We start from the raw sequence: 112,398 nt of genomic DNA, 5'->3' as shown, positions 1-112,398 counted from the left end.
CTGCTGCTGTTCATCATCGGCTATGGCATCAGCCTCGACGTCGAAGACCTGACCTTCGCCGTGCTCGATCGCGACCAGACCACCACCAGCCAGGAATACCACCTCAACCTGTCCGGCTCGCGCTACTTCCTGGAGAAGGCGCCGCTCTCCGACTACGACGAGTTGGAACGGCGCCTGCGCAATGGCGATATCAGCCTCGCCGTGGAGATTCCGCCGCACTTCGGTCGCGATCTCAAGCGCGGCGACAATCCGCAGATCGGCATGTGGATCGACGGCGCCATGCCGACCCGCGCCGAAACCATCAAGGGCTACGTCACCGGCCTGCATCAGCACTACCTGGCGGAACTGGCGCGCCGCTCACCCCAGCCACAAACCGCCAGCGCCGCCGAACTGGAAGTGCGCTACCGCTATAACCCCGATGTGGAAAGCCTCAAGGCCATGGTACCGGCAGTGATTCCGCTGCTACTGATGCTGATCCCAGCGATGCTCACGGCGCTGGGCGTGGTGCGCGAGAAGGAGCTGGGCTCGATCATCAATCTCTACGTTACCCCGGTCACCCGCCTGGAATTCCTGCTCGGTAAACAACTGCCCTACATCGCCCTGGGCTTGTTCAACTTCATCCTGCTGATGCTGCTGGCAGTCACGGTGTTCGACATCCCGCTCAAGGGCAACCCGCTGACTCTGCTGGCCGGCGCCCTGCTCTATCTGGCCTGCGCCACCGGACTCGGCCTGCTCATGTCGACCTTCACCAACAGTCAGATCGCCGCCGTGTTCGGCACCGCCATCGTCACCCTGCTGCCGGCCATCCAGTTTTCCGGGCTGATCTACCCGGTGGCCTCGCTGGAAGGCGCGGGCGCGCTGATCGGCCAGCTCTACCCGACCTCGCAGTTTCTGGTGATCAGCCGCGGCATCTTCTCCAAGGCGCTGGAGCTGCAGGACCTGACCGGCTACTTCACCGCTCTGGCGCTGACCATCCCGCTGCTGACGCTGTTCAGCGCTAGCCTGCTGCGCAAACAGGAGGTGTGATGGAACGCCTGGCCAACATTCTGCACCTAGGTATCAAGGAGCTGCGCAGCCTGCAGCATGACCTGGCGCTGGTATTGCTGATCATCTGGGCCTTCAGCATGGGCATCTACTCGGCCGCAACCAGCATGCCGGAGAGCCTGCACAACGCCGCCATCGCCGTGGTCGACGAAGACCAGTCGCAACTCTCCGAACGGCTGATCCAGGCCTTCCAGGCGCCCTACTTCCGTACCCCGCAACGTATCGACCTGAACGAGATGGATCGCGGCATGGATGCCGGGCGCTACACCTTCACCCTGAACATTCCGCCGAACTTCCAGCGCGACGTGCTCGCCGGTCGCAGCCCGGCAATCCAGCTCAACGTCGATGCCACCCAGGTCAGCATGGCCTTCACCGGTGCCGGCTACATCCAGAATATCGGCGCCAGCGAGGTGGCCGAGTTCGTCCGCCGCTACCGGGGCGAGCTGCAGCAGCCAGCCGAACTGGTGGCACGCATAGAGTTCAACCCCAACCTGACGCGCGCCTGGTTCGGCTCGGTGATGGAGGTGATCAACCAGATCACCATGCTGTCGATCATCCTCACCGGCGCGGCGCTGATCCGCGAACGCGAGCACGGCACCGTCGAACACCTGCTGGTGATGCCGGTGACGCCACTGGAAATCATGCTGGCCAAGGTCTGGTCGATGGGGCTGGTGGTGCTCACAGCTGCGGCGCTGTCACTGCTGCTGGTGGTGCAGGGCTGGCTACAGGTGCCGATCGAGGGTTCGATTGTGCTGTTTCTGGCTGGCGCGGCGCTGCACCTGTTCGCCACTACCTCGATGGGCATCTTCTTCGGCACGGTGGCGCGCTCGATGCCGCAATTGGGCCTGCTGATCATCCTGGTGCTGTTGCCGCTGCAGATCCTCTCCGGCGGCACCACGCCGCGCGAAAGCATGCCGGAGCTGGTACAGCAGATCATGCTCGCGGCGCCGACCACCCACTTCGTCGCACTGGCCCAGGCCATTCTCTATCGCGGCGCCGGGCTGAGCATCGTCTGGCCGTACATGCTGGCCATTGCCGGCATCGGCACGCTGTTCTTCATCGCCGCGCTGACGCGTTTTCGCAAGACCCTGGCGCAGATGGCCTGAACACCCCGGAGCCGGCTTTTCATAGGAGCCCCGCCCCGGGGCGAAGCTTTTCCATTGCGCCCCGGTTCACGGCGGGGCGCCGCTCCTACGCATTCACAGCGTCGACGCTTGACTGATTATGCCGCCTTTCACTGAATGATCAGATTGTTGAACAGCAGGTCTTCGACGATGGGCTTGCCCTCTTCATCATTGATCGCGTCCTGCACCTTCTTCAACGCCTCCAGGCGCAGATTCTCACGGCCATCGGGGGCGTTGATGGTCTCGCTGGTCTGCGCCGAGAACAGCATCACCAGTTGGTGGCGGATCAGCGGCTCATGCAGCTTGAGCTTCTCCTCGGCCTCGGTGCCGTTCACCCGCAGCGACACATCGGCCTTGAAGAACTTCAGACGATTGCCCGGATCCGCCAGATTGCCGATCAGCGCCGGGAACAGGTTGTGATACAGCGTTGCCGGCACCTCTTCCTTCTTCTCCGAAGAGGCCAGGGCAGGCAGGCAGATCGACAGGCTCAGCAGCAGGGCGGTCAACAGTTTCACGTTCGGCACTCCATCGGGGATGTGCCTAGCATAGCCATCCGCGCGCATGTACCCAAGCCCGGCGCTTATGCCGACCTATCAGGCATCGGCATGCTCGTTGACCCTCGGCGGGCGCTTTCTACACTGCAAGGCACCCTGCAAGAGGAATGACCTTAATGAAAGCCCTGCTGTGCAAAGCCTTCGGCCCCGCCGACACCCTGGTACTGGAAGACCTGCCAAGCCCCGAACCGAAAAAGAACGAGGTGCTGATCGAGGTGCAGGCCGCCGGGGTCAACTTCCCCGACACGCTGATCATCGAAGGCAAATACCAGTTCAAGCCGCCCTTCCCCTTCGCCCCGGGCGGTGAGGTAGCCGGCGTGGTCAAGGCCGTCGGCGAGAAGGTCAGCCATCTGCGCGCCGGTGATCGGGTGATGGCGCTGACGGGTTGGGGCGGCTTTGCCGAAGAGGTCGCCGTGCCGGCCTACAACGTATTGCCGGTGCCCAAGAGCATGGACCTGACCACCGCTGCTGCTTTCGGCATGACCTACGGCACCTCGATGCATGCCCTCAAGCAACGCGCCAACCTGCAACCGGGTGAAACCCTGCTGGTGCTCGGCGCCTCCGGTGGCGTCGGTCTGGCCGCGGTGGAAATCGGCAAGGCCATGGGCGCCAAGATCATCGCCGCCGCGAGCAGCGCCGAGAAGCTGGAAGTGGCGCGTAACGCCGGCGCGGATGAGCTGATCAACTACAGCGAGCAAAGCCTGAAGGACGAGGTAAAACGCCTCACCGGCGGCCAGGGTGTGGATGTGATCTACGACCCGGTGGGCGGCACACTGTTCGAAGAAGCCTTCCGCAGCATCGGCTGGAACGGCCGTTTCCTGGTGGTGGGTTTCGCCGCCGGCGGCGGTATCCCGGCCCTGCCAGCCAACCTGCCTTTGCTCAAGGGCGCCTCCCTAGTCGGCGTATTCTGGGGCTCCTTCGCCCAGCGCCAGCCGCAGGACAACGCCGCGAACTTCCAGCAACTGTTCGCCTGGCACGCCGAAGGCAAGCTCAAGCCGCTGGTATCGCAGACCTTCCCGCTGGAGCGCGGCGGCGAAGCCATCGCTACCCTCGGCCAGCGCAAGGCAGTGGGCAAGGTGGTAGTAACCGTTCGGTGACGCTGCAGCCAATCCCGATCAGATAAGCTTGCCAAAGCGGTCTTTCGTAGGAGCCCCGCCCCAGGGCGAAGCTTTTCAATCGCGTATCGCCCTGGTTCGCGGCGGGGCGCCGCTCCTACCCACTGGCAGCGTCGACGCTTAACTGACAGACATTAGCTTGTTAATTCAACTTCGTGGCGCGTAGGCGAACACATCGGCGCGCATCTGGTGGGCGTCCATGCCGGCCTCGACCAGTGCGTCGAGCGTGGCATAGACCATCGCTGGTGAACCGCTAGCGTAGACGTGCAAGGCCTTGAGGTCAGGGAAATCCTCGCGCACCGCTTCGTGCAGCAGGCCGCAACGGCCCTGCCAGCCACATTGTTCGCTGACCACCTGATGCAGGCGCAGGTTGTCCAGCTGTTGCCACTCAGCCCAGTGCGGCAGCTCGTAGAAATCTTCGGGGCGACGCGCGCCCCAGTACAGGTGCACCGGATGGGTGAAGCCTGCCGCGCGGCAGTGCTCGATCAGGCTGTGCATCTGGCCCATGCCTGTGCCGGCAGCGATCAGCACCAGCGGGCCATCGGGCAGATCGGCGAGGTGAGTGTCACCGTAGGGCATCTGCACGCGCGCCATGCCGGTTGTGCGCAGCGCCTCCAGCAGATCGATACTGCTGTCTTCACGGGCGAGAATGTGCAATTCCAGTTCGCGTCCGGCATGCGGCGCCGACGCCAGGGAGAATGCCGCCATCTCGCCATCCGGGCGCTGCAGCAGCAGGTACTGCCCGGCGTGATAGCGCGGCGCCTTGCCGGCCGGGGCGCGCAGGCGCACACGGAACACGTCGCCGCCCACGTCCTGGCACTCGACCACCTGGCAACTCAGCTCGCGCACCGGCAGTTCGCCCGGCGCCAGCACGCCATCCCAATGCAGCACGCAGTCTTCCAGCGGTTCGGCGAGGCAGGTGAACAGCTCGCCGTGATCCAGCTCCACACCGTTCTGCCGCACACGGCCTTCCACCAGCAAGGCAGCGCAGATATGGCAATTGCCGTTGCGGCAGCTCTGCGGGCAGTCGTAACCCAGACGACGGGCGCCATCGAGGATACGCTCGCCCGGCTGCAGGGCAAGGGTGATGCCGGAGGGTTGCAGGGTGACGTTCATCAATCGATTCCCAGCTCGCTCCACAGCGCGTCGACGCGCGCCACCACGGCCGGATCCTTCTCGATGGCGCGGCCCCACTCGCGAGTGGTCTCGCCCGGCCACTTGTGGGTAGCGTCCAGGCCCATCTTCGAGCCCAGGCCGGAGATCGGCGAGGCGAAGTCGAGGTAGTCGATCGGCGTGTTGTCGATCATCACCGTGTCGCGTTTGGGGTCCATGCGCGTGGTAATCGCCCAGATCACGTCGTTCCAGTCCCGTGCATTGATATCGTCGTCGGTGACGATCACGAACTTGGTGTACATGAACTGCCTGAGGAACGACCACACACCCAGCATGACGCGCTTGGCGTGGCCTGGGTACTGCTTCTTCATGGTCACCACCGCCATGCGGTAGGAACAGCCTTCCGGCGGCAGGTAGAAGTCGGTGATCTCGGGGAACTGCTTCTGCAGGATGGGCACGAACACTTCGTTCAGCGCCACGCCGAGGATCGCCGGCTCATCCGGCGGGCGGCCGGTGTAGGTACTGTGGTAGATCGGGTCGCGGCGGCGAGTGATGCGCTCGACGGTGAACACCGGGAAGGTGTCGACCTCGTTGTAGTAGCCGGTGTGATCACCATAGGGACCTTCCGGCGCGGTTTCGCCGGGATGGATCACCCCTTCGAGGACGATCTCGGCGCTGGCCGGCACCTGCAGATCACTGCCACGGGCCTTGACCAGCTCAGTGCGATGACCGCGCAGCAAGCCGGCGAAAGCGTATTCGGACAGGGTATCGGGCACGGGCGTCACGGCACCGAGAATGGTCGCCGGGTCGGCGCCAAGCGCAACACAGACGGGGTAGGGTTTGTCCGGGTACTTCTGGCACCAGTCACGAAAATCCAGCGCGCCGCCACGGTGGCTGAGCCAGCGCATGATCACCTTGTTGTGGCCGATCACCTGCTGGCGATAGATACCGAGGTTCTGCCGCTCCTTGTTCGGGCCCTTGGTGATGGTCAGGCCCCAGGTGATCAGCGGCGCCACGTCGCCCGGCCAGCAATGCTGAATAGGCAGTTTGCCGAGGTCGACGTCATCGCCCTCCTCGATCACTTCATGGCAGGGCGCGTCCTTGACCACCTTGGGCGCCATGGAAATGACCTTCTTGAAGATCGGCAGCTTGCTCCAGGCGTCCTTGAGCCCCTTGGGCGGCTCGGGCTCCTTGAGAAAGGCCAGCAGCTTGCCGATCTCGCGCAACTCGGACACCTCTTCGGCGCCCATGCCCAAGGCCACGCGCTTGGGCGTGCCGAACAGGTTGCCGAGCACCGGCACGTCGAAACCGGTGGGCTTTTCGAACAGCAGCGCCGGGCCGCCCTTGCGCAGGGTGCGGTCGCAGATTTCGGTCATTTCCAGAATCGGCGAAACCGGGGTCTGGATGCGCTTGAGTTCGCCGCGCTTTTCCAGTTCACGGATGAAGTCGCGCAGGTCGCGATACTGCATGCAGGAGCCTCGTGTCGGACAGGCCAGAGTCGGCCGCAAAGTTTAGCGCCGAAGTCGGACTTTCAGAAGCGCCAGTGAAAGTGACGGACAGCAAAAGGCCGGGTTTCCCCGGCCTTTTGGCAAGCCACAACGCTTATTTGCGCTTCATCGACAGGAAGAACTCGTCGTTGGTCTTGGTGGCCTTGAGCTTGTCGATGAGGAACTCGATGGCCGCAATCTCATCCATCGGGTGCAGCAGCTTGCGCAGAATCCACATGCGCGACAGCTCTTCTTCGCCAGTCAGCAACTCTTCGCGGCGGGTGCCGGACTTGTTGATGTTGATCGCCGGAAAGGTGCGTTTCTCGGAAACGCGACGGTCGAGGATCAGCTCCATGTTGCCGGTGCCTTTGAATTCCTCGTAGATCACTTCGTCCATCTTCGAGCCGGTTTCCACCAGCGCGGTGGCGATGATGGTCAGCGAGCCGCCTTCTTCGATGTTACGTGCGGCGCCGAAGAAGCGCTTGGGCTTCTCCAGGGCGTGGGCATCGACACCACCGGTCAGCACCTTGCCGGAGCTGGGGATCACGGTGTTGTAGGCACGTGCCAGACGGGTGATGGAGTCGAGCAGGATGACCACATCCTTCTTGTGCTCGACCAGGCGCTTGGCCTTCTCGATCACCATTTCAGCGACCTGCACGTGGCGGGTCGGCGGCTCGTCGAAGGTCGAGGCAACCACTTCGCCGCGCACGGTGCGCTGCATTTCGGTCACTTCTTCCGGGCGCTCGTCGATCAGCAGAACGATCAGGTGGCACTCGGGGTTGTTGCGGGTGATGTTGCTGGCGATGTTCTGCAGCATGATGGTCTTGCCCGCTTTCGGCGGAGCGACGATCAGGCCGCGCTGGCCCTTGCCAATCGGCGCGCAGAGGTCGATCACGCGGCCGGTGATGTCCTCGGTGGAGCCGTTACCGGCTTCCATGGTCAGGCGCTTGTTGGGGAACAGCGGCGTCAGGTTCTCGAACAGGATCTTGTTCTTGGCGTTTTCCGGGCGGTCGAAGTTGATGCTGTCGACCTTGAGCAGGGCGAAGTAACGCTCACCTTCCTTCGGCGGGCGGATCTTGCCGACGATGGTGTCACCGGTACGCAGGTTGAAACGGCGGATCTGGCTGGGCGAGACGTAGATATCGTCCGGGCCGGCCAGGTAGGAAGAGTCGGCAGAGCGGAGGAAGCCGAAACCGTCCTGGAGGATCTCCAGCACGCCGTCACCGGAAATTTCCTCGCCGCCTTTGGCATGCTTTTTCAGCAGGGCGAAGATGATGTCCTGCTTGCGCGAACGGGCCATGTTTTCCAGGCCCATTTGTTCGGCCATGTCCAGCAGTTCGGCAATCGGCTTTTGCTTGAGTTCGGTCAGATTCATAGGAATGACGTGATCATCGAGAGGAGAAGAAAGCTGTTAGCTTGAGAGGCCGCGCCGCAGAGAAGGCGACAGGATCGCGAACGAATTCGTATAGGAATGAATCGGCGACGGCGTGCAGAGAGCTGCATGAAAGATGCAGCGAGGCCGAATTTAACACCGTGAAAAAACAGCGTCTAGCCCTAAAAACGAAAAACCCCGCAAAAAGCAGGGCCTTCCAGAGCGACTTGCCTCAGAGGTGTAGGGTGGGCTTCAGCCCACCAGCACGCCACCTGCGAACAGCTCGGTGGGCTAAAGCCCACCCTACTCTTTAGATGTTGCTGTCGAGGAAGGCTGCCAGCTGCGACTTGGACAGCGCGCCAACCTTGGTCGCTTCGACGTTGCCGTTCTTGAACAGCATCAGGGTCGGGATACCACGCACGCCGTACTTCGGCGGGGTTTCCTGGTTTTCGTCGATGTTCAGTTTGCAGATCTTCAGCTTGCCTTGGTATTCCTTGGCGATCTCGTCGAGCACCGGAGCAATCATTTTGCACGGGCCGCACCACTCAGCCCAGTAGTCGACCAGAACCGGACCTTCAGCCTGGATGACGTCCTGGTCGAAGCTGGCGTCGCTGACGTTGGTGATGAATTCGCTCATGAGGAGTCTCCGTGTATTCGGAAGCAAAAATTTGCCGGGAGGAATTTTTGACGTCGCTTGCGACGGCCCGAAGGGTTACCGCCAAGGATGGCAGGCAACCAAAAAGTGGCGCCATCATAGCCCGGCTTGAGTGACACCGAAAGGCACTGGCGATTGAGCCACTCAATAGTTTCAATCACCCAAGGTGATGAAGGCGATTCCGGTACGCAGCGCTGCCGCGCGAATGTGCTGCTGCATGGCCTTTTGCGCCGGGCCGGCAGCATGCCGGGCCAGCGCCTTGAGAATCTTGCGATGCTCCTGCCAGGTTTCCTGCGCACGCTCCGGGCGGATGAACGGCAGCTTCTGACTTTCCAGGAAAATATCCGCGCTGGACGTCACCAGAGCACACATCGCCTGATTGCCGCTGGCGACAAGAATACGCTGGTGAAATTCGAAATCCAGCCGGTTGGCTTGCTCGAAATCGCCCGCACGCAGCTCGCGGCGCATCTGCTCGACGTTGTCTTCAAGAATGTCCAATTCCTCGGCCGTCATCACCCCGGCCGCCAGACCACAGGCGAAACCCTCCAGGGCGAAGCGCAGCTGAAAGGTATCGGCCGCCGACACCTGCGCAGCGAAGGGCCAGGCGAACGCATGGGCTGCCTCTGCCTTCGCCGCATCCTGAACGAACACGCCCTTGCCGGCCTGCACGCTGACCAGGCCCAGCGCGCTGAGCGATGACAACGCCTCGCGCAGAGAGGCACGACTGATCCCGAGACGCTCAGCCAGATCGCGCTGCGACGGCAGGACGTCGCCGGGGCGATAGCCCTCGTCTTCGATCAGACGGCGGATCGCCTGCAAGGCATATTCGGGTACCGCGCGGGGAGCGGAAGCATTCATCGCTGTTCGGGCCGGTCAGTCCAGTTAGGCCGCCTTTGTAAGGCCAGAACACCACTCCAGGCAAGCGACGCGCCCTCATGGAACACGCCGCAAAGCGAACGCACCAGGATGGACCAGCAATCATGCTGACCGACTGGTCAGCTCCGCCAACTGTTCAGACCAGTAAGACCTTGTTTCAGCTCGCCTGAAGCGATGAAAGCCCTTGTTTCATTGAACTTGGCACAACCGATGCACTGCACGAACCAGGCAAAACGCTTCAGTTTTCGTTCATTCATCGGGAGTTCGACATGCGCACATTTCACCGCACCCTGCTGGGTACCCTGTTCGCCGCCCTGGCCTTCGGCGCCAGCACCGCTCACGCCGATGCACTCGAAGACATCAGCAAGGCTGGCGTACTGAAGGTCGCCGTGCCGCAGGATTTCCCACCGTTCGGTTCGGTCGGCCCGGACATGAAACCGCGTGGCCTGGACATCGATACCGCGCAACTGCTGGCCGACAAGCTGGCGGTGAAGCTGGAGCTGACCCCGGTCAACAGCACCAACCGCATTCCTTTCCTCACCACCGGCAAGGTCGATCTGGTGATTTCCAGCCTCGGCAAGAACCCCGAGCGTGAGGCGGTGATCGACTTTTCGGCGCCCTATGCGCCCTTCTATCTCGGCGTGTTCGGCCCCGAAGACGCCGCCATCGCCAGCCTCGATGACCTGAATGGCAAGACTATCAGCGTCACTCGCGGCTCGATCGAAGACATCGAACTGAGCAACGTCGCCCCGAAAGGCGCCACCATCAAGCGCTTCGAGGACAACAACTCGACCATCGCCGCCTACCTGTCCGGCCAGGTGGAACTGATCGCCAGCGGTAACGTGGTGATGGTGGCCATCTCCGAGCGCAATCCCAAGCGCATCCCGAGCATGAAGCTCAAACTCAAGGACTCACCGGTGTACGTCGGCGTGAACAAGAACCAGAGCGCGCTACTGGACAAGGTCAACGCCATCATCGCCGACGCCAAGACCGATGGCAGCCTCGATGCGCTCAGCCAGAAGTGGCTGAAGCAGCCCATGCCGGCTGACCTCTGAGCCTGACGGAGCGCTGAGCCATGGCGTACCAGTTCGACTTCGCCGCCGTCCTGCAGCACAGCGATCTGCTGCTGCAGGGCGCGGCCTTCACCCTCGGCCTGACGGCGATCGGCACCCTGCTGGGTGTCGGTCTCGGCATCGTCGGGGCGATACTGCGCGCCTGGCGCATCCGCCCGTTCGACCGCATTTTCGGCGTCTATGTGGAGCTGACCCGCAATACGCCGTTCATCGTCCAACTGTTCTTCATCTTCTTCGGCCTGCCCTCGCTCGGCGTGCGCCTGAGTGAGTGGGAAGCCGCCATTCTGGCCATGGTGATCAACCTTGGTGCCTACTCCACGGAGATCATCCGCGCCGGCATCCAGGCCATCCCGCATGGCCAGCTTGAGGCCGCCAGCGCACTGGCCATGAGCCGCTTCGAAACGTTTCGCCATGTGGTGCTGCGCCCGGCGCTGGGCAAGGTGTGGCCGGCGCTGTCGAGCCAGATCATCATCGTCATGCTCGGTTCAGCGGTGTGCTCGCAGATCTCCACCGAGGAGCTGTCGTTCGCTGCCAACTTCATCCAGTCGCGTAACTTCCGCGCCTTCGAGACCTACCTGTTGACCACCGCGTTGTACCTGCTCATGGCCATCGGCATTCGCCAGTTGCTGGCCTGGATCGGCCGCCGCTTCATCATGGGAGAGCGCTGATGGACTTCACCCTCTGGGACATCCTGCGCAACCTGCTCACCGGCCTGCAGTGGACGCTACTGCTGTCGCTGGTGGCCTTCGTCTGCGGCGGCATCGCCGGTCTGCTGGTGTTGCTGGCACGGCTGTCGCCGTTATCGGCGCCGCGCATTCTGGCCCGTGGCTATATCGAACTGTTCCAGGGCACGCCGCTGCTGATGCAGTTGTTCCTGGTGTTCTTCGGCATCGCCCTGCTCGGCATCGACGTGTCGCCTTGGCTGGCCGCGGCCACCGCACTGACGCTGTTTACCAGCGCCTTTCTCGCCGAAATCTGGCGCGGCTGCGTCGAATCGATCAACCGTGGCCAATGGGAGGCGTCCGAAAGCCTGGCCATGAGCCGCCTGGAAACCCTGCGCCATGTGGTGCTGCCGCAGGCGCTGCGCATAGCCGTGGCGCCCACCGTCGGCTTCTCCGTGCAGGTGGTCAAGGGCACCGCGGTGACCTCGATCATCGGTTTCACCGAGCTGACCAAGACCGGCAGCATGCTGGCCAACGCCACCTTCGAGCCGTTCATGGTCTACGGCTTCGTCGCCCTCGGTTACTTCCTGCTTTGCTACCCGCTCTCGCTCGCTGCATACCGCCTGGAAAGGAGGCTGAATGTCACTGCTTAACGTCACCGCCCTGCACAAGTATTACGGCGACAACCATGTGCTCAAGGGCATCGACCTGACGGTGGAGGAAGGCGAAGTGGTCGCCATCATCGGTCGCAGCGGCTCGGGCAAGAGCACCTTCCTGCGCACCCTCAACGGTCTGGAATCGATCAACGACGGCGTGATCGAAGTCGACGGCGAGTACATCGACGCCGCCCGCGCCGACCTGCGCAGCCTGCGGCAGAAAGTCGGCATGGTGTTCCAGCAGTTCAACCTGTTCCCGCATCTGACCGTCGGCGAGAACGTCATGCTGGCGCCGCAGGTGGTGAAGAAAACCCCGCGCGCCGAGGCCGAGCAGATCGCCCGACAGATGCTCGAACGCGTCGGCCTGAGCGAAAAATTCGACGCCTACCCCGAGCGTCTGTCCGGCGGCCAGCAGCAGCGCGTGGCCATCGCCCGCGCCCTGGCCATGTCGCCCAAGGTACTGCTGTGCGACGAGATCACCTCGGCGCTCGACCCGGAGCTGGTCAACGAGGTGCTGGCGGTGGTCAAGCAACTGGCCAGCGAGGGCATGACCCTGATCATGGTCACCCACGAGATGCGCTTCGCCCGCGAAGTCGGCGACAAGCTGGTGTTCATGCATCAGGGCAAGGTGCACGAGATCGGTGATCCGAAAGCGCTGTTCGCCGCGCCGCAGACCGAAGAGCTGCGCAATTTCATCGGCTCGGTGAACCTGTGAACGCACCAGCACCCCTGCCGCTGCGTATCGAGCCGCTGACCCGCGAAGCCTTCGCGCCCTTCGGCGACGTGATCGAAACAGCCGGCGCCACAGCCTTCCCGATCAATGCCGGCACCACCACCCGCTACCACGATCTGGTGCAGGTGGAGCTGGCCGGCGAATCGCCAAGAACCCTGGTGAACATCTTCGAGGGCAAGGCCTGGCACGCGCCCATCGAGATTCGCATGCTCGAACGCCACCCGCTGGGCAGCCAGGCGTTCTACCCGGTGGACGGCGGACGCATGCTGATCGTCGTCGCCCCGCCCGGCGAACTGGACGAGTCGAAAATACGCGCCTTCATCAGCGCGCCGGACCAGGGCGTGAACTACGCGCGGGGCACCTGGCACCACCCGTTGCTATGCCTGCAGCACCCCGGTCGCTTCCTGGTGGTGGATCGTGGCGGCGAGGGGCATAACTGCGACGAACAGCTTCTTAAACAGCCGCTGAGCGTGCTGAACCTGCGATAACCACAGGTCTAGACCAGTTTCATGCGACAACCGAATGCGTTGGCTCATGCGCTCAGTCGTGGCAGGATGCGCGGAAATCGAACGAGATGCCGCAATCATGCCCCAAGCCCCTGCCGAGAGTTTTCCCCTGATCGCCGCCATCGACCTGGGCTCGAACAGTTTTCATATGGTTTTGGCCAAGGCCGACAATCATGAAATCCGCATCCTCGAGCGCCTCGGCGACAAGGTGCAACTGGCGGCAGGCCTGAATGACGAGCGCCAGCTCAGTGAAGAAGCGATGCAACGCGGCCTGGATTGCCTGCGCCGTTTCGCCCAGTTCACCAACAGCCTGCCGGAAGGCGCCGTGCGTATCGTCGGCACCAACGCCCTGCGCGAAGCGCGCAACCGCGCCGTGTTCATCCGCCGCGCCGAAGAGATTCTCGGCCACCAGGTCGAGGTTATTTCCGGTCGCGAAGAAGCACGCCTGATTTACCTGGGCGTGTCCCACAGCATCGCCGACACACCCGGCAAGCGCCTGGTCGCCGACATTGGCGGCGGCAGCACCGAGTTCATCATCGGGCAGCGTTTCGAGCCGCTGCTGCGCGAAAGCCTGCAGATGGGCTGCGTCAGCTTTACCCAGCGTTATTTCAAGGACGGCAAGATCACCCCGGCGCGCTACGCCCAGGCCTACACCGCCGCCCGTCTGGAACTGATGGGCATCGAACAGGGCTTGCGCCGCCTCGGCTGGGAAGACGCCGTCGGCGCTTCCGGCACCATCAAGGCCATCGGCCTGGCGACCAAGGCAGCCGGGCTGGGCAATGGCGAGGTGACGGTCGAGGGCCTGGCCTGGCTCAAGCGCAAGCTGTTCAAACTCGGCGAGGTGGAGAAGATCGATCTGGACGGCATCAAGCCGGATCGTCGCGGCATCTTCCCTGCCGGCCTGGCGATTCTCGAAGCCATCTTCGACGCCTGCGACATCCAGCGCATGAGCCACTCCGAAGGTGCGCTGCGCGAAGGCGTGCTGTACGACCTGCTCGGCCGTCACCAGCACGAGGACGTGCGCGAGCGCACCCTGGCAGCCTTCATGGAGCGTTATCACGTCGACGTCGACCAGGCTGCACGGGTCGAGGCCAAGGCGCTGTCAGCGCTGGACAAGGTCGCAGCCGACTGGGGGCTTAACGACGACTGGCACCGCGAGCTGCTGAGCTGGGGCGCCAAGGTGCATGAGGTGGGCCTGGACATTGCCCACTACCAGTACCACAAGCACGGCGCCTATCTGATCGAGCACTCCGATCTGGCCGGCTTCTCGCGCCAGGATCAGCAGATGCTCGCCCTGCTGGTACGCGGCCACCGCCGCAACATCCCCAAGGACAAGTTCGCCGAGTGCGGCGAGGAAGGCGTGAAGCTGATGCGCCTGTGCGTGCTGCTGCGCTTCGCCATCCTCTTCCACCACATCCGTGGCTCGCAGGACATGCCGCAGGTGCAGTTCATAGTGGGCGACAACAGCCTGGAGATCGTCTTCCCTGAAGGCTGGCTGGCCGCCAACCCGCTGACCCTGGCGGACTTCGAGGCCGAGGCCGAGTGGCTCAAGCGTATCGATCTGACGTTGAGCGTGCGTTGAGCGGGTGGTGCGCACAGCGCACCCTACGCACGTCAGCCTGTAGCCCGGATGCAATCCGGGGCTCGAAAACCGAAATAGCCGCTGTTCCATGAGGGTGACAGCGATCAGGCGCTCACCGGCGTAGGAGGCTGTGCTTCCAAAAGCGTCGACACGCGGCCTCAACCCTCTCCCGCCCTTCGGGCACCCTCTCCCGGAGGGAGAGGGTCATCAGAGGGCTGCACGCAGCCGCTTTTAGCGGGCGCTGACTACGGGCGCGGTCAGTTTCTCCAGCAAGCCTGACTGCGCGCTACGCGGGTTCTGGTTACCGGTTGGCTGCAGCCGCACATAGCGGCCATCGGGTTGCAGCACCCAGGCCTGGGTGTTGTCGGTCAGGTAGCTTTCCAGCTCCTTCTTCACGCGCATGATCAGCTTCTTGCCCTCCACCGGGAAGCAAGTCTCCACACGCTTGTCGAGGTTGCGCTCCATCCAGTCGGCGCTGGACAGGTAGATTTTCTCGTCGCCACCGTTGAGGAAGTAGAACACCCGCGTGTGCTCGAGGAAGCGGCCGATGATCGAGCGCACCTGGATGTTATGCGACACCCCGGCAATGCCCGGACGCAGGCAGCACATGCCGCGTACCACGAGGTCGATCTTCACCCCGGTCTGGCTGGCCTTGTACAGCGCGCGGATGACCTTGGGATCGGTCAGCGAGTTGAACTTGGCGATGATCTGCGCCGGCTTGCCTTCGGCCGCTGCGGCGGTTTCCTTGGCGATCAGGTCGAGCAGGGTCTTCTTCAGGGTGAAGGGCGCATGCAGCAGCTTCTTCATGCGCAGGGTCTTGCCCATGCCGATGAGCTGGCTGAACAGCTTGGACACGTCCTCACCGAGCGCAACGTCGGCAGTGAGCAGGCTGTAGTCGGTGTACAGCCTGGCGTTGCCGGCGTGGTAGTTACCGGTGCCCAGGTGGGCGTAGCGGACGATCTCGCCGTTCTCGCGGCGCAGAATCAGCATCATCTTGGCGTGGGTCTTGAAGCCCACCACACCGTAGATCACCACCGCACCGGCGGCCTGCAGACGGCTGGCCAGGGCCAGGTTGGATTCCTCGTCGAAGCGCGCACGCAGCTCGATCACCGCGGTGACTTCCTTGCCGTTACGCGCAGCCTCCACCAGGGCGTCGACGATTTCCGAGTTGGCCCCGGAGCGATACAGGGTCTGCTTGATCGCCAGCACGTGCGGATCTTTCGCCGCCTGGCGCAACAGGTCCACCACCGGGGTGAAGGACTCGAAGGGGTGCAGCAGGAGGATGTCCTGCTTGCTCACCACGCTGAAGATGTTCTCTGCGTTCTGCAGCAGCTTGGGGATCACCGGGGTAAACGGCGCGTACTGCAGCTCCGGGCGGTTATCCAGGCCGGTGATGCTGAACAGGCGGGTCAGGTTGACCGGGCCGTTGACCTGATACAGCTCGCCCTCGGTCAGGCCAAACTGCTTGAGCAGATGATCGCGCAGGTGTTTCGGGCAGGTGTCGACCACCTCCAGACGCACCGCATCACCATAGCGGCGGCTGAACAGCTCACCACGCAGGGCACGCGCCAGGTCCTCGACGTCCTCGGTGTCCACCGACAGGTCGGCGTTGCGGGTCAGGCGGAACTGGTAGCAGCCCTTGACCTTCATGCCCTGGAACAGATCATCGGCGTGGGCGTGGATCATCGACGACAGGAACACGTAGTTGTCGCCAGGGCCCCCAACGTCCTCCGGCACCTTGATGATGCGCGGCAGCAGGCGTGGCGCCGGGATGATGGCCAGACCGGAATCGCGACCGAAGGCATCGACGCCCTCGAGCTCGACGATGAAGTTCAGGCTCTTGTTCACCAGCAGCGGGAAGGGGTGCGTCGGGTCGAGGCCGATGGGGGTGATGATCGGCGCGATCTCGTCACGGAAATAGCGGCGCACCCAGGCCTTGAGCTTGGTGGTCCAGAAGCGCCGGCGGATAAAGTTGATGTTGTGCTTGGCCAGCGCCGGGAACAGCGTGTCGTTGAGAATGGCGTACTGCCGCTCGACCTGCTCGTGTACCAGCTCGCTGATGCGCGCCAGCGCCTGATGTGGCTGCAGGCCATCGGCACCGGCCTGTTCACGGGCGAAGTTGATCTGTTTCTTCAGGCCGGCGACGCGAATCTCGAAGAACTCGTCGAGGTTGCTGGAAAAAATCAAGAGGAACTTCAGCCGCTCGAGCAGCGGATAGGACTCGTCCAGCGCCTGCTCCAGCACGCGGATATTGAACTGCAGTTGCGACAGTTCACGGTGGATGTACAGGCTGCTGTCATCCAGGCTGGGGATCGGGGCCGGCGGCGGGATTTCCACGACCGGCGGCTCGGCGACCACTTCGGCCGGAGGCAGGTCATTGTCGAGCACTTCGCTGTTGAGTCCTTCGCTGTTCATCGCTGAGTTCCTGTGGGCGTCATCGCCCTTGTTTTAGCAGTTCTGCCGCCCGTACGGCGAAATAGGTGAGGATGCCATCGGCACCGGCTCGTTTAAAGGCCGTGAGCGACTCCAGGATGACCGCTTCGCTGAGCCAGCCGTTCTGAATCGCCGCCATATGCATGGCGTACTCGCCACTGACCTGATAGACGAAGGTCGGCACCTTGTAGGCATCCTTGACCCGCCAGAGGATGTCCAGATAAGGCATGCCGGGTTTGACCATGACCATGTCGGCGCCCTCGGCCAGGTCGGCCGCCACTTCATGCAGCGCCTCGCTGCCGTTGGCCGGGTCCATCTGGTAGCCGAGCTTGTTGCCCTTGCCGAGGTTGGCCGCCGAGCCCACCGCATCGCGGAACGGGCCGTAGTAGGCGCTGGCGTACTTGGCCGAGTAGGCCATGATGCGCACGCTGACGTGCTCGGCCAGCTCCAGCGCCTCGCGAATGGCCTGCACACGGCCGTCCATCATGTCCGACGGTGCCACCACCTGGGCACCGGCCTCGGCATGCGACAGCGCCTGCTTGACCAGCGCATCGACGGTGATGTCGTTCTGCACGTAGCCGGACTCGTCGAGGATGCCGTCCTGACCGTGGGTGGTGAAGGGGTCGAGGGCGACGTCACTGATCACGCCGAGCTCGGGGAATTTCGCACGTAGCGCGCGGATTGCGCGCTGGGCAATACCGTCCGGGTTCCAGGCCTCGGCGCCGTCGAGGGATTTCTTCTCCAGCGGCGTCACCGGGAACAGCGCCAGCGCCGGAATGCCCAGCTCGACCCAGTGCTCGGCTTCCTTGAGTAGCAGGTCGATGGACAGGCGCTCGACGCCCGGCATCGACGGCACGGTTTCGCGACGGTTTTCGCCGTCGAGGACGAACACCGGCAGAATCAGATCATCGACGCTAAGGCGATTCTCACGTACCAGGCGGCGGGAGAAGTCATCACGACGGTTACGACGCAGACGGGTGGCAGGGAACAGACGGTTGGCGGGGGTAACGCTCACGGCAGACTCCAGAGCCCGCATGGGCGGGCCAGTGTGACGGTTATAAGCGGGCATTATGACCAAATGATGACAACCCCGTGACGCCGTGCGACTGCAGGTCGCAAGGTAACGGGGAGCGGCAGCAATGCCACGAAACCTGGCCATTGTGGCATGCCGCGCCACCTTTCGGCTTCCTTGCGGTCGGAGTAATCTGCATAACCTGTTGTCATGAGCACGCCACATGCTGCAAGACCTGATCCGCCAGTTTGGCTATCCGGCACTGATACTCGGCACCTTCCTCGAAGGTGAAGTATCCCTGCTGCTGGCCGCCTACATGGCCGTGCGCAACGTACTGGAGATCGAATGGGTGGCGCTATGCGCCTTCCTCGGCACCTTCGCCAGCGATCAGCTGTGGTACTACCTTGGCCGCCGTCACGGCCGCGCGCTGCTTGAGCGCAAACCGCGCTGGCAACCAATGGGCGAACGCGCCAGCGCGCTGATCAAGCGTTACCCGGATCTGTGGGTGCTGTGCTTTCGCTTTCTCTATGGCCTGCGCACGGTGATGCCGCTGACCATCGGCCTGTCCGGCTATTCCTGGCGCCGCTACCTGCTGCTCGACGCCATCGGCGCCGGTGTCTGGGCCGGCGGCATCAGCCTGCTGGCCTACAGCCTGGGCAATGCCATGGGCGGCCTGCTTGAAGAACTGCGCAACTACCAGGTCATCCTGCTCGCGGCCGTGGTGCTGCTGCTTTCCCTCGCCTGGCTATACCGGTGGCGTCAGCGCCGGCGCGGCTGAACCGCGAGCCCACCATATGCCCAACAGGCTGACCAGGCTGTAGGCGATCAACCACATCCAGGCAGTCGCATTCAGGGTCAAGATGCCCAGTTCGCCGGCCAGCCAGAATGCCGGCAGGTTGCTCGCCAGGCGCAGACACTCCAGCTGCCAGGCATGCCTGCGGTTCTCCAGCCACATACCGATGCTGCACAGCCCCAACGCCGTCCACAGGCAGGCCAATAGCACAGCGCCCGTTGAGAGCGCGTCGCCCTGCGCCAGCAGCCAGACACCGGCCAGCAGGTAACAGATGAACTGCAGCAGCGCGTAGAGCTGTGCAGCACGCGCCAATGGCACCTCGAACTTGCGGAACTGACTCAAGTCCGCCTTGGCCTGCGGGTAACGCGCCGCCACATCGGCCGGACGCCAGCCGGTGGGCATGAACCAGATGCGCAGCTTGTCCCACCAGGAACTGGCGCGCCTGGCGTCATTCCATAGCCCGGCGTAGACCTGCAGGTTGGCCCACAGCGGGTTCCAGCTGGCCAGCGGTACGGTCACACCGAAAATCACCGGCTCCGCGTCCAGCTCCTCCTGGAAGGTGCCAAATAATCGATCCCAGACAATGAACACACCGCCGTAATTGCGATCCATGTAGACAGGATTCAGCGCATGATGAACGCGGTGATTGGACGGCGTGATGAACAGCCACTCGAACCAGCCCAGCTTGGGAATATGCCGGGTATGTACCCAGAACTGATACAGCAGATTGAGGGCGGCAACAGTGAGAAATACCAGCGGCGGCACACCGAGCACGGCCATCGGCAGGTAGAAGATCCAGCCGAAAATGAAGCCGGTGCTGGTTTGCCGTAACGCAGTGGAAAGGTTGTAGTCCTCGCTCTGGTGGTGCACCGCATGCGCGGCCCAGAGCACATTGCGCTCATGACCCAGGCGGTGGTTCCAGTAGTAGCAGAAGTCATAGAGGACGAAGGCGAAGAGCCACACCCAGAGACTACTGTCAGACAGGTCGAACAGCGCCAGATGCTCCCAGGCGAAGGCGTAGGTGAGCAGGCCGAGCACCTTGGTGAGCAGGCCGGTGGCTTGCGACAAAACACCAGCACTGAGACTGTTGATTGCATCAGCCAGGCGATAGGTGTGCATGCCGCGCCAGCGGTCGGCGAGCAGTTCCAGGCCGATCAGCAGAAAGAAGAAGGGTACCGCGTAGAGAACATAATCCATGACTGCGCCCTATCGTTGTACTTTGTGTCGGGAATGCGCTGTTATTCATCCTATGCGCAGGTTCGCCAGGCTTCGCGACGACAAGTGACAGCGCAAGTGGCATTTGGCGACAATCCAGGATTCGGTAACACCCGCGCCCACTGAAGGTCGCGTCTTTCCTCACCAGGAGTCGAGCATGAGCAAGAAAGTGGCTGTGATTCTGTCCGGCTGTGGCGTCTACGATGGCGCCGAGATCCACGAGAGCGTGATCACCCTGTTGCGTCTCGACCAGCGTGGCGCCGAGGTGCAGTGTTTCGCTCCCAACGTGCCGCAACTGCACGTGGTCGATCACTACAGCGGCGACGAAATGGACGAGACGCGCAACGTCCTGGTGGAATCGGCGCGTATCGCCCGTGGCAAGATCAAGGACGTCAAGGAGCTGCATGTGGCCGACTTCGACGCACTGATCCTGCCGGGCGGCTTCGGCGTGGCGAAGAACCTCTCCGACTTCGCCATCAGCGGCGCCGGCTGCACCGTGCAGCCCGACGTGCTGGCTGCCTGCAAGGCTTTCGTCGATGCCGGCAAGCCAGTCGGCCTGATGTGCATCGCCCCGGCGCTGGCGGCGAAGATCTTCGGCGCCGGCGTGGTGTGCACCATCGGCAGCGACCATGATACCGCTGCCACCCTGACCCAGATGGGCGCCTCGCACCAGGAGTGCGAGGTCAGCGAAATCATCGAGGATGAGCAGCGCAAACTGGTGACCACACCGGCCTATATGCTCGCCCAATCCATCGCCGAGGCAGCGTCGGGCATCAACAAGATGGTCGACCGCGTATTGGAACTGGCGCACCACTGACCTACGTCCTACAGGGACGTTGCAGGGTGGGACTCTGGACTTTGTAGGGTGGGCTTCAGCCCACCGCTCATAGACACGGAAGCTGAAGCGCACGCCCCACCCCTCCAGCCAGCGCCTCTACAGGGCGCTTCGGTCATTGCTCAGGGCAGTCTGGCCGCGACGCTGTTCAAGCCGCTCGCGCTGCGGCAGCGTGGCGACAAGACTTCACGGAGCGTATTTCATGTCCAAACCCTTCGTTCTCAGCCCCGACCTGCAACAGGCGGTGGCCAGCTTCTTCCAGCGCATTCCCTTCAACCAGGTGCTCGGCATCGAACTCGATGAGCTGAGTCATGAACGGGTGACCATGCACCTGCCGATGAAGCCCGAACTGATCGGCAACTTCGTTCACGGCATCCTGCATGGCGGGGTGATTTCCTCGCTGCTCGACGTCTGTGGCGGCGCCATGGCGCTGATCGGCGCCTTCGCCAACCACCAGCATCTGCCGCCGGCCGAACGCATGAGCAAGCTGTCCAAGCTCGGCACCATCGACCTGCGCATCGACTACCTTCGCCCCGGTCGCGGTCAGCGTTTCACGGCCACGGCCACGCCCTTGCGCGCCGGTAACAAGGTGGCGGTGATTCGCATGGAGCTGCATAACGACGAAGGCGTACTGGTGGCCGTGGGCACCGGCACCTATCTGTGTGGCTGACGAATTCCGCCATCCCCTGCAACGCTGAACATGGCTTGGCCATACGCACCCTGGCCCACATGCAAGCCGGGGCCGCTAACGACTCAAACGCGTGAGAATCCGATCCAGTGCATTGGCAAAGGCCTGACGATCCTTCTCCGAGTAAGGTGCCTGACCACCGCCGACCTGGCCCTGCTCGCGCAGATCGGTGAACAGATTACGCACCGCCAGGCGTTCGCCCATGTTGCGCTCGTCGAACTCACGACCACGCGGATCGAGCGCAGCCACGCCCTTCTTCACCAGGCGGTCAGCCAGTGGCACGTCATTGCAGATCACCAGCTCGCCAGGCACGGCATGTTCCACCAGGTGATCGTCGGCGGCATCCGGCCCGCTGGGCACCACGATCAATTTCACGCAGGCGAAGTTCGGCCGCGCCACGGCCTGCCCGGCCACCAGCACCACCTCGAACCCTCGCTTGAGAGCGAACTTGACCACCTGATCCCGCGCCGCCCGAGGGCAGGCGTCGGCGTCGATCCATACGCGCATGCAGCTACTTCCGCAGAGAAAACAGCCGCCAGTATGCCAGCAGGCAGGTGGTTCAGGCGCTGTAGAACGGCTCGCAGCGCTCACGCACGGCACGCGACAGGCTGTCGTCGGCCAGCGCGATCAGATCCAGCTCAACCTCATCCGACAACAACTCGGCCACCAACGCCGCCAGGCGCCGCTGGCCATTCATATCCGCACCGGAAATCGCCAACAAAAGCCTCGGCTGTGGGCCAATGGCCGGATCACGCAACGCAGCCAGAAAGGCTTCACGCACGGCAAGCTGGCTACAGGCGGCAGACAACGCCCGCTCCAGAGTGGGATGACGCAGCACGGCCAGAGCCAGATCGGGGCTGTCGGCGTAATGGGTGGAATGGATCGAGGAAGACATGCGCGCACTCGGCAGAGGGATCTGAAACAGCTTAAGCGCAGTAAGACCGAATGTCGCGGCAGCGGTTCACGCTATGGAGTCACGAGGGCGGCAAAACCGCCCTCGAATCACGCTATCAGCGCTGTTCGGCCAGGCGTCGGCGCTCGCCCAGCAGGCTGCGCCCATACAGCAGCGCGATACCGGTCAGTGCCAGGCCCTGAGCGGCCAGGCTCCAGGCGTCGGCGTGAATGCCCAGCCAGTCGAACTCGAAGAATGCCACCGGACGCGTGCCGAGCACGCCGGCCTCCTGCAATGCCGCCACGCCATGGCCGGCGAACACCACCGAAAGTACGCACAGCAACACCGCATTGATGCCGAAGAAGGTCGCCAGCGGCAGTTTGCGCGAGCCGCGCAGGATCACCCAGGCCAGGCCGAGCAAGAGCACCAGCGCGGCCGCAGCACCGGCCAGCACCGCACCGTGCCCGGCAGGCCCGGCCTGTAGCCAGAGGGTTTCGTAGAACAGGATCACTTCGAACAGCTCGCGATACACCGAGAAGAACGCCAGCACGGCAAAGCCGAAACGGCCACCGCCACCGACCAGGCTGCTCTTGATGTAGTCCTGCCAGGCCGCAGCATGACGACGATCATGCATCCACACGCCAACCCACAGCAGCACCACGCTGGCGAACAGCGCCGTGGCGCCTTCCAGCAGCTCACGCTGGGCGCCGCTGATATCGATCAGGTAAGCCGCCACTGCCCAGGTTGCGACGCCGGCGAGCAACGCCAGGCCCCAGCCAATGTGCACACTGCGCACCGCCTGCTGCTGCCCGGTATTGCGCAGGAAGGCGAGAATCGCCGCCAGCACCAGAATCGCCTCCAGCCCCTCGCGCAGCAGAATCAGCAGGCTGGCGAAGAAGCTCAGGCTGTCGTCCATGGCGCCATCGACCAGCAATGTGGCGGACTTGTCCAGCTCGATCTTGACCTGTTCCAGCGCCTGCGCCGCCACACCGACGCTGGCACCATCCTGCAGCGCCTGCCGATAGGCCATCAGGGCGCGCTCGGTGGTCTTGCGCTGCACGGCATCGAGGTTGTCGAGAGCGCTTTCGACCAGTTCGAAACCTTCCAGATAGGCGCCGACGGAGAGGTCATAGGCCTGCTCGCGATCGCCCTCGCGGTAGGCCTGCAGACTGCGTTCCAGGGTAGCGCGGGTGTAGCCGATCAGTTGCTGCGGGCCGCGCTGCTCCAGCAGCGGATGCGCGCGCTGAGCGCGAAACGCGGCGACATCGCCACCGGCGGCCGCAATTTCAGCAGGCGTGCGCCCGGCCAACTCGCTCATGGCAAAGCGTGCCTGGCCCTGCGCCGCAGTGGCGGTAAAGCTGGCGATGTAACTCGCCAGATCCCAGCGCTGACGCTCGTCGAGTTGATCGGCGAAAGCCGGCATATCGGTGCCTTCGATGCCCAGACCCAGGGTGTTGTAGAGGTCATAGAGGCTGAGGCGATCCATGCGCGCCGTATCGCGCAGATTGGCCGGCGCCGGCTCCAGGCCGATGCCGGCCGGCCCGTCGCCCAGCCCGGAGTCGCCATGGCACACCGAGCAGTGCTGGGCGTAAAGCTGCGCGCCGCGCTGCGGATCCGGCGTCAGGATCGGCGTCAGGCTGACCTGATAGAGCTCGGCCAGACGCGCCCCCAATGCACGGGCAGCGCTGGCGACTTCATCGCCGGATTGGCGTTGGATAATGGCCTGATGCAGATTGCTGACGCCCTGCTCCAACTCGGCGCGACCGGCCTGCGCGGGCAAGGCGACGATCAATCCCTGCAATACATCGAGAAATTCCAGTTGCTCCTGGTACTCGCTGACGTCGACGACCTGGCCGTCAACCACAGTGGCCGGATAATCGGCACCGATATAACCGATCAGATGCAGCGCCTGAGCGGCGCCATCGAGCGGCTCGCCAATGGCGAGAAAACTGAGACTGGCCAGCAAAGGCAGGATCAACCAGGAAAGAGAGAGGCGGAAATGAATCATCAATGCATCCCAAACGAGAATGGGTGGCATTAAATTGTTGCTGGCCTAACGATTGAGCACAAGGAAAATATGAAATATCTGGTAACAAAACGCTGAACGGAACCCCGAAAGTCGTCTCCCGCGCAGGCTGCAACCTTCACGACCATGGTGCTGAATGACTTTCCGGGCAGACGCTATCGACCACCGCCGGACGATCGCGGGCTCAGACGGCCGCGCGCTTGACCGTCGCCAGCAAACCGGCAGCGGCGGCGAACAAGGCGGCGAAACTGCGATTCATCACGCGCTGCTGGCGCGGCGTGCGCAGCAGGCGCAGTACGCGCGAGGCAAGACCGGTATAGCCGGCCATGACGATCAGATCGACGCTGATCATGGTCACGCCCATGACCAGATACTGCGCCACCAGCGGCGCGTGCGGATTGATGAACTGTGGCAGCACCGCAAGCATGAAGACGATGGCCTTGGGATTGCTGAAGTTGACCAGAAAACCACGCAGCACCAGCGCCAGCGGCCGGCCGATAGGACGCTCAGCCGCGCCGGCATCCAGATCGCTGGGCAGCGCGACCCACTGCTTGTAGGCGAGAAACATCAGATAGGCCACGCCGAACCACTTGATCAGGCTGAAGGCCAGTGCCGAGGTCGCGAGAATGGCGCCCACACCGGCGGCGACGATGGCGATCTGCAGCGCCAGACCGAGCTGCAAACCGAGCGCGTTCCAGTAACCGCGCCAGAAGCCGTACTGCATACCGGCAGACATCGACGCCACGGCACCGGCGCCCGGCGACAGGCTGATCACCCAGCAGGCGACGAAGAAAGCGAGCCAGGTTTCCAATGCCATGATGCGTACCTCGGGTAGCTGAAATCAGGAAAATAGCGCTACAGCCTACTCCTGGCGCCATGCTCAGCGCCAGCGGCGCACCGACTTCTGGAAGAACAGACTGTTGGGCACCTGCAGCACGGCGCCAACGGCCTCTTCACTGAGGTCCTGCAGGGTGGTGTAGAACAGGTTGATGGCAATGACCCGCCCTTTCACCCCGGGCTTGTCGGCACTTTCGATCACCTCCACCGTGTCGCCGATGCGAAACGGCCCCATGGTGAAAATCAGCAACGCGCAGAACATGTTCGACAGCACGCTCCAGATGGCGAAGAACGCCACCGCCGCCACGGCCGTGAAGCCGGTCAGCGCCGTCCACAGCACGGTCGCCGAGACGCCCAGGCGCTCGAGCACCATGAGCAGCGCGCTGCCCATGATCAGCCAGCGCACCAGGCCGCGCAGCGGCTGCAACACTTCAGGTGGCAGCAGGCTGTAGCGGTCGCCAAGGCGGCTGATGGCACGGGTGAGGATGCGCTGGGCAACCCATGCCAAAAAGATGATCAACAACACCTGGCCGGTGCGAATCAGCGGATCGCGCCAGGCCGTCAACAGTTCAAGCTGCTCCATCACTCGGCATCCTCCAGTTGCTGCTGCAACGCCTCCAGGGTTTCCAGTGCCAACAGCCAGGTTTCTTCCAGTTCGGCCTCACGCGTCTTGAGCTGCGCCTGCTCGACCAGACGCTGGCGCAGTTCGTCCTTGCGTGCGGCCTCGTACAGACCGCTGTCGCCCAGCTGGGTTTCAACTACGGCGAGCTTTTCCTGCACCTTGCCCAGCTCCTGTTCGAGCTTCTCGGCCTGTTTCTTGTGCGGCGCCAGTTGCTGGCGCAGCGCCGCCGCAGCCTGGCGCTGGGCACGCTTGTCGGTTTTCTCCGCAACGCTGTCGGGCGCTGCGCTGGGCGGTGCCTGGCGCTGGCGGTAGTCGATCAACCAACGCGCGTAGTCGTCCAGATCACCGTCGAACGGCACCACGCGGCCATCGGCGACCAGCAAAAATTCGTCGGTGGTGCTCTTGAGCAGGTGACGGTCGTGCGAGACCACCACCACGGCACCGGCGAACTCCTGCAAAGCCATGGTCAGTGCCAGGCGCATTTCCAGGTCGAGGTGGTTGGTCGGCTCATCGAGCAGCAGCAGGTTGGGCTTGCCCCAGGCGATCAGCGCCAGGGCCAGGCGCGCCTTCTCGCCGCCGGAGAAGTTCACCACCGGCTCGTCGCAACGCGCGCCACGGAAGTCGAAACCACCAAGGAAGTCGCGCAGGGTCTGCTCGCGCTCGGCCGGTGCCAGACGCTGCAGGTGCAGCAACGGACTGGCCTTGTCATCCAGCGCATCGAGCTGGTGCTGGGCGAAGTAGCCGATCACCAGGTTCTCGCCTCGGGTCAGGCTGCCGCTCAGCGGCTGCAGTTCGGCCGACAGGTTCTTGATCAGCGTCGATTTGCCCGCACCGTTGGGGCCGAGCAGGCCGATGCGCGCGCCGGGTACCAGGCTCAGCTTGACTTGCTGCAGCACGGTCTTGTCGCCATAGCCGAGGCGACCTTCGCTGAGGCTGAGCAGCGGAATGGAGATCTTCTCGGCCTCGCGGAAGACGAAGTCGAAGGGCGAGTCGACATGCGCCGCGCTCAGCTCTTCCATGCGCTCCAGCGCCTTGATCCGGCTCTGCGCCTGGCGGGCCTTGGTCGCCTGGGCCTTGAAGCGGGCGATGTACTTTTCCATGTGCGCGCGTTGCGCCTGCTGCTTCTCGTAGGCCTGCTGCTGCTGGGCCAGGCGTTCGGCGCGGGTGCGCTCGAAGGCCGTGTAGCCACCGCGATACAGATTGAGCTTGCGCTGCTCGACATGGGCGACGTGGTCGACCACGGCATCGAGAAAATCGCGGTCGTGGGAAATCAGCAACAAGGTGCCGGGGTAGCTTTGCAGCCAGCCCTCGAGCCAGAGAATCGCGTCCAGGTCCAGGTGGTTGGTCGGCTCGTCGAGCAGCAACAGGTCGGACGGACACATCAGCGCCTGGGCCAGGTTAAGGCGCATGCGCCAGCCGCCGGAAAAGTCGCCGACACGGCGATCCATCTGCGCGTTCTCGAAGCCCAGGCCGGCCAGCAGCTTGCGCGCGCGGGCATCGGCGGTATAGCCGTCGGCGCTGTCCAGCTCGCTGTGCAGGCGGGCGATGGCGGCACCGTCATGCGCCTGCTCGGCTGCGGCCAGTTCGGCCTGCACGCGGCGCAGGTGGTGGTCGCCATCGAGTACGTAATCCACCGCCAGGCGCTCGAGGTTATCGACCTCCTGGCGCATATGGGCGATGCGCCAGTCACCGGGCAGCAGGCAATCGCCGGCGTCCGGGGTCAGCTCGCCACGTAACAGGGCGAACAAACTGGATTTACCGGCGCCGTTGGCACCGATCAGACCGGCCTTGTGGCCGGCGTGCAGAGTCAGCTCGGCGCCTTCGAGAAGGCGTTGCGGGCCGCGCTGTAGAGTGAGGTTCTGGAGTCGGATCATAATGGCGGCGGAGTCTATCAAATCGCCCCGGAGGCCGCGTGCAGGAACTGTGGAATTTCGCCCTAGAACTTTACGCCAAACCGGGCGTGGAGCAGGCCTGCCTGGAACTGCAGGGAGCCGGCAGTGACGTGTGCCTGCTGCTGGCAGGTGCCTGGCTGGAGCGACGTGGCGTGCGCTGCCTGGACGAGCGCCTGCATGCCCTGACGGCAGTGGCCAACCCGTGGCAACGTGAGGTGATTGCGCCCCTGCGCCGGACTCGTCGCGATTGGCGCACGGCAGCAGAGAGCGATGCCGAGCTGACGACCTTGCGCGAACAGATCAAGAAACTGGAGCTGCAGGCCGAGCGGGTATTGCTCGAACGGCTGCAGGTGCTGGCCGAGAGCTGGCCAAGCGAGGCAAGCGGAGACGGTTGGCTGATTCGCCTGGCAAAAAATGACAGCGCCGCGCTACAGGTACTGCGCGGCGCTGTCAGGCTGCCTTAGGAAGCGCTCGGCGTATCGCTGCCGCTGCTCGCGGCAGGCGCAACCGGAGCTGCCGGCGCAGCAGCGGGCTTGGCGGCTGCCGGCTTGGCAGGGGTCTTCTTCGCGGGCGCCGGCTTCTTGGCAACGGCGGGCTTGGCAGGTGTCGCCTTGGTCGCCGGCTTCGCAGCGGGTTTGGCGGCTGTTTTGGTTGCAGCTGGCTTGGCAGCTACCTTGGGTGCGGCCGGTTTTACCGCAGGCTTGCTGGCTACCGAAGGTTTTACAGCCGCCTTATTGGCCGCGGCAGGCTTGGCAGCCGCTTTGCTGGCAGGCTTGGCGGCGACGGCTTTGCTCGGAGCTTTCTGCGCCGGTGCCTTGGCGACAACAGGCTTCTTCGCTGCAGACGGCTTGCTTGCAGGTTTGGCTGCCGGCGTGGCGGCCTTGGCTTCGCGCGTATCCAGCGCCTTACCGGCGGCTTCCTTCACTTTGCCTACACCCTGGGCCAGCTTCAGGCTTTCCTGAGCATCGCGCTTGAGCTGGGCGATATAGGTGCGGGTTTCGCTCTGGCGATCCTTGAGGGCATCGAGCAGCTCTTCCAGCTCGGCGACGGCATCCTTGGCCTTGGCTTGCGCCTTGGCCTTGCCTGCGGCGGCAGCGTCCTGCAGTTTGCTGCGGGCCTTGTGCAGTTTTTCCTGGGCCTTGCCGCGCTGCTTCTCCAGCTTGGCAAGCAGTTTCTCGGCATCGATCAGGGCTTGCGAGCAGGCATTTTCCAGGTGCTCGAGCAAGCTGGCAGACAGTTGATGCAGCAGGTGCAACGGGGTGCTGATGGGCTTCTTCTTGGCCGACATGATACGCCTCCAGGCGGATATGAACGCGTCCATACTAGACGCAGGTAAGATGCCTCGCCATAGGCCTTTTGTTGAGCGGAGCGCGGCTGGCGTTCGACTGGCATAATCGCCGGCACAGCCATTGGGAGACTTCGACATGAGCCGCGCCGTACTCGCCACCTTCGCCCTGTGCTGCAGCCTGGCCGTCCAGGCTGACCAGCATCAGCAAGACCTGGCTTACAGTCTCGGCGTGCGTCTCGGTGAGCGCCTGGGCGAGGAAGTGCCCGAGCTGCCGCTGGGCGATCTGCTCGAAGGCTTACGCCAGGCCTACGAGGGCAAGCCGTTGCGACTGGAAGCGGCACGCATTGAGCAACTACTGGATGAGCACGAGGCGCGTCTCGAATCCTCGCCCCTGCGCCATGCCAGAGCCATCGAAGCCGAGCAGCGTTTTCTCGCCGAACAAAGCCGCCGCGCCGATGTACGGACGTTGGCCAACGGCGTGCTGGCGACCGAACTGAGTCCTGGCAACGGCCCGAGGCCGACGGCGCGCAGCCGGGTACAGGTGAGTTATCGCGGTGAGCTGGCCGACGGCAGCGTCTTCGACGAAAGCGCCACGCCACAATGGTTTCGTTTGGACAGCCTGATCGCCGGCTGGCGTAGCGCACTGCTGGAAATGCCCAAGGGCGCGCATTGGCGCCTGGTGATTCCAGCGAATCAGGCCTATGGCGAAGAAGGCGCCGGAGATCTGATCCCCCCGCATGCGCCGCTGGTGTTCGACCTGCGCCTGCTGGATGTGGCCGACTGAGGCCATCCTGCCGACCTGGTACCAATCTCACGGAGCTGCCAAGGCAGCCTTGCGCAGGAGCCACACCCAGAGTGAGGCGTTTCGAGTGTGCGCAGGCCTGACTCGCAGCGAGAGAGTGCGGCGCCCATTGACCAGGCCTCGGAGCGCTTCGGCAGCCTGCTCCTGGTGGGCGTTGTGCAACACCTCGATCAAGCAGTCCTCCAGTTCGAAGCGTTCGTGCAGCAACTGCCCGAGATGGTTGAGCTCGCTCATCAGCGAGGTGCTGTCGCGGCAGTCGCCGTTGTCACAACGATCATTGAAGGCCAGCGCCACCTGGGTGATGGCTTCGATACGCGGGTAGATCTGCTTGGCCAGCTCCAGACCACGCTGATCGTTGAAGGCCTTGGCCTCGTTGGTCAACTGCTCGTAGACCTCGAAGTGCCCCGCCGATACGTAATCCACCAGCAGCTCGCAGAAGCCCTGCAGAGACTCGCTATTGATGGCCGGCGCCTGCGGCGCCTTGGCCAGGGCCGTGTAGGCCAGCACCAGTTCGCGACGTTCACCCAGCCAACGGTCGATCAGTTGATGAACCCCACCCCAGCGTTCCTGTGCGTTGCGACAACTCTCAAGCATGATGAACCTCGCTTCCCTTATCGCTATGCCTGTCTTACGCCCGTTCCCGAGACGTTATCGTGGCGTGCCAGCAAGTGCTCGTGCCATTCGGTCGGCGGCTGGCGACGTCATGGCGGGCTATCGACAGCTTTTTGTCGATCACTACCAGACCTTGAAAGAGCAACCGCAAAATGGCGTTTTTCCGGCGGTGCGTGAGGGTCAGATTATGCTTGCGGGCACATGCCATCAAGGCATGGCCACGAGAAAGTTTCATACGAGCGTTTAATCTCGAAGCCACGAATGGCGCGGCTTCGTACAATTCGTATTCTCAGTTGCGACGTAGCAACTGGAGCAGGCTGAAGGCGATCATGCCGATGAAGCCAAGCAGGCTCCACTCGGGGATGCTCATGCCGAACAGCGTCCACTTCACCTCGGCACAATCGGCACTGCCCTGGAACACCAGGCGCACGATGTCTTGCATCGGCAGGGCCTGCATCATGAACTCCAGGCTCGGCAGGCAGGCTTCGAGCTGATCGGCCGGTACGCTCTGCAACCATATCTGCCGACCGGCAGTGGCAGCGCCAGCAGCGGCGAACAACAGCGCCAGCACGGCGTAGATGCGCCGCCCGAGCATGCCGGGGCCATGAACTGCAGCGACCAGGCAGACCACGCCGAACAGAATCACGCAAATACGCTGCAGCACGCACATCGGGCAGGGCTCCAGCCCCACGACATGCTCCAGGTACAGCGCAGCCATCATCAGCAGTACACAACCAATGAATGCGAGGAAAAACAGAGGACGCGGATTTGCCAGATGCATGGTGGCTCCGGGTGGGAAAACGTGGGCGGTACGGTAGAGGAAAGCAAGGGCGCCTTTCAAGGCGCCCGGGGCGTCATAACAGGCTGTTCATCATGCCCGAACGTCCCTCCGTCCGCACGGTGAACTCGCAGCACCAACCAGGCGCAGCCATTCAGACACCGACGCCCCTGGGTTGCGGCAGAGAAGGCAAGCCCTGGTGCAGCAGGCCGAGGCTCTCCAGCAACAGTTGGTTGCTGCGCTCCAGCTCACCCAGTTGTGCCAGCAGGCGCGCCAGCTCGGCGCAGGTTTCCGGGTGACGCTCAAGCTTGAGGCTGCTTTCGAAGTAATCACGCGCCTTGCCCCACAGTTGATTCTGCAGAGACAGGCGACCCAGCGTCAGCAACAGCGCCGGATCCTGCGGGTGCTGTTTCAGCCAGTGTTCGGCCGTTTGCAGCTGACGCGCCGGATCTGCGCCCCGCAGTACGCCATAGAAGCGCGCCAGACGGCTGTCATAGCCGCGCTTGAGCGCGCTGCGCAGCACCTCTTCGGCCTCTTGCTGGGCGCCCAGACGACGTAATTGCTCGACATAGGTGGCGATCAGCTCGGGCTCATGGCGCAGGCTGGCCGACAGATGGTTCCAGGCCTTGTGCAATGACGACAAGGCAGCTTCACCCTGCTCCAGCCCACCATCACCGACCTCGGCCAGGCGGCCGCGCCAGGTTTTGCGCTCCAATTCATCGAGCTCGGCCGCTGGCAGCGCCTTCTCCTTGCGCAATTCAGGCAGCAAGCCGAGCAGAGCCGACCACTCCTGGCGCTGCAGATACAGGCGCTGCAACTGTCGCAGCACCAGATGATGCCCCGGATGACGCTCACGCATCGCCTGCAGGGTTTGCAACGCTGCCTCGCTGTCACCACGGTTGCGTTGCAGTTCGGCATGAGTCAGGGCAATCGCCAGCTCGGCCTGCGGTTGCCTGTTCAACGCGCGCTCCAGCAGGGCATCGCTCTGTTCGTATTGGCCCAGTTTGTTGGCGGCCCGCGCGGCACCGAGGTAGTACATCAGCGGCTGGCTATCGGCCTCGGCGGCACGGGTCAGTTGACGCTGCGCGCGCGCCCAGCGGCCTTCGGCCAGGTCGAGCATGCCCTGCTCGGAGGCCAGGCGCACACGGCGATTACGATGCAGGCGCGACCAGGGGTTGGCCAGACGTGTCGAGCTGAGCAGCAGGCGCAGCGTCAGCTTGAGCAGGTAGTACAGCAGCACCACGACCAGCAGCAGGCCAAGAAACGCCCACAGCCCAGACTGGTAACGGAAGCCCTGGTAGGCGAACAGCACATAACCACGGTCAGCCTCGATGGCCAGGCTGAGCAGATACAGCCCGGCTGCGACGGCCAGCAATAACAGGAGCCAGAGCAGGCGTCTCATTGCGCCTCCCCGGCCGCTGCGGCCCCCTGCCGGCGTTGCGCCTGCTTGCGCTGCAGGTAGGCCTGCAACGCATCGAGCGACTCGCTCAGATCCGGCACCTTGACCTCGATGCTGGCATCGGCCAACTCGCCGAAGCGCTGGCGCAGGGCGCGACTGTCCGGGTTGTCCAGATTGAAGTGGGCATCGAGGATTTCCTCGGCCTGCCTGAGCGCCTGCTGGTAGACGCCGGTCTGGCCATGCAGCGCGGCCCACTGCGCCTGTTCCAGCGCCAGCGACAGGCTAAGGCGTACCTGCGACAGGCTCTGCCCGGACAGCAGCGGACGTACGTTGCGATCGGCGTCGAATTCGATGCGGAAGTAGTCGGAAAGCGTCTTCGCCCACTCGCTCCACCAGGCGCTGCCATCGCCTTCGGCGGCCAGGTCGGAGAGTACGTCGCCCTGCCCTTCGAAGGTCGGCGCCAGGGGATTGAGCGTAGCAGCCTGCTCACGCAGGGCGCCCAGTTGCAGGAACAGGCCGACACGATCCGGGCGCTCGGTGGTGCGCAGCGCTTCCAGGCTGCGGCTGAGCTGCTCGCGGGCGGCGAAGGCGGCCGGGTCGTCCTGTTCGCGGAGGATGTCATCGGCAGCCGTCACCAGTGCTTCGGCGCTGGCCACATCCTGCAATGCCGACAGGCGCAGGGTTGCCAGACGCAGCAGATGCTCGGCTTCATCCAGGCGCCAATCCTGGCGACTGCCATCGAGCACGCTTTCCAGGCGCTGGCTCAGGCGCTGCTGATCGTTCTGCAGATTGGCCAGCAGCCGGCGGCGCTCGTCCAGCTCGGCGGCACTGGGCAGCGCGGACAGGCGTGAATCCAGGCGCTGGGCCAATTCCTCGACCTTCCTGGCGCTGTCATCACGGGTGCGTTGCAGGTCTTCGGCCCGCTGCTGATCCTGGCCATGCATCTGCTGCAGTTGCCAGAGACTCCAGCCGCCGGCACCGGCACCGGCCAGGCCAATCAGCAGGGCGAATGCGGCAAGGCTGCTGCCGCCAGCACTGCGCGGTGTGCTCGCTGGCGCAGCAGCAGGCGTGGGTTTCACGGCGTCACTGGCCGGTTTTTCTTCTGGCGTGTTCGGGGTGGATGCTTCGCTCACGTATCCGTCCTTTTAGAGGGCGGCAGCCGGAAACTGCTCCAGCGCTGCCTGCAAGGCCGCGGCACTGGCGCCGCGACAGTCCACAACGATCTGCGCACCCGCCGCGCGGGCCTGTTCGGCAACGCGCGGACTGGGTACGAACAAGGGTAGCCGAGCCAAGGCCGACCAGTCATCGCCAGCGAGCTGCAACAGATGCTGGAAACCCTGTCCACTGCTGACAACCAGGCCGTTCAGGCGTTCCGCTCGCACCTGTCGGCTCAGTTCGCCCGACGCATACTGCGGCAGCACACGGCGATACAGTGGCAGATAGTCGACGGTCACACCCTGGCTGCGCAAGCGCTCGGCGAGCAACTCCCGGCCACCTTCGCCGCGCAGGATCAGCACACGCGGCAGCGTTGCGCCAGCAATCATCCGGTGCAGCTCAGGTAGCGCGAGCAGCGCCTCGCTGTCATCGCCCGCGTCGGGAAAATACACGCGCAGCCCCTGCTCGGCGAGCACCGCAGCAGTGGCGGCACCGACACTGAACCAGGGCAGATCGGGCGGTGGCGCAGCATGTCGAGCCAAGAGCTGCAGGCCGATGCGGGCGGCGGGCTTGCTCACCACGATCACCGCGCAGTAGCGCTGCAGATCGGCGAAGACGCCGCGCTGCTCGGACGTTTCATCCAGCGCCTCGATGGCCAGCAGCGGCATGCAGTGACTGGCGATACCCTGCGCGGCCAGGGTCTGCGCCAGCGCCGCACAGTCCTCGGCGGGACGGGTCAGCAACAGGCGCCAGGCGCTCAAGGGTGGCCGGCCTCGCCGTAAACGGCCTTGAGAATGGCATCGGCGCCTTGCGCCAGCAGCGCCTCGGCGACACGTACGCCCAGAGCCTCGGCGTCGCTGCTGGCGGCACGGGCTTCAGCACGCAGCAGCAGGCCGCCATCCGGTTGACCAACCAGACCACGCAGCCACAGCTGGTTGTCTTCGAGCAGGGCGTAGCAGGCGATGGGCACCTGGCAACCGCCATTGAGATGCTTGTTCAGCGCACGCTCGGCAGTAACGCGCAGCGCGGTTTCACGGTGATGCAGCGGCGCCAGCAAGGCATGCACATCAACGTCGGCAGTGCGGCACTCGATACCCACCGCGCCCTGGCCACCCGCCGGCAAGCTGTCTTCGGCGCTGATCGAGCTGCGGATGCGATCCTCGAAGCCCAGGCGAATCAGGCCGGCGGCGGCAAGGATAATGGCGTCGTACTCGCCGGCATCGAGCTTGGCCAGACGGGTATTGACGTTGCCGCGCAGGAACTGGATTTTCAGATCAGGCCGGCGCGCCAGCAATTGCGCCTGACGGCGCAGGCTGGAGGTGCCGACCACGCTGCCGGCTGGCAGTGCATCGAGGCTGTCATAGGTGTTGGAGACGAAGGCGTCGCGCGGATCTTCGCGCTCACAGATGCAGAAAAGACCCAGGCCTTCAGGGAAGTCCATCGGCACGTCCTTCATCGAGTGCACGGCGATGTCGGCCTCATTTTCCAGCAGTGCGGTTTCCAGTTCCTTGACGAACAGCCCCTTGCCGCCGATCTTCGCCAGCGGCGCGTCGAGCAACTTGTCGCCACGACTGACCATGGGCACCAGGCTGACCTTCAGGCCGGGATGCGCCTGCTCCAGACGAGCTTTGACATACTCGGCCTGCCACAGGGCCAGGGCGCTCTTACGGGTGGCAATGCGAATTTCGCGGGACATGGGGCAATTCCAGAAAACCGATTGCCGCGAATCATAACAGGCTCGCTCCGCGCCGGCAGAAGGTGGCGGCCATAGGCCGCAGTCGACGCTTCCTTCAAAGAGACTGCATCAGCTTGCGTACACCGGCGACATGACGGCGGCTGACCACCAGCGAGTCGCCGCCCAGCCCTTTGAGGAACAGCTGGAAATGCCCAAGCGGCGTACGCTGCAGGCGCTCGATACGCTCGCGCGCCACCAGCGCATTGCGGTGAATCCGCACGAAGCGATCACCGAATTCGTCTTCCAGCGCCTTGAGCGGTTCGTCCAGCAGGACTTCGCCGCCCTCATGACGCAGGGTCACGTATTTGTGATCAGCGATGAAATAGACCACGTGCTCCAGCGGAATCAGCTCGATGCCCTTGCGGGTACGGGCGCTGATATGGGTTCGCGGGCCACCGCCCGTCTCGGCCGCAGGACGGGTCAGCGCTGCCAGTTGCACGCGATTGGGCCGCTCGGCCTTTTTCAGGGCATCGCTGAGGCTTTCAGGGCGCACCGGTTTGACCAGATAGCCAATGGCACTGACCTGGAAGGCTTCCAGGGCAAATTCATCGTGAGCCGTGCAAAAGATCACCGCCGGCGGCGCCTCGCGCTCGCACAGCTTGGCCGCGACCTGCAGGCCGTCGAGGCCGGGCATGCGGATATCCAGCAGGACCACATCCGGCTTGAGGCTATCGATCAGGGTCAGGGCCTGCTCGCCATTGCTGGCGGCGGGCTCCAGGACCCGGTAACCCTCGAGCTCACCGACCATGCGGCTGAGGCGCTCGCGGGCAAGGGGTTCGTCATCGACGATCAGGACATTCATATTGCTCTGGCTTCCTGCGTGAGTCTCGCACAAGGATAGCGTAGACAGCTGTAATGACGGCCGTCACGGCGCTCCACGCTGAGACTCGCGCACGGCCCAAAAAGTGCCGCCAGACGCGCGTCGATATTACCCAGCGCTTGTTGCGTTCCCCGTGACGGGTGCTGCACGCCCCGGTCTTCATACGGATTGCTGACACACAAGCTGAACACACCATCCTGGTAATCCGCTTCGACCCGCACCAGGCCACCCTCGATACGCGGTGCGATGCCATAGATCAGCGCATTCTCCAACAGAGGCTGCAGGGTCAGCTGGGGAATCGGCAGATCCTCCGGCACACCCTCGACCTCCCACTGCAACTGTAGTCGCTCGCCAAGCCGATAGTGCTCGATCGACAGATATCGTTTCGCCAGCTCCAGTTCCTCTTTCCACGACACCAACGTGCCAGGCTTGGCCAGGCTGGCACGAAACAGATCGGACAGATCCAGCACCGCCTGCTCGGCCTTGGCCGGGTCGACCACCACCAGGCTGGCGATACTGTTGAGGCTGTTGAACAGGAAGTGCGGGCGAATCCGCGCCTGCAACGACTCGATGCGCGCACGCAGCTCGGCCTGCTCCTGCCGCCGCCATTGGCTCTGCAGATAGAAATAGCGTAGCAGCAGTGCGGACATGATCAGGCTGATCAGCGCATGACGCAGATAAAGATTCACCTCGCCGCTGCGCGGCAGCGGCCCACCCAGCTCGTAATAGTCGGCCACCGCCGTGCAACACAGGGTCAGTACCACCACCAACGCGCAGCACAGGCCGCCGGCCAGCGCCGGACGCAAGCGCGCCAGCAGCGGGCGCAGACGACACAGCACAGCGGCCGAGAGCAGCACGATCCACTGCACGAACAAGGACGTCAGGGCCAGCCGCACCCAGTCGAAACCCGGCGTCATCGGTTCGGCGAGTACCAGTACCAGCACCAGCAATTCGGCCAGCAGCACCATGCTCAGCAGCGCTTCAGGCTGGCACAGTTCGGGGACGAAGAAGTCGTCGACGGCGGCGGGTCTGTTCTTGGCAAACGATTGAGTGTGCATCGGTGCAGTTTCCGTTTCGCCTTGCGAGCCGGCAAGCCGGAGAGCTCCTGGCGGGTGAAATAAAGCACCGAAATGCTGCCTTCAGCGCAGTTTTGTGAAGCAACCGACAATGCCCCAGCGCGTCCAACGACGAACGCCGCCCGGCGAAACGCGGCTCGACCCTGTTATTATCGACCCACTTTGTCCGCCATGCTGGCCGCCAACGTGGCCCGCCCGATTCCGAGCACTAATCATGAGCAGCGAAAAAACCAACCAATCCTGGGGCGGCCGCTTCAGCGAGCCCGTCGACGCCTTCGTCGCCCGCTTCACCGCCTCGGTGGAATTCGACAAGCGCCTGTACCGCCACGACATCATGGGCTCCATCGCCCACGCCACCATGCTGGCCAAGGTCGGCGTACTCACCGATGCCGAGCGCGACGCGATCATCGACGGCCTCAAGCAGATCCAGGGCGAGATCGAAGCCGGCACCTTCGACTGGCGTGTCGATCTGGAAGACGTGCACATGAACATCGAGGCGCGGCTGACCGACCGCATCGGCGTGACCGGCAAGAAGCTGCACACCGGACGCAGCCGCAATGACCAGGTGGCCACCGACATCCGCCTGTGGCTGCGTGACGAGATCGACCTGATCCTCGCCGAAATCACCCGCCTGCAGCAGGGCCTGCTGGAGCAGGCCGAGCGCGAAGCCGAGACCATCATGCCCGGCTTCACCCACCTGCAGACTGCCCAGCCGGTGACCTTCGGCCACCATCTGCTGGCCTGGTTCGAAATGCTGTCGCGCGACTACGAGCGCCTGGTCGACTGCCGCAAGCGCACCAATCGCATGCCCCTGGGCTCTGCCGCGCTGGCTGGCACCACCTACCCGATCCAGCGCGAGATCACCGCCGAACTGCTGGGCTTCGACGCCGTGGGCGGCAACTCCCTGGACGGCGTGTCGGATCGCGACTTCGCCATCGAATTCTGCGCCGCTGCCTCGCTGGCGATGATGCACCTGTCGCGCTTCTCCGAAGAGCTGGTGCTGTGGACCAGCGCGCAGTTCCAGTTCATCGACCTGCCGGATCGCTTCTGCACCGGCTCCTCGATCATGCCGCAGAAGAAGAACCCGGACGTACCCGAGCTGGTGCGCGGCAAGACCGGCCGCGTGTTCGGCGCTCTGACCGGCCTGCTGACCCTGATGAAAGGCCAGCCGCTGGCCTACAACAAGGACAACCAGGAAGACAAGGAACCGCTGTTCGACGCCGCCGATACCCTGCGCGACAGCCTGCGCGCCTTTGCCGACATGGTGCCGGCGATCAAGCCCAAGCGCGAAATCATGCGCGAGGCGGCGCTGCGCGGCTTCTCCACCGCCACCGACCTGGCCGACTACCTGGTGCGCAAGGGTCTGCCGTTCCGCGACTGCCACGAGATCGTCGGCCACGCGGTGAAGTACGGCGTCGACAGCGGCAAGGACCTGGCCGAGATGAGCCTGGACGAGCTGCGCCAGTTCAGCGAGCAGATCGAACAGGACGTGTTCGCCGTGCTGACCCTGGAAGGCTCGGTGAATGCCCGCAACCACATCGGCGGCACGGCTCCGAATCAGGTGCGTGCTGCGGTGCTGCGTGGCCGCGAATTGCTGGCGGCTCGCTAACGCCCACGGGAACCATCAGGGAAAAGGAATTACCATGTTCGAATTATTGCTGCGCGGCCTGGCGTTACTCGCCGAGTTCGTACTCGAGGTCGTGGTTGGCTACATTCTGTACAGCACCGGCTGGCTGGCCCTGAGGCTACTGACGCTGGGCCGCTACCCAAACCTGCCGCTACGCGTGGACGACCCAATGGGTTCGCGCACGACCTGGGTCGCTGCATTCGGTTTCCTTTGCCTGGTGGGTTTGCCACTGACGTGGCTGACCCTTACCTACGGCTGACCATTCACGAGATACGCCAATGCCCCTGACCATCCGCCCCGCCACCTCTGATGACGCCGAGCTGATCCTGCGTTTCATCACCGAACTGGCCATCTATGAAAAGGCCGAGCATGAGGTCAAGACCGATGCTGCCGGCATCCGCGACAGCCTGTTCGCCGACGGCAGCACGGCCCACGGCCTGATCTGCGAGCACGACGGTCAGCCCATCGGCTATGCGGTGTACTTCTTCAATTACTCCACTTGGCTGGGCAAGCACGGCCTGTACCTCGAAGACCTCTACATCAGCCCCGAAGCACGTGGCCTGGGCGCCGGCAAGGCACTGCTGCGCCATCTTGCGCAAGTGGCCGTGGCACGCGGTTGTGGCCGCTTCGAATGGTCAGTGCTGGACTGGAATACCCCCGCCATCGACTTCTATGAATCCTTCGGCGCCCGCCCGCAGAGCGAATGGACCACCTATCGCCTGACTGGCCAGGCCTTGCTGGATTTCGCTGCCGACACTCCATGAGGAATAACAGATGAGCGAACACGACGACCACGCAGACGAAGACTTCGCCGAAGCCACCCTGATCCAGGCCATCGAGAATCAGCTGGAAAGTGGTGAGCCGGCCGCCGCCACGGCGGTGTACAACAAACTGACACTGGTCGGTTATGCGCGTGAGGAAATCCTCGAACTGATGGCCCTGGTGCTGGCCCACGAAGTCGACGCCATGCTGCGCGAGGATCGCCCCTTCGATGGTACCTGGTACGAGCAGGCGTTACGCGCCCTGCCGGAACTGCCGGCGGAAAGCTGATTCTCACCCACCCGCAACGCGGCGATGGTCAGAGCCCGGTACATGGCTCTACACTGCAGGAGCGCCACAACAACAAGACGGAGTCACCATGAAGGCATTCACCGCTGACCTGATCGACGAGCTGGAAATCCTCGCCCTGTATAACCTGGACAACCACCAGGAGGGGCTCAAGGTGCATAACAACGCTTCATTCAAGGCGCAGGGCGCCATCACCCGTCTTTATGAAAAAGGTCTGGTCAGCCAGGCCGATGGCGGCTATCTGACCAGTCTGGGCATCGATGCTGCCGAACATGCACAAGGCCTGCTGACCATACTGTCGAACCGCCAGGCCACCTCCGCCTGATCCAAACCGCCGCCACCCGACCCGCGAATGGGATAGGCATAACGCCCCACCGCGAATCAGAGCGTCGCACAGCAGATGTGCCGCGCTCTGGGCGGTGCACCTGCGCAAGACTGCTCAGCCATGACTGTTCGGCATCGCCGGTCGCTCTTCAGCGAGCGGCATAACGGGCGATATAACGATCAGGCACTGCACTGAAGGGCACGCCGCTGATAGGCTTGCCACACCCGCAGCAGAGTTCGAGCATGACGCGCACGCAGGAAATACGCCCCGATATCGATGACGGCATCGACCGCAAGGTGCTGGCACAGCTGCGCGCACGCTTTCTGCGGATCAACCAGGGCCGTCTGCAGCGCGCCATGGAAGCGTTGTCGACGCGCCAGCAACTGGTGCTCAAGCTCTTGCCGCTGCTGCTGCACGTCAATCATCCGCTGCTACCCGGCTACGTCTCGGCCAGCACACCGGCGGGCCTCAGCGGTTTCGAGCCGGATGACGACAGCCTGGCCGAAGTGCAGCGCCTGACCCGCTCCTTCGTCTACAAACCGCGCCGCGGCCAGGGTGCCGCGCCGCTGCATGGGCTGTTCCTGATGGGCAGCCTAGGCACCGTGGCACAGGCCGAACAAAGCGACATGGATCTGTGGCTGTGCCACTCGCCCAGCCTCAGCGCGCAGGAACTGCACGAGCTGCGCAAGAAGTGCGATCAGCTGGAAAGCTGGGCCGCCACGCAGGGCGCCGAGGTGCATGTCTTTCTGGTCGACCCGCAACGCTTCACCCAGGGCGCGCGTGAAGCACAACTGACCTCCGACGACTGCGGCACCACCCAGCACTATCTACTCCTCGACGAGTTCTACCGCACCGCCATCTGGCTCGGCGGACGCACACCGCTCTGGTGGCTGGTGCCGGTGTATGAAGAAGGGCGCTATGAGGACTACTGCCGCACCCTGCTGAGCAAACGCTTCGTGCGCGACGAAGATGTGCTCGACCTCGGTCATCTGGCGCGCATTCCACCGGAAGAGTTCATCGGCGCCGGCATGTGGCAGTTGTACAAGGGCATCGAATCGCCCTACAAATCCGCCCTCAAGCTGCTGCTCACCGAGGTCTACGCCAGCGAGCACCCACAGGTCGAGTGCCTGGCCCTGCGCTTCAAGCAGGCCGTGTTCGAAGGTCGTCTGGATCTCGACGAACTCGACCCCTACATCGTCATCTACCGCCGCCTGGAGGAATACCTCAGCGCCCGTTGTGACCAGGAACGACTCGAACTGATCCGTCGCTGCCTGTACCTGAAGGTCAACAAGAAGATCAGCCGCCCGCCGACCCGGGGCCGCACCAAGAGCTGGCAGCGCCTGCTGCTCGAACGTCTGACCCGGGAATGGGGCTGGCAGGCCCGCCAACTCAACGTGCTCGACAGCCGCAGCCAGTGGAAGGTGCGCCAGGTTGCCGCCGAGCGCCGCGTACTGGTCAACGAGCTGACCTACAGCTACCGCTTCCTCTCGCAGTTTGCCCGCAGCACCGAGGCCGGCAGCTCGCTCAACAACCGCGACCTAAACGTGCTGGGCAGACGTCTGTATGCAGCCTTCGAGCGCAAGGCCGGCAAGGTCGAATTCATCAACCCCGGCATCGCCCCGGATCTGGCCGAAGACACCCTGACCCTGGTTCAGTACAGCAGCCCCGAAGCGCCGAACGAACGCCTCTGGGCGCTGTTCAACGGCAGCCTGGGTACGCAGGAATGGGCCGACTTCGCGCCGCTGAAGCGCTCGCGTGAACTGATCGAACTGCTTGCCTGGTGCCATCGCAACGGCGTGATCGACAGCAGCACCCGTCTGTCGCTGCACCCCGGCGCCAGCGACCTCACCGAATACGAGCTGTCCAACCTGATCGGCAGCCTGCAACAGAGCTTCCCGCTGCCCCTGCAGCCCGTGGAAGAAGCCGCCCTGCTGCGAGCCAGCGTTCCCAGCCAGGTGCTGTTGCTGGTCAATGTCGGCGTCGACCCGCTCAAGCAGCACAGCCAGATGAACGTGCACATGACCACCGACCGCACCGACGCGCTGGGCTATTCCGGGGTACGCGAGAACCTGGTGCTGACCCTCGACCAGGTGGTGCTCAACAGCTGGAACGAACTGCAGGTCAGCCGTTACGACGGTGCCGACGCCCTGCTCGACTGCCTGCGCGACCTGCTCAACAGCCTGCCGCCCGGCAGCGCGCTCCCCAGGGTGCAGGTACGCTGCTACTGCCGCAACCGTGCACAACCCATCGCCGAACGGGTCGAAGAACTGCTGCGCGACCTGCTCGACAGCTACGCCGAAGGGTACCCATCACGCTACCTGGTGCAGGTGCGCCAGCATTATCACGTTCTGCAACTGGCCCCCGGCCAGGTCAGCCACACCGCTCTGGGTGACGTGCCGGCCCTGCTCGACCATCTGGGCGCCGAACAGGAGCGCTACAGCCCGCTGCGCCTGGATCGCCATGCACTCGAGGGCGACGACCTGGCGCTGATCCTGCCCATGGGCCGCCCACAGTGCCTGCAGGTGTTCTACCGCGTGCACGAGAGCAGCGGTGAGGCCGAGCTGACCCTGCTCGACGAGCACAACGCCCTGTGGCGCAGACGCCTGCCATTTCGCGACGAGCAAAGCCTGCTGACACCGATCCATCGCTTCCTGCAGTCACTGCTGTATCGGCGCAATGCCATGCTGCCGCTCGAGGGCGCCGACAGCCAGCCCGCGCTGGAAATCCTCTACTACCAGTTGCTGCCGGCGGCACCATTGCGCGCCCAGCGCCTGGAGCGCAGACCCGCGCCCGAGTCGCAGGTCAGCCACCCGTTCTACGACGTGCAGGCCATCGTCGAGCCGGGCGACGGTCGTCAACGCCATGTCACGCTGTACTGCAACCACCGCGAGTTTTCCGAACTGGAATACGGTCGCGAATTGTATCGCGCCGTGGCACAGCACATCATCGTTCAGCGTGCCGGTGGCGAACGCTATCCCTGCTACATCACCGACCTCGACCTGTCTGCCGTACTGGCCGGGCAGCGGGCGCAGACCGTGCACTACCTGCGCTACAAGAGCGAGCTGGAGAATGCTCTGAATGCGGCACTGCAGCAGGCCTGACACAGCGCTATCGATAATCCGCCGCCGGCAGTGAAGCCCTGAGGGTTGCACTCGCCCGGATGTGGGCTTCCTGCTTAAACGCCGTTCAGCGGTCGTACTCGCCCGCTGCTTCCGGCTGGTATTCGACTTCCAGCAATGTCAGCTTGAGCTGCTTGCCACCTGGCGCCGGCCAGTCGATGTGTTGGCCGACGGACAGGCCGAGCAGGGCGCAACCGACTGGCGCAAGGATGCTGACCTTGCCTTCGCCACCGGCATCCTCCGGGTAGACCAGAGTCAGGTGGTAGTCCTTGCCGCTGCTCTCCTCGCGGCAGTGCACGCGCGAGTTCATGGTTACCACACCGGCCGGCACCTCGTCGTGCCCCACCACTTCGGCACGATCCAGCTCGGCCTGTAGCGCTTCTGCGCCAGGACCAAACTCGTCCAGGCTGTCGAGCAGACGCTCCAGACGCTGCATATCGAGGCGGGTAATGGTGATGGTTGGTGTGCTGTTCATGATGTCGGGCGCTCTCCTCGCCTAAACCGTAAAAAAGCAAAACCCCGCCCGAAGGCGGGGTTTAGCTGAATGTTCTGCCGACCCTAACACAGCCGGATAAATAAACAAGACTGCCGGGTCAACGGCCCTGCCGGCGCTCGCGCAAGCGCTGCTCGGCGGCCTGGCAGATCACGCGCCGCCGCACGTTGTCGGCCGTGCCCCAGTCGAGAATTTCCTGCAGGGTACGGCCACAACCGAGGCACTGCTCATGTTCATCCAGGCAGCACTGGCGCCGACAGGGTGACGCCAGCGGCGCTTCGCTCGGCTCAGAGCTCATCGAACTCCAGCTCGGTGCCGCATTGCTCAAGGGTGATGCGCACCAGCATCTCGCCCAGTTGCTCGTCACTGGTATCGCAGATCCAGCGCCCTTCGGCCTCGTCGTAGTCGAAGTGATAGCCACCGGAGCGGGCCGCCAGCCACAGCTGACGAATCGGCTCCTGACGGCTGAAAATCAGCTGACTGCCATTGTCGAAGCGCACCGTCAGCACACCGGCGCTGTTCTCCAGATCGACGTCCAGGCCGCTGTCGTCGAAGATGTCCTCCACCGCCTGCTGGGTGGCATCGACCAGGTCGTGAAAGCGGGCTTCGCTCAGGCTCATCGGGGTGTCCTCACTAGATGCAGCAACTGCAGAAAAATTAGCGGTAAGCGCCAGGCCAGAATAGCCGGCCTAGGCACAAAGGTGGCGACGGTACTCGCCCGGACTCGTTCCCGTCCAGCGACGAAATGCACGGGCCAACGAACCCGCTTCGCTGAAGCCGACCAGAAAGGCGATTTCCGCCAGCTCCAGCGCCGGGTCGCGCAGGTAATGCAGCACCAGCTGCTGGCGTGTCTCGTCGACCAGTTGGCTGAACGACAGCCCACTCTCGCGCAAGCGCCGCTGCAGGGTGCGCGGGGTCAACGCCAGTGCGGCAGCGATGGCCTCCAGGTCCGCCCCCTGTTCCGGCAACTGGCGCGCCAGCTCCAGGCGCGCGCGATCGAGTACGCCATGCCCCTGGTTCAGCTCAGCCAGCAGCCGATCAGCGTAGGCATCGAGCATGCCGCGCACCTGCGCGTCGGCCTGGCTCAGCGGCGCTGCGAGCAGGCGCCTGGGAAATACCAGGGCGTTGTCGGGCTGATCGAACAGCACCGGACAACGAAAGATACGCGCATGCTCCGAGGTATCGGCCGGTGCAGAATGCTGGAAACGCACCTCGGTCGGTGCGATGTCCAGGCCGCTGATCCAGCGCCCGAAACTGACCCAGCCGGCCAGGGTTTCCTCGCTCAGTTGCCGCTGCTGCTGCGCCAGTAGCGGCTGCCAGCGATGGGCGACCAACGCTTCACCGTCCATGCGGGCGGGCTCGTCATCGAGCACCACCTGCCCCAGATTGCCGACCAGCGAGGCGTAGCGCGCCTGGCGGTGCAGCGCGTCGGCCAGGGTCGCGCAACTCATGATCAGGTAACCGAGCACGCCGTAGTAACCCGGCCGTACCGACTCCCCCAGGTGCAGGCCCAGAAACGGATCACCGCTCTGGCGCACGCCCTCGCTCAACAGCGTCAGATAGGCACTGGCCGCGATGCGCTGATCGCGCTGACCGAGCACTTCCGGGCTGAGCTGGGCATGAGCGAGCAGTGCCTCGGGGGCGATCCCCTGGCGCTGCAGGTATTCAACCAGCCCTTGCAGATAGGCCACGGAGACCGTGCCGGCCAGAATCGCGGGTTTGTCCATCGAAGCTCCTCATGACGGCCCCCATGCTAACTCATGCCACGGCAGATGCAGATCGAGCCGGCGCCCCGCCAGGCGGGCGCCGGGCGCATAGGCAAGGTGACGGGGGGTCGGTATACTCCGGCGCAATTCACGCTTATTTCAAGGACTGCCCCATGAAGCGACTGACCCTCGCGCTCCTCGCCGCCGTTTGCCTGCTGGCCGGCTGCGGTCAGAAAGGCCCGCTGTACCTGCCGGGCGACGACAACGCCGGCAACAGCCGAGACCGTTTCGAACTCTGACAGGAGCTGCACCATGGAAGCCTTCAACTACCGCGACGGCGAGCTGTTCGCGGAAGGCGTCGCCTTGTCTGCGCTGGCCCAGCGCTTCGGCACGCCCACCTACGTTTATTCGCGCGCCCACATCGAAGGGCAGTACCGCGCCTATGCTGATGCCCTGGCGGGCATGCCGCACCTGGTCTGCTTCGCGGTGAAAGCCAACTCCAACATCGGCGTGCTCAACGTGCTGGCGCGCCTTGGCGCCGGCTTTGACATCGTCTCCAGCGGTGAGCTGGAGCGCGTCCTGGCCGCCGGTGGCGAACCGAGCCGCATCGTCTTCTCCGGTGTCGGCAAGAGCCGCGACGACATGCGCCGCGCGCTGGAAGTCGGCGTGCATTGCTTCAACGTCGAATCCAGCGTCGAGCTGGAGCGCCTGCAGAAGGTCGCCGCCGAGCTGGGCGTCAAGGCGCCCGTCTCGCTGCGGGTCAACCCGGACGTGGACGCCGGCACCCACCCGTACATTTCCACCGGCCTCAAGGAAAACAAGTTCGGCATCGACATCGAGCAGGCTGAGGCGGTCTACGCCCGCGCGGCCGAGCTGCCAAACCTGGACGTGATCGGCGTCGACTGCCATATCGGCTCGCAGCTGACCACCCTCGAGCCCTTCCTCGATGCGCTAGATCGCCTGCTGCTGCTGGTCGACAAGCTGGCCGCGCGCGGCATCGTCATCAAGCACCTGGACCTGGGCGGTGGCCTTGGCGTGCAGTACCGCGACGAACAACCGCCGCTGGCCGGCGATTACATCGCCGCCGTGCGCAAGCGCCTGGCCGGCCGTGAGCTGTCGCTGGTATTCGAGCCGGGGCGCTTTATCGTCGCCAATGCCGGCGTGCTGCTGACCCAGGTGGAATACCTCAAGCACACCGAGCACAAGGACTTCGCCATCGTCGATGCGGCGATGAACGACCTGATCCGTCCGGCCCTGTATCAGGCCTGGATGGACGTTTCGCCGGTGCAGCCGCGTGACGGCGAGGCGCGCCACTACGACCTGGTCGGGCCGATCTGCGAGACCGGCGACTTCCTGGCCAAGGATCGTCAGCTGGTGCTGGCCGAAGGCGACCTGCTGGCGGTGCGTTCGGCGGGTGCCTACGGCTTCGTAATGAGCTCCAACTACAACACCCGCGGCCGTGCCGCCGAGGTGCTGGTGGACGGCGAACAGGCATATGAAGTGCGTCGTCGCGAGACGGTTCAAGAGCTCTACGCCGGCGAAAGCCTGCTGCCGGCCTGAGGGCGACGTCATGCTATTGCGCTTTACCAAGATGCACGGCCTGGGCAATGACTTCATGGTGCTAGACCTGATCAGTCAGCACGCCCACGTGCAACCCAAGCATGCCAAACAGTGGGGCGACCGCCACACCGGCGTCGGCTTCGATCAGTTGCTGATCGTCGAGCCGCCGAGCCACCCGGACGTCGACTTCCGCTACCGCATCTTCAACGCCGACGGCTCGGAAGTGGAGCAATGCGGCAACGGCGCGCGCTGCTTCGCCCGCTTCGTGCTGGACAAGCGCCTGACCACCAAAAAGGTGATTCGCGTCGAAACCAAGAGCGGCATCATCGAACTGCGCGTGCAGAACGACGGCCAGGTCTGCGTCAACATGGGCGCACCGCGCCTGCAGCCGGAACAGATCCCCTTCCAGGCCGAACAGGCGGCGCTCAGTTATCGCGTCGAGGTCGACGGCCAAAGCGTCGAGCTGGCCGCACTGTCGATGGGCAACCCGCATGCGGTGCTGCGCGTCGACAGCGTCGATGACGCGCCCGTACACAGCCTCGGGCCGAAACTGGAACACCACCCGCGCTTCCCGCAGCGGGTCAACGTCGGCTTCCTCCAGGTGCTTGACCGCAAGCATGCGCGCCTGCGCGTATGGGAGCGTGGCGCCGGCGAAACCCAGGCTTGCGGCACCGGCGCCTGCGCCGCAGCGGTCGCGGCGATTCGCCAGGGCTGGATGGATTCGCCCGTGCAACTGGAGCTGCCGGGCGGCAAACTGTCCATCGAATGGGCAGGCGACGGTCAGCCGGTTATGATGACCGGCCCCGCTGCCCGCGTATACGAAGGACAGATTCGCCTATGACCGACCAGCAGGATTCGCCCAAACCGCTCGATTCGGAAACGGTCGCCGCCTATTTGCGCCTGCACCCGGAGTTCTTCATCGACCATGAAGAACTCATCCCCGAACTGCGCATTCCACACCAGCCCGGCAACGCCGTGTCGCTGGTCGAGCGCCAGGTCAAACTGCTGCGTGAGCGCAACATCGAGATGCGCCACCGCCTTGGCCAGTTGATGGACGTGGCGCGCGACAACGACCGCCTGTTCGACAAGACCCGCCGCCTGGTGCTCGACCTGCTCGATGCCGGCAGCCTCGAGGAAGTGGTCGGCGTGGTCGAAGACAGCCTGCGTCACGAGTTTCAGGTGCCCTTCGTCGGCCTGATCCTGTTCAGCGACAACAAGCTGCCAGTCGGCCGCTCGGTCAGCTCAAGCGAAGCCCACCAGCAGATCGGTGGCCTGCTCAGCGGAGGCAAGACCGTCTGCGGCGTGCTGCGCCCACACGAGCTGGAATTCCTGTTCGGCAAGGAAGACGCCACGCAAGTCGGCTCCGCCGCCGTGGTCAGCCTCACCCACCAGGGCCTGCATGGCGTCCTGGCCATTGGCAGCGCTGACCCACAGCATTACAAGAGCTCGCTCGGCACCCTGTTCCTCGGCTATATCGCCGAAGTCCTGGCCCGCGTATTGCCGAGTTTCGCCACGCCGCTGCGCTCGGTACGCTAGGTCGTGTAGGGTGGATGACGAGGCTCATCCACCTTCGGCCCGCTCGGAGCCCGGCACGTGACACTTGAAACCCATCTCGACGCCTACCTCGAACACCTGCGCCGCGAGCGCCAGGTGTCGGTGCATACCCTCGACGGTTATCGCCGTGATCTGGCCAAGCTGCAGGCCTTTTGTGCAGCCGAAGGCCTGAACGACTGGAGCGAGCTGGACACACGCAATCTGCGCCGTCTGGTCGCCCGCCTGCATCAGCAGGGGTTGTCCGGCCGCAGTCTGGCGCGCCTGCTCTCGGCCACCCGCGGCCTCTATCAATACCTGCTGCGTGAAGGCCTGTGCCGCCATGACCCGGCCACCGGCCTCAGCCCGCCGAAACGCGAGCGCCGCCTGCCGCGTACGCTGGACGCCGACCGCAGCGCCCAACTGCTCGACGGCGCCGTGGAGGACGACTTCATCGCCCGCCGCGACCAGGCCATGCTCGAGTTGTTCTACTCCTCGGGCCTGCGCCTGTCCGAACTGGTAGGGCTCGATCTCGACGGCCTGGACCTGCCCGCTGGGCTGGTACGGGTGCGCGGCAAGGGCAACAAGGCGCGCGAACTGCCGGTCGGCAGCCTGGCGCGACAGGCACTGGAGCAGTGGCTGCCGCTGCGCAAACTGGCCAACCCCGGAGACGGCGCGGTATTCATCAGCCAACAGGGCCGTCGCCTCGGGCCGCGCGCGGTGCAGCTGCGCGTGCGCCAGGCCGGCGTGCGCGAGCTGGGCCAGCATCTGCATCCACACATGCTGCGCCACAGCTTCGCCAGCCATATGCTGGAGTCCTCGCAGGATCTGCGCGCGGTACAGGAGCTGCTCGGCCATGCCGACATCGCCACCACGCAGATCTACACCCACCTGGACTTCCAGCACCTGGCCAATGTCTATGACCAGGCCCATCCACGCGCCAAGCGCAAAGGCGGTTCCGAATGAGCATTGAACTGATCACCTTCGACCTCGACGACACGCTCTGGGACGTCGCCCCGGTGATGCAGGACGCCGAGGCGGCCCTGCGCAACTGGCTGGCGCTGCACGCGCCGCGTCTGGGTGCGGTACCGGTCGAACACCTGTGGGCCGTGCGCAGTCGCTTGCTGAGTGCCGAACCGATGCTCAAGCATCGCTTGAGCGAGCTGCGTCGACGCATTCTGTTTCACGCCCTGGAAGATGCCGGCTACCCACACGGCGAGGCGCAGACGCTGGCCGAAGCAGGGTTTCAAGTGTTTCTCAGCGCGCGCCATCAGGTCGAGCTGTTCACCGAGGTGCACCCGACGCTGGAAGCCCTGGCCGAGCGCTTCATGCTCGGCGTAATCACCAACGGCAATGCCGATGTACGCCGCCTGGGCCTGTCGGAATACTTCCGCTTTGCCCTGTGCGCCGAGGAGTTGGGCATCGGCAAACCCGACCCGAAACCCTTCCGTGAAGCACTCAGCCGCGCCGGCGGCGTAGCCGCCGAGCGTGCCGTGCATATCGGCGACCATCCCAGCGATGACATTGCCGGCGCCCAGGCGGCCGGCATGCGGGCGGTCTGGTTCAATCCGCAAGGACGCAGCTGGGAAGGCGAGACGGCCCCGGATGCGCAGATCGCCAGCCTGGCCGAGCTGCCAGTGCTGCTCGACAGCTGGTCGTAGAAGCCTCGGGGCGGAAACAGCATTTCTCTGTCGCCTGGAATCTCCCACCATTCAGCGCAGGAGATGCCGCGGATTTCATCCGGGCTACGGCCTGGATAGCGGGCTGCGCCAGTGCCGGTTCTTGTGTAGGAGCCCGCTTGCGGGCGATCCACTCAGCGCAGCGCTGATCGCCCGCAAGCGGGCTCCTACAAGATTGCCGACGTGCCGGTTGATCTGCGCCGCTCCGGGTTGCCGCCAGGGATGGCGGGCACAAAAAACCCGCCACTGGGGCGGGTTCCTTGCAGCGAGTCGTCCTCAGATGGGGCGGCTGCCGTATTTGCTGTCGGGCTTCTTGGGCGGGTCGGCGACCACGTTGGGCTCCACCTCCTGCACCTTGCCGCCACGGGCGAGGAACTCTTCCATGGCGCGGGCCAGGGCGTCGCGCTCCTTCTGCTTGGCTTCGATGCTCGGCAGCTCGTCGACCTCGACAGCCTTGGCCTTGCTCTTCTTGCTGCTGGCTACGACCTCGCCGTCGCCTTCATCGTCGCCACTGTCGCCGTCATCGGCAGCAGCCAGTTCCTCACCGTCGTCCTCGTCGGCCGCTTCCAGATCATCTTGTTCCAGGTCTTCGTCGCTCATGTTCAACCTCATGACTTGCGAAAAGCAGGTTAGTTATAGCCCAGTCGCGCAGTGAACACCGCACCACCGGAAAAATTCAAATAGCCTCGCCCTGCAGGGTCGCCACCACTCGCCGAGCACCGCCATGATCGCGATGCTCGCCCAGGTAAATACCCTGCCAGGTGCCCAGCGCCAGCCGTCCCTGCTGTATCGGCAGCTGCAGCTGAACGCCCAGCAGACTGCCCTTGAAGTGCGCCGGCAAATCGTCCGGCCCTTCGTCATCGTGCTCGTAGCCTGCCTCACCCTGCGGCACCAGACGGTTGAAGAAGCGTTCGAAATCCCGGCGCACTGCAGGGTCGGCGTTCTCGTTGACCGTCAGCGATGCCGAGGTGTGCTGCAGCCACAGGTGCAGCAGACCGACACGCACCTGCGCCAGTTCCGGCAATGCGCCCAGCACCTCTTCGGTCACCAGATGAAAACCGCGCTCACGCGGACGCAGACTGATGATGCGTTGCTGCCACATGCCGCTCTCACTCTCGATGGCTCCAGCGCGCGCATTCTAGCGTGCTGCCAGAAAAAACAAAGGGCGCCTAAAGGCGCCCTTGTCATTCCCGGCGAAACTCACTTCTTGCCGGTGAACTCCGGGTAGGCTTCCATGCCGCATTCGGCGATGTCCACACCCTCGTATTCCTCTTCTTCGCTGACGCGCAGGCCGATCACCGCCTTGATGATGCTCCACACGATCAGGCTGGCGATGAACACCCAGGCGAAGATGCTGACGATACCCAGCAGCTGAGCGCCCAGCGACGCGTCTTCGTTGGTCAGGCAGACGGCCAGGATGCCCCAGATGCCGACCACGCCATGCACGGAGATGGCACCCACCGGGTCGTCGATCTTCACCTTGTCCAGACCGAGGATGGAGAACACCACCAGCGCACCACCCACGCCACCGATCAGGGTGGCCTGCAGGGCGCTCGGGGTCAGCGGCTCGGCAGTGATGGCCACCAGGCCAGCCAGCGCACCGTTCAGCGCCATGGTCAGGTCAGCCTTGCCGAACAGCAGGCGGGCCACGATCAACGCGACGATCAGACCACCGGCTGCAGCCATGTTGGTGTTGGTGAACACCTGGGCCACGGCGTTGGCGTCTTCGATGGTGCTCATCTTCAGCTGCGAACCACCGTTGAAACCGAACCAGCCCATCCACAGGATGAAGGTACCGAGCGTGGCCAGCGGCAGATTGGCACCCGGAATGGCGTTGACCTGGCCATTCGGGCCGTATTTGCCCTTACGCGCACCCAGTAACAGCACACCAGCCAGAGCGGCGGAAGCACCGGCCATGTGCACCACACCGGAACCGGCATAGTCGAGGTAACCTGCAGCATCGAGGAAGCCACCGCCCCACTTCCAGAAACCCTGGATCGGGTAGATGAAGCCAGTCATGACCACGGCGAAAGCCAGGAAAGCCCACAGCTTCATGCGCTCAGCGACAGCGCCGGAAACGATCGACATGCAGGTCGCGGCAAACACGATCTGGAAGAAGAAGTCCGAACGGGCCGAGTAGTAGGGTGCATCCTCGCCACCAGCCAGAACGGCCTCAGCGGTGTTCTCGTCACCGATCAGGAAACCCAGGCTAGGGAAGATGCCGCCTTCCGGGCTGGAGTACATGATGTAGTAACCGACCAGCAGGTACATCACGCTGGCGGTGGCATAAAGCGCCACGTTCTTGGTCAGGATCTCGGTGGTGTTCTTGGCACGCACCAGGCCGGATTCGAGCATGGCAAAACCCGCTGCCATCCACATTACCAGGGCACCACAGATCAGAAAGTAGAAGGTATCGAAGCCGTACTGCAATGCAGTCAATGCTGTGTTATCCATTTTTCACCTCTTGCCGGCGCTTTTGTTGTGCGCTGTTCGGTAGAAACGTCCAGGTTGGCGCCGGACGCGTTCCGCATGCTTTACAGGTCGTTGCCACGCTCGTTCTGGATCACCGGAACCCCTGCCGCCGCAAGGCGACCAGGCATTCCCATCACTAGGCGAGCGCGAGACCCGAAGAGGATCTGGCACAGCAGAGCGGCGAGGGCATCGCCTGCTCCGGCATTGGCCCTCGAAAACGGCGTGTGAGCAGAATTCGAGGACAAAAGGGCTCCTAGCCCTGCGAAAGTTCGCAGAGTCATGGGTTTACTCCTGGGGCGTGGGGTTCGGAGGCTTGTTAGATCGCGTCGGTATCGGTTTCGCCGGTACGAATACGGATCGCCTGTTCCAGGTTGACTACGAAAATCTTGCCGTCACCGATCTTGCCGGTGTTGGCAGCCTTGGTGATGGCCTCGATCACACGATCGAGCTGATCGTCAGCGATGGCCACGTCGATCTTCACCTTGGGCAGAAAATCGACCACATACTCGGCTCCGCGATACAGCTCGGTATGGCCTTTCTGACGGCCGAAGCCCTTGACCTCGGTGACGGTAATGCCCTGCACGCCGATCTCCGACAGTGACTCGCGCACGTCGTCCAGCTTGAACGGCTTGATGATGGCAGTGACTAGTTTCATGAAACTTTCTCCCGTGAAAGGTGGACATGCCCCAGGAATTGCGAACCCGGGCCAAGTCTAAGCGCAGTGTCTGGCTTTTGTAATGCACCGACCGCTCCAGCCTGGCGTGATCGATACCCACTAACCGCCCCGACGAAACACTCCCCGCTTCGCCTGCCGCACCGGAACTGCATCGGTGCATGCGTCGCTGGGGTCTAAGCAGAAAGCTTGCCAGCTCACGCAAAAGCGCCATCTATCAAGCCTTTACCTGTTTCGGGCGGCATTGCCCGGCCCTTCACACCGGACGCGCCGCACACATTTGGTGCGGAGACACATCACGCAATGCTCAAAAATCGTGCAGACCACGCCTGAACATCCCGCTGACAGCTGCGTGCTACACTGCCGACCGTTTGTTTACGGAACCTGATCATGCTGCCGCCAAAAGCCCTGCTCGACACCCTCAGCACTCACGCCTCGCGCCTGTTCAGTGGCGACAGCCCGCTGCCGCGTGCCGAACTGGAGGCGCAGTTCAAGGCGCTGTTGCAGAGCGGCTTCAGCAAGCTCGATCTGGTCAGCCGTGACGAGTTCGACAGCCAGATGGTGGTGCTGGCCCGCACCCGTGCCCGCCTCGAGGCACTGGAGGCCAAGGTCGTCGAGCTGGAAAACAAGCTGAACCCGCCCGCCGATTGAGTCCGGCGGGGCAGTTACAGATCAAGGAGCGATCATGTCCCTGGCCATCGTCCACAGCCGCGCCCAGGTCGGCGTCGAAGCCCCGGCCGTCACCGTCGAAGCGCACCTGGCCAACGGCCTGCCGTCCCTGACCCTGGTGGGCCTGCCGGAAACGGCGGTCAAGGAGAGCAAGGATCGTGTACGCAGTGCGATCCTCAATGCCGCGTTCGAATTTCCGAGCAAGCGCATCACCCTGAATCTGGCACCTGCCGATCTGCCGAAAGACGGCGGACGCTTCGATCTGGCCATCGCCCTGGGTATTCTCGCCGCCAGCGGCCAGGTGCCGGCGCAGTCACTGGATGAATACGAATGCCTGGGCGAATTGGCGCTGTCCGGCGCGGTACGCCCGGTGCAGGGCGTATTGCCCGCCGCTCTGGCCGCACGGGCCGCCGGACGCACCCTGATGGTGCCGCACGCCAATGCCGAAGAAGCCAGCCTGGCCTCAGGGCTGAAGGTCATCGCCGTCGAGCATCTGTTGCAGATCGCCGCGCACCTCAACGGCAGCGCACCGCTCGACGCTTATCTTGCACAGGGGCTGCTCAGACAGAGCCGCCCCTACCCGGATCTGGCCGAAGTCCAGGGCCAGTCGGCCGCCAAACGCGCCTTGCTGGTGGCGGCTGCCGGCTCACACAACCTGCTGCTCAGCGGCCCGCCCGGTACCGGCAAGACGCTGCTGGCCAGCCGCCTGCCCGGCCTGCTGCCGCCGCTGGACGAAAGCGAGGCGCTGCAGGTTGCGGCGATTCATTCGGTGGCCAGCCACGCGCCTCTGCAGCACTGGCCGCAACGCCCCTTTCGCACCCCGCACCATAGCGCCTCGGGGCCGGCACTGGTCGGCGGCGGCAGCCGCCCGCAACCAGGTGAAATCACCCTGGCCCATATGGGCGTGCTGTTTCTCGACGAGTTGCCGGAGTTCGACCGCAAGGTGCTGGAAGTGCTGCGCGAACCGCTGGAAAGCGGTCATATCGTGATTGCCCGGGCACGCGACAAGGTGCGTTTCCCGGCGCGTTTTCAGTTGGTGGCGGCGATGAATCCCTGCCCGTGTGGCTACCTGGGTGACCCAAGCAACCGCTGTCGCTGCACCCCGGAGCAGATCCAGCGCTACCGCGCCAAGCTGTCGGGGCCACTGCTCGACCGCATCGACCTGCACCTGACGGTAGCCCGCGAAACAACGGCCCTCAATGCTGCACCGCAGGATGGCGAAAGCACCGCTCAGGCCGCCGCCAAGGTCGCACAGGCCCGCGCCCGGCAACTGCAGCGCCAGGGCGTGGCCAACGCCTTTCTCGACTTGCCCGGCCTGCGCCAGCATTGCGCCCTGGGCGATGCCGACCGGCAGTGGCTGGAGGGCGCCTGCGAACGCCTGGGTCTGTCCCTGCGCGCGGCCCATCGCGTGCTCAAGGTCGCGCGAACCCTGGCCGACCTGGCAGAGGAACAGCACATCAGCCGTGCCCACCTGGCCGAAGCGCTGCAGTATCGCCCCGCAGCAGGGTGACTCAACGGAAGCGCTCGACCTCCTGACGCAGTTGCGAGGCCAGATGGTCCAGCTCGCGCGCAGTGTCGCCCAGGTTGGCCACCACTTGCCGCTGCTCACCATTGGCCTGGGCAATGCTCTGCAGGTTGGCGCTGAGCACGGTCGCGGTACTGCTCTGCTCGCTGGTGGCGGTGGTGATGGCGGCGAATTGCTCACCAGCAGCATCGCTCTGCTCGCTGATCTGCGCCAGCGCTGACGCCACCTTGGCGTTGCGCTCCAGGCCGTCCTGCATGAGCTGCCGGCCCTGCTCCATAGTGGCGATGGCACTGCCCGTCTCGCTCTGGATGCTGCCGATCATCGCCGAGATCTCGTTGGTCGCCTCACGGGTGCGTCCGGCCAGGTTGCGCACCTCATCGGCGACCACGGCAAAACCACGGCCCTGCTCGCCTGCACGCGCAGCTTCGATGGCGGCGTTGAGCGCCAGCAGATTGGTCTGGTCGGCAATCGCGGTAATCACGCTGACGATGCCGCCGATCTCCTGGGAGCGCTGACCGAGGCCGTTGATCACCGTGGAGGTCTGCTCAAGGGCTTCGGCAATCTGCACCAGTGCCTCGGAGGCCTGATCCATCGAGGTACGGCCAATGCGCGTCTGCTGGGCATTGGCACTGGCCAGGCGCTCGGTGTTGCGCATGTTGTCGGCGATGTTCTGTGACGTGGCGCTGAACTCCTCCACCGCGCCGGCCATGCTGCTGATCTCGCCAGATTGCTGATCAATACCCTGATAGGCATCGTGCGACAGCGTGGACAGCGCCTGCGAGCGCGCACTGACATCCCGGGCGGCGCTGCGAATACCCGCCACCATAGCCGCCAGTGCCTCGCCCATGTGGTTGAAGCTGCGCGCCAGTTCGCCAATCTCGTCATCACTGGATTGCGCCATGCGCGCACCGAGGTCGCCGGCCCCCAGCGCCTGCGCCTGCCTGACCAGATCACCCAGCGGCTTGAGCTTGCGCCGCAGCAGCCAGACCACGGCGATCACCGCCAGCAACAGGGTAATCGCGCTGCCCATGGCCAACTGAGTACCGACACGCCAGGTCACTGCCTGGATTTCCTCGCGCGGCATGCTTGCCAGCACCGTCCAGGGGCCACCGGCGAAGGGCATGGCGACGCTGTAGAACGTCTGCCCGGCATCCGTCCAGAAGCCGCCCTCACCGGGACGGGCAATCCGCTCACTCAGGGCTGCCGGCAGTGTCTCCAGAGCGCCCGTGCCAGCGGGCTTGACCAGCCACTTGCCGTGCTCGTCGAGCACCGCCAGTGAACCTGTATTGCCAATGCGGAATGCGCTCAGTTTGTTCAATTGCAGCGTCTGCGCATCGGTGTAGTCGAAGCCGACGAACAGCACGGCGATGACCTGCCCACGGCCATCACGCACAGGGGTGTACTGGGTCATGTAGTTACGGTCGAAAAGCAAGGCCCGGCCCACATAACTCTGCCCGGCCAAGAGGCGCTGATAGGCCGGGTGTGCGTGGTCGAGCGCCGTGCCCAATGCCCGAGTGCCGTCCTGCTTGGTCAGCGAGGTGGTAATACGGATAAATTCGCTGCCATCGCGCACGAATACCGTGGCCACACCCGCCGTCATACGGGTGAAGTCATCAACCTCGGTGAAGTGGTTGTTCAGGCGTGTAGCCCCCAGGTAAAGCGCCGGAGCCTGCAGGCTGCCAATGCTCACACGCTCATCGGTGCGTACCTGCAAGCCACTGCTGAAGCGCTGCTCGAACAGCCCAGCCAGGCGCTGCGTACTCTCGCGCAGGCTGCCGTGGAAGGTTTCGAGCTGGTCGGCCAGCAACCCGGCTTCGCTGCCCAGGTGCTTTTCGCGGGTGACCAGATTGGCCTCGTTGAGTGAACGCAGGGCGAACAGGGTGCTGACGCTGATCAGCAGTACCAGCAGCAAAGCCAGAATGGTCGCCAGTTGCAGGGCTATGCGAGAGCGGGAAGGATTCATGAGGGCTCCGGGTGTGCGGCCATGAGCGTCTGGGCAAATGACTCAAGCAATGTCGATACCACCTAGTCGTCCTATGACTCGGCGAAGGCGCGCGAGGATACTTGAGCATTGCGCTCGGTCAATGTCAAAGCGCCATACGGTCGTCATTTATTACCAAAACAATGCCGAAACACAGCCTTTGATAGATTTAATCGATCAATAAATAGAGGCCGACACTCATGCGCACCCTTGCAGTCCGCTCACGCTGCGCGGGGTCGCCCCGGCCGTTGATGGTCGGCAGCGCCCCGTACGCAGGCCATGACCTCGCTCAGCGCAAGCGCTCAACCTCGGGCAGCGCCAGCGCGGCGACCTCTGCCAGCAGGTAGTCACGCAAACGCCGCAGGCGCCCCTGCGCCCGGTGCGCACGCGGCCATACCAGATAATAGCTCTCGCCACTCAGTACGGCTGTTGGCCAGGGCAGTCCGAGCCGTCCGAGCGCCACATCCTCGGCCACCATCAACAGGTCGCCGATGGACACACCATAACCACGCGCCGCTGCGACAATGCCCAGTTCGAGCATGTCGAACATCTGCCCGCTTTTCAGTGGCACCTGATCACTGAGCCCGGTGGCCTGCAGCCAGCGCCGCCAGTCACGGCGATCCGGCGTCGGGTGCAACTGTTGCGCCGCAAGCAGGCGCTCGAGCGTCCAGGGTGCATCCGCGGCATCGGCAGCGCTGCACACCGGGATCAACCACTCGGCAAACAGCTCGGTGCTTTCCCATTCATCGGGGAAATGGCCATCGGACAGCAGCACCGCACAGTCGAAGGGCTCCTGCCGGAAATCCACCTTGTCCACATCCATCCAGGTACTGGTCAGCTGCACCTCGGCATCGGCATGCACCTGGCGGTAGTGCGACAAACGCGCCAACAACCAGCGCACGGTCAGCGTGGTCGGCGCCTTCAGGCGCAACACGCCGTCATCGGCCTGCAGCACCGAACAGGCCCGCGCCAGGCTGTCGAAGCCGTCACTCACGCCCGGTAACAGGGCACGCCCCTGCTCGCTCAACTGCAGGCTGCGCCCGCAACGCTCGAACAGGCGACAGTCGAAGTGCTCCTCCAGCGTGCGGATATGCCGGCTGACCGCACTCTGGGTAATGGCCAGTTCCTCGGCGGCACGGGTGAACGAGGCATGTCGCGCGGCGGCCTCGAAGGCGCGCAGCGCATAGAGCGGCGGCAGACGGCGGTTCATGCCTTGCTTCCATGAGTTTTAATCATGCAATGCATGGCTATTTTCCTTTTGTGAGCACTCGAAAAGAGCCACAGAATAGCGGCGATTACCTATCCCCCGACAGCCTGGGGATGCTTACCCTGCCGAAGTTTTACTCATCATGAAAAATTCTCTTGGCCATGAGCTGGCGGCATTGCTGCGCCTGGCCGGCCCGCTGATCTCCGCACAGTTGGCCCATGCGCTGATGATCTTCACCGACACGCTGATGATGGCCATGCTCGGCCCACAGCAACTGGCCGGCGGCGCACTGGGCGCCACCTGCTATTTCATCTTCTCGATCTTCTGCACCGGGGTGATCGCCGCCGTTGGCAGCCTGGTCGCCATTCGTCATGGTGCGGGTGACCCCGGCGGCGTCACCCGCCTGCTGCAGAGCGGCCTGTGGCTGGCACTGCTGCTGGCCATCGGCAGCGCACTGTGCCTCAATTTCCTGGGGCCATTACTGCCTTATCTGGGTCAGCATCCTGATGCGGCGAGTCAGGCCATGGCATTCCTCCATCCACTGTCGCTGGCGCTGCCTGGCTACCTGTGCTTCATGGCCTTGCGCGGCTTTACCAGTGCCATCGGCCATCCGGGCCCGGTCATGGCCATCAGCATCGTCGGCACCCTCACCAACTTCATCATCAACTATGCGCTGATCAAGGGCTGGTTCGGTCTGCCCGCTCTGGGCCTGAGCGGCATCGGCATGACCACCGCGCTGGTCAGCACGGCCATGGCTCTGGCCCTGGCGCTGTACATCCTGATCGCCGCGCAGTACCGCCAGTATGGGCTGCGCCTTCGCCTGGACCGCCCACAGCGCACGGAGATGCGTGCCCTGCTGCGCCTCGGCCTGCCCATCGGCGGCACCTACGCCGCCGAGCAGGGGCTGTTCACCTTCGCCACCCTGTGCATGGGCGCACTGGGCAGCGTGCAACTGGCGGCGCACCAGATCGCCATGCAGACGGTGGCGCTGGCGTTCATCGTGCCGCAGGGGCTGTCCTATGCCGTGACCTTCCGCGTCGGCCTGCACTACGGCGCCGAGCGCCTGCACCTGTCGCGCCTGGCCGGGCACCTGGGCATGGTAATGGGCGCTGCCCTGATGCTGCTGTTCGCCCTGCTGTTCTGGCTGCTGCCAGAGTGGATCATCGGCCTGTTCCTCGACCGCCACGATCCGGCCTTCGCCGATATCGTCAGCCTGGCGGTCAGCCTGCTGGCGATCGCGGCCTGGTTCGAGCTGTTCGACGGCCTGCAGAGCATCGCCATGGGTGCGATTCGGGGGCTCAATGACGGGCGTACCACCCTGCTGATCGGCCTGACCGGTTACTGGTGCGCCGGCGCGCCACTGGCCTGGCTGCTCGCCTTCCCGCTCGGCTGGGGGGCACAGGGCGTGTGGTGGGGGCTGGCGGCTGGGCTGGCGGTCACGGCCACCGGCCTGGTGCTCGGCTTCCAGTGGAAGATCGCGCGCCTGCAGCGGTCGAACAGGATAGAGGGCGAGGTCTGCCTGTCGTAGCCCGGATGCAATCCGGGGAAGCCCGGCACACGGTCCCGGATGAATCCGGGCTACGGGTTACGATCCGCCGAGCTGCGGCTGGTGCTTGCCGAACACCAGAAAGCGCGCCAGCTCGGCCAACGGCAAGGCTTTGCTGATCAGATAGCCCTGCACCTGATCGCAACCGAACTGGCGCAACATGTCCAGTTGCGCGTCATTTTCCACGCCCTCGGCCACCACTTCGAGATCGAGGTTGTGCGCCAGATTGATCATCGCCCGTACCAGTTGACGATTTTCCTCTCGCGCACCCATCCCCCCCACGAAACTCTTGTCGATCTTCAACAGGGTAATCGGCAGGCTGTTAAGGTGAACGAAGGACGAGAAACCGGTGCCGAAATCGTCCAGCGAGAAGCGCACCCCCAGTTGCCCCAGGGCCAGCATGGTCTGCTGCACCTGATCACTGCGGCGCATCACGGCCGTCTCGGTCAACTCGAACTCCAGCCACTGCGCGTCGACTCCGCGCGCCTCGATCAGGCGGCTGAGGGTCGCCAGCAACTGGCTGTCCTGAAACTGACGGAACGACAGGTTGACCGCCATGTGCAGCGGCGGCAGGCCACGCCCGCGCAACCACTGCATGTCACGCAGGGCACGGGCGATCACCCAGTAACCCAGCGGCACGATCAGCCCGGACTCTTCGGCCAGGGGCACGAACTCACTCGGCGAGAGCAAGCCACGTTCGCGGTGCTGCCAACGCACCAGCGCCTCCAGGCCAACAATGCGCCCGCTCTGCAGGCACAGACGGGGCTGATAGTGCAGTTCCAGCTCGTCACGGCGCAGCGCACGGCGCAACTCACCTTCCAGATCGGCCTGGCTACGCGCACTGCGATTGAGGCGCTCGTCGTAGACATGAAAGGCGCAACCGGGCTGGCTCTTGGCCTGCTGCATGGCGATGTGCGCGTGCCATAACAACGGGTCGGCGCCCTCGCCCGGCTGCGCATGGGCAAGCCCCAGGCTGCAGCCGATCAGCAGGCTCTCGCCATCGATCCAGTAGGGCTCACCCAGCACCTCGGTGACGCGCTCGGCCAAGCGCTCGACCCGCTGCGGATCACGCCGTACATCGAGCAGCAGTGCAAACTCGTCACTGCCCAGCCGGGCCAGTTGATCACCGGGCTGCAACAGGCTCTTGAGCCGCGCCACCACCTGCAGGATCAGCCGGTCACCGGCCTGATGCCCCAGCGCATCGTTGGCGTGACGGAAATTGTCCAGATCGAGATGCCCCAGTACCAGGCCACGGCCGCTGCATTCGCCCAAACGCGCCGCCAGCAGGGTCTGGAAGCCCTGGCGATTGGCGATGCCGGTCAGCGGGTCCTGCTCGGCCAACCGTTGCAGGGTGTGCTTGAGAAGGCCCTGCTCACGCACATAGCGCAGGCAACGGCGCAGAACATCGGGGTTGAGGCTGCTGCGCACCAGCCAGTCACTGACGCCCGGCGGCGCTTCGGCAGGCTCGTCATCGAGCAACAGCACCATCGGCAGCGGGCATTGATGCGGCGCCGGGAGCTGTTCGGGTGTGGCCAGCAGCAGGCCGAGGGCCTGCTCATCGAACAGGGCGCTGGCGGCCACCCAGGATGGCGCGGTTATCAGCGTATAGGCACTGCCAAGTGCCCCCAATTGCTCGTGCAACAATTCGGCCCAGCCTGACGAATCTGTCAGCAGGACCAACCGCATCGGCTCGACGAGCGTGGACACGCAACCCCCCAATGACCACAAGAATGATGGCGAATCACGTCGCCTGAACGCGTCTTTATCGACGTCTAATCAATCACTTCCGGGTGAAAATGCGTGCACATCCTGAGGTATAGCCGGTAAACCGGCAAGCGCAAACAGCCTACTGCATAGATCCCGCTCAGCCTGCCCGGTAAATGCAATTTCGTGACCCAGGCCACAGTTACGCACGGTCGCGGCAGAAGCCCTCGGGCCTGTTAAAATGCCCGGCCCTTTTTCTGCGAACGATCCCATGTCCCGACTGAACCCCCGGCAACAAGAGGCCGTGAACTATGTCGGCGGCCCACTTCTGGTGCTCGCCGGCGCAGGCTCCGGCAAGACCAGCGTGATCACGCGCAAGATTGCCCATCTGGTGCAGAACTGCGGCATCCGCGCTCAGCATATCGTCGCCATGACCTTCACCAACAAGGCCGCGCGCGAGATGAAGGAGCGCGTCGCCAGCCTGCTCAAGGGCAGCGAGGCGCGCGGCCTGACGGTGTCGACCTTCCACAACCTGGGCATGAACATCATCCGCAAGGAATACGCGCGCCTGGGTTACAAGCCCGGCTTCTCGATCTTCGACGACGGCGACATCAAGGCGCTGCTCAGCGACATCATGCAGAAGGAGTATGCCGGCGATGACGGCGCCGACGAGGTGAAGAACCTCATCGACAGCTGGAAGAACGACCTGATCCTGCCCGACGAAGCCCTGGCCAAGGCGCGCAATCCCAAGGAGCAGACCGCCGCCATCGTCTACCTGCACTACCAGCGCACGCTCAAGGCGTACAACGCGGTGGACTTCAACGACCTGATCCTGTTGCCGGTGAAGCTCTTTCAGGAGCACGCCGACATTCTGGAGAAATGGCAGAACCGCATCCGCTACCTGCTGGTGGACGAATACCAGGACACCAACGCCAGCCAGTACCTGCTGGTGAAGCTGCTGGTGGGCATGCGCAACCAGTTCACCGTGGTCGGCGACGATGACCAGTCGATCTACGCCTGGCGTGGCGCGCGCCCGGAAAACCTGATGCTGCTGAAAGAGGACTATCCGTCGCTGAAAGTGGTGATGCTGGAGCAGAACTACCGCTCCACCAGCCGCATCCTCAAATGCGCCAACGTGCTGATCGCCAACAACCCGCACGTTTTCGAGAAGCAGCTGTGGTCGGAAATGGGCCACGGCGATGAAATCCGGGTGATCCGCACCCGCAACGAAGATGCCGAGTGCGAGCGGGTGGCGCTGGAGATTCTTACCGAGCACCTGCGCACGCAACGGCCTTACAGCGATTTCGCCATCCTCTATCGCGGCAACTACCAGGCCAAGCTGATGGAGCTGAAGCTGCAGCACCACCAGATTCCTTATCGCCTCTCAGGCGGCACCAGTTTCTTCGCCCGCCAGGAGGTGAAGGATCTGATGAGTTATTTCCGCCTGCTGGTCAACCCGGACGACGACAACGCCTTCCTGCGCGTGATCAACGTGCCACGTCGGGAGATCGGCTCCGCCACTCTGGAAAAGCTCGGTAACTACGCCAGCGAACGCAAGATCAGCATGTACGCCGCCGCCGACGAAATCGGCCTGGGCGCGCACCTCGACGCGCGCTTTACCGAACGCCTGGCGCGCTTCAAGCGCTGGATGGACGGCGTGCGCCAGCAATGTGCACAGAATGATCCGATTGCCGCCATCCGCAGCATGGTCATGGATATCGACTACGAGAACTGGCTGCGCCAGAACGCCTCCAGCGACAAGGTGGCCGATGCACGCATGGGCAACGTCTGGTTCCTCGTCGATGCGCTGAAGAGCACCCTGGAGCGCGACGAAGACGGCGACATGACCATCGAAGACGCCATCGGCAAGCTGGTGCTGCGCGACATGCTCGAACGCCAGCAGGAAGAGGAAGAAGGCGCCGAGGGCGTGCAGATGATGACCATGCACGCCTCCAAGGGACTGGAGTTTCCCTCGGTGTACATCATCGGCTTCGAGGAGGAGATCCTCCCGCACCGCTCCAGCATCGAGGCCGACACCATCGAGGAAGAGCGCCGCCTGGCCTATGTCGGCATCACCCGCGCCAAGCGTAATCTGGCGCTGACCTACGCCGCCAAGCGCAAGCAGTACGGCGAAGTGATCGACTGCTCGCCGAGCCGCTTCCTCGACGAACTGCCGCCCGAAGACCTGGTGTGGGAAGGCCTGGAAGAGGCGCCGGTGGAGGTCAAGGCAGCGCGCGGCAACGATGCCCTGGCCAATATGCGGGCGATGCTCAAGCGCTGAGGTCATGGCTGACTGGTGTATGGTCGGTTTATTCGGTGGGCTGAAGCGGATCGCCGCCCGGCCCACCCTACACCTCTTGTGCAAAGCGTAGGGTGGGCTTCAGCCCACCACTTCAACTGGCACCCTCGTAATATTTACCGGTCAGAAGAAAATACCGTTCAGACCCGGGGAACTGGAACCATGCGCACCTTCACGCTCGACCTCGACGCCCTGATTGAGCTGATCAATGGCCGCGAACAGCAGGAACACTGGCTGGATCTGGAAAGCGGTAGCGTGTTGAGCCTGTCGCCCGAGGATCAGCACAGCGAACAGCGCCAACAGATCGAACTCGACTCCGAGCGCTACAGCCAGATACCCAACCTCGACATTCCCCAGCGCGTGGCCATGCGCGAGTCGTTCCTGTTCACCCTCGACGATGTATATGCCCACCCGTTGCTCAGCGCGGCGCTGACCGGTCGCAAACCGCTGCGCGCGTTCGACTACGAAATCGAGGCCTTTCCAGCGATTCGCGAACAGTGGCAGTCCTACGAGATCAAGCAACTGCGCGAGTACGCCCTCAACTGGCTCTACGAACTGGGCATCGAGCCCGCGCCGGACAAACTGCCGCTGGATACGCGCGGCATTCCCAGGGACATCCTGCGACGACTGAGCAAAAGCACCTGAGCGCAGTGCGCCCCCCGGATTGCATCCGGGCTACCAACCTGTCCAGGCGGTCAATGGGCCACGACTGTCGGGCAGGCTGCGGTTTCACTACACAATCCGGGGTGTTTTGAGCGAAAATCCGCAGCTTTTCTGCTCAACCAGAGGATCGACCGTGGAGTCGTTGAAACAGAAGATTCGCAGCGAAGGCATCGTGCTGTCCGAGCACGTACTCAAGGTGGACGCCTTTCTCAACCACCAGATCGATCCGCGCCTGATGCAGGAGATCGGCCACGAATTCGCCCAGCGCTTCGCCGGCCAGGGCATCAGCAAGATCGTCACCATCGAGGCCTCGGGCATCGCCCCGGCAGTCATGGCCGGCCTGGAGCTGGGCATTCCGGTGATCTTCGCGCGCAAGTTCCAGTCGCTGACGCTCAAGGATGACCTGCTGATCTCCAAGGTGTTCTCCTTCACCAAGCAGACCGAAAGCACCATCGCCATTTCCGCCCGGCACCTGACCGCTGCCGACAAGGTGCTGGTGATCGACGACTTCCTCGCCAACGGCCATGCTGCCAAGGCGTTGATCGACCTGATCCAGCAGGCCGGCGCAGAGATTGCCGGTATCGGCATCGTCATCGAGAAGTCTTTCCAGGACGGCCGCAAGTTGCTGGAAAGCGAAGGCTACCGCGTCGAATCGCTGGCCCGCGTCGCAGCACTGGAGAATGGCCAGGTACGCTTCCTCGACTGACACTGGACGCCCGAATAGCCCATCAGGCAGGCGGGCAGCCAAAACGAAGAAACCGCCCAGAGGGCGGTTTCTTCATGAAAGCGATATGCCTTACAGGCCAGACATCTTCTGAATCGCTTCGCGCAGTTCGTCATCCGTGCAGTCAGCACAGGTGCCTTTCGGCGGCATGGCGTTGATACCGGAGATGGCCTTGGCGAGGATGCCGTCGAGGCCGCCTTGCTCGTCAGCACGCTTTTTCCAGGCGGCGGTGTCGCCGATCTTCGGTGCATCGAGCACGCCAGTCGCATGGCAGGCGCTGCAGTGCTTGGTCACGATGTCGTCAGCGGTACGCGCACCGCCACCGGCAACGGCTGCAACTGCTCCGACGCCCTTGCATTCTTCGCCCATGATGCACACTTCACCGACCGGCTTGAGGCGTTCGGCAATGGCTTCATCGGTCGTGGCCTGAGCAGTCACTGCCCACAGGGCCAATACGGCAGCCGGTGCTGCCAGCATTTTCTTCATCAGATTCACGGTACACCCTCTTCGTGGCTAGTCACGCCCGCGGCCACGGTTTCGCGAGCGGGCGACAGTATAACGGCAAGCACCCCCGGCCGAAACAACCCAATTGTCGCAGGGTTATCGATCAGAAGTTCGCTGGCGTGGTGGCGCTGATCAGCCGTGCCGGCTCGTCGAACGGATTACGGAAGCGGTGTGGCTTGCTGCTCTCGAAGTAATAGCTGTCACCCGGTTCAAGCACAAATACCTGATTACCGACGGTCAGCTCCAGCTTGCCTTCGACCAGCATGCCCGCCTCTTCACCTTCGTGGGCATACATCTCGTCACCGGTATCGGTGCCGGCCGGGTAAGTCTCGTCGAGGAAGGAAATGGCGCGGCTCGGATGAGCCTTGCCGATCAGCTTCATGGTGATGGCGCCACTGCAGATATCGGTCAGCTCGGAGGCACGGTAGACCACCTGAATCTGGTTCTCCTGCTCCATGTCGAGGGAGAAGAATTCCACCAGCGACATGGGAATACCGCTCAGCACTTTTTTCAGCGAGCTGATCGAGGGGCTCACGCTGTTCTTCTCGATCATGGAAATGGTGCTGTTGGTGACACCCGCGCGCTTGGCGAGCTCACGCTGGGAAAGACCTTTGAGCTTACGAATCGATTGCAGTCGAACGCCGACGTCCAATGCTGGTGTCCCCCTCTGGGAGTGATACGAAAAAGTGTTCGTATCATGGCATAGCGTTCGGAATTTACAACACTTGCGTTCACCCTTCGCCTACACCCTCCCAGGAAACCCGTTAAAAGGCCGCGAGCTAGAGCCATGCAAGGCGCAACGACCCACGGGAGTAACAGCCGAAGGCTGGCCCGAAGGGAGAGCGCCAGCGAATCAAATAGGGGAGGATCGGTCGGAGTCGCGTTCGACTGTACGAGCTGTACATGAGCAATCCGACCGGGCTGGCGAACCAGCCTGTTTTTAACGCAGCATGGCCGACGCGCAGCAGTCTTTTAACGGGTTTCAGCCCCGAGATAGAGCAGCGGTACCCGCCGCAGGTTGCAAAAAATCTGATAGGGAATGCTACCTGCCGCCATCGCCACGTCGCTGGCCAGTACCTGCTTGCCCCACAGCTCGACACGGCTGCCCAACCCCGCCTGCGGCAGGTCGGTGAGATCGACGGTGAGCATGTCCATCGACACACGGCCGATCAGCCGGGTCAGTTGACCGTCCACGATGACCGGCGTACCGCTCGGCGCGTGGCGCGGGTAGCCATCGGCGTAGCCCATGGCTACCACCCCGACGCGGGTCGGCCGCTCGGCGACAAAGCGCGCGCCATAGCCTACCGGCTCACCCGCCGGCAGTTCGCGCACGCCGATGATCTTAGACTCCAGGGTCATCACCGGCTGCAGGCGCGCGGCCTGCTGCTGTGCCTGCTCGAACGGCGTAGCGCCGTAGAGCATGATGCCGGGGCGCACCCAGTCGCTGGGCACCTGCGGCCAGCCGAGTACGGCCGGTGAATTGCGCAGGCTGACCTCGGCGGCGAGCCCTTCGCGCGCCTGCTGGAACACGGCCAGTTGCTCGGCGGTACGCTCGCACTCAGGCTCATCGGCACGGGCGAAGTGGCTCATCAGCACGATCTTGCCAACCTTGCCGCTGGCCAGCAGGCGGCGGTAGGCAGCCTGGTAGTCAGCCGGATGCAGACCAACACGGTGCATGCCACTGTCGAGCTTGAGCCAGACGGTCAGCGGCTTGCTCAGTTGGGCCTGTTCGATAGCCTCGATCTGCCACTGCGCATGGGCGACGCACCACAGGTCATGCTGATCGATCAGCGCCAGCTCATCAGCCTCGAAGAAGCCCTCGAGCAGCAGGATCGGCGCCCTGATGCCGGCCTCGCGTAACGCCAGCGCCTCTTCGATGCAGGCCACGGCAAAACCATCGGCCTCGGCTTCGAGTGCCTGCGCGCAACGCACCGCTCCGTGCCCATAGGCATCGGCCTTGACCACGGCCAAAGCACGAGCGCCGCTCATTTCGCGGGCCAGCTGGTAGTTGTGACGAAGCGCTTGCAGATCGATCAGGGCACGAGCAGGACGCATGGCAAGGTGTTCCTTCGGTTGTAATCAGTCACTCGGTGGCCGCTAGCGGCACTGTTCAAAAAAAACCCGGCAGGGAGCCGGGCGAAAAGCCAACACAAAATCGGTTCGGCACCAGCAACAGCCAATGCCGCGGTAGCCTCAGACGGCAGCCACCACACACATTTCGACCAGCACGTCGGGGCGGTACATCCGCGCCTCGACACAAGCCCGCGCCGGCGCATGGCCATCGGCGACCCAGGCGTCGTACTCGGCGTTGAGGCCGTCGTAGTCGGCCATGTCCTTGAGGAAGATGGTCAGCGAGAGGATCTTGCTCTTGTCGCTGCCTCCCTCGGCCAGCATCTTGTCGATGTTGGCCAGTGTCTGGCGGGTCTGCTCGTGGATATCGCCATCGAACTCATCGGCCAGCTGACCGGCGAGGTAGATGGTGCCGTTGTGGGTCACCACTTCGCTGTAACGCTTTGCAACGTGCAGACGCTGAATGGACATGAAAAGCTCCTTGGAAATATGAACACCGGCCTTCGCCGCCAGTGCCGAGTGAAATCAGGGATAGGTCTTGAGCTCGGCCTTCTGTGCCTTGACAGCCGAGCGACGGCGCATCCAGCTGAAGCCGATGGCCAGGATCAGGGCAAAACCTACGTAGCCGAGCAAGGGATAGACGGTACCCACCAGCTTGGTGAAACCGAACTGGCTCAGTGCCAGACCGATGGCTACAGACACCGCACTGACCCACTTGAAGCGCGTGGTTTCCGGCTTGGAAAAGCGGGCGCTGAAGGCGAAGAACATACCCACACCGGTGCTGTAAATCATACAGATCAACGACAGAGACATCGCCACCGCCAGTGCCGGGTGAATGTTGGCCGCCAGGGCCAACGTCGGCAGTTCAACGTTTTGCAACTGGTTGATATTGGCGAACAGGCCGATGTTGAGCACCAGAATCAGGAATCCCAGGCCCAAGCCACCGACGACCCCACCCAGGCCTGCGGCGCGATGATCGCGGGTCAGACCGCCGATTACCACCAGCATTGGCAGGCCCACGGCGATGTTGAACGAAGCGTAGAGCAGTGCACTCACAATCCAGTTATCGGCGGCACGGTTGGAGTTTTCCTGGGCCACCGCATTGAGTACGTCCAGCGGGGCGTTGTAGCTGAAAATCGAATAAATGGTAATCAGCAGCACCATGCCGAGCAAAAACGGCATCACCACACTGATCAGATTGATGATGCCCCGGACATTCAGACACAACGTGGCAATGGCAAGCACCGCCAGCAGGCTACCACCGAGCAGTGGCGGTAAACCAAACTGCTGGAACAGCGTCGAACCGGCAGCGGCAAGCATCACCACGCCCACACCATAGAGGAAGAACGACAACACCACGTCAAGGCCAAAGCCAATGGTCTTGCCAAACAACTTGTAAAGCACTTCTTTGTGCGAAGTAGCCTGCATTTGCGAACTCATACGGGCAATTTGCATCCCCAGAAACGCAAACAACAGGGCGCTGACCAGCGTACCGGCCACACCAATCAGGCCGAAACGGGTGAAAAACTGCAGGATTTCATTGCCGGAAGCGAAGCCACCACCGATCACTACGGACATGTAGGCAAGGGCTATCTGTATGGATTGTTTGTTCATTGCATTACATCTCTTTCTTAGATTTATAAGTACAAGAGCGGCAGGCAATCCTGTGCTCCGCTCGTCTTAATCAGAAGAAGCCGTCTCCTGGTCGGTACAGCGAGCCTCCATAGCTGGCGAGGTTGCGGTTGCGCGCAGGCACTGGCCGACAGGCCAGTACCGGGCAGATGGGATCTGGGGCGAACACCCCGGCCGATCAGTGGGCGGGGGCGGTGTGCTGCAGGTCGGGCTGACGGGCACTGGAGCCGTAACGGGAAATATCCAGCCCGTCGCTGCTGATCTGCGGGCGCTTGTTGGCCATCAGGTCGGCGAGCAGGCGACCGGAACCGCAGGCCATGGTCCAGCCCAGGGTGCCGTGGCCAGTGTTGAGGAACAGATTGCGGTAGGCGGTGGCGCCGACGATCGGGGTGCCATCGGGCGTGGCCGGACGCAGACCGGTCCAGAAGTCGGCGCGCTGCAGATCGCCGCCTTGCGGATAGAGGTCGGCAGTTATCATTTCCAGGGTTTCGCGACGACGCGGATTGAGCGACAGGTCGAAACCGGCGATCTCGGCCATGCCACCAACGCGGATGCGACCGTCGAAGCGGGTGATGGCGACCTTGTAGGTCTCATCGAGAATGGTCGAGGTCGGTGCCATGTCCGGGTTGGTGATCGGCACGGTCAGCGAGTAGCCCTTGAGCGGGTAAACCGGAGCACGAATGCCCAGCGGCTTGAGCAGTTGCGGGCTGTAGCTGCCGAGGGCAAGCACGTAGCGGTCGGCGGTTTCCAGCTTGCCGTCGATCCACACACCGTTGATACGGTCGCCCACGGCGTCCAAGCGCTGGATGTTCTGGCCGAAACGGAACTCGACGCCAAGCGCCTTGGCCATGTCCGCCAGCTTGGTGGTGAACATCTGGCAGTCGCCGGTCTGGTCATTGGGCAGGCGCAGGGCACCGGCCAGCTTGTGCTTGACGCCGGCCAGGGCCGGCTCGACGCGGGCGATGCCGTCGCGGTCGAGCAGCTCGAACGGTACGCCAGAGGCTTCCAGCACGGCGATGTCCTTGGCAGCGGCATCGACCTGGGCCTGGGTGCGGAACAGCTGGGTGGTGCCGAGCTGGCGACCTTCGTAGGCGATGCCGGTCTCGGCACGCAGCTCGTCGAGGCAATCGCGGCTGTACTCGGACAGACGCACCATGCGCTCCTTGTTGATCGCATAACGGCTGGCGGTGCAGTTGCGCAGCATTTGCGCCATCCACAGGTACTGGTCAACGTCACCGGTGGCCCTGATCGCGAGCGGAGCGTGTTTCTGCAGCAGCCACTTGATGGCCTTCAGCGGCACGCCTGGGGCAGCCCAGGGCGATGCATAACCGGGAGAAACCTGGCCGGCGTTGGCGAAGCTGGTTTCCAGCGCCGGGCCGTTCTGACGGTCGACCACCACCACCTCGAAGCCCTGACGGGCGAGGTAGTAAGCACTGGCGGTACCAATCACACCGCTGCCGAGAACCAGAACACGCATGTTTTTCTCCCCGCCGCGCCCAGGGCGCGTGCGTTACAGGCCATTGTTGTAGATGGGCGCAGTATAGGAAGAGCCGCGCAGTGCTTTTCACCATATACACAGCTATATTTGGCGAGAATTCTTGGCAATAAGCCGTTTTGCAGAGGCGGATTCCCCATGAGAACCCAGCACCAAAGTCGTCGTGAACTGGACAAGATCGACCGCAACATCCTGCGCATCCTGCAGGAGGATGGGCGCATCAGCTTCACCGAACTGGGCGAGCGCGTGGGGCTGTCGACCACGCCCTGCACCGAGCGCGTACGGCGCCTGGAGCGCGAAGGCATCGTCATGGGCTACCACGCCCGCCTCAATCCGCAGCACCTCAAGGCCAACCTGCTGGTGTTCGTCGAGATCAGCCTGGACTACAAGTCCGGTGACACCTTCGAGGAATTCCGCCGCGCCGTGCTCAAGCTGCCGCATGTGCTGGAGTGCCATCTGGTCTCCGGCGACTTCGACTATCTGGTGAAAGCGCGCATCAACGAGATGGCCAGCTACCGCAAGCTGCTCGGTGACATCCTGCTCAAGCTGCCGCACGTGCGCGAATCGAAGAGCTATATCGTCATGGAAGAGGTTAAGGAGAGCCTGGCGCTGCCGGTGCCGGAGTGAATCTGCAGGAGCGAGCTCTGCTCGCGAAGCTTTTACATGGCCTGGTTCGCAAGCAGAGCTCGCTCCTACGGCATGGTTGATCGTTCCCACACCCTGCCAGACGTTCTGCGCCAGCCTGCTGCTCACGACAAATCGTGGCGCGGAGCGCCGCTGCAGGGGCTCCCACGCAGAGCGTGGGAGCCGTGAGCCTAGACGAGTCGCTGGCGAGTGGTGGCGATCAGCCGGTGCACCTGGCGCTCCACCGCCGGCTCGATCGGCTGCTCCGGCCCGCGACCATGCGGGCAAGGCAGACGCGGTGTCGTCCCGAACAGGCGGCAGATCAGCGGCCGCTGGTCGTACACCTCGCAACCGTTCGGTCCCAGGTGCACGCAGTTGTATTCGGCCAGTGCTGCATCATGTTCGGCGTCGCTCTTGAACGGTAGGCGTGCCAGTTCCTCGGACGACGCAGTGACCGGCCCGCAGCAATCGTGACAGCCGGGCACGCAGTCGAAGCGCGGAATCTTGCGACGCAGGTGGTCGATCTTGCGGTCTGTGCAGCTCATACGCGGGCGCCTGGCAACGAAGGCGACAGTTTACCGTGCCATGCTGACGCCTGCCCGCAGAGGGACGGATTAGCTACACGCCGATCCCCGAGCGGAGCGCACGACGTCGTTCTGCTGTCCCGCGTGTTTTTTCCGACTGACACTTGGCGTCGGACGGATCACGCGCTTATGCTGCGTTGAATTTTCCACACAACAAAATCAGGATTTCGCACATGAACGCCCGCGTTCACCAGCCCGTCCACAGCCCGCAGCATGCCGCTTCCTATTACGCCGCCAGCGTCAATCGCCGGCAGGCCTACCCGCCCCTGGGCGGTGAGCTGCAGGTGGACGTGTGCATCGTCGGTGGCGGTTTCAGCGGCCTGAACACCGCCATCGAGCTGGCTCAGAAAGGCCTGTCGGTGGCGCTGCTGGAGGCGCGCAAGATCGGCTGGGGCGCCAGCGGGCGCAACGGCGGGCAGCTGATTCGCGGCGTTGGCCATGATGTCGAACAGTTCGAATCGGTGGTCGGCAAGGACGGCGTGCGTCAGTTCAAGCTGATGGGCCTGGAGGCGGTGGAGATCGTGCGCGCACGCGTCACCCAGTACCAGATCGATTGCGATCTGACCTGGGGCTACTGCGACCTGGCCAACAAGCCGGCGCACATGGAAGGCTTCGCCGAAGACAAGGCCGAGCTGGAAAGCCTAGGCTATCGTCACGAACTGCGCATGGTGCCGAAGGAGCGCATCCACGAAGTGGTCGGCTCCGACAACTATCACGGTGCCATGATCGACATGGGCTCTGGCCACCTGCACCCGCTCAACCTGGCGCTCGGCGAAGCCGCTGCCGCCCAATCGCTCGGCGTGCAGCTGTTCGAAGACTCACCGGTGACACGCATCGACTACGGCAACGAGGTGCGCGTGCACACCGCCCAGGGCCAAGCGCGCGCCAAGTACCTGGTGCTGGCCTGTAATGCCTACATCAACGGCCTCAACCCGACCCTGAGCGGCAAGGTGCTACCGGCCGGCAGCTACATCATCGCCACCGAACAACTCTCCGAAGAGCAGGCGCGGCAACTGATTCCACAGAACATGGCGCTGTGCGACCAGCGCGTGACAGTCGACTATTACCGACTCTCCGCCGACCGCCGCTTACTGTTCGGTGGTGCCTGCCACTATTCCGGGCGTGATCCGGCCGATATCGCTGGCTACATGAAGCCGAAGATGCTCAAGGTGTTCCCGCAACTGGCCGATGTGCGCATCGACTACCAATGGGGCGGGATGATCGGCATCGGCGCCAACCGCCTGCCGCAGATCGGCCGACTCAAGGATCAGCCCAACGTGTTCCACGCCCAGGCCTATGCCGGCCACGGCGTCAACGCAACGCACCTGGCTGGCAAGCTGCTCGGCGAGGCCATCGCTGGTCAGGCAAGCCGTGGCTTCGACCTGTTCGACAAGGTGCCGCACATGACCTTCCCCGGCGGCAAGCACCTGCGCTCACCGCTGCTGGCGCTGGGCATGCTCTGGCACCGGCTGAAGGAAGTGCTCTAGCTGGTCAGCGGCATCAGGAGCGTGCCGCGCCCACCGCCTGCATCTCGCTGAAAGCACCGCGCTGACTGGCCAGGATGATGAATACCAGGGCACCGGTAGCCATCATCAGCGGCAACGCATGGCCGCTCAGCCACTGGCTGACGGCGCCTGTGGCCAGCGGCCCGATCAGGCAACCCAGGCCCCACAGCTGAGCGACGTGGGCGTTGGCACGCACTAGTTCATCATCGCGGTAACGCTCGCCGATCATGATCAGCGACAGGGTGAACAGACCACCGGCGCTGGCACCAAAGGCAACGAACACCGGCCAGATCAGCGGCGTGTGCAGGAGCAACGGTATCGCCAGGCTGGACAGCAGCAACACCACGCCGCAACAACGGAACAAGGTCTGCCGCGACATGCGGTCGGCCAGCCAGCCGATGGGCAGCTGTAGCGCGGCATCGCCGATCACCACCACGCTGACCATGACCAGCGCCACCTCCTGGGTGAAGCCCTGGCGCAGGCTGTAGATCGGCAGCAGGGTCAGCATCATCGCCTCGAAGGCGGCGAACAGCATCACCGCCCAGGCAATGGCCGGCAACTTGCGGCAGAACACCAGCAAACCGCGACCCGATGTGCTGTGCGCGTCTACCTGCGGCGCACCGCTGCGGCCCAGCAGCATCAGTGAACCGCCGACCAGCAGACCCACACCCGTCCAGAAACCTGCATCGGTGGCGGTGCCGAGCCCGGTGAGCAGCAGCGGCCCGCTGAGCTGGCTCAGCGCATAGCCGGTGCCATAGAGCGCCACCAGACGGCCGCGCCACTTTTCCACGGCGAGCTGGTTGATCCAGCTTTCGCCGAGCACGAACACCACGGTCAGCGCCACGCCGAGGAACAGCCGCAGCCCCACCCACACCGCATAGTTCTGCACCAGCGCCAGGCCGGCCACCGACAGCGCACCGAGCAACAGACACAGCTGCATCAGCACAGTGGTGCCGAAACGTGCCGCCAGGCGCCCGGCCAGTGAAGCTCCGAGCAACACACCAACCGCCGGAGTGGCCGCCATCACGCCAATGGCGAAGGAATCATAGCCCCAGCTTTCCAGGCGCAACGACACCAACGGCATGGTCACGCCCAGCGCCAGGCCGATGCTGATGACCGCCGCACACACGGCGAAATAGGTACCCCAACGCATTGGTGAATTCCTTGGCAGACGAGCCACTGCAAAGACAACGGCCGGGCTCCTCGGGAACCCGGCCGCAAGTGGAGTGTTTAAAACAGATATTCGCCTGGAAGCAACTCGATGAAGATCTCCTGGGCTAAGGCCAGACAAGGCGCACCGGAGCTTTCAAGCGCAGCGTACTGCAGTACGTGAGCATTGAAAGCGAGGACGCAACGCCGTATGGCCGACGACCAGGAGATCGTCCCGGTACCGCTACAGCTTGATCCAGGTGGCCTTAATCTCGGTGTACTTGTCGAACGCGTGCAGCGACTTGTCGCGGCCGTTACCGGACTGCTTGAAGCCGCCGAACGGCGCGGTCATGTCGCCGCCGTCGTACTGGTTGATCCACACGCTACCGGCACGCACGGCGCGGCCAACGCGATGGGCGCGGGACAGGTTGCTGGTCCAGATACCGGCCGCCAGACCATAGATGGTGTCGTTGGCGATGGCCACGGCATCGGCCTCGTCATCGAAGCCGATCACCGACAGCACCGGGCCGAAGATCTCTTCCTTGGCGATGCGCATGGCGTTGTTCACACCGTCGAAGACGGTCGGCTCGACGTAAGTGCCGCCGGTTTCTTCCAGCACGCGCTTGCCGCCGGCCACCAGTTTGGCACCGTCTTCGTGACCGGCCTGGATGTAGCTCAGTACGTTGTTCATCTGCGTGGTATCGACCAGCGCACCGACATTGGTCGCCGGATCCAGCGGGTGGCCCGGCTTCCAGGCCTTGATGGCCTCGACCACCATGGGCACGAACTGATCCTTGATGGAGTTCTCCACCAGCAGGCGCGAACCGGCGGTGCACACTTCGCCCTGGTTGAAGGCGATGGCGCTGGCGGCGGCCTCGGCAGCGGCCTTGAGATCCGGTGCGTCGGCGAAGACGATGTTCGGGCTCTTGCCGCCGGCTTCCAGCCACACGCGCTTCATGTTCGACTCGCCGGCGTAGATCATCAGTTGCTTGGCGATCTTGGTCGAGCCGGTGAACACCAGGGTGTCGACATCCATATGCAGGGCCAGGGCCTTGCCGACGGTGTGGCCGAAGCCCGGCAGCACGTTGAACACGCCCGCCGGAATACCGGCCTCGATGGCCAGCTGGGCAATGCGGATGCCGGTCAGTGAGGACTTCTCGGACGGCTTGAGAATCACCGAGTTGCCGGTGGACAGCGCCGGGCCGAGCTTCCAGCAGGTCATCAGCAGCGGGAAGTTCCACGGCACGATGGCGGCGACCACGCCGACCGGCTCACGGGTCACCAGGCCCAACTCGTCGTGCGGAGTCGCGGCCACTTCGTCGTAGATCTTGTCGATGGCCTCGCCGCTCCAGCGGATGGCACGGGAAGCAGCCGGCACATCGATGTTCAGCGCGTCACTGATCGGTTTGCCCATATCCAGGGTTTCCAGCAGGGCCAGTTCTTCGGCGTTGGCATCGATCAGGTCGGCAAAGCGGATCATGATCTGCTTGCGCTTGACCGGCGCCAGGCGCGACCACACGCCGGAATTGAACGTGGCACGGGCATCCCTGACCGCCAGCTCGGCATCGGCCAGGTCGCAGCTGGCTACCTGACCGAGCACGCGGCCATCCACCGGGCTGATGCACTCGAAGGTGGCACCCGACTCGGCTGCGCGATACTCACCGTGCACGAAGGCGCGGGTTTCAATGCTCAGGGTCTTGGCGCGCTGTTCCCAGTCGGCACGGGTCAGATCAGTCATTGCGGCATCCTCTTGTATGGGCGTCAGGGCGCCCAAGGGGGCGTACGCCGGGGAAAATTTCGCGGGGCCAGCTGGCGGGCCCAATCCTGCCCGCCACACTAAACCAGTGGCGCTGGAGTTTTCAATATTTTTGACAAAATCCAGCCAAACGCCCTTGCCATGTTCGTTTTTCCACACATAGACTGCTGAACATCCCTACCTGCATCAGCCCCCTGGCAGGCTGTCTTCATTTACTTCGGAAACGTCAGATGAGCATCGAACAGATCGTTGACTTCGCCCAGGCCGGCACCGCCGCCGAACATTACCGCCCCGCGCCGGAAAAGGTGCTCAAGGGTGATCCGGCGCAGAACGTACGCAACCACTACAGCAGCCCTTGCGGCCAGTTCAGCAGCGGCATCTGGGAAGGCGCCGTGGGCCAGTGGACGGTGCACTACACCGAGCACGAATACTGCGAGATTCTCCAGGGCGTGTCAGTGCTGCGCGATGCCGAGGGCAATGCCAAGACCGTACGCGCCGGCGACCGCTTCGTCATCCCGGCCGGCTTCTCCGGCACCTGGGAAGTGCTGGAAGCCTGCCGCAAGGTGTATGTGATCTTCGAGCCCAAATAGGCCCCGCAATTCCTGTTGCTTGTCACCCTTTGGCCCGCCATGCGCGGGCCTTTTTCTGCATGCGCCCATGCTCGGCGTCAATGCCGCGCGCGCCCTTCAGTCGAATAATGAAATGCCGATAACGAAGGCCAGCGTCACCCGCCATTTCCTGCCCGGAGTAGCCCCCCATGTTCGACCGTAAATTGCGCCAGCAATGCCAAGACCTGCACAGCCAGGTCGAACGCCTGAGCGCCGAAAAGCAGGCCATGCAGCGCGAGCTGGAGGATACCCGCGAGCTACTGCGCCAGACCCAGCAGGAGCAACACCAGCTCAACGGCATGAGCCGCTTTCGCGAACGACTGCAAAGCGAACTAAGCCACTTCCAGGACTCCCTCTCGGCTACGCGTGACGGCGTGGTCGCGCAGGCGGAACAACTGCGTGTCGAGGTCGAAAAGCAGCGCGAACATCAGGGCGTTTTCCAGCAGACCTCGAGCCTGCTCGCCGGTTTTTCCAGCGCACTCGGCGGCATGTCCAAGCAGGGCATCCAGAGCGTGCAGAGTGTCGAACTGCTGCAAGGTCGGGTGGGCGATATCAGCCGCATCGTCGAGCTGATCAAGGCCATTTCCGACCAGACCAACCTGCTGGCCCTCAACGCCGCCATCGAAGCGGCCCGTGCGGGCGAGCAGGGCCGTGGCTTTGCCGTGGTCGCCGATGAGGTGCGCGCCCTGGCGCAACGCACCCACCAGGCCACCCAGGAAATCAGCCAGCTCGTTGCCAGCATCAACCAGGAAACCGAGCGCGCCAGCCAGTCCATCGGTCAGCTATCGCAGGAAGCTTCGCGCCTGTCCGGCGACGTCTCGCAATCGGCCAACACCCTCGACAGCATGGTCGAAATGGGCGAACGCATGAGCGCACTGATCGAGCACATCGCCCTCGGCTCGTTCTGCGAAGCGGTCAAGCTCGACCATCTGCTGTTCAAGTTCGAGGTCTACCAACGCCTGCAGCGTCACGACAGCAATACCGAGCTGGCCAACCACCAGAGCTGCCGCCTGGGCCGCTGGTACCAGGATGGCGAAACCATCGCCCGCTACGGCAGGACGCGCGGCTATCAGCAGCTGGAGGCACCGCATCGCCAGGTGCACGAGGCGGCTCACGAAGCCCTGCACGCCGCGCAGAAACAGGACTGGGCGCGCACCCTGCAGGCCGTGGCGCAGATGGAGCGGGCCAGCCATGACGTCAGCCAGCAGCTCGACGCGCTGAGTCGCCGCCACTGAGCCAAACCACTCAAGATGAGGCCAGAGCGTAGCCCGGATGCAATCCGGGGATTTCGTGGCAGGAGATCCGTCGCGGCTAAAGCCCCCCACAGGCTGCAGCACGACCGGCAGCGCACCTGTGGGAGGCGCTTCAGCGGCGACTGGCCAGAGCCAGAGCCCCATCCTCCACGCGAAAAAAGACCCGCACACGGCGGGTCTCAGGTGCGCCCGGCTGAATAGCCACGGGCGCAGGTACGGCAGGAACGACTCAGGCCAGCTCGTCGAAGCACTCGGCGACGATGGCGATGCCTTTTTCCAGTTGCGCGTCCGGAATGGTGACGGGCATCAGGAAGCGGATGACGTTGTAGTAGGTGCCGCACGACAGCAGGATCAGGCCCTTCTCGCGCGCCTTGGCGACGATCTTGCCGACCAGCTCGGCAGCTGGCTTGCTGTGGTCACCGCCCTCGAACAGCTCGATGGCAACCATCGAACCCAAGCCACGCACGTCACCGATCACCTTGTGCTTCTCGGCGATCTTGTTCAGGCCGGCTTTGAGCTTCTCGCCGACGGCGTTGGAGCGCGCCAGCAGGTTCTCTTCGTCGAACACCTTGAGTACGGCCAGGGCCGCGGCGCAGGCGATCGGGCTGCCGGCATAGGTGCCGCCCAGGCCACCGGGGGCGATGGTGTCCATGATCTCGGCCTTGCCGCATACGCCGGAGATCGGGAAGCCGCCGCCAACGGACTTGGCGAAGGTGGTCAGATCCGGCACCACGCCCAGTTGTTCGGTGGCGAAGAAGGTGCCAGTACGGCCGGCGCCGGTCTGCACTTCGTCAGCGATCAGGAGAATGCCGTGCTGGTCGCACAGGGCGCGCAGGCGCTGCATGAAAGCCGGGGAGTTGACGTAGAAACCGCCCTCGCCCTGCACCGGCTCGATGATGATCGCGGCGATGTCCTGCGGCTGCGCGTCGTTCTTGAAGATGCGCTCGATGCTGGCGATGGACTCGTCCTCGCTCACGCCATGCAGCGGGCACGGCGCCTGGGCGCGGTACACGCCAGCGGGCATCAGGCCCATGCCAGCGGAGTACGGTACGACCTTGCCGGTCAGCGACAGGGTCATCATGGTGCGACCGTGGTAGGCGCCCGTGAAGGCGATCACGCCGGCACGACCGGTGGCAGCACGGGCGATCTTCACCGCGTTCTCGACGGCTTCGGAGCCGGAGGTGACCAGCAGGGTCTTCTTGGCGAAGTCACCAGGCACGCGCTTGGCGATCTCTTCGCACAGCTCGATGTAGGGCTCGTAGGCCAGCACCTGGAAGCAGGTGTGGGTCAGTTTGGTCAGTTGCTCCTGAACGGCAGCGATCACCTTCGGATGCAGGTGGCCGGTGTTCAGCACGGCGATACCGCCGGCGAAGTCGATGTACTCGCGGCCTTCGACGTCCCACACGGTGGCGTTCTCGGCGCGCTCGGCGACAATCGGGTGGATCTGGCCGACACCGCGCGGTACGGCGGCGGCACGGCGTTGCAGCAGGGATTCGTTGGTCTTGCTCATGGTGTCCTCATGGTCATCCCCGGCGGGAGGTCGGCTCAGCATGCGATGATCGACTGAACCGAGCCCGCGAGGGACTCAATAGGGTTACGACTTACAACCGGGGCGCCGCACGCTCTTTCGCACCTTGCCCCGTCTTGGAAATCAGCGGATTTCCGAATCAAATTCCACCGAGGCACATGTACTTGATCTCGAGGTAGTCCTCGATCCCGTACTTGGAGCCTTCACGGCCCAGGCCGGACGCCTTCACGCCGCCGAACGGCGCGACTTCGTTGGAGATCAGGCCGGTGTTGATACCCACCATGCCGTACTCCAACGCCTCGGCCACGCGGAACACGCGGCCCAGGTCACGGGCATAGAAGTAGGAGGCCAGGCCGAACTCGGTATCGTTGGCCATGGCGATCACTTCGGCCTCGTCCTTGAAGCGGAACAGCGGCGCCAGCGGACCGAAGGTCTCTTCCTTGGCCACGGCGGCGTTTTTCGGCACGTCGAGCAGGATGGTCGGCTCGAAGAAGGTGCCACCCAGGGCGTGCGGCTTGCCGCCCAGGGCCAGCTTGGCGCCTTTGCCTACGGCGTCTTCGATATGTTCCTGCACCTTGGCCACGGCCTTGCTGTCGATCAGCGGGCCGGTGGTGGTGCCGTCTTCCAGGCCGTTACCGATCTTCAGTTTGCCCACAGCGGCGATCAGTTTCTCGGCGAAGGCGTCGTAGACACCGTCCTGCACATAAATGCGGTTGGCGCAGACGCAAGTCTGGCCGTTGTTGCGGTACTTGGAGATCAGCGCGCCTTCGACGGCAGCGTCCAGGTCGGCGTCGTCGAAGACGATGAACGGCGCGTTGCCGCCCAGCTCCAGCGACACCTTCTTGATGTCCTGGGCGCACTCGGCCATCAGCTGACGACCGATCTCGGTCGAGCCGGTGAAGCTCAGCTTGCGCACGATGGGGTTGCTGGTCAGCTCACCACCCACTTCGCCGGCGCTGCCGGTGACTACGCTCAGCACGCCTTTGGGGATGCCGGCGCGCTCGGCCAGCTCGACCAAGGCCAGTGCGGAGAACGGGGTTTGCGAAGCCGGCTTGATCACCATGGTGCAACCAGCGGCCAGGGCCGGGCCAGCCTTGCGGGTGATCATCGCGGCGGGGAAGTTCCAAGGCGTGATGGCGGCGGTGACGCCGATCGGCTGCTTGATCACGATCAGGCGCTTGTCTGGCTGGTGGCCCGGAATCACGTCACCGTAGACGCGCTTGGCTTCTTCGGCGAACCACTCGATAAAGGAGGCGGCGTAGGCAATCTCGCCCTTAGCTTCGGCCAGCGGCTTGCCCTGCTCCAGGGTCATCAGGCGACCGAGGTCGTCCTGATTTTCCATCAGCAGCTCGAACCAGCGACGCAGCTTGTTCGCACGCTCCTTGGCAGTCAGCGCACGCCAGGCCGGCAGCGCCTTCTCGGCAGCCTCGACGGCACGGCGGGTTTCCGCGCGGCCCATCTTCGGCACGTGACCGATGATCTCGCCAGTTGCCGGGTTATTCACGGCAATCGTCTGGCCGCTGTCGGCATCCAGCCACTGGCCATCGATATAGGCCTGTTGGCGGAACAGCTGAGCGTCTTTCAGTTGCATGGCAGTCTCCTTGGATGACCGACGCCCAGGCGTCGGGAGTGGAGTCGTGGACACGAAGCACGCCGCGCGATAAGCACGGCCTGACCTGGTAAATAGTTAAGAGCCGCTGAGTGGCGAAGGGTTCGGGATGAGCGAACACTGCGTTTGAAATCTCAAACGAATCCTAGGAGCGGCACGGGTAAAGGGCAATAGCCGGAAGCGCTAAATCGACGAAAGAATGATAAAAAACTTTCTTAGGGGGCTCTTGGCCAGGGCAAAAGTGTAAAGTTCGTTCGGAATAACGCACACTCATGCACGATGGACGCTAAGCGCCCAGATGCGTATCATTGCGCCCCGCAACGCACTCGTAGCTCAGCTGGATAGAGTACTGCCCTCCGAAGGCAGGGGTCGTGGGTTCGAATCCCGCCGAGTGCGCCATTTCAGAAGCCCGCCATCGTGCGGGCTTCTTCGTTTTTAAAGCCTGTGAATGTGCGCTTCTTATAGCGTTGGGGGCAGCGCGACTACACGCCGCCCCTTGGCAGTAAGCATCATTCACGGATGAAGCAGAAATGAGTGGCTGATATGGCCAATAGCGACCTGAGGCTCTAAGCACTGAAGACGGCCTGGCGCAGATCACATTGCGCGTAACGGATGACCACGCCTGGTTGACGCCGCTGGAAATGGCCGAGCTGTATCAGACCAGCAAGCCTATCCAGGCCATCATCGCTGATGGGGGAGCAGGCTGAAGCGGCAGCAGTAAACTCGAAGATTACGACTGCCGCCGATGGCAAGGACTACCTGCCCCACCTGTAGGCCCTGCTCATGATCATCGCCGTGGGCTATCGCGTACGCTCAGCGTGCGGCAAGCAGTTTCCAGCCGAACCCTGAGTGAGTACCTGCAGAAAAGCTTCGTGATGGACGACGCCCGACGCTGTTACTGCTTCGATGAACTGTTCAAGCGCACCCGACCACACAAAAATGCCGCCCCCCACGGGTGCGGCATTGTTCGTTACAGCGCTCGGATCAGCTCAGCGCATCACGCGTGTGTACGCCGTCGACCAGACGCTGAATGCCCAGCGGGTTGGCGTTCTGCAGCGCCTCCGGCAGTACCTCGTCCGGGTAGTTCTGGTAGCAGACCGGACGCAGGAAGCGGTGGATCGCCAGGGTGCCGACCGAAGTGCCGCGAGCATCGGAAGTCGCCGGGTAAGGGCCGCCATGCACCATGGAGTCGCAGACTTCAACGCCAGTCGGGTAGCCATTGAGCAGCACACGGCCGGCTTTGACTTCCAGCAGCGGCAACAGGTCGCGGAAGGCGCTCAGGTCGTCACGTTCGGCGATCAGGGTGGCGGTTAGTTGGCCGTGCATGCTCTGCAGGGCACGGGTCAGCTCGGTGCTGTCGGCGACTTCGACGACGATGGTGGTCGGGCCGAAGACTTCTTCCTGCAGCAGATGGTCGCCTTCGAGCAGCATGCTCACGTCAGCCTTGAACAGTTGCGGTTGCGCCTGGTTGCCGGCCTGCTCGTTGCCCGCCAGGTGGCTGACTTTTGCATGGCCTTTGAGCTGCGCCACACCGTTGGCGTAGCTGCGCAGGGTGCCGGCGTTGAGCATGGTCTGTGCCGGTTGTGCGCCGATGGCATCGGCCAGGCCGGCGACGAACTCGCTGAACTCGGCGCTGCGAATGCCGATGATCAGGCCAGGATTGGTGCAGAACTGACCGCAGCCCAGTACCACGGAGCCCGCCAGCTCCTTGGCGACAGTGGCACCACGCGCTTTCAGGGCGCCCGGCAGGACGATCACCGGGTTGACGCTGGACATCTCGGCGAATACCGGGATCGGCTGCGGACGGGCAGCGGCCATGTCGCACAGGGCGCGGCCGCCTTTCAGCGAACCGGTGAAGCCGACAGCCTGGATGGCCGGGTGCTTGACCAGGATCTCGCCGACGCCGCCACCGAAGATCATGTTGAACACGCCCTTGGGCATGCCGGTTTTCTCGGCGGCGCGAATCACTGCGTCGGCCACGCACTCAGCGGTGGCCATGTGGCCGCTGTGCGCCTTGAACACCACCGGGCAACCGGCAGCCAGCGCAGAGGCGGTATCGCCACCCGCGGTGGAGAAGGCCAGCGGGAAGTTGCTGGCACCGAACACGGCAACCGGGCCAACACCGATCTGGTACTGACGCAGATCCGGACGCGGTAGCGGCTGGCGATCCGGCAGGGCGCGGTCGATGCGCGCACCGTAGAAGTCACCACGACGCAGCACCTTGGCGAACAGACGCATCTGGCCACTTGTACGACCACGTTCGCCCTGGATACGGGCCGCCGGCAGTGCGGTTTCGCGGCAGACCAGAGCCACGAAGTCATCGCCGAGGGCGTCGATTTCGTCGGCAATCGCCTCGAGGAACTCGGCACGGCGTACCGCCGACAGGTTGCGGTAGGTCGGATAAGCGGCAGCGGCAGCCTGGGCGGCCGCGTCGACTTCTTCCGGCGTGGCCTGGATGAAAGTGTACGGCAGCGCTTCACCGCTGCTGGCGTCGAGGCTTTTGTGCTCCACGGTGCCGGCAGCGCGGCGCTCACCGCCGATGTAATTGTGGCCAGTCAGACTCAGCATGGCGTTCTCCTGTCAGTAAATGGCGGGCAAGGCGCCATCGGGACAATGAATGAGGCCCGGCGGCAAAGCCGGGATGCACAACCACCTGCGCAGTTGTAGGACGTATGATAAGTGACAACATATCTATTTGTCCTCGGATACGTACGCTTGAAGCAAAGTAAGTTGCAATGCCTTGCAGACTGAACCAGGAAATCGGCCAAGCGACATGGTGCGGATTGGGCAAAAGCCCACGGACGCTATGGGAAAATTCCATGTGTGTTTGATGCGCGCGGTATGGTGCAAAAAACCGGTAGCCGGACGCTGGCCTGAACGATCACGACGCGGTGTGCGCCCCGGTATTGATGCAGTGGCTGTGGTTGCGCGGCCATGCGCTCTGCTGGCGCGGAGGCTCTCAGGCACATGCCCTCGGGCTATCGATCAGCAGCCGAGACGGGTCAACGATTGCTCAGGCCTGGACATCTGCGGCTTCGTCCAGACCCGGGCGAGCAGGCGCTCTGGCCACCTCCAGGCGGTCACGGCCTCGCTGCTTGGCCTGGTAGAGCAGCTTGTCGACGGCGCTGAGGAAGTCCTGCGAACGGTCGTGGGCGCCCGGCACGATGGTGCCCACGCCGAGGCTGATGGTGAGCAGCGACGACACGGCGGAGCGCGCGTGAGCGATGCGCTGCTGACGCACCTGCTGGCGGCAACGCTCGGCAATATGCCGGGCGGCGGCCTCGTCGGTCTCCGGCAGTACCAGCACGAACTCCTCGCCACCGAAGCGGCCGACGAAATCCCGTGGCCGGCTGGCTGCGCGACTCAGCGCCTGACCGACACTTTTCAGGCAGTCATCGCCCTGGACGTGGCCGTAATGGTCATTGAACTGCTTGAAGTGATCGATATCCAGCAGGATCAGCGACAGCGGCTGGCGGGTACGCTGGGCATTGGCCCATTCGGTAGCCAGCACGCTGTCGAACATGCGCCGGTTGGCGACGCCGGTGAGGCCGTCCTTGTAGGAGTACTCTTCGAGCTGCTTCTGCAGGGTCAGCAACTGTTCCTCGGTCTTCTTACGCTCGTTGATGTCGAACATGAAGCCGATCAGCGAATCCACCTCACCGTTGTCGTCGCGCACCACATGCACCACGTCGCGAATCCACACGTAGTCGCCAGCGGCGGTCAGCGCACGGTAGTCGGCCTCATGATCGACACCGTTCTGCGACTGCGCGATGCAGAATTGCACCACTTTCTCGCGGTCGTCCGGGTGCATACGCGTCGCCCAGTCTTCGGCACTGACCCAACTGGCCTGCGACCAGCCCAGCAGCGTTTCGATCTGCGGGCCGATATAGGCGAAGGTCATGGTCTTCCAGTCGATCTTCCAGGGGATCGCCCGGGTCGACTCCAGAAGAGTCTTGTACACCGCCTGATCAGTTGCTGCGCTCATGTCCACCACCTCTGCCCGCCTTGCGCTTCGTTATAGCGCAAAGACGGGTGGAGGGTGGTGCAATCCTTACTCGTCCGCTTGCAAACCAGCGTATAGACGCGTCAGCTCGTTGAGCTGGCGAAACAGCGAATCGGTGCTCACGGTGATCACGGTGGGCACGGAGGACTGGGTGTTGTGCATGTCGATGCCCTTGAGGGTGAAACCCCAGTGAGCGCGAGCACGGCGTTGTGCGGCGGCGATTTCCTCATTGGGCGTACCGCGCGCCTCCAGCTCGCCGAGGATGGTCTCGAAGTCGCTGACGGCCTTGTCCATCTTCGCATCAATGTCCGGCGCCGGGACTTTCCACGACTTGAGCATGTAGAGCATGGCGATGCGCTGGGTCTGTCCCGTGCGGTTGACCGCTGCGCCCATTTCGCCCAGATGCCTGGCCATCTCATCACTGACAGTCTGAGTCTGCTGCAACAGGGTTTCGCTGGTGCTGAAAATGGCTGCCGCCTGGGCGTGATCGGGCTTGGCCTCGATCTGCTGGCGATAGGTGGCCCAGGTGGCATCGACCTGAGCCAGGGCAGCCTTGATAGCCGGGTTGGGCGCGTAGGCGTTGAGTGCCTTCTGGCTGGCGTCGAAGCGCTCGACGGTTTCCTGCAACTGACGCTGAGCGGCATCGACACGCACATCCGCCCCCAGCATCAGGTAATTCTTGACCATGCGCTGGCTCAGCGAACGCTGCAGGCCGGCCATGTTCATGGCTTCGGAATCGCTCAACTGCGCCAGGCTGGGCATGCTTACCAGCGTGCTACAGGCGAGCAGAAAGATAGACAGATACTTCTTCAAAACGTCGATACTCCAAAATTCGAGGACGAGGCAATGCACCACAGGCCGGCGCCTGCAGTGACGGGTAAACCCTTGAATGCGGGATTTTTATTGGAATGCGGAGGGGCAGTTTCGGCAGGAATGAATACCCGGCTACTGCGCAAGGGGCGCAATAATAGCCGCTAAAACGCCATCATTCTGTGCGGACAGTCATGCTCGTCGCATACCGTATTGCTGTTTCAGGGCGGCGCACGCCCCTATCAGGCCCAACCTTCAAGGCGCATGGTCGCGCGCACCAGGCGCTGCTCTTCCTGCTCGATCTCCTGCAAATTGTCGCGAATGCTGTGGATATGGTCGCGCGCCGCGCGCTGCGCCTGTTCCGGCAGGCGTTCGATTACCGCGTGATACAGCCGTGAATGCTGACGGTCGATCTGCCGTTTCTGCGCCGGGCGGTGATAGAGGTTGTTCACCGAGGCGAACACGGTGCTGAGCATCAGATCGGTCAGCGACTGCAGGGTGTGCACCAGCACCGGGTTGTGCGAGGCCTCGCAGATAGCCAGGTGGAAGGCGTGGTCGAGGCGCGCATGCTCGCGTGGGTCCACCGGCTGCTCCTGCGTATGGGCCGCCAGCATCTCTTCGTAACGCCGGGTCAACAGCACGAAATCCGCCTCGGTGCCACGCAGGGCCGCCAGGCGCGCCGACTCCCCCTCGAGCAGGCCGCGCACTTCCAGCAGGTCGTACAGAGTACGCGGCTGCGAGTTGAACAGGTGCATCAGCGGGCTGGCATCGCGCTCGCCGCTGAGCTTGGCCACCCGTGAGTCGCGGCCCTGCGCCGTCTCGATGATGCCGCGACCGCGCAACACCTTGAGGCCTTCGCGCAGCGCCGAACGGGAGATGCCCAGCTTTTCGCACAGGCGCCGTTCCGACGGCAGTGGCTGGCCCACCTTGAGTACGCCATCGACGATCAGCCGCTCGATGCGCTCGGCCACCACGTCACTCACCTGGCGTCGTGCAGCGCCCTGATTCGCATTCATTTCAACCCTCCCATAACTGGTCGTACCAGTTTTCGCAGACAGATCCACTTGCGTTCAAAGCCAGCGTCCAGGCCACAAAGCATAAGTCTTTTATCTGGATCGCGGTGAAAGGCTGGCGAAAGAAACTGGTCATACCAGCATGAGTAAAGATGGACGGAAAAATACAGACGGCCTAAACATGCAGGCCAAGGTCGCAGCATGACCGCCAATAACAACATCGTTCACGATTGAGCCTGCCATGAGCATTCTGTACGACGAGCGCGTCGACGGCGCGCTACCCGAGGTCGACAAGGCCGCCCTGCTGGTCGAGTTGCGCCAGCGTCTGCCCGACCTCGACATCCTGCACACCCAGGAAGACCTCAAGCCTTACGAGTGCGATGGCCTGTCCGCCTATCGCACCACGCCCATGCTGGTGGTGCTGCCCGAGCGCATCGAGCAGGTGCAGCAGTTGCTCAAGCTCTGCCACGCCCGTGGCGTGCCGGTCGTGGCGCGCGGTGCCGGCACCGGCCTGTCCGGCGGCGCGCTGCCACTGGAAAAGGGCATCCTGCTGGTGATGGCGCGCTTCAACCAGATTCTCGAGATAAACCGCGAAGGGCGCTTCGCCCGCGTCCAGCCCGGTGTGCGCAACCTGGCGATCTCCCAGGCCGCCGCGCCCTTCGACCTGTATTACGCCCCCGACCCGTCCTCGCAGATCGCCTGTTCCATCGGCGGTAACGTCGCCGAGAACGCCGGTGGCGTGCACTGCCTGAAGTACGGCCTGACCGTGCACAACCTGCTCAAGGTGGACATCCTCACCGTCGAAGGCGAGTTCATGACCCTCGGCAGCGACGCGCTGGACGCGCCGGGTTTCGACCTGCTGGCGCTGTTCACCGGCTCCGAGGGCATGCTCGGCATCGTCACCGAGGTGACGGTCAAGCTGCTGCCCAAGCCGCAGGTGGCCAAGGTGCTGCTGGCGGCCTTCGACTCGGTGGAAAAGGCCGGCCGCGCCGTGGGTGACATCATCGCCGCCGGCATCATCCCCGGCGGCCTGGAGATGATGGACAACCTGGCGATTCGCGCAGCCGAAGACTTCATTCAGGCCGGCTACCCGGTGGAGGCCGAAGCCATCCTGCTCTGCGAGCTGGACGGCGTTGAGGCCGACGTCGCCGACGATTGCGAGCGCGTACGCGAGGTGCTGGAACAGGCCGGCGCCACCGAAGTGCGCCTGGCTCGCGACGAGGCTGAGCGGGTGAAATTCTGGGCCGGGCGCAAGAACGCCTTCCCGGCGGTCGGGCGCATCTCGCCGGACTATTACTGCATGGACGGCACCATCCCCCGCCGCGAGCTGCCCGGCGTGCTGCGCGGCATCGCCGAGCTGTCCGAAGAATACGGCCTGCGCGTGGCCAACGTGTTCCATGCCGGCGACGGCAATATGCACCCGCTGATCCTCTTCGATGCCAACGTGCCGGGCGAACTGGAGCGCGCCGAAGCCATCGGCGGCAAGATCCTCGAACTCTGCGTCAAGGTCGGCGGCAGCATCACCGGCGAACACGGCGTCGGCCGCGAGAAGATCAACCAGATGTGCGCACAGTTCAACAGCGACGAGATCACCCTGTTCCACGCGGTGAAGGCGGCGTTCGACCCCAGCGGTCTGCTCAATCCGGGCAAGAACATCCCCACCCTGCACCGCTGCGCCGAGTTCGGCGCCATGCACGTGCACCACGGCCAACTGCCCTTCCCGGAACTGGAGCGCTTCTGATGCAGCATGATTTCGATGCCAGCGCCGCACTGCTGGAACAGGTCAACCACGCGCTGAACAGCGCCACCCCGCTGCGCATCCAGGGCAGCGGCAGCAAGGCTCATCTGGGTCGCGCCACCACGGGTGAAGTGCTGGATACCCGCCAGCATCGCGGCATCGTCAGCTATGACCCCACCGAACTGGTGCTCAGTGCCCGCGCCGGCACGCCGCTGGCCGAGATCGAGGCCGCGCTGGAGGCGAACAACCAGATGCTGCCGTGCGAACCGCCGCACCTGGGCGAGGGCGCCACCCTGGGCGGCATGGTCGCTGCCGGGCTGTCCGGCCCACGCCGGCCCTGGGCCGGCTCGGTGCGCGACCAGGTGCTCGGCACCCGCGTGATCACCGGCCAGGGCAAGCTGCTGCGTTTCGGCGGCGAGGTGATGAAGAACGTCGCCGGCTACGACCTGTCACGGCTGATGGCCGGCAGCTTTGGCTGCCTCGGCCTGCTCGCCGAGGTGTCGCTCAAGGTGCTGCCCAAGCCGCGCCAGGTGCTCAGCCTGCGTCTGGAAGTGGACGCCCTACATGCCCTGAGCAAGCTCGCCGAATGGGGCCAGCAGCCGCTGCCGATCAGTGCCGCCAGTCATGATGGTGCCGCGCTGCACCTGCGCCTGGAAGGCGGCGAGGGTTCGGTTCAGGCCGCGCGCCAACGCCTCGGTGGTGAGGAGATCGACAACGGCTACTGGCAGCAACTGCGCGAACAGCGCCTGCCTTTCTTCAGCGCCAGCGGCACGCTGTGGCGCCTGTCATTGCCGGCCAATAGTGGAATTCTCGATGTGCCCGGCCGCCAGCTGATCGACTGGGGCGGCGCGCAGCGCTGGCTGAAGACCGACGCCGACGGCGAGCTGATCCAGCGCGTGACGGCCAAGCTCGGCGGTCACGCCACCTGCTTCGCGGCCGGCCAGGCACAACCCTTCCAGCCGCTGGCTGCACCGCTGCTGCGCTACCAGCGCCAGTTGAAGAACCAGCTCGACCCCCAGGGTATTTTCAACCCTGGGCGCATGTACGCCGAGGTATAAGACGTGCAGACCAATTTGAGTGAACAGGCCAAGCGCCTGCCGCGCGCCGAGGAAGCCGAACGCATCCTCCGCTCCTGCGTGCATTGCGGCTTCTGCAACGCCACCTGCCCGACCTATCAGTTGCTCGGTGACGAGCTGGACGGCCCGCGCGGGCGCATCTACCTGATCAAGCAGATGCTCGAAGGCAACGAGGTCACGGCCAAGACCCAACAGCATCTGGATCGCTGCCTGACCTGCCGCAACTGCGAAACCACCTGCCCCTCCGGCGTGCAGTACCACAACCTGCTGGACATTGGCCGCGAAGTGGCCGAGCAGGCGGTGCCACGTCCGCTCGAGCAACGCCTGCTGCGCCAGGGCCTGCGCACCGTGGTGCCACGCCCGGGCCTGTTCAAGGCGCTGACCCAGGCCGGCCTGGCCCTGCGCCCGCTGCTGCCGGCCACGCTCAAAGCCAAGCTGCCGCGCGAGATTCGCCCGGCCAAACCACGCCCGACCACGCAGCACAGCCGCCGCGTGTTGATGCTCGAAGGCTGCGTACAGCCGGGGCTGTCGCCCAACACCAATGCCGCCACCGCACGCGTGCTCGATCGCCTGGGCATCAGCGTCACGCCGATCCACGAAGCCGGCTGCTGCGGCGCCGTCGACTATCACCTCAACGCCCAGGAAGCGGGGCTGCAACGCGCGCGGCAGAACATCGACGCCTGGTGGCCGGCCATCGAAGCCGGCGCCGAGGCCATCGTGCAGACCGCCAGCGGCTGTGGCGCCTTCGTCAAGGACTACGGTCACCTGCTCGCCAGCGATCCGGCGTACGCGGCCAAGGCCGCACGGGTCAGCGCCCTGGCCAAGGATCTGGTCGAGGTGCTGCAGGGCGAGCCACTGGAGCAACTGCAGGTACGCGCCGAGCAGCGCCTGGCCTTCCATTGCCCCTGCACCCTGCAGCATGCGCAGAAGCTCGGCGGCGCGGTGGAAGGCGTGCTGACGCGCCTCGGCTTTGGCCTGACGGCGGTGCCGGACGGCCACCTCTGCTGCGGCTCGGCCGGCACCTATTCGCTGACCCAGCCGGAGCTGTCCAGGCAACTGCGCGACAACAAGCTCAATGCCTTGGAAAGCGGCAAACCGGACGCCATCGTCACCGCAAATATCGGCTGCCAGACCCATCTGGACGGCGCCGGGCGCATACCGGTGCGGCACTGGATCGAGATCGTCGAAGAAGCGATGGGCTGAAAGCCTGAACCCTCTCCCCCGGCCCCTCTCCCGCAAGCGGGAGAGGGGAGAAAAGCTACGAATACGAGGTATGCCATGCAACACAAAGCCGTACTCAGCCAGAACGAAGTCGCCCAGATCCTCCAGGCAGCCCGCAGCGAAGCGCAGCAACAGGGCTGGGCCGTGGCCATCGCCGTGGTCGATGACGGCGGTCATCCGCTGGCCCTGGAACGCCTCGACGGCTGCGCGCCCATCGGCGCCTACATCGCCACCGAGAAGGCGCGCAGCGCCGCCATCGGCCGCCGCGAAACCAAGGGCTACGAGGACATGGTCAATGGCGGTCGCAGCGCCTTTCTCAGCGCACCGCTGGTGACTTCATTGGAAGGTGGCGTACCGGTGCTGGTGGATGGCCAGGTGGTCGGTGCCGTTGGCGTGTCCGGGGTCAAGGCCGAACAGGATGCGCAGGTAGCCAAAGCCGGGATAGCAGCCCTTTAAACATGCGACGCAGCCGCCCAATGCTGCCCTTCTCCCTCCGGGAAAAGGTGTCACGAAGTGACGGATGAGGGCCGTGCGGTGCGATACCTGTAGGAGCCGCGCCTCGCGGCGAACAAAACATTAAGAGCTTCGCCCCGGGGCGGGGCTCCTACAACACATTGATTGACCCGCTCCACCATTGGGCGGATGCAGACAGGAGAACAGGGAAATGACCGAACGCGTGCAATGTCAGCGCCTGCAGGTAGCCGCCGAGCTCAAGCAGTTCATCGAAAACGACGTGCTGCCCGGCAGCGGGATCGAGGCGGCAGCCTTCTGGAGTGGTTTTGACGCGCTGGTGCACGACCTGGCACCACGCAACCGTGCCCTGCTGGCCGAGCGCGACCGTCTGCAGAGCGAACTGGATGCCTGGCATCGCGCCAACCCCGGCCCGATCCGCGACATGAATGCCTACCGCGCCTTCCTCGGCTCCATTGGCTATCTGCTGCCGCAGCCGGAGCAGGTCAAGGCGACCACCGCCAATGTCGACAGCGAAATCGCCACCCAGGCCGGCCCGCAGTTGGTGGTACCGGTGATGAACGCCCGCTACGCACTGAATGCCGCCAACGCCCGTTGGGGCTCGCTGTACGACGCCCTGTATGGCACCGACGCGATCAGCGAAGACGGCGGCGCCAGCAAGGGCCCGGGCTATAACGAAGTGCGCGGCGCCAAGGTGATCGCCTTCGCCCGCGCCTTCCTCGACCAGGCCGCACCACTGGCCCAGGGCTCGCACGCCGATGCCAGTGCCTATGCCGTGGTCGCCGGCCAGTTGCAGGTGACCCTGAGCAGTGGCGCGCAAACGTCCCTGGCACAGCCGGAGAAGTTCGTCGGTTTCCAGGGCGAGGCTGCCACGCCGAGCGCCGTGCTGCTGAAGAACAACGGCCTGCATTTCGAGATCCAGATCGACGCCAGCAGCCCCATCGGCCGCACCGATAAGGCAGGGGTGAAGGACGTACTGATGGAAGCGGCGCTGTCCACCATCATGGACTGCGAGGACTCGGTGGCCGCCGTCGACGCCGCCGACAAGGTGGTGGTCTACCGCAACTGGCTGGGCCTGATGAAGGGTGACCTGACCGAGGAACTGGACAAGGGCGGCAAGCGCATCACCCGCCGCCTCAACCCGGATCGCGTCTACACCGCCGCCGATGGCAGCGAACTGACCCTGCATGGCCGTTCACTGCTGTTCGTGCGCAACGTCGGCCACCTGATGAGCAACCCGGCGATCCTCGACGGTGAAGGCCATGAGATTCCCGAGGGCATCCTCGATGCGGTGGTCACCAGCCTGATCGCCCTGCATGACCTGCAGCGTCGCGGCAACTCACGTACCGGCAGCGTCTATATCGTCAAACCGAAGATGCACGGCCCGCTGGAAGTGGCCTTCGCCAATGAGCTGTTCGGTCGCGTCGAACAACTACTGGGCATGCCGGCCAACACCCTGAAGATGGGCATCATGGACGAGGAGCGGCGCACCAGCGTCAACCTCAAGGCCTGCATCGCGGCGGCCAGCGCGCGCGTGGCCTTCATCAACACCGGCTTCCTCGACCGCACCGGCGACGAGATGCACACCGCCATGGAAGCCGGCGCCATGCTGCGCAAGGGCGACATGAAATCCAGCGCCTGGATCCAGGCCTACGAGCGTAACAACGTGCTGGTCGGCCTGGCCTGCGGGCTGCGTGGCAAGGCGCAGATCGGCAAGGGCATGTGGGCCATGCCGGATCTGATGGCGGCCATGCTCGAACAGAAGATCGGCCACCCGAAAGCCGGCGCCAACACCGCCTGGGTACCGTCGCCGACCGCCGCCGTGCTGCACGCCCTGCACTATCACCAGATCGACGTACAGGCGGTGCAGAGCGAGCTGGAGCTGATCGACCTGGCCAGCCAGCGCGACAGCCTGCTCAATGACCTGCTCAGCGTGCCGGTCAGCGCCGAACGGCCGTGGAGCGCCAGCGATATCCAGCAGGAGCTGGATAACAACTGTCAGGGCATCCTCGGCTACGTGGTGCGCTGGGTCGAGCAGGGCGTCGGCTGTTCCAAGGTGCCGGATATCCACAACGTCGGCCTGATGGAAGACCGCGCCACCCTGCGCATCTCCGCTCAGCATATCGCCAACTGGCTGCACCACGGCGTGGTCAGCGAGGCCCAGGTACGCGAGACGCTGCAGCGCATGGCGCAGGTGGTCGACGGGCAGAACGCCGGCGATCCGGCCTACCGGCCGATGGCAGCGAACTTCGAGCAATCCCACGCCCTCCGCGCCGCCAGTGACCTGGTGTTCAAGGGCCGCGAGCAGCCGTCCGGCTACACCGAACCGCTGCTGCATGCCTGGCGTTTGCGTTTCAAAGAGGAGGTCTGAGCATCTCAGCGACCCTGTAGGAGCGGCGCCCCGCCGCGAAGCGGGAGAAAAGCTTCGCCCCGGGGCGGGGCTCCTACACAAGCGGGTTAACAACCGTGGATGGCTCTTGAGGCCTCCACGGAGCAGTACCAAGCCCTGACGGTTAATGACCGTCGGGGCTTTCGAGCATGAGCACGGCGATGGCTAACCCCTGTCGTCGCGGCTCGCGGAAAGGTCGGTGCCGTGGTGCCCGGCTTTTCCAGATGCGTGGCGCCGGGTCGTCCCGGAAAACTGTGGTTCACAAGAAAAAGAAGGAACCAACCCATGAGTCAAACGCTGCTGTCCATCCTGGCCTTCGTGCCACTGATACTGGCGGGGGTACTGCTGATCGGTTTTCGCTGGCCGGCCAAGTACGCGATGCCGCTGGTGTTCGTCCTCACGGCCCTGATCGGCCTGTTGGCCTGGGACATGTCCCTCAACCGGGTCATCGCCTCCAGCCTGCAGGGGCTGATCCTTACCGCCGCGATCCTGTGGATCATCTTCGGCGCGATCCTGCTGCTCAACACGCTCAAGCACTCCGGCGGCATCGCGGCGATTCGCCGGGGCTTCTCCAATATCAGCCCTGACCGTCGCGTGCAGGCGCTGATCGTCGCCTGGCTGTTCGGCTGCTTCATCGAGGGCGCTTCCGGTTTCGGTACTCCGGCTGCGGTGGCCGCGCCGCTGCTGGTGGCGCTGGGCTTCCCGGCACTGGCTGCGGTGGTGCTGGGCATGCTGGTGCAATCCACCCCGGTTTCGTTCGGTGCGGTGGGTACGCCGATTCTGGTCGGCGTCGGCGCCGGCCTGGACAAGACCGGCATCAGCGCACAACTGGTGGCCAACGGCAGTAGCTGGGAGACCTTCTTCCACCTGATCTATTCGCGGGTAGCCATTACCCACGGCCTGATCGGCCTGCTGATGCCGCTGATCATGGTGATGATCATGACGCGCTTCTTCGGCAAGAATCAGAGCTGGAAGGAAGGCCTGGCCATCGCGCCGTTCGCCATCTTTACCGCTTTCGCCTTCTCCCTGCCGTACATGGCCGCCGGTGTGTTCCTCGGCCCGGAATTCCCCTCGATGATCGGCGCCCTGGTCGGTCTGGCCATCGTGGTGCCGGCCTCCAAGGCCGGTTTCCTGCTGCCGAAGGACACCTGGGACTTCGCCGACGCCAAGGACTGGCCGTCCGAGTGGATGGGCAAGATCGAGATGAAGCTCGACGAAGTCGCCGGCAAGGCGCCGATCTCGGTACCCATGGCCTGGGCACCTTATCTGCTGCTGGCAATCTTCCTGGTGGTGTCGCGCTCCTTCCCCGAAGTGAAAGCGGCAATGCTCGGTTTGAGCTTCGGCTGGAAGGACATCCTCGGTGAGACCGGCATATCCGGCACCATCGAACCGCTGTACCTGCCGGGCGGCATCCTGTGCATGGTGGTGATGGTGACCTTCTTCCTGCACCGCATGCGCTTCTCCGAACTAAAGGCGGCCGTGAGCGAATCGAGCAAGACCCTGCTCGGTGCCGGTTTCGTGCTGATCTTCACCATTCCCATGGTGCGTATCCTGATCAACTCGGGGGTCAATGGCAGTGATCTGGCGTCCATGCCGGTGGCCATGGCGCAACTGGTGGCCGACAGCGTTGGCAGCGTGTATCCGTTCTTTGCCCCAGCCGTCGGTGCCCTGGGTGCCTTTATCGCCGGCTCCAACACCGTGTCCAACCTGATGCTGTCGCAGTTCCAGCTCAACGCTGCCGAGCTGATCGGTGTATCCGGAGCGATGATGGTGGCGGTGCAGTCGGTCGGTGCGGCGGCGGGCAACATGATCGCCATTCACAACGTGGTGGCGGCCTCGGCCACTGTCGGCCTGCTCGGGCGTGAAGGCATCACCCTGCGCAAGACCATCCTGCCAACCCTGTACTACCTGATCATGGCCGGTGGCATCGCGCTGCTGGCCATGTACGTGATGGGCGTCAGCGATCCGCTGATGAGTGCCGGCTGACCCCACTGTGGTTGGCCCCTGGCGGGCGACGATCGTCGCCCGCGCGCTTGGCGCATCGGTGCAATTACGGTAGCGTTCGTCGCGCACTACCGTGAGATACGCCTGAGGGTTATATGAAAAAGTGGCAATGCGTGGTCTGTGGACTGATTTACGACGAGAGCCAGGGCTGGCCGGATGACGGCATCGCCCCCGGCACCCGCTGGGAAGACGTGCCGGAAGACTGGCTGTGCCCCGACTGCGGCGTCGGCAAGATGGATTTCGAGATGATCGAAATCGGCTGATCACGCCTGGTTTTCACGAAACGGCGACCCTCGGGTCGCCGTTTTGCTGTGCGTAATCTGATTATTCGCCGCCGACCGCGAAGTTGGGCAGGCTGTTGACCGGCTGACGGAAGTTGAAGGGGATGGACTCGACGGCCAGACCGACGTTGCGCTGCACCACGAAATGCAGATGCGGGCCGGTGCTGTTGCCGGTGTTGCCGGAGCGCGCCAGCAGGCTGCCGGTTTCCACGCGCTGACCTTCGCGCACGCTGACCGATCCCTTCATCAGGTGCAGGTAGACGCCCATGGTGCCGTCGTCATGCAGGATGCGCACGAAGTTGCCGGCCGGGTTGTTGCCGCGGCCACTCTGCTGGTTCTCGGTCTTGACCACCACGCCGCCGCGCGCAGCGACGATGGGCGTGCCCTCGGGCATGGCGATGTCTACCGCATAACGGCCCTTGGCCGTGAAGTGGCTGTAGGTGCCATTGGCGCCCTGGGTCTGGCGGAACGGCCCACCCCGCCAGGGCAGTGGATAGCGGTGAATGCTCGGCTGCAGGCGCGGATCACCGAGGGCGTAGCGCAACCTGGGTTTGTAGCGCAGCGGCTTGGCGGCATCCTGCGCGGTCAGGGTAGCCAGGCGGATATTGCTGCGCGGCGGCAACACCCAGCGAATCGGCTTGTCCGGCGCGCCGATGGCATTTTCCACCTGTTCGAGCTTCAGCTCGATTTCCACCGGGGCATAAAGGTCGTTGCGAATCAGCAGGGTCTCGCCAGCTTCGTGCTTCCTGGTTTCCAGCTTCACCTGGTTGTCCAGGCGCTCGACCATGCGGTCGTTGAACACGAAGACCTGTGCGCCAGGCGCAGCCTGGTCGCTGTAGGTGACGACACCGTTCTGGTCGACATATTTGTAGATGGTCAGTGCAGTGGCCTGACCGCACAGGGCCAGCAAACTGCAGAGAATGATCAGACGCCCTAGCATAACGATTCGGATCTTATGGCTTTTGGATATCCAGGCCACCAAGACTAGCAGCGCTACCCAGACGGCGCGAGGCGTTGACCATCAGGCTGTGAACCGGCGCACCGCCGCTGGTCGGCCAGCCTTGAGCGGCGCGCGGCATCGTTCAGGCGCCGGGGCTGAAATGTTTCTGCGCGGTGCCGCGCGCAATCAGACGCGACAGGTAATCGAGCTTCTGCGGGTCACGGTCGACGAAGCGGAAGGTCAGTTGCAGCCATTCACTGTCGGGCTTGGGTTCGAACGCTGCCACGGCATGCAGGTAACCATTGAGACGTGCGGTTTCCGCCGCCTCACCCTGCTCCAGATCGAGCACGGCGCTCTCCAGCACCTGCGGCAGCTGTTCGGTGCGCTTGACCACCAGCAACGCTTCCTTGAGGCTAAGCGCCTTGATCACGCAGGCCATGGTGCCGTCTGGCAGACGTAACTGGCCCTGGCCACGGCCGCTGGGCGGGGCTTTAGCAGGTGCAGCGGCGGGTTTGGCGAACGTCGCAGCAGCGACAGGCGCTGCCACAGGTTTGACCACTTCAGCCTTGCCGCCGGTAAGGGCGGCCAGCGAGTCGTTGGCAAAACTACCGCTGCTGAGCATCTTCGGCGGCGCACTGGACATCAGCGCCTGCAGCTTGCCGGCGCGTTGCAGTGCCTTCTTGACCTTGGTCACCAGTTGCTCGTTGGAGAAGGGCTTGCCGATGAAGTCGGAAACCCCCGCCTGAATGGCCTGCACCACGTTTTCCTTGTCACCACGGCTGGTGACCATGATGAAGGGCGTGGTTTTCAGCGTGTCCTGTTCACGGCACCAGCTCAGTAACTCGAGGCCGGACAGCTCCGGCATTTCCCAGTCGCAAAGAATCAGGTCGACCGCCTGGCGGCTCAACATCTGCTGCGCCTTGCGGCCGTTGACCGCTTCCTCGATCTGTACGCCGGGGAAGTGATCACGCAGCCCTTTCTTGACCAGATCACGAATGAAGGTCGCGTCATCCACCACCAGCACACTGACTTTGCTCATCGGTTACTCCTGTACGAATACGTACAAGCATAGTCATGGCCAATGGCCTAAGGCCAACGGAAAACGTCGGACGGATAACAAATCGCGCAAACGAAACGGCCCGGGAAACCCGGGCCGTCGATATGCAATCGGCCTTCAGTCTGCCGACTTGCCCTCGACTTCTTCACGCATGCGGGCAAGGCCGATATGGCGGACATCGGTGCCACGCACCAGGTAGATCACCAGTTCGGCGATGTTGCGCGCATGATCGCCGATGCGCTCCAGCGAGCGCAGCACCCAGATCACGTTGAGCACGCGGGAGATCGAACGTGGATCTTCCATCATGTAGGTGACCAGCTCGCGCAGTGCGGTCTTGTATTCGCGGTCGACGGTCTTGTCGTATTGCGCCACCGACAGGGCCAGGTCGGCATCGAAACGGGCGAAGGCGTCCAGCGCTTCCTGCACCATCTTGCGTACCTGATCACCGATATGACGCACTTCGACGTAACCCTTGGGCGACTCACCCTCTTCCGAGAGCATAATCGCGCGCTTGGCAATCTTGGTCGACTCGTCACCGATGCGCTCGAGGTCGATCACCGACTTGGAGATGCTGATGATCAGACGCAGGTCGGAGGCCGCCGGCTGGCGACGGGCGAGAATGCGCACGCACTCCTCGTCGATGTTGCGCTCCATCTGGTTGATCTGGTCATCGATCTCACGCACCTGCTGGGCCAGGCCGGAGTCGGCCTCGATCAGCGCGGTAACGGCGTCGTTGACCTGCTTTTCCACCAGGCCGCCCATGGCCAGCAGGTGGCTACGCACTTCCTCCAGCTCGGCGTTGAACTGCTGGGAGATGTGCTGGGTAAGGTTGTCTTTGTTCATCATGTTTCGCTCCGCGAAAGTCCGGATAGGGTGCGCCGTGCGCACCACAGGGCAGCTGCAACCGGTGCGCACAGCGCACCCTACGGGGTCAAATCAACCATAGCGACCGGTGATGTAGTCTTCCGTCTGCTTCTTAGCCGGGTTGGTGAACAGCGTGTCGGTGTCGCCGAACTCGATCAGCTTGCCCATGTACATGAACGCGGTGTAGTCGGAAACGCGCGCCGCCTGCTGCATGTTGTGGGTGACGATGACGATGGTGTACTTGCTCTTGAGCTCGTAGATCAGCTCTTCGACCTTCAGCGTGGAGATCGGGTCAAGGGCCGAGCAAGGCTCGTCGAGCAGCAGCACTTCCGGCTGCACGGCCACGGTACGGGCGATCACCAGACGCTGCTGCTGACCGCCGGACAGACCCAGCGCCGATTCGTGCAGGCGGTCCTTGACCTCATCCCACAGTGCCGCGCTCTTCAGCGCCCACTCCACCGCCTCATCGAGCACGCGCTTGCTGTTGATGCCCTGGATACGCAGGCCGTACACCACGTTCTCGTAGATGCTCTTGGGGAACGGGTTGGGCTTCTGGAACACCATGCCGACGCGGCGACGCAGCTCGGCCACGTCCTCGCCCTTGCGGTAGATGTTGCGCCCGTCGATGTTGATCTCGCCTTCCACGCGACAACCGTCGACCAGGTCATTCATGCGGTTGAAGGTACGCAGCAGGGTCGACTTGCCGCAGCCGGACGGGCCGATGAAGGCGGTCACGCGCTGCTTGGGGATATCCATCTTGACGTCGAACAGCGCCTGTTTCTGACCGTAGTACAGGTTCAGACCCGGTACGGCGATGGCCGTGGTCTCGTTGGCCAGGCTCAGGCTCTGCTTGTCACGGCCAAGGGCGGCCAGATCGATACCGTGGGTATGGGTTTCGTGTTGCATAAACTCACTCCGTTCGTAGCTACAAGCTGCAAGCTGCGCGCCGGTGGCGCGCGACTCGTAGCTGCGTTAGTGATCCAGCGCCTTGTACTTCTCGCGCAGGTGGTTACGGATATAGACCGCGGTCAGGTTGAGCAGGGCGATGACGATTACCAGCAGCAGCGCCGTGGCGTACACCAGCGGGCGCGCGGCCTCGACGTTGGGGCTCTGGAAGCCGACGTCGTAGATGTGAAAGCCCAGGTGCATGATCTTCTGATCCAGGTGCAGGTACGGGTAGTTGCCGTTGAGCGGCAGGGTCGGCGCCAGCTTGACCACGCCCACCAGCATCAGCGGTGCCACCTCGCCGGCGGCGCGCGCCACGGCGAGGATCAGGCCGGTCATCATCGCCGGACTGGCCATCGGGATGACCACCTTCCACAGCGTCTCGGCCTTGGTCGCGCCAAGCGCCAGCGAGCCTTCACGCACGGCACGGGGTATCCGCGCCAGGCCTTCCTCGGTGGCAACGATGACCACCGGCAGGGTCAGGATCGCCAGGGTCAGCGAGGCCCACATCAGGCCCGGCGTACCGAAGGTCGGTGCCGGTGCGGACTCGGGGAAGAACAGCTGATCGATAGAGCCACCCAGCACGTAGACGAAGAAGCCCAGGCCGAACACGCCGTAGACGATCGACGGTACGCCGGCGAGGTTGTTCACCGCAATGCGGATGATCCGGGTCAGAGCGCCCTGGTGCGCGTATTCACGCAGGTAGACCGCCGCAATCACGCCGAACGGGGTAACGATCACCGCCATCAGCATGACCATCAGCACGGTGCCGAAGATGGCCGGGAAGATCCCGCCTTCGGTGTTGGCCTCACGCGGCTCGTCGCTGACGAACTCCCACAGCTTCATGGCGTAGAAGCCGAGCTTGTCGACAGTGCTCATGGCATTCGGGCGGAAGGCGCGGACGATCTTGCCCAGCTCGATTTCGGTCTGCCGGCCATCGCTGGCGGTCAGGGTCACACTGTCACGGTTGATCTGCTGACTCAGGGCCACCATGCGCTCTTCGAGTACCTTGTACTCGGCATTCAGTGCATCGCGGCGAGCGTCCATGTCGGCTTGCGCGGCGTCATCCAGCTTGCCCTGCAGCTGCAGCTTGCGGCCTTCCAGACGAATGCGCTCGAGGCTGTGGTTGATGCGGCCGATGTCTTTCTTCTCCAGGCGCACCAGTTGCGCATGCAGATCATCGACACGCTCCAGACGCTCCTGCAGCGCAGCCCAGGCCGCATCACCCTCGGCTACCACCTGGCCACTTTCCTTGACGTTGACCAGGTTGCCGTAGAAGTTGCCCCACTCACGGCGCTCCAGCACGGTGATGCCAGCCGGCTTGCGCGGGTTGCTCAGCCACTCGCCAACCACCCAGGTGAAGTCCGCGCCGAACAGTTCACGGTTGCCCACCTTCATCAGCTCGCGGGTCATGAACTCGCCGCCCTCTGCGGCAACCGGCAGGCCAGCAGCCGCCAGACGCGCACGCGGCACTTCCTCGACCTGCACCACCTCGCCCAGCATCACCCGCGATTCCTGACCAGGTATCTGGTAGTCGGCTTCGAGGATGTCGGCCGGCCAGAAGTGGCCCAGGCCTCGGGAGGCGATCACCGCCAACAGGCCGAGGGTCATGATGATGGCGATGGCAACCGCGCCACCGCTCATCCACACGCCCGGAGCGCCGCTCTTGTACCAGGATTTCAGGTTGTTCTGTTTCACGGCATCACACCTTGAATGAAATCATTCTTTACCTCCCCTTTCCCGCTTGCGGGAGAGGGGCCGGGGGAGAGGGCTTAGGCACGCGGCCACAACACCCTCTCCCGCCCTGCGGGCACCCTCTCCCATGAATGGGAGAGGGTCATCAGTTGGCCTGCTGCGCAGGCATGTTTTACAGACTCGAATATCGGGTACGCAGACGCTGACGGATCAGTTCGGCCAGGGTGTTCATCACGAAAGTGAACAGCAGCAGCACCAACGCGGCGAGGAACAGCACGCGGTAATGAGTGCCGCCGACTTCCGACTCGGGCATTTCCACTGCGACGTTGGCCGCCAGGGTGCGCATGCCTTCGAAGATGTTGATGTCCATGATCGGCGTGTTGCCGGTGGCCATCAGCACGATCATGGTCTCGCCGACGGCGCGGCCCATGCCGATCATCAGCGCCGAGAAGATGCCCGGGCTGGCGGTAAGAATCACCACGCGGGTCAGGGTCTGCCAGGGCGTGGCACCGAGGGCCAGGGAGCCGAAGGTCAGGCTCTTGGGCACGCCGAACACGGCGTCTTCGGCGATCGAGTAGATGTTCGGGATCACCGCGAAGCCCATGGCCAGCCCGACCACCAGGGCGTTGCGCTGATCGAAGGGAATCCCCAGCTCATTGGTTAGCCACAGGCGCATATTGCCGTCAAACAGCCAGTTTTCCAGATGACCACTGATACCGATGGAGAACCAGCCCACGGCAATCACCACCGGAATCAGCAGCGCCGCTTCCCAACCTTCGGGTACGCGATGCCGGATGGCGTCAGGCAGCCTGGTCCAGACATAACCGAACAGCAGGATGCCCACCGGCGTCAGCAGCAGCAGGCTGAAGATGCCGGGCAGGTGGTTTTCCAGAAACGGCGCGAGGAACAGGCCGGCGAAGAAACCGAGAATCACCGTCGGCAATGCTTCCATCAGCTCGATCACCGGCTTGACCTTGGTGCGCATGCGCGGCGCCATGAAGTACGCGGTGTAGATGGCGGCAGCAATGGCCAGCGGGGCAGCCAGAAGCATGGCGTAGAACGCCGCCTTGAGCGTGCCGAAGGCCAGCGGCGAAAGGCTCAGCTTGGGCTCGAAATCGGTGTTGGCCGAGGTCGACTGCCAAACGTAGTCAGGCTCCGGGTAGCTTTCGTACCAGACCTTGCCCCACAGCGCACTCCAGGAAATTTCCGGGTGTGGGTTATCCACCACGAAGCGCTGCAGCTTGCCGTCCGACTCGACCAGCACCCGGCTGGCGCGTGGTGACAGTGCGGCAACGGCGCTGCCATCTGCGACCTGCTCCTTGAGCAGAGTGCGGTGCGCCGTGCTGTGGAAAATGCCCAGGCGACCGTCAGCATCCAGGGCCATGAAGCCCTTGCGACGCTCCTCGGGGAGGATCTGGGTGATCGCGCTGTCGCCCAGCTGGAAGCTGCGGATCGACTGGAAGGTGGACTTGCCGTCCTGATCGCGCACCATGAACCACTGCTGGATACCACCCTTGGCGTCACCGATCATGATCGAGATGCCGCCGAGCAGGCTGGTAGCGCTGGTCACACGGTTGGACGCATCCTTGAGCAGCTCGTAACGACCATTGAGGCTGCGCTTGCGCAGGTCGAAGACGTCGGCACTGGAGTCGCCATTGAACACGTACAGCCACATCTGGCGGGGGTCGATAAGCAGTTGGCTGACCGGCTCGCCGATCTGCGGCAGGTTGATGCGCTGCTCGCTGACGCTCACCTCGCCAGTGAACAGGTTTTCCTCACGGCTGAGGCTGATCAGATGCAGCTCGTTGTTGGTGGAGCCGGCCAGCATCAGCGTACCGCTGTTGAGATTGAGCGCCACATGCTCCAGCGGACGCCCCTGCGGGTCCAGTTCGATCGGCGCCTCGCCATAGGGGAAGTCGATCTGCGGCGCGATGGTACGCACGTTGTCCGGATAGGTGATCTTGTAGTTGTGCTGCAGGATCAGCGCCTGGCCGTTGGACAGCCCCAATACCACGCGGCGCGTACCCGGCTGGTCCTGACCGACGGAGGCGACGGTCACACCTTGCGGCAGCGGCAACTGCAGACGCTGCAGGGCCTCGCCATTCTTGAGTGCGAAGAACTGCACGGCACCGGAAGCATCCAGACGCATGGCGACCTGGTTCTGCTCTTCCATCGCCAGCAGCAGCGGCGCCTGCGCCTCGGCCAGCCAGGCCGGCTGTTGCGCCTGACGCGCCGTCAGCTCGGCGCCCTGGAACATCGGCAGCACCACATGGGCCAGGTAGAAGAAGATCAGGGTGATGGCACCGAGCACCGCCAGCCCACCGATGGAGACGTACCAGCGTGCCAGACGATCCTTCAGGGCACGCATACGGCGCTTGCGTTGCAGGGCGGGCGTATTGAAGTCGATCCCCAGGGGATTCTGTGATCGGTTCACGGATTCTTTTGCCAAGTCGTTCATGCGAGAAGTCTCTGCGCGGGCTTGATTGCAGCGCATGCGGCTGCCCAGGCGTGCCAATTTAGCGATGTTGTATGACAGAAAAGTTACAGCCAGCTGACACAACGAAGCCCGCCCCTCCTAGGAGGGGCGGGCAACGTGGATGGCAGCGCTAGCGCGGCGGCATGCTTACAGACCCAGTTCCTTCATGGCCTTCTCAGCCACCTTGGCCGGCAGCGGGATGTAACCGTCCTTCATCACCACTTCCTGCCCCTGCTTGGACAGCATCAGCTTGATGAACTCGGCATCCAGCGGGCTCAGCGGCTGATTCGGCGCCTTGTTGACGTAGACGTAGAAGAAGCGCGCCAGCGGGAACTTGCCAGCCAGGGCGTTCTCTTCACTGGCCTCGAAAGCCTCACCGCCGTTTTTCGACAGCGGCACCGTGCGCACGCTGGACGTTCTGTAGCCGATACCGGCATAGCCAATGGCGTTCAGGGTGCTGGAGATGGACTGCACCACCGAGGCCGAACCCGGCTGCTCGTTGACGCTGGCCTTGAAGTCACCCTTGCACAGCGCTTCTTCCTTGAAGTAGCCGTAGGTACCGGACACCGAGTTGCGACCAAACAGTTGCAGCGGACGATTGGCCCACTCACCGGTCAGACCTAGGTCACCCCAGGTTTTGATGTCCTTGTCGCCACCACACAGACGGGTGCTGGAGAAGATCGCATCGACCTGCTCGATCGACAGCGACTTGATCGGGTTGTCCTTGTGCACGAAGACCGTCAGCGCATCGATCGCCACCGGAACGGCGGTCGGCTTGTAGCCGTACTTCTCTTCGAAGGCCTGGATTTCGCTGTCCTTCATCGGACGGCTCATCGGGCCCATGTTGGCAGTACCTTCAGTCATGGCAGGTGGCGCAGTGGAAGAACCGGCGGCCTGAATCTGGATATTGACGTTGGGGTAATTCTTCTTGAACTCTTCTGCCCACAGGGTCATCAGGTTGGCCAGCGAGTCGGAACCGACGCTGGAGAGATTGCCCGATACACCGGAAGTCTTTTCATAGGCTGGCAGAGCCGGGTCGACGGCGGCTACAGCAGATACGGCGCTTACGCCAGCGGCGGCGAAAGTCAGGGCCGCCATCAAACGCTTCAGTTTCATGCCTTGCTCCTAGCAGGATGGTGTTGTGTTGGATGGAACGGGCCCAAGTATCTGCAGGCCACGTGAACACTCTATGAAACGAATGTGACAGTTAGATGAACGTCGACGGATTCTAGGGCGGCAGAGAGAAAGCACTTCGGATGGTCTGGGGGAAGTGTGAGTGATACCGGACTGGCAATAACGTATTAGCTGTCGATGACTTGGCACTATCCATTAGCGCGCCGCTTGGTCTGATGGGTTTCGCCCCTTACGGGCGACTCACTTTCTTTGCTTGTGCAAAGAAAGTAAGCAAAGAAACACACTCCTGCATACGAGCTAGGCGCCCCCGCCCTGCTGCGCCGGGGTTCCCTCGCTCCATCACCGCTCCAGGGGCACGCCACGAAGGGCCATCCCTGGCCCATCGTGGCTCTCGCGACATCCATGTCGCTCAACCCCTTCCACGGCGATTCCACTCGGCCTCCTGAAGGGGATTTGGGCGTCGCCTGTACCATCGCAGTTGAAGAGCAAAGGCAAAGGCCAGACGCCGCCATACGCACACAAACTTGCCAGCCCGGTCTGCTAAGACCCAACAAAAAGCCCCCGCACGCAATGCATGCAGGGGCTCGTACCAGCGCCGCAGTGATTACTGCATATTCTGCTTCAGCGCCCGCATGCGGTCGTGGCAAGCCCGTACCTTGGGCATCTCCACGGCCAGCAGCACATGGACATCATTGTCCGCCGTCTCCAGGGCATCCTGGAAGGCATGCAGAATGCGGTCTTCCGCTTCCTCTAGCTGCGCGACGTAGGTGGCGTCTTCATCCTTGGCCAGGGTCGCGCGGGTGTCGGCGTAGACCTGGCGCAGCTTGCCCAGCAGGGTGCCACCGGTCGCCGGCTCGCTCTGATTGGCGGCGACCTTGATGCTCAGGGCATCGATCACCTGGGTCTTGGCGCGCACCATGTCGCGGAACAGCGCCTGCAGGCGGATATCCTTGACCTCTTCGTGGGCATGCTCGTAGAAGCGCTTGCCATCACGGGTGATTTCGATCAGTTCATTGAGTTGTGCGGTCTTGCTGCTCATGGATTGACTCCTTGGCTATGGGACTTGCAGATATCGGCCACGGCAGTGGCCGGAGGGGTGAAGGGGTTCAACTGCTGATGCGCAGGGCATCGGCATCGACACCCCGCACACCGCGAATGTTGCGCGCGATCTCGACGGCCAGGCGCTTCTCGGCGCCGCTCAGTACGCTGCCACGCAGGCTGACCAGGCCATCGTCGGTGTTCACCGCGATGTTCATGGCATCCAGGTTGCGGCTGTAGAAGAAGCTGGCCTTGACCTTGCTGGTGATCCAGCTGTCGCTGATGTTCTCGCGCGCCTCCTCGACAGCGGTCTGCACTTCACTGCTACTGCTGTCGGCAGTGCTGATGCTGAGGTGGTTGAACACTTCGCGCACGCCATCGGTATTGGCCGCCAGCTGGCCGGCGAGCTCCTTGGCGGCTGGCGTCTGGGCATGACCGCTGAGGGTGATGTTGCCGGCCTCACTGCGCACCTGAATGTCCAGGCCACGGGTATTACTGTTCCACAGCAGTTTGGATTTCACCGTAGCCGCGAGGCTGGCATCTTCCAGCCGCTGTACCAGACTCGGCGGATTACCCTCGGCGACGTCACCACTGACTTCGATTCGATTGTCCACCGAGTCGATGCCCTCTATGCTCAGCGCCACTTGCTCGGCCAGATCCTTCTGTACATCGCTTTCGACCTGGCCGCCGAGGGTGGCAACGCCCTCCTGCACCGCAATATCGAGCTTGAACGGGTTGAGGTGGCGATTGAGCGCGAAGGCTGTCCAGATCGAGCCTTCCTGGCGTGCGGCCTCCAGTTGCGCGGTCAGTGCGCCTTCGCCGGCATGACTGGCCAAGGGTGTCAGACCAAGCACCAGTACGGTACTGGCCGCCAAGAGCAAGGGTTTGAACGGTGGCATGTGTTCATTCCTGTTGTGAAACGATGCAAGGACTATCGCAAGCCCCATGCCAGCCAGCAAAAAACAATAATCTTCTTTTAAATCATAAGCTTAAGAACACTAAAGGCACCCTGCCTACATGCAGGATGCAGTATTGGCGCAGCCAGGTCGTGCAACTTGCATGGTTTTTACCTGACTAAGCTGCATTGACCAGCCAGACGGAGCACTTACATGGCAGTTGCAGAGCAGACCAGCGGGCGCATCCTGCTGGTGGACGACGAAGCGGCAATCCTGCGCACCTTCCGCTACTGCCTGGAGGACGAAGGCTATGATGTCGCCGGCGCCAGCAGCGCCGCCCAGGCAGAAGCCCTGTTGCAGCGCCAGGTGTTCGACCTGTGCTTCCTCGACCTGCGCCTGGGCGAGGACAACGGCCTCGACCTGCTGGCGCAAATGCGTATCCAGGCGCCGTGGATGCGCGTGGTGATCGTCACCGCGCATTCGGCGGTGGATACCGCCGTCGATGCCATCCAGGCCGGCGCCGCCGATTATCTGGTCAAACCCTGCACCCCCGATCAGCTGCGCCTGGCGGCTGCCAAGCAACTGGAAGTGCGCACCCTGGCCGCGCGCCTGGAAGCACTGGAAGGCGAGGTCAGCAAGTCCAGGGAAGGCTTCGACTCGCACAGCCCGGCGATGATGGCGGTTCTGGAGACGGCGCGTCAGGTCGCCGCGACCGATGCCAACATCCTCATTCTCGGCGAGTCCGGCACCGGCAAGGGCGAGCTGTCGCGTGCCATTCACGGCTGGAGCCGGCGTGCCAAGCGCACCTGCGTGACCATCAACTGCCCGTCGCTGACCGCCGAGCTAATGGAAAGCGAACTGTTCGGCCATGCCCGTGGCGCCTTCACGGGTGCCAGCGAGAGCACCCAGGGCCGGGTCAGCCAGGCTGACGGTGGCACCCTGTTCCTCGACGAAATCGGCGACTTCCCGCTGACCCTGCAACCCAAGCTGCTGCGCTTCATTCAGGACAAGGAATACGAGCGTGTTGGCGACCCGGTCACCCGTCGCGCCGACGTGCGCATCGTTGCCGCCACCAACCTGGATCTCGATGACATGGTGCGCGAGGGGCGCTTTCGTGAAGACCTGCTCTATCGCCTCAACGTCATCACCCTCAAGCTGCCGCCACTGCGCGAGCGTCATGAAGACGTGATGGATCTGGCCGAACGCTTCCTCGCCCGCTTCGTCAGCGACTATGGCCGTCCGGCCTGCGCCTTCAGCCCCGAAGCCACTGCTGCGCTGCAGGCCTATCACTGGCCGGGCAATATCCGCGAGCTGCGCAACGTCATCGAACGCGCCAGCATCATCTGCCAGGGTGAAACCGTCGAGGTAGCCCACCTCGGCCTCGGCGGCAGCAGCGAGGCACCGAGCAACAGCGTACGCGTCGGCGCCCCCATGAGCCTCGAAGAGCTGGAAAAGGCGCATATCGCTGCCGTCCTGGCCAGCAGCAACACCCTGGACATGGCCGCCAGGACACTGGGTATCGATACCTCGACCCTTTACCGCAAGCGCAAGCAGTACAACCTCTGAACACGGGATCTCCATGAAGCTGTCGATGAAGCTTCGCACGCGTCTGTTCCTCAGTATTTCGGCGCTGATCACCGTGGCCCTGCTGGGCCTGCTGGTTGGCCTGTTCAGCGTCACGCAGATGGCGCGCAGCCAGAGCGACCTGATCCAGCGCGGCTTCGATGCCGTGCAGATCGGCCAGAAGCTGCGCCAGCACCTGGGTGACGAGCTGGTCGTGCTGATCGACAAGCAGCCCGATGCGCAAGCCCTTGAGCAGATTCGTCAGTCATTCCGCGCCACCTTCGAGGAGGGCATGCAGGCGCAACTGGGCGATGACTACGTGCGTGGCCTGGAACAGGCGGCCGCGCTGTACCAAGCGATGGAAGCCGCCGCCAACAATGCAACGCCTCCCGGCCAGACGCCCCACAACCTGGCCAATGACAAAGTCTTTCTCGAGGCCTTCAAGCGCCTGCGCGATCACCTGCTGACGCAACAGGATCAGGTCGTTGCCGGGATTATCGCGGCCGAACACAAGGCCGGTGAACGCTCGCAGCTGATCGCCGGGCTGCTGGTGCTGATCGGCCTGGCGATACTGGCCATCGGCGTGCTTACCGCACACGGCATTGCCCGTCGCTTCGGCGCGCCCATCGACATGCTGGCGCGCGCCGCCGACCAGATCGGCCAGGGCCAGTACGACGTGGTTCTTCCGGTTTCGCCGGTGGTGGAGCTGACACTGCTGAGTCGCCGCTTCGGCCTGATGACCGAGTCCCTGCGCGAGTACCACTCCAGCAACCTCAAGCAGCTTCTCAGCAGCCAAGGCCGGCTCAAGGCCGTGCTCGACAGCATTGACGATGGCCTGGTGATTCTCGACGCCGAGGGTCGCATCGAGCACGCCAACCCGGTTGCACTGCGTCAGCTTTCCTGGCAACACGACCGGCTGGGCCAGCCCATCGGCCCATTGCTGCCCGGTCATGCCGTGGATGAAGCACTGCGCCAGGTGCTGACGGGCGAACCCTTGCGCGAACCACCGGCTGACCTGCAGATCGAACGTGACGGCGAGACCCGCCTGCTGGCCTGGGCGTTGACCCCGGTGCAGGTCAGCGAAGGCAGTAGCGTCGGCGCGGTCATGGTGCTGCGCGATGTGACCAAGCAACGCACATTCGAGCGCGTACGCAGTGAGTTCATCCTGCGCGCCTCGCACGAACTGCGCACACCGATCACCGGCATGCACATGGCCTTCAGCCTGCTGCGCGAACGCCTGTCGCTACCGGCGAGCGGCCGCGAACAGGAACTGATGCGCACCGTCGACGAGGAAATGCATCGCCTGGTGCAACTGATCGATGATCTGCTCAACTTCTCGCGCTACCAGAACGGCGTGCAAACCCTGCGCCGCAGCCCATGCGATCTCGGAGCAATGCTCCAGCAGTTGCCACAGCGCTTTGCCGAGCAGGCCGGCGAACGCGAGGTCGAACTGCTCTGCGACGTCCATGAAGCACTGCCGCACCTCGAACTCGATGCCACGCAGTTGCAGCGGCTGCTCGACAACCTCACCGACAATGCCCTGCGCCACAGCAATCCCGGTGGCAAGGTGCGCATACAGGCGCGTCGTCAGGGCGAACAGGTGATCGTCAGCGTCCAGGACGAAGGGGACGGCATTGCCTTCGAACAGCAAACACGCCTGTTCGAACCTTTCGTGCAGATCGGCCGGCGCAAAGGCGGCGTCGGCCTCGGCCTGGCGCTGGCAAGGGAGATCGTGCAACTGCACGGTGGCCAGCTCAATGTGTATTCACGCCCCGGTGAAGGCGCAACCTTCTACTTCAGCCTGCCGGTTTGAGGGCACTCGTGGCGCTGGTCATGTCAGCCAATGGCTTGAGTTAGCGCAGCACAGGGTCGAACTTGATCTTCCGCCCGGCCATCAGGGCCAGCAGAAAACCGACACCGAACAACACGCCCGCCGCCTTGAGCAGCAGTGCCAGCCCCTCTTCCAGGCCAGGGCTCAGCCACAGGGCAGCCAGACAGCACAGGGTCAGGATCAATAGCAGAACAGCACTTCTGGACATGGCAGACTCCTTGTCGATCAGAACACCCAGCGTGGGGTGGCGTTGGCGGGGCGTGGTTCAGCGTTGGCGTTGCTGTCGAGATCATTGGAGATGCGCAGCCACTTGGCTTCCTCACCGACGCTGTGAACGCTCTGCTTGCTGCGCAGCGCGGTGGAGCCGTCCAGCCGGGCACCAACACGCGTTTCCCACTGCGGGGCGTTGGAAAGGGTCAGCTCAGCGGTCTTGACGCTGGCACCGGCCGATCCGGTGAAATCCGTGGCATAAGCCCCGTTGACCAGCAATGCAGCGACGCAGAACAGGCTCAGGCGGACGATGTACATGGCGCTTCTCCATCAGCAAATCAGTCGGGGCTCACCCGACTGATAGTGCAGCGCTCATGCCAGTCTGCTATCAGAT

Annotated in this window: 105 protein-coding genes, 1 tRNA gene and 3 pseudogenes (1 of these 109 cut by a window edge); 47 read left to right on the top strand and 62 right to left on the bottom strand. The window is 63.7% G+C overall.

The genetic code is table 11. From position 1 onward, the window contains the following. Positions 1–1,026: the 3' portion of a ribosome-associated ATPase/putative transporter RbbA gene (rbbA, locus tag J7655_RS01895; RefSeq protein ID WP_230926320.1), read on the top strand. The gene continues 1,680 nt to the left of window position 1, outside the view; only the last 1,026 of its 2,706 coding nucleotides appear in the window; its start codon lies beyond the left edge, outside the window; the stop codon is at positions 1,024–1,026. Continuing rightward, positions 1,026–2,150, top strand: coding sequence for an ABC transporter permease (locus J7655_RS01890; RefSeq protein ID WP_230926319.1), 1,125 nt, complete (start codon positions 1,026–1,028; stop codon positions 2,148–2,150). The genes rbbA and J7655_RS01890 overlap by 1 nt, the downstream gene beginning before the upstream one ends. Positions 2,151–2,278: 128 nt before the next feature. Here the strand turns inward: J7655_RS01890 and J7655_RS01885 are convergent, their stop codons facing one another. Beyond that, entirely contained in the window at positions 2,279–2,683 is a 405-nt protein-coding gene (locus J7655_RS01885; RefSeq protein ID WP_230926318.1) for a flagellar basal body-associated FliL family protein, read from the bottom strand. 155 nt (positions 2,684–2,838) lie between these two features. Here J7655_RS01885 and J7655_RS01880 point away from each other — a divergent pair, with 155 nt between their 5' ends. Further along, positions 2,839–3,819, top strand: a complete 981-nt coding sequence (locus J7655_RS01880; RefSeq protein WP_230926317.1) for an NADPH:quinone oxidoreductase family protein — start codon at positions 2,839–2,841, stop codon at positions 3,817–3,819. Positions 3,820–3,984: 165 nt separating this feature from the next. Here J7655_RS01880 and J7655_RS01875 read toward each other — a convergent pair whose 3' ends face one another. The 5 genes from J7655_RS01875 to J7655_RS01855 form a co-directional block, all read right to left on the bottom strand. After that, a complete protein-coding gene (locus J7655_RS01875) occupies positions 3,985–4,953 on the bottom strand; it encodes a CDP-6-deoxy-delta-3,4-glucoseen reductase (protein WP_230926316.1) in 969 nt (322 codons plus the stop codon). Then, entirely contained in the window at positions 4,953–6,419 is a 1,467-nt protein-coding gene (gene ubiD, locus J7655_RS01870) for a 4-hydroxy-3-polyprenylbenzoate decarboxylase (protein WP_230926315.1), read from the bottom strand. The genes J7655_RS01875 and ubiD overlap by 1 nt, the downstream gene beginning before the upstream one ends. Positions 6,420–6,552: 133 nt before the next feature. After that, a complete protein-coding gene (gene rho, locus J7655_RS01865) occupies positions 6,553–7,812 on the bottom strand; it encodes a transcription termination factor Rho (protein ID WP_147810148.1) in 1,260 nt (419 codons plus the stop codon). 307 nt (positions 7,813–8,119) lie between these two features. After that, the gene (trxA, locus tag J7655_RS01860) at positions 8,120–8,446 is read right to left on the bottom strand and encodes a thioredoxin TrxA (protein ID WP_003458627.1); all 327 of its coding nucleotides are present in this window, start codon (positions 8,444–8,446) and stop codon (positions 8,120–8,122) included. A gap of 171 nt (positions 8,447–8,617) precedes the next feature. Further along, positions 8,618–9,322, bottom strand: a complete 705-nt coding sequence (locus J7655_RS01855) for a FadR/GntR family transcriptional regulator (RefSeq protein ID WP_230926314.1) — start codon at positions 9,320–9,322, stop codon at positions 8,618–8,620. A 287-nt stretch (positions 9,323–9,609) separates the two neighbouring features. Between J7655_RS01855 and J7655_RS01850 the strand changes: the two genes are divergently transcribed. The 6 genes from J7655_RS01850 to ppx all read left to right on the top strand — a co-directional run bounded on the left by J7655_RS01850 (position 9,610) and on the right by ppx (position 14,552). Then, on the top strand, positions 9,610–10,395 hold the full coding sequence (locus J7655_RS01850; protein WP_230926313.1) for a transporter substrate-binding domain-containing protein: 786 nt from the start codon (positions 9,610–9,612) through the stop codon (positions 10,393–10,395). 20 nt (positions 10,396–10,415) lie between these two features. Further along, positions 10,416–11,081, top strand: a complete 666-nt coding sequence (locus J7655_RS01845; protein ID WP_230926312.1) for an amino acid ABC transporter permease — start codon at positions 10,416–10,418, stop codon at positions 11,079–11,081. After that, complete coding sequence (locus tag J7655_RS01840; protein ID WP_230927651.1) at positions 11,078–11,728, top strand: amino acid ABC transporter permease; 651 nt, start codon at positions 11,078–11,080, stop codon at positions 11,726–11,728. The genes J7655_RS01845 and J7655_RS01840 overlap by 4 nt, the downstream gene beginning before the upstream one ends. Beyond that, on the top strand, positions 11,715–12,446 hold the full coding sequence (locus tag J7655_RS01835) for an amino acid ABC transporter ATP-binding protein (RefSeq protein WP_230926311.1): 732 nt from the start codon (positions 11,715–11,717) through the stop codon (positions 12,444–12,446). Before J7655_RS01840 ends, J7655_RS01835 begins: the two co-directional genes overlap by 14 nt. After that, positions 12,443–12,952 carry an ureidoglycolate lyase gene (locus tag J7655_RS01830; protein ID WP_230926310.1) on the top strand — a complete coding sequence of 170 codons (510 nt, stop codon included), beginning with the start codon at positions 12,443–12,445 and terminating at the stop codon, positions 12,950–12,952. Before J7655_RS01835 ends, J7655_RS01830 begins: the two co-directional genes overlap by 4 nt. A gap of 97 nt (positions 12,953–13,049) precedes the next feature. Beyond that, positions 13,050–14,552, top strand: coding sequence for an exopolyphosphatase (gene ppx / locus J7655_RS01825; RefSeq protein WP_230926309.1), 1,503 nt, complete (start codon positions 13,050–13,052; stop codon positions 14,550–14,552). A gap of 231 nt (positions 14,553–14,783) precedes the next feature. Here ppx and ppk1 read toward each other — a convergent pair whose 3' ends face one another. After that, positions 14,784–16,967, bottom strand: a complete 2,184-nt coding sequence (gene ppk1 / locus J7655_RS01820; RefSeq protein WP_230926308.1) for a polyphosphate kinase 1 — start codon at positions 16,965–16,967, stop codon at positions 14,784–14,786. 19 nt (positions 16,968–16,986) lie between these two features. After that, positions 16,987–18,000, bottom strand: coding sequence for a porphobilinogen synthase (gene hemB, locus J7655_RS01815; protein WP_230926307.1), 1,014 nt, complete (start codon positions 17,998–18,000; stop codon positions 16,987–16,989). A 220-nt stretch (positions 18,001–18,220) separates the two neighbouring features. Here hemB and J7655_RS01810 point away from each other — a divergent pair, with 220 nt between their 5' ends. Then, positions 18,221–18,775, top strand: a complete 555-nt coding sequence (locus tag J7655_RS01810; RefSeq protein WP_230926306.1) for a DedA family protein — start codon at positions 18,221–18,223, stop codon at positions 18,773–18,775. On the opposite strand, the gene J7655_RS01805 is transcribed toward J7655_RS01810, so the two are convergent. Then, on the bottom strand, positions 18,743–19,987 hold the full coding sequence (locus J7655_RS01805; RefSeq protein WP_230926305.1) for a sterol desaturase family protein: 1,245 nt from the start codon (positions 19,985–19,987) through the stop codon (positions 18,743–18,745). The two genes, J7655_RS01810 and J7655_RS01805, sit on opposite strands and share 33 nt — an antisense overlap. A gap of 175 nt (positions 19,988–20,162) precedes the next feature. On the opposite strand from J7655_RS01805, the gene elbB reads away from it, so the two are divergent. Further along, positions 20,163–20,822, top strand: a complete 660-nt coding sequence (elbB, locus tag J7655_RS01800; RefSeq protein ID WP_230926304.1) for an isoprenoid biosynthesis glyoxalase ElbB — start codon at positions 20,163–20,165, stop codon at positions 20,820–20,822. 220 nt (positions 20,823–21,042) lie between these two features. After that, positions 21,043–21,510, top strand: a complete 468-nt coding sequence (locus tag J7655_RS01795; RefSeq protein ID WP_230926303.1) for a thioesterase family protein — start codon at positions 21,043–21,045, stop codon at positions 21,508–21,510. A gap of 75 nt (positions 21,511–21,585) precedes the next feature. Here J7655_RS01795 and J7655_RS01790 read toward each other — a convergent pair whose 3' ends face one another. The 6 genes from J7655_RS01790 to J7655_RS01765 form a co-directional block, all read right to left on the bottom strand. Then, positions 21,586–22,035, bottom strand: a complete 450-nt coding sequence (locus J7655_RS01790) for a YaiI/YqxD family protein (protein WP_230926302.1) — start codon at positions 22,033–22,035, stop codon at positions 21,586–21,588. Positions 22,036–22,087: 52 nt separating this feature from the next. Then, positions 22,088–22,423 (bottom strand): enhanced serine sensitivity protein SseB C-terminal domain-containing protein, encoded by a 336-nt coding sequence (locus J7655_RS01785; protein ID WP_230926301.1) that lies wholly within the window; start codon positions 22,421–22,423, stop codon positions 22,088–22,090. 115 nt (positions 22,424–22,538) lie between these two features. Then, positions 22,539–24,428 (bottom strand): FTR1 family protein, encoded by a 1,890-nt coding sequence (locus J7655_RS01780; protein WP_230926300.1) that lies wholly within the window; start codon positions 24,426–24,428, stop codon positions 22,539–22,541. Between the two features lie 202 nt (positions 24,429–24,630). Further along, complete coding sequence (locus J7655_RS01775) at positions 24,631–25,263, bottom strand: LysE family transporter (RefSeq protein WP_230926299.1); 633 nt, start codon at positions 25,261–25,263, stop codon at positions 24,631–24,633. A 63-nt stretch (positions 25,264–25,326) separates the two neighbouring features. Further along, the gene (locus tag J7655_RS01770) at positions 25,327–25,866 is read right to left on the bottom strand and encodes a mechanosensitive ion channel family protein (protein WP_104728505.1); all 540 of its coding nucleotides are present in this window, start codon (positions 25,864–25,866) and stop codon (positions 25,327–25,329) included. Next, positions 25,866–27,779, bottom strand: coding sequence for an ATP-binding cassette domain-containing protein (locus tag J7655_RS01765; protein WP_230926298.1), 1,914 nt, complete (start codon positions 27,777–27,779; stop codon positions 25,866–25,868). Before J7655_RS01765 ends, J7655_RS01770 begins: the two co-directional genes overlap by 1 nt. Before the next feature lie 38 nt (positions 27,780–27,817). On the opposite strand from J7655_RS01765, the gene J7655_RS01760 reads away from it, so the two are divergent. Beyond that, positions 27,818–28,261 (top strand): TIGR02444 family protein, encoded by a 444-nt coding sequence (locus J7655_RS01760; protein ID WP_230926297.1) that lies wholly within the window; start codon positions 27,818–27,820, stop codon positions 28,259–28,261. Here J7655_RS01760 and J7655_RS01755 read toward each other — a convergent pair. Beyond that, a complete protein-coding gene (locus J7655_RS01755) occupies positions 28,258–29,085 on the bottom strand; it encodes an AlgP family protein (RefSeq protein WP_230926296.1) in 828 nt (275 codons plus the stop codon). The two genes, J7655_RS01760 and J7655_RS01755, sit on opposite strands and share 4 nt — an antisense overlap. 136 nt (positions 29,086–29,221) lie before the next feature. On the opposite strand from J7655_RS01755, the gene J7655_RS01750 reads away from it, so the two are divergent. Continuing rightward, the gene (locus J7655_RS01750; protein ID WP_230926295.1) at positions 29,222–29,869 is read left to right on the top strand and encodes an FKBP-type peptidyl-prolyl cis-trans isomerase; all 648 of its coding nucleotides are present in this window, start codon (positions 29,222–29,224) and stop codon (positions 29,867–29,869) included. A gap of 147 nt (positions 29,870–30,016) precedes the next feature. Here the strand turns inward: J7655_RS01750 and rsd are convergent. The 8 genes and pseudogenes from rsd to J7655_RS01710 all read right to left on the bottom strand — a co-directional run. Then, positions 30,017–30,481 (bottom strand): annotated as a pseudogene (gene rsd, locus J7655_RS01745) (sigma D regulator); the annotation flags it as partial. A 307-nt stretch (positions 30,482–30,788) separates the two neighbouring features. Beyond that, positions 30,789–31,280, bottom strand: a complete 492-nt coding sequence (locus J7655_RS01740) for a disulfide bond formation protein B (RefSeq protein WP_230926294.1) — start codon at positions 31,278–31,280, stop codon at positions 30,789–30,791. A 151-nt stretch (positions 31,281–31,431) separates the two neighbouring features. Next, a complete protein-coding gene (locus J7655_RS01735; protein WP_230926293.1) occupies positions 31,432–32,679 on the bottom strand; it encodes a heme biosynthesis HemY N-terminal domain-containing protein in 1,248 nt (415 codons plus the stop codon). Then, positions 32,676–33,809, bottom strand: coding sequence for a uroporphyrinogen-III C-methyltransferase (locus tag J7655_RS01730; RefSeq protein WP_230926292.1), 1,134 nt, complete (start codon positions 33,807–33,809; stop codon positions 32,676–32,678). The genes J7655_RS01735 and J7655_RS01730 overlap by 4 nt, the downstream gene beginning before the upstream one ends. A gap of 12 nt (positions 33,810–33,821) precedes the next feature. Continuing rightward, positions 33,822–34,592, bottom strand: a complete 771-nt coding sequence (locus J7655_RS01725; RefSeq protein ID WP_230926291.1) for a uroporphyrinogen-III synthase — start codon at positions 34,590–34,592, stop codon at positions 33,822–33,824. After that, positions 34,589–35,527 (bottom strand): hydroxymethylbilane synthase, encoded by a 939-nt coding sequence (hemC, locus tag J7655_RS01720; protein WP_230926290.1) that lies wholly within the window; start codon positions 35,525–35,527, stop codon positions 34,589–34,591. The genes J7655_RS01725 and hemC overlap by 4 nt, the downstream gene beginning before the upstream one ends. 94 nt (positions 35,528–35,621) lie before the next feature. Beyond that, the gene (locus J7655_RS01715) at positions 35,622–36,368 is read right to left on the bottom strand and encodes a LytR/AlgR family response regulator transcription factor (protein WP_230926289.1); all 747 of its coding nucleotides are present in this window, start codon (positions 36,366–36,368) and stop codon (positions 35,622–35,624) included. Continuing rightward, positions 36,365–37,444, bottom strand: coding sequence for a sensor histidine kinase (locus J7655_RS01710; protein ID WP_230926288.1), 1,080 nt, complete (start codon positions 37,442–37,444; stop codon positions 36,365–36,367). Before J7655_RS01710 ends, J7655_RS01715 begins: the two co-directional genes overlap by 4 nt. A gap of 232 nt (positions 37,445–37,676) precedes the next feature. On the opposite strand from J7655_RS01710, the gene argH reads away from it, so the two are divergent. From argH to J7655_RS01680, 6 genes are all read left to right on the top strand, one after another. Next, on the top strand, positions 37,677–39,071 hold the full coding sequence (gene argH / locus J7655_RS01705) for an argininosuccinate lyase (RefSeq protein ID WP_230926287.1): 1,395 nt from the start codon (positions 37,677–37,679) through the stop codon (positions 39,069–39,071). Positions 39,072–39,105: 34 nt separating this feature from the next. Beyond that, positions 39,106–39,348, top strand: coding sequence for a hypothetical protein (locus J7655_RS01700; protein WP_230926286.1), 243 nt, complete (start codon positions 39,106–39,108; stop codon positions 39,346–39,348). Between the two features lie 19 nt (positions 39,349–39,367). Continuing rightward, positions 39,368–39,853, top strand: coding sequence for a GNAT family N-acetyltransferase (locus J7655_RS01695; protein ID WP_230926285.1), 486 nt, complete (start codon positions 39,368–39,370; stop codon positions 39,851–39,853). A gap of 10 nt (positions 39,854–39,863) precedes the next feature. After that, entirely contained in the window at positions 39,864–40,139 is a 276-nt protein-coding gene (locus J7655_RS01690; protein WP_230926284.1) for a hypothetical protein, read from the top strand. 88 nt (positions 40,140–40,227) lie between these two features. Then, a complete protein-coding gene (locus J7655_RS01685; protein WP_230926283.1) occupies positions 40,228–40,482 on the top strand; it encodes a TIGR02647 family protein in 255 nt (84 codons plus the stop codon). 242 nt (positions 40,483–40,724) lie between these two features. Beyond that, on the top strand, positions 40,725–43,583 hold the full coding sequence (locus J7655_RS01680) for a class I adenylate cyclase (RefSeq protein ID WP_230926282.1): 2,859 nt from the start codon (positions 40,725–40,727) through the stop codon (positions 43,581–43,583). A gap of 85 nt (positions 43,584–43,668) precedes the next feature. Here J7655_RS01680 and rnk read toward each other — a convergent pair whose 3' ends face one another. From rnk to J7655_RS01660, 4 genes are all read right to left on the bottom strand, one after another. Then, positions 43,669–44,076 (bottom strand): nucleoside diphosphate kinase regulator, encoded by a 408-nt coding sequence (gene rnk, locus J7655_RS01675; protein ID WP_084341064.1) that lies wholly within the window; start codon positions 44,074–44,076, stop codon positions 43,669–43,671. A gap of 118 nt (positions 44,077–44,194) precedes the next feature. Next, positions 44,195–44,392 (bottom strand): DUF1289 domain-containing protein, encoded by a 198-nt coding sequence (locus J7655_RS01670; RefSeq protein ID WP_084341063.1) that lies wholly within the window; start codon positions 44,390–44,392, stop codon positions 44,195–44,197. After that, positions 44,382–44,714: an iron donor protein CyaY gene (cyaY, locus tag J7655_RS01665; protein WP_084341062.1), complete on the bottom strand. Its 333-nt coding sequence runs from the start codon at positions 44,712–44,714 to the stop codon at positions 44,382–44,384. The genes J7655_RS01670 and cyaY overlap by 11 nt, the downstream gene beginning before the upstream one ends. Before the next feature lie 69 nt (positions 44,715–44,783). Next, entirely contained in the window at positions 44,784–45,821 is a 1,038-nt protein-coding gene (locus J7655_RS01660; RefSeq protein ID WP_230926281.1) for an AraC family transcriptional regulator, read from the bottom strand. 152 nt (positions 45,822–45,973) lie between these two features. Here J7655_RS01660 and lptM point away from each other — a divergent pair, with 152 nt between their 5' ends. The 6 genes from lptM to J7655_RS01630 are packed head-to-tail and all read left to right on the top strand — an operon-like array spanning position 45,974 to position 50,551. Next, the gene (gene lptM, locus J7655_RS01655; RefSeq protein WP_017361215.1) at positions 45,974–46,099 is read left to right on the top strand and encodes an LPS translocon maturation chaperone LptM; all 126 of its coding nucleotides are present in this window, start codon (positions 45,974–45,976) and stop codon (positions 46,097–46,099) included. Positions 46,100–46,112: 13 nt separating this feature from the next. Continuing rightward, positions 46,113–47,360, top strand: coding sequence for a diaminopimelate decarboxylase (gene lysA / locus J7655_RS01650; protein ID WP_230926280.1), 1,248 nt, complete (start codon positions 46,113–46,115; stop codon positions 47,358–47,360). Between the two features lie 10 nt (positions 47,361–47,370). Next, positions 47,371–48,201: a diaminopimelate epimerase gene (gene dapF / locus J7655_RS01645; RefSeq protein WP_230926279.1), complete on the top strand. Its 831-nt coding sequence runs from the start codon at positions 47,371–47,373 to the stop codon at positions 48,199–48,201. Beyond that, positions 48,198–48,896 (top strand): DUF484 family protein, encoded by a 699-nt coding sequence (locus J7655_RS01640; RefSeq protein WP_230926278.1) that lies wholly within the window; start codon positions 48,198–48,200, stop codon positions 48,894–48,896. Before dapF ends, J7655_RS01640 begins: the two co-directional genes overlap by 4 nt. 57 nt (positions 48,897–48,953) lie before the next feature. Next, entirely contained in the window at positions 48,954–49,856 is a 903-nt protein-coding gene (gene xerC, locus J7655_RS01635) for a tyrosine recombinase XerC (protein WP_230926277.1), read from the top strand. Then, a complete protein-coding gene (locus tag J7655_RS01630; RefSeq protein ID WP_230926276.1) occupies positions 49,853–50,551 on the top strand; it encodes an HAD family hydrolase in 699 nt (232 codons plus the stop codon). The genes xerC and J7655_RS01630 overlap by 4 nt, the downstream gene beginning before the upstream one ends. Positions 50,552–50,845: 294 nt before the next feature. Here J7655_RS01630 and sutA read toward each other — a convergent pair whose 3' ends face one another. The 4 genes from sutA to glnK all read right to left on the bottom strand — a co-directional run bounded on the left by sutA (position 50,846) and on the right by glnK (position 53,696). Next, positions 50,846–51,169 (bottom strand): transcriptional regulator SutA, encoded by a 324-nt coding sequence (gene sutA, locus J7655_RS01625; RefSeq protein ID WP_074861275.1) that lies wholly within the window; start codon positions 51,167–51,169, stop codon positions 50,846–50,848. A 76-nt stretch (positions 51,170–51,245) separates the two neighbouring features. Continuing rightward, a complete protein-coding gene (locus tag J7655_RS01620; RefSeq protein WP_230926275.1) occupies positions 51,246–51,671 on the bottom strand; it encodes a secondary thiamine-phosphate synthase enzyme YjbQ in 426 nt (141 codons plus the stop codon). Between the two features lie 98 nt (positions 51,672–51,769). Further along, entirely contained in the window at positions 51,770–53,023 is a 1,254-nt protein-coding gene (locus J7655_RS01615) for an ammonium transporter (RefSeq protein ID WP_230926274.1), read from the bottom strand. A 334-nt stretch (positions 53,024–53,357) separates the two neighbouring features. Next, a complete protein-coding gene (gene glnK / locus J7655_RS01610; RefSeq protein ID WP_003096476.1) occupies positions 53,358–53,696 on the bottom strand; it encodes a P-II family nitrogen regulator in 339 nt (112 codons plus the stop codon). Between the two features lie 408 nt (positions 53,697–54,104). On the opposite strand from glnK, the gene J7655_RS01605 reads away from it, so the two are divergent. Together J7655_RS01605 and J7655_RS01600 are read left to right on the top strand one after the other, a co-directional pair. Continuing rightward, positions 54,105–54,365, top strand: a complete 261-nt coding sequence (locus J7655_RS01605) for an accessory factor UbiK family protein (protein ID WP_230926273.1) — start codon at positions 54,105–54,107, stop codon at positions 54,363–54,365. Between the two features lie 34 nt (positions 54,366–54,399). Continuing rightward, complete coding sequence (locus tag J7655_RS01600) at positions 54,400–55,893, top strand: YifB family Mg chelatase-like AAA ATPase (RefSeq protein ID WP_230926272.1); 1,494 nt, start codon at positions 54,400–54,402, stop codon at positions 55,891–55,893. A gap of 1 nt (position 55,894) precedes the next feature. Here the strand turns inward: J7655_RS01600 and J7655_RS20880 are convergent, their stop codons facing one another. The 3 genes and pseudogenes from J7655_RS20880 to J7655_RS01590 all read right to left on the bottom strand — a co-directional run bounded on the left by J7655_RS20880 (position 55,895) and on the right by J7655_RS01590 (position 59,099). Further along, a complete protein-coding gene (locus J7655_RS20880; protein WP_420850926.1) occupies positions 55,895–56,617 on the bottom strand; it encodes a methyl-accepting chemotaxis protein in 723 nt (240 codons plus the stop codon). 132 nt (positions 56,618–56,749) lie between these two features. After that, positions 56,750–57,871, bottom strand: a pseudogene (locus tag J7655_RS20875) (Cache 3/Cache 2 fusion domain-containing protein); the annotation flags it as partial. A gap of 307 nt (positions 57,872–58,178) precedes the next feature. Then, positions 58,179–59,099 (bottom strand): LysR substrate-binding domain-containing protein, encoded by a 921-nt coding sequence (locus J7655_RS01590; protein ID WP_230926270.1) that lies wholly within the window; start codon positions 59,097–59,099, stop codon positions 58,179–58,181. A gap of 139 nt (positions 59,100–59,238) precedes the next feature. On the opposite strand from J7655_RS01590, the gene J7655_RS01585 reads away from it, so the two are divergent. After that, positions 59,239–60,624 (top strand): NorM family multidrug efflux MATE transporter, encoded by a 1,386-nt coding sequence (locus J7655_RS01585; protein WP_230926269.1) that lies wholly within the window; start codon positions 59,239–59,241, stop codon positions 60,622–60,624. A 57-nt stretch (positions 60,625–60,681) separates the two neighbouring features. Here the strand turns inward: J7655_RS01585 and J7655_RS01580 are convergent, their stop codons facing one another. Beyond that, the gene (locus J7655_RS01580; RefSeq protein WP_230926268.1) at positions 60,682–62,349 is read right to left on the bottom strand and encodes a putative bifunctional diguanylate cyclase/phosphodiesterase; all 1,668 of its coding nucleotides are present in this window, start codon (positions 62,347–62,349) and stop codon (positions 60,682–60,684) included. 268 nt (positions 62,350–62,617) lie between these two features. On the opposite strand from J7655_RS01580, the gene rep reads away from it, so the two are divergent. The 3 genes from rep to J7655_RS01565 all read left to right on the top strand — a co-directional run bounded on the left by rep (position 62,618) and on the right by J7655_RS01565 (position 66,014). Beyond that, a complete protein-coding gene (gene rep / locus J7655_RS01575) occupies positions 62,618–64,627 on the top strand; it encodes a DNA helicase Rep (RefSeq protein ID WP_230926267.1) in 2,010 nt (669 codons plus the stop codon). 180 nt (positions 64,628–64,807) lie between these two features. Continuing rightward, positions 64,808–65,290, top strand: a complete 483-nt coding sequence (locus tag J7655_RS01570) for a UPF0158 family protein (protein WP_230926266.1) — start codon at positions 64,808–64,810, stop codon at positions 65,288–65,290. Positions 65,291–65,441: 151 nt separating this feature from the next. Further along, positions 65,442–66,014, top strand: a complete 573-nt coding sequence (locus tag J7655_RS01565; RefSeq protein WP_230926265.1) for a xanthine phosphoribosyltransferase — start codon at positions 65,442–65,444, stop codon at positions 66,012–66,014. 90 nt (positions 66,015–66,104) lie between these two features. On the opposite strand, the gene J7655_RS01560 is transcribed toward J7655_RS01565, so the two are convergent. The 6 genes from J7655_RS01560 to dadA form a co-directional block, all read right to left on the bottom strand. Further along, positions 66,105–66,527 carry a c-type cytochrome gene (locus tag J7655_RS01560; protein WP_322940948.1) on the bottom strand — a complete coding sequence of 141 codons (423 nt, stop codon included), beginning with the start codon at positions 66,525–66,527 and terminating at the stop codon, positions 66,105–66,107. A 112-nt stretch (positions 66,528–66,639) separates the two neighbouring features. Beyond that, the gene (locus J7655_RS01555; RefSeq protein WP_230926264.1) at positions 66,640–67,188 is read right to left on the bottom strand and encodes a cupin domain-containing protein; all 549 of its coding nucleotides are present in this window, start codon (positions 67,186–67,188) and stop codon (positions 66,640–66,642) included. A gap of 320 nt (positions 67,189–67,508) precedes the next feature. Then, positions 67,509–68,591, bottom strand: coding sequence for an alanine racemase (gene alr, locus J7655_RS01550; protein ID WP_230926263.1), 1,083 nt, complete (start codon positions 68,589–68,591; stop codon positions 67,509–67,511). A gap of 138 nt (positions 68,592–68,729) precedes the next feature. Continuing rightward, the gene (locus J7655_RS01545; RefSeq protein WP_230926262.1) at positions 68,730–69,077 is read right to left on the bottom strand and encodes a RidA family protein; all 348 of its coding nucleotides are present in this window, start codon (positions 69,075–69,077) and stop codon (positions 68,730–68,732) included. Positions 69,078–69,131: 54 nt separating this feature from the next. Further along, a complete protein-coding gene (locus J7655_RS01540) occupies positions 69,132–70,220 on the bottom strand; it encodes a YkvI family membrane protein (RefSeq protein WP_230926261.1) in 1,089 nt (362 codons plus the stop codon). Positions 70,221–70,416: 196 nt separating this feature from the next. Then, entirely contained in the window at positions 70,417–71,715 is a 1,299-nt protein-coding gene (dadA, locus tag J7655_RS01535) for a D-amino acid dehydrogenase (RefSeq protein ID WP_230926260.1), read from the bottom strand. A gap of 156 nt (positions 71,716–71,871) precedes the next feature. Between dadA and dadR the strand changes: the two genes are divergently transcribed. Beyond that, complete coding sequence (gene dadR / locus J7655_RS01530) at positions 71,872–72,360, top strand: transcriptional regulator DadR (protein ID WP_092379294.1); 489 nt, start codon at positions 71,872–71,874, stop codon at positions 72,358–72,360. 188 nt (positions 72,361–72,548) lie between these two features. Here the strand turns inward: dadR and J7655_RS01525 are convergent, their stop codons facing one another. Next, positions 72,549–72,902 carry a YkgJ family cysteine cluster protein gene (locus tag J7655_RS01525; RefSeq protein ID WP_206408411.1) on the bottom strand — a complete coding sequence of 118 codons (354 nt, stop codon included), beginning with the start codon at positions 72,900–72,902 and terminating at the stop codon, positions 72,549–72,551. Between the two features lie 212 nt (positions 72,903–73,114). Between J7655_RS01525 and J7655_RS01520 the strand changes: the two genes are divergently transcribed. Beyond that, complete coding sequence (locus J7655_RS01520) at positions 73,115–74,428, top strand: NAD(P)/FAD-dependent oxidoreductase (RefSeq protein WP_230926259.1); 1,314 nt, start codon at positions 73,115–73,117, stop codon at positions 74,426–74,428. Positions 74,429–74,441: 13 nt separating this feature from the next. On the opposite strand, the gene J7655_RS01515 is transcribed toward J7655_RS01520, so the two are convergent. Both J7655_RS01515 and J7655_RS01510 read right to left on the bottom strand, forming a co-directional pair. Further along, positions 74,442–75,599 carry an MFS transporter gene (locus J7655_RS01515; RefSeq protein WP_230926258.1) on the bottom strand — a complete coding sequence of 386 codons (1,158 nt, stop codon included), beginning with the start codon at positions 75,597–75,599 and terminating at the stop codon, positions 74,442–74,444. Positions 75,600–75,839: 240 nt separating this feature from the next. Beyond that, positions 75,840–77,333, bottom strand: coding sequence for an aldehyde dehydrogenase (locus J7655_RS01510; protein WP_230926257.1), 1,494 nt, complete (start codon positions 77,331–77,333; stop codon positions 75,840–75,842). Positions 77,334–77,581: 248 nt separating this feature from the next. Here J7655_RS01510 and J7655_RS01505 point away from each other — a divergent pair, with 248 nt between their 5' ends. From J7655_RS01505 to J7655_RS20865, 3 genes and pseudogenes are all read left to right on the top strand, one after another. Beyond that, entirely contained in the window at positions 77,582–77,941 is a 360-nt protein-coding gene (locus tag J7655_RS01505) for a cupin domain-containing protein (RefSeq protein WP_230926256.1), read from the top strand. 584 nt (positions 77,942–78,525) lie between these two features. After that, positions 78,526–78,801 (top strand): annotated as a pseudogene (locus tag J7655_RS20870) (methyl-accepting chemotaxis protein); the annotation flags it as partial. A 3-nt stretch (positions 78,802–78,804) separates the two neighbouring features. Further along, positions 78,805–79,194: a CZB domain-containing protein gene (locus tag J7655_RS20865; protein ID WP_420850925.1), complete on the top strand. Its 390-nt coding sequence runs from the start codon at positions 78,805–78,807 to the stop codon at positions 79,192–79,194. A 247-nt stretch (positions 79,195–79,441) separates the two neighbouring features. Here J7655_RS20865 and gabT read toward each other — a convergent pair whose 3' ends face one another. After that, on the bottom strand, positions 79,442–80,722 hold the full coding sequence (gabT, locus tag J7655_RS01490) for a 4-aminobutyrate--2-oxoglutarate transaminase (RefSeq protein ID WP_230926255.1): 1,281 nt from the start codon (positions 80,720–80,722) through the stop codon (positions 79,442–79,444). Positions 80,723–80,879: 157 nt separating this feature from the next. Then, positions 80,880–82,331, bottom strand: a complete 1,452-nt coding sequence (gabD, locus tag J7655_RS01485; RefSeq protein ID WP_230926254.1) for an NADP-dependent succinate-semialdehyde dehydrogenase — start codon at positions 82,329–82,331, stop codon at positions 80,880–80,882. Between the two features lie 340 nt (positions 82,332–82,671). On the opposite strand from gabD, the gene J7655_RS01480 reads away from it, so the two are divergent. Then, positions 82,672–82,748: transfer RNA gene (locus tag J7655_RS01480), tRNA-Arg, on the top strand. A gap of 585 nt (positions 82,749–83,333) precedes the next feature. Here the strand turns inward: J7655_RS01480 and J7655_RS01475 are convergent. The 4 genes from J7655_RS01475 to glcC all read right to left on the bottom strand — a co-directional run bounded on the left by J7655_RS01475 (position 83,334) and on the right by glcC (position 88,178). Further along, on the bottom strand, positions 83,334–84,917 hold the full coding sequence (locus tag J7655_RS01475; RefSeq protein ID WP_230926253.1) for an aldehyde dehydrogenase (NADP(+)): 1,584 nt from the start codon (positions 84,915–84,917) through the stop codon (positions 83,334–83,336). Between the two features lie 445 nt (positions 84,918–85,362). Further along, positions 85,363–86,334 carry a GGDEF domain-containing protein gene (locus J7655_RS01470; protein ID WP_230926252.1) on the bottom strand — a complete coding sequence of 324 codons (972 nt, stop codon included), beginning with the start codon at positions 86,332–86,334 and terminating at the stop codon, positions 85,363–85,365. A 66-nt stretch (positions 86,335–86,400) separates the two neighbouring features. After that, on the bottom strand, positions 86,401–87,165 hold the full coding sequence (locus tag J7655_RS01465) for a type IV pili methyl-accepting chemotaxis transducer N-terminal domain-containing protein (protein ID WP_230926251.1): 765 nt from the start codon (positions 87,163–87,165) through the stop codon (positions 86,401–86,403). Between the two features lie 239 nt (positions 87,166–87,404). Next, entirely contained in the window at positions 87,405–88,178 is a 774-nt protein-coding gene (glcC, locus tag J7655_RS01460) for a transcriptional regulator GlcC (protein ID WP_230926250.1), read from the bottom strand. Between the two features lie 238 nt (positions 88,179–88,416). Here glcC and glcD point away from each other — a divergent pair, with 238 nt between their 5' ends. The 7 genes from glcD (at position 88,417) to J7655_RS01425 (ending at position 97,337) form a co-directional block, all read left to right on the top strand. After that, entirely contained in the window at positions 88,417–89,916 is a 1,500-nt protein-coding gene (gene glcD / locus J7655_RS01455) for a glycolate oxidase subunit GlcD (RefSeq protein WP_230926249.1), read from the top strand. Beyond that, complete coding sequence (gene glcE, locus J7655_RS01450; protein WP_230926248.1) at positions 89,916–90,971, top strand: glycolate oxidase subunit GlcE; 1,056 nt, start codon at positions 89,916–89,918, stop codon at positions 90,969–90,971. Before glcD ends, glcE begins: the two co-directional genes overlap by 1 nt. A gap of 3 nt (positions 90,972–90,974) precedes the next feature. Beyond that, positions 90,975–92,192 carry a glycolate oxidase subunit GlcF gene (glcF, locus tag J7655_RS01445; RefSeq protein ID WP_230926247.1) on the top strand — a complete coding sequence of 406 codons (1,218 nt, stop codon included), beginning with the start codon at positions 90,975–90,977 and terminating at the stop codon, positions 92,190–92,192. 75 nt (positions 92,193–92,267) lie between these two features. Next, on the top strand, positions 92,268–92,666 hold the full coding sequence (locus J7655_RS01440; protein WP_004423059.1) for a heme-binding protein: 399 nt from the start codon (positions 92,268–92,270) through the stop codon (positions 92,664–92,666). A 208-nt stretch (positions 92,667–92,874) separates the two neighbouring features. Further along, positions 92,875–95,052 (top strand): malate synthase G, encoded by a 2,178-nt coding sequence (locus tag J7655_RS01435; protein ID WP_230926246.1) that lies wholly within the window; start codon positions 92,875–92,877, stop codon positions 95,050–95,052. A 303-nt stretch (positions 95,053–95,355) separates the two neighbouring features. Continuing rightward, entirely contained in the window at positions 95,356–97,056 is a 1,701-nt protein-coding gene (locus J7655_RS01430) for an L-lactate permease (RefSeq protein ID WP_230926245.1), read from the top strand. Between the two features lie 113 nt (positions 97,057–97,169). Then, on the top strand, positions 97,170–97,337 hold the full coding sequence (locus tag J7655_RS01425) for a rubredoxin (RefSeq protein ID WP_003242223.1): 168 nt from the start codon (positions 97,170–97,172) through the stop codon (positions 97,335–97,337). 61 nt (positions 97,338–97,398) lie between these two features. Here the strand turns inward: J7655_RS01425 and J7655_RS01420 are convergent, their stop codons facing one another. The 9 genes from J7655_RS01420 to J7655_RS01380 all read right to left on the bottom strand — a co-directional run bounded on the left by J7655_RS01420 (position 97,399) and on the right by J7655_RS01380 (position 108,403). Next, a complete protein-coding gene (locus tag J7655_RS01420) occupies positions 97,399–98,295 on the bottom strand; it encodes a peptidoglycan DD-metalloendopeptidase family protein (protein ID WP_230926244.1) in 897 nt (298 codons plus the stop codon). A gap of 142 nt (positions 98,296–98,437) precedes the next feature. Then, positions 98,438–99,334: a response regulator gene (locus tag J7655_RS01415; RefSeq protein WP_230926243.1), complete on the bottom strand. Its 897-nt coding sequence runs from the start codon at positions 99,332–99,334 to the stop codon at positions 98,438–98,440. 135 nt (positions 99,335–99,469) lie between these two features. Beyond that, the gene (gene phoU / locus J7655_RS01410; RefSeq protein WP_230926242.1) at positions 99,470–100,198 is read right to left on the bottom strand and encodes a phosphate signaling complex protein PhoU; all 729 of its coding nucleotides are present in this window, start codon (positions 100,196–100,198) and stop codon (positions 99,470–99,472) included. A gap of 90 nt (positions 100,199–100,288) precedes the next feature. Next, positions 100,289–101,122, bottom strand: coding sequence for a phosphate ABC transporter ATP-binding protein PstB (gene pstB / locus J7655_RS01405; RefSeq protein ID WP_230926241.1), 834 nt, complete (start codon positions 101,120–101,122; stop codon positions 100,289–100,291). A gap of 66 nt (positions 101,123–101,188) precedes the next feature. Next, complete coding sequence (gene pstA, locus J7655_RS01400) at positions 101,189–102,805, bottom strand: phosphate ABC transporter permease PstA (RefSeq protein ID WP_230927648.1); 1,617 nt, start codon at positions 102,803–102,805, stop codon at positions 101,189–101,191. Between the two features lie 223 nt (positions 102,806–103,028). Then, positions 103,029–105,314, bottom strand: coding sequence for an ABC transporter permease subunit (locus tag J7655_RS01395; RefSeq protein ID WP_230926240.1), 2,286 nt, complete (start codon positions 105,312–105,314; stop codon positions 103,029–103,031). Positions 105,315–105,479: 165 nt separating this feature from the next. Next, positions 105,480–106,448 (bottom strand): PstS family phosphate ABC transporter substrate-binding protein, encoded by a 969-nt coding sequence (locus tag J7655_RS01390; protein WP_143510057.1) that lies wholly within the window; start codon positions 106,446–106,448, stop codon positions 105,480–105,482. 622 nt (positions 106,449–107,070) lie between these two features. Continuing rightward, a complete protein-coding gene (locus J7655_RS01385; RefSeq protein ID WP_230926239.1) occupies positions 107,071–107,505 on the bottom strand; it encodes a ferritin-like domain-containing protein in 435 nt (144 codons plus the stop codon). A 67-nt stretch (positions 107,506–107,572) separates the two neighbouring features. Then, positions 107,573–108,403, bottom strand: coding sequence for a BON domain-containing protein (locus J7655_RS01380; protein ID WP_230926238.1), 831 nt, complete (start codon positions 108,401–108,403; stop codon positions 107,573–107,575). Positions 108,404–108,613: 210 nt separating this feature from the next. Here J7655_RS01380 and algB point away from each other — a divergent pair, with 210 nt between their 5' ends. Both algB and J7655_RS01370 read left to right on the top strand, forming a co-directional pair. Continuing rightward, positions 108,614–109,966 (top strand): sigma-54-dependent response regulator transcription factor AlgB, encoded by a 1,353-nt coding sequence (algB, locus tag J7655_RS01375; protein ID WP_230926237.1) that lies wholly within the window; start codon positions 108,614–108,616, stop codon positions 109,964–109,966. A gap of 13 nt (positions 109,967–109,979) precedes the next feature. Further along, positions 109,980–111,776, top strand: a complete 1,797-nt coding sequence (locus J7655_RS01370) for an ATP-binding protein (RefSeq protein ID WP_230926236.1) — start codon at positions 109,980–109,982, stop codon at positions 111,774–111,776. A gap of 40 nt (positions 111,777–111,816) precedes the next feature. Here the strand turns inward: J7655_RS01370 and J7655_RS01365 are convergent, their stop codons facing one another. Together J7655_RS01365 and J7655_RS01360 are read right to left on the bottom strand one after the other, a co-directional pair. Continuing rightward, the gene (locus J7655_RS01365; RefSeq protein WP_230926235.1) at positions 111,817–112,002 is read right to left on the bottom strand and encodes a PA3371 family protein; all 186 of its coding nucleotides are present in this window, start codon (positions 112,000–112,002) and stop codon (positions 111,817–111,819) included. 17 nt (positions 112,003–112,019) lie between these two features. Further along, positions 112,020–112,322 (bottom strand): hypothetical protein, encoded by a 303-nt coding sequence (locus J7655_RS01360; protein WP_230926234.1) that lies wholly within the window; start codon positions 112,320–112,322, stop codon positions 112,020–112,022. Positions 112,323–112,398 lie beyond the last annotated feature (76 nt).

The organism is Pseudomonas wenzhouensis, from assembly GCF_021029445.1.
Taxonomy (GTDB): Bacteria; Pseudomonadota; Gammaproteobacteria; order Pseudomonadales; family Pseudomonadaceae; genus Aquipseudomonas; species Aquipseudomonas wenzhouensis.
Note: the sequence above shows the minus strand (reverse complement) of the source record. Positions and strands in the feature narration are given on the sequence as shown.

What these genes read in the sequence shown, in the direction of transcription:
- algB (WP_230926237.1), top strand. Translation starts at nt 108,614, where the DNA reads ATGGCAGTTGCAGAGCAGACCAGCGGGCGCATCCTGCTGGTGGACGAC.
- J7655_RS01525 (WP_206408411.1), bottom strand. Translation starts at nt 72,902, where the DNA reads ATGAGCTGCACAGACCGCAAGATCGACCACCTGCGTCGCAAGATTCCG.
- J7655_RS01775 (WP_230926299.1), bottom strand. Translation starts at nt 25,263, where the DNA reads ATGGCATTGGAAACCTGGCTCGCTTTCTTCGTCGCCTGCTGGGTGATC.
- J7655_RS01890 (WP_230926319.1), top strand. Translation starts at nt 1,026, where the DNA reads ATGGAACGCCTGGCCAACATTCTGCACCTAGGTATCAAGGAGCTGCGC.
- J7655_RS01785 (WP_230926301.1), bottom strand. Translation starts at nt 22,423, where the DNA reads ATGTCTTCCTCGATCCATTCCACCCATTACGCCGACAGCCCCGATCTG.
- J7655_RS01425 (WP_003242223.1), top strand. Translation starts at nt 97,170, where the DNA reads ATGAAAAAGTGGCAATGCGTGGTCTGTGGACTGATTTACGACGAGAGC.
- trxA (WP_003458627.1), bottom strand. Translation starts at nt 8,446, where the DNA reads ATGAGCGAATTCATCACCAACGTCAGCGACGCCAGCTTCGACCAGGAC.
- ppx (WP_230926309.1), top strand. Translation starts at nt 13,050, where the DNA reads ATGCCCCAAGCCCCTGCCGAGAGTTTTCCCCTGATCGCCGCCATCGAC.
- argH (WP_230926287.1), top strand. Translation starts at nt 37,677, where the DNA reads ATGAGCAGCGAAAAAACCAACCAATCCTGGGGCGGCCGCTTCAGCGAG.
- J7655_RS01590 (WP_230926270.1), bottom strand. Translation starts at nt 59,099, where the DNA reads ATGAACCGCCGTCTGCCGCCGCTCTATGCGCTGCGCGCCTTCGAGGCC.
- phoU (WP_230926242.1), bottom strand. Translation starts at nt 100,198, where the DNA reads ATGATGAACAAAGACAACCTTACCCAGCACATCTCCCAGCAGTTCAAC.
- J7655_RS01765 (WP_230926298.1), bottom strand. Translation starts at nt 27,779, where the DNA reads ATGATCCGACTCCAGAACCTCACTCTACAGCGCGGCCCGCAACGCCTT.
- J7655_RS01475 (WP_230926253.1), bottom strand. Translation starts at nt 84,917, where the DNA reads ATGCTGAGTCTGACTGGCCACAATTACATCGGCGGTGAGCGCCGCGCT.
- ppk1 (WP_230926308.1), bottom strand. Translation starts at nt 16,967, where the DNA reads ATGAACAGCGAAGGACTCAACAGCGAAGTGCTCGACAATGACCTGCCT.
- J7655_RS01845 (WP_230926312.1), top strand. Translation starts at nt 10,416, where the DNA reads ATGGCGTACCAGTTCGACTTCGCCGCCGTCCTGCAGCACAGCGATCTG.
- J7655_RS01810 (WP_230926306.1), top strand. Translation starts at nt 18,221, where the DNA reads ATGCTGCAAGACCTGATCCGCCAGTTTGGCTATCCGGCACTGATACTC.
- rep (WP_230926267.1), top strand. Translation starts at nt 62,618, where the DNA reads ATGTCCCGACTGAACCCCCGGCAACAAGAGGCCGTGAACTATGTCGGC.
- J7655_RS01660 (WP_230926281.1), bottom strand. Translation starts at nt 45,821, where the DNA reads ATGGACAAACCCGCGATTCTGGCCGGCACGGTCTCCGTGGCCTATCTG.
- rnk (WP_084341064.1), bottom strand. Translation starts at nt 44,076, where the DNA reads ATGAACAGCACACCAACCATCACCATTACCCGCCTCGATATGCAGCGT.
- hemC (WP_230926290.1), bottom strand. Translation starts at nt 35,527, where the DNA reads ATGTCCCGCGAAATTCGCATTGCCACCCGTAAGAGCGCCCTGGCCCTG.
- J7655_RS01545 (WP_230926262.1), bottom strand. Translation starts at nt 69,077, where the DNA reads ATGTCCATTCAGCGTCTGCACGTTGCAAAGCGTTACAGCGAAGTGGTG.
- J7655_RS01510 (WP_230926257.1), bottom strand. Translation starts at nt 77,333, where the DNA reads ATGACTGATCTGACCCGTGCCGACTGGGAACAGCGCGCCAAGACCCTG.
- dapF (WP_230926279.1), top strand. Translation starts at nt 47,371, where the DNA reads ATGCTATTGCGCTTTACCAAGATGCACGGCCTGGGCAATGACTTCATG.
- J7655_RS01735 (WP_230926293.1), bottom strand. Translation starts at nt 32,679, where the DNA reads ATGAGACGCCTGCTCTGGCTCCTGTTATTGCTGGCCGTCGCAGCCGGG.
- J7655_RS01640 (WP_230926278.1), top strand. Translation starts at nt 48,198, where the DNA reads ATGACCGACCAGCAGGATTCGCCCAAACCGCTCGATTCGGAAACGGTC.
- J7655_RS01415 (WP_230926243.1), bottom strand. Translation starts at nt 99,334, where the DNA reads ATGAGCAAAGTCAGTGTGCTGGTGGTGGATGACGCGACCTTCATTCGT.
- J7655_RS01605 (WP_230926273.1), top strand. Translation starts at nt 54,105, where the DNA reads ATGCTGCCGCCAAAAGCCCTGCTCGACACCCTCAGCACTCACGCCTCG.
- J7655_RS01435 (WP_230926246.1), top strand. Translation starts at nt 92,875, where the DNA reads ATGACCGAACGCGTGCAATGTCAGCGCCTGCAGGTAGCCGCCGAGCTC.
- J7655_RS01370 (WP_230926236.1), top strand. Translation starts at nt 109,980, where the DNA reads ATGAAGCTGTCGATGAAGCTTCGCACGCGTCTGTTCCTCAGTATTTCG.
- J7655_RS01365 (WP_230926235.1), bottom strand. Translation starts at nt 112,002, where the DNA reads ATGTCCAGAAGTGCTGTTCTGCTATTGATCCTGACCCTGTGCTGTCTG.
- J7655_RS01685 (WP_230926283.1), top strand. Translation starts at nt 40,228, where the DNA reads ATGAAGGCATTCACCGCTGACCTGATCGACGAGCTGGAAATCCTCGCC.
- glcD (WP_230926249.1), top strand. Translation starts at nt 88,417, where the DNA reads ATGAGCATTCTGTACGACGAGCGCGTCGACGGCGCGCTACCCGAGGTC.
- J7655_RS01385 (WP_230926239.1), bottom strand. Translation starts at nt 107,505, where the DNA reads ATGAGCAGCAAGACCGCACAACTCAATGAACTGATCGAAATCACCCGT.
- J7655_RS01750 (WP_230926295.1), top strand. Translation starts at nt 29,222, where the DNA reads ATGAGCCGCGCCGTACTCGCCACCTTCGCCCTGTGCTGCAGCCTGGCC.
- J7655_RS01585 (WP_230926269.1), top strand. Translation starts at nt 59,239, where the DNA reads ATGAAAAATTCTCTTGGCCATGAGCTGGCGGCATTGCTGCGCCTGGCC.
- J7655_RS01770 (WP_104728505.1), bottom strand. Translation starts at nt 25,866, where the DNA reads ATGGAGCAGCTTGAACTGTTGACGGCCTGGCGCGATCCGCTGATTCGC.
- J7655_RS01805 (WP_230926305.1), bottom strand. Translation starts at nt 19,987, where the DNA reads ATGGATTATGTTCTCTACGCGGTACCCTTCTTCTTTCTGCTGATCGGC.
- glcC (WP_230926250.1), bottom strand. Translation starts at nt 88,178, where the DNA reads ATGAATGCGAATCAGGGCGCTGCACGACGCCAGGTGAGTGACGTGGTG.
- sutA (WP_074861275.1), bottom strand. Translation starts at nt 51,169, where the DNA reads ATGAGCGACGAAGACCTGGAACAAGATGATCTGGAAGCGGCCGACGAG.
- J7655_RS01740 (WP_230926294.1), bottom strand. Translation starts at nt 31,280, where the DNA reads ATGCATCTGGCAAATCCGCGTCCTCTGTTTTTCCTCGCATTCATTGGT.
- J7655_RS01570 (WP_230926266.1), top strand. Translation starts at nt 64,808, where the DNA reads ATGCGCACCTTCACGCTCGACCTCGACGCCCTGATTGAGCTGATCAAT.
- J7655_RS01600 (WP_230926272.1), top strand. Translation starts at nt 54,400, where the DNA reads ATGTCCCTGGCCATCGTCCACAGCCGCGCCCAGGTCGGCGTCGAAGCC.
- J7655_RS01615 (WP_230926274.1), bottom strand. Translation starts at nt 53,023, where the DNA reads ATGGATAACACAGCATTGACTGCATTGCAGTACGGCTTCGATACCTTC.
- J7655_RS01690 (WP_230926284.1), top strand. Translation starts at nt 39,864, where the DNA reads ATGAGCGAACACGACGACCACGCAGACGAAGACTTCGCCGAAGCCACC.
- elbB (WP_230926304.1), top strand. Translation starts at nt 20,163, where the DNA reads ATGAGCAAGAAAGTGGCTGTGATTCTGTCCGGCTGTGGCGTCTACGAT.
- J7655_RS01380 (WP_230926238.1), bottom strand. Translation starts at nt 108,403, where the DNA reads ATGCCACCGTTCAAACCCTTGCTCTTGGCGGCCAGTACCGTACTGGTG.
- rho (WP_147810148.1), bottom strand. Translation starts at nt 7,812, where the DNA reads ATGAATCTGACCGAACTCAAGCAAAAGCCGATTGCCGAACTGCTGGAC.
- J7655_RS01540 (WP_230926261.1), bottom strand. Translation starts at nt 70,220, where the DNA reads ATGAACAAACAATCCATACAGATAGCCCTTGCCTACATGTCCGTAGTG.
- J7655_RS01360 (WP_230926234.1), bottom strand. Translation starts at nt 112,322, where the DNA reads ATGTACATCGTCCGCCTGAGCCTGTTCTGCGTCGCTGCATTGCTGGTC.
- J7655_RS01755 (WP_230926296.1), bottom strand. Translation starts at nt 29,085, where the DNA reads ATGTCGGCCAAGAAGAAGCCCATCAGCACCCCGTTGCACCTGCTGCAT.
- J7655_RS20865 (WP_420850925.1), top strand. Translation starts at nt 78,805, where the DNA reads ATGGTCGAAATGGGCGAACGCATGAGCGCACTGATCGAGCACATCGCC.
- J7655_RS01780 (WP_230926300.1), bottom strand. Translation starts at nt 24,428, where the DNA reads ATGATTCATTTCCGCCTCTCTCTTTCCTGGTTGATCCTGCCTTTGCTG.
- gabD (WP_230926254.1), bottom strand. Translation starts at nt 82,331, where the DNA reads ATGCAACTGAAAGACGCTCAGCTGTTCCGCCAACAGGCCTATATCGAT.
- J7655_RS01520 (WP_230926259.1), top strand. Translation starts at nt 73,115, where the DNA reads ATGAACGCCCGCGTTCACCAGCCCGTCCACAGCCCGCAGCATGCCGCT.
- glcE (WP_230926248.1), top strand. Translation starts at nt 89,916, where the DNA reads ATGCAGCATGATTTCGATGCCAGCGCCGCACTGCTGGAACAGGTCAAC.
- J7655_RS01390 (WP_143510057.1), bottom strand. Translation starts at nt 106,448, where the DNA reads ATGAAACTGAAGCGTTTGATGGCGGCCCTGACTTTCGCCGCCGCTGGC.
- J7655_RS01875 (WP_230926316.1), bottom strand. Translation starts at nt 4,953, where the DNA reads ATGAACGTCACCCTGCAACCCTCCGGCATCACCCTTGCCCTGCAGCCG.
- J7655_RS01680 (WP_230926282.1), top strand. Translation starts at nt 40,725, where the DNA reads ATGACGCGCACGCAGGAAATACGCCCCGATATCGATGACGGCATCGAC.
- J7655_RS01795 (WP_230926303.1), top strand. Translation starts at nt 21,043, where the DNA reads ATGTCCAAACCCTTCGTTCTCAGCCCCGACCTGCAACAGGCGGTGGCC.
- J7655_RS01715 (WP_230926289.1), bottom strand. Translation starts at nt 36,368, where the DNA reads ATGAATGTCCTGATCGTCGATGACGAACCCCTTGCCCGCGAGCGCCTC.
- J7655_RS01670 (WP_084341063.1), bottom strand. Translation starts at nt 44,392, where the DNA reads ATGAGCTCTGAGCCGAGCGAAGCGCCGCTGGCGTCACCCTGTCGGCGC.
- J7655_RS01790 (WP_230926302.1), bottom strand. Translation starts at nt 22,035, where the DNA reads ATGCGCGTATGGATCGACGCCGACGCCTGCCCTCGGGCGGCGCGGGAT.
- pstA (WP_230927648.1), bottom strand. Translation starts at nt 102,805, where the DNA reads ATGAGCGGTGGCGCGGTTGCCATCGCCATCATCATGACCCTCGGCCTG.
- J7655_RS01505 (WP_230926256.1), top strand. Translation starts at nt 77,582, where the DNA reads ATGAGCATCGAACAGATCGTTGACTTCGCCCAGGCCGGCACCGCCGCC.
- J7655_RS01420 (WP_230926244.1), bottom strand. Translation starts at nt 98,295, where the DNA reads ATGCTAGGGCGTCTGATCATTCTCTGCAGTTTGCTGGCCCTGTGCGGT.
- cyaY (WP_084341062.1), bottom strand. Translation starts at nt 44,714, where the DNA reads ATGAGCCTGAGCGAAGCCCGCTTTCACGACCTGGTCGATGCCACCCAG.
- lysA (WP_230926280.1), top strand. Translation starts at nt 46,113, where the DNA reads ATGGAAGCCTTCAACTACCGCGACGGCGAGCTGTTCGCGGAAGGCGTC.
- J7655_RS01700 (WP_230926286.1), top strand. Translation starts at nt 39,106, where the DNA reads ATGTTCGAATTATTGCTGCGCGGCCTGGCGTTACTCGCCGAGTTCGTA.
- J7655_RS01630 (WP_230926276.1), top strand. Translation starts at nt 49,853, where the DNA reads ATGAGCATTGAACTGATCACCTTCGACCTCGACGACACGCTCTGGGAC.
- pstB (WP_230926241.1), bottom strand. Translation starts at nt 101,122, where the DNA reads ATGCAACACGAAACCCATACCCACGGTATCGATCTGGCCGCCCTTGGC.
- J7655_RS01395 (WP_230926240.1), bottom strand. Translation starts at nt 105,314, where the DNA reads ATGAACGACTTGGCAAAAGAATCCGTGAACCGATCACAGAATCCCCTG.
- J7655_RS01515 (WP_230926258.1), bottom strand. Translation starts at nt 75,599, where the DNA reads ATGCGTTGGGGTACCTATTTCGCCGTGTGTGCGGCGGTCATCAGCATC.
- gabT (WP_230926255.1), bottom strand. Translation starts at nt 80,722, where the DNA reads ATGAGCAAGACCAACGAATCCCTGCTGCAACGCCGTGCCGCCGCCGTA.
- J7655_RS01835 (WP_230926311.1), top strand. Translation starts at nt 11,715, where the DNA reads ATGTCACTGCTTAACGTCACCGCCCTGCACAAGTATTACGGCGACAAC.
- alr (WP_230926263.1), bottom strand. Translation starts at nt 68,591, where the DNA reads ATGCGTCCTGCTCGTGCCCTGATCGATCTGCAAGCGCTTCGTCACAAC.
- J7655_RS01850 (WP_230926313.1), top strand. Translation starts at nt 9,610, where the DNA reads ATGCGCACATTTCACCGCACCCTGCTGGGTACCCTGTTCGCCGCCCTG.
- J7655_RS01620 (WP_230926275.1), bottom strand. Translation starts at nt 51,671, where the DNA reads ATGTGGCAGCAACGCATCATCAGTCTGCGTCCGCGTGAGCGCGGTTTT.
- dadR (WP_092379294.1), top strand. Translation starts at nt 71,872, where the DNA reads ATGAGAACCCAGCACCAAAGTCGTCGTGAACTGGACAAGATCGACCGC.
- lptM (WP_017361215.1), top strand. Translation starts at nt 45,974, where the DNA reads ATGAAGCGACTGACCCTCGCGCTCCTCGCCGCCGTTTGCCTGCTGGCC.
- J7655_RS01470 (WP_230926252.1), bottom strand. Translation starts at nt 86,334, where the DNA reads ATGAGCGCAGCAACTGATCAGGCGGTGTACAAGACTCTTCTGGAGTCG.
- J7655_RS01880 (WP_230926317.1), top strand. Translation starts at nt 2,839, where the DNA reads ATGAAAGCCCTGCTGTGCAAAGCCTTCGGCCCCGCCGACACCCTGGTA.
- ubiD (WP_230926315.1), bottom strand. Translation starts at nt 6,419, where the DNA reads ATGCAGTATCGCGACCTGCGCGACTTCATCCGTGAACTGGAAAAGCGC.
- J7655_RS01440 (WP_004423059.1), top strand. Translation starts at nt 92,268, where the DNA reads ATGCAACACAAAGCCGTACTCAGCCAGAACGAAGTCGCCCAGATCCTC.
- J7655_RS01430 (WP_230926245.1), top strand. Translation starts at nt 95,356, where the DNA reads ATGAGTCAAACGCTGCTGTCCATCCTGGCCTTCGTGCCACTGATACTG.
- dadA (WP_230926260.1), bottom strand. Translation starts at nt 71,715, where the DNA reads ATGCGTGTTCTGGTTCTCGGCAGCGGTGTGATTGGTACCGCCAGTGCT.
- J7655_RS01710 (WP_230926288.1), bottom strand. Translation starts at nt 37,444, where the DNA reads ATGCACACTCAATCGTTTGCCAAGAACAGACCCGCCGCCGTCGACGAC.
- glnK (WP_003096476.1), bottom strand. Translation starts at nt 53,696, where the DNA reads ATGAAACTAGTCACTGCCATCATCAAGCCGTTCAAGCTGGACGACGTG.
- J7655_RS01855 (WP_230926314.1), bottom strand. Translation starts at nt 9,322, where the DNA reads ATGAATGCTTCCGCTCCCCGCGCGGTACCCGAATATGCCTTGCAGGCG.
- J7655_RS20880 (WP_420850926.1), bottom strand. Translation starts at nt 56,617, where the DNA reads ATGGCCGGCGCGGTGGAGGAGTTCAGCGCCACGTCACAGAACATCGCC.
- J7655_RS01695 (WP_230926285.1), top strand. Translation starts at nt 39,368, where the DNA reads ATGCCCCTGACCATCCGCCCCGCCACCTCTGATGACGCCGAGCTGATC.